The 115,343-nt window shown below is 70.8% G+C and carries 90 protein-coding genes, 1 other RNA gene and 3 pseudogenes (2 of these 94 cut by a window edge); 40 read left to right on the top strand and 54 right to left on the bottom strand.

What is annotated here, in order from left to right; genetic code table 11:
- From VT85_RS24300 to VT85_RS24290, 3 genes are all read right to left on the bottom strand, one after another.
- Positions 1-474 carry the 5' portion of an ExbD/TolR family protein gene (locus tag VT85_RS24300; protein ID WP_068420727.1) on the bottom strand. 933 nt of this gene lie to the left of the window's left edge, so only the first 474 of its 1,407 coding nucleotides appear in the window; its start codon is at positions 472-474; the stop codon falls past the left edge of the window.
- Positions 475-570: 96 nt separating this feature from the next.
- Positions 571-1,008, bottom strand: a complete 438-nt coding sequence (locus VT85_RS24295) for an ExbD/TolR family protein (RefSeq protein WP_068420725.1) — start codon at positions 1,006-1,008, stop codon at positions 571-573.
- 71 nt (positions 1,009-1,079) lie between these two features.
- On the bottom strand, positions 1,080-1,757 hold the full coding sequence (locus VT85_RS24290; protein ID WP_068420724.1) for a MotA/TolQ/ExbB proton channel family protein: 678 nt from the start codon (positions 1,755-1,757) through the stop codon (positions 1,080-1,082).
- 684 nt (positions 1,758-2,441) lie between these two features.
- Between VT85_RS24290 and VT85_RS24285 the strand changes: the two genes are divergently transcribed.
- The 7 genes from VT85_RS24285 (at position 2,442) to VT85_RS24255 (ending at position 7,967) form a co-directional block, all read left to right on the top strand.
- Entirely contained in the window at positions 2,442-3,005 is a 564-nt protein-coding gene (locus VT85_RS24285; protein WP_068420722.1) for a hypothetical protein, read from the top strand.
- Between the two features lie 14 nt (positions 3,006-3,019).
- Positions 3,020-3,358, top strand: coding sequence for a hypothetical protein (locus VT85_RS24280; RefSeq protein WP_068420720.1), 339 nt, complete (start codon positions 3,020-3,022; stop codon positions 3,356-3,358).
- Positions 3,359-3,421: 63 nt separating this feature from the next.
- Positions 3,422-3,868 (top strand): hypothetical protein, encoded by a 447-nt coding sequence (locus VT85_RS24275; protein ID WP_156513071.1) that lies wholly within the window; start codon positions 3,422-3,424, stop codon positions 3,866-3,868.
- A complete protein-coding gene (locus tag VT85_RS24270; RefSeq protein WP_197490987.1) occupies positions 3,861-4,523 on the top strand; it encodes a phytanoyl-CoA dioxygenase family protein in 663 nt (220 codons plus the stop codon). The genes VT85_RS24275 and VT85_RS24270 overlap by 8 nt, the downstream gene beginning before the upstream one ends.
- A gap of 563 nt (positions 4,524-5,086) precedes the next feature.
- Entirely contained in the window at positions 5,087-5,977 is an 891-nt protein-coding gene (locus tag VT85_RS24265) for a serine hydrolase (protein ID WP_082858870.1), read from the top strand.
- Between the two features lie 43 nt (positions 5,978-6,020).
- Positions 6,021-6,782 carry a DUF1080 domain-containing protein gene (locus VT85_RS24260; protein ID WP_082858869.1) on the top strand — a complete coding sequence of 254 codons (762 nt, stop codon included), beginning with the start codon at positions 6,021-6,023 and terminating at the stop codon, positions 6,780-6,782.
- 24 nt (positions 6,783-6,806) lie between these two features.
- Positions 6,807-7,967, top strand: a complete 1,161-nt coding sequence (locus VT85_RS24255) for an FAD-dependent monooxygenase (protein WP_068420714.1) — start codon at positions 6,807-6,809, stop codon at positions 7,965-7,967.
- Between the two features lie 12 nt (positions 7,968-7,979).
- Here the strand turns inward: VT85_RS24255 and VT85_RS24250 are convergent, their stop codons facing one another.
- Entirely contained in the window at positions 7,980-9,677 is a 1,698-nt protein-coding gene (locus VT85_RS24250) for a tetratricopeptide repeat protein (protein WP_068420712.1), read from the bottom strand.
- A gap of 296 nt (positions 9,678-9,973) precedes the next feature.
- Between VT85_RS24250 and VT85_RS24245 the strand changes: the two genes are divergently transcribed.
- Positions 9,974-10,858: a RimK family alpha-L-glutamate ligase gene (locus tag VT85_RS24245; RefSeq protein ID WP_156513070.1), complete on the top strand. Its 885-nt coding sequence runs from the start codon at positions 9,974-9,976 to the stop codon at positions 10,856-10,858.
- 129 nt (positions 10,859-10,987) lie between these two features.
- Here the strand turns inward: VT85_RS24245 and VT85_RS24240 are convergent, their stop codons facing one another.
- The 7 genes from VT85_RS24240 to VT85_RS24210 form a co-directional block, all read right to left on the bottom strand.
- Positions 10,988-12,466, bottom strand: coding sequence for a glycoside hydrolase family 10 protein (locus VT85_RS24240; RefSeq protein ID WP_197490986.1), 1,479 nt, complete (start codon positions 12,464-12,466; stop codon positions 10,988-10,990).
- Positions 12,467-12,566: 100 nt separating this feature from the next.
- A complete protein-coding gene (locus VT85_RS24235; RefSeq protein ID WP_068420706.1) occupies positions 12,567-13,574 on the bottom strand; it encodes a nitrilase family protein in 1,008 nt (335 codons plus the stop codon).
- A gap of 45 nt (positions 13,575-13,619) precedes the next feature.
- On the bottom strand, positions 13,620-14,921 hold the full coding sequence (locus tag VT85_RS24230) for a hybrid sensor histidine kinase/response regulator (RefSeq protein ID WP_082858868.1): 1,302 nt from the start codon (positions 14,919-14,921) through the stop codon (positions 13,620-13,622).
- A gap of 38 nt (positions 14,922-14,959) precedes the next feature.
- Entirely contained in the window at positions 14,960-15,844 is an 885-nt protein-coding gene (locus VT85_RS24225; protein WP_082859046.1) for a response regulator, read from the bottom strand.
- An 80-nt stretch (positions 15,845-15,924) separates the two neighbouring features.
- A complete protein-coding gene (locus VT85_RS24220) occupies positions 15,925-16,920 on the bottom strand; it encodes a GTPase (protein WP_068420704.1) in 996 nt (331 codons plus the stop codon).
- 129 nt (positions 16,921-17,049) lie between these two features.
- Positions 17,050-17,424, bottom strand: a complete 375-nt coding sequence (locus VT85_RS24215; RefSeq protein ID WP_156513068.1) for a hypothetical protein — start codon at positions 17,422-17,424, stop codon at positions 17,050-17,052.
- Between the two features lie 156 nt (positions 17,425-17,580).
- Positions 17,581-17,985: a DUF2892 domain-containing protein gene (locus VT85_RS24210; RefSeq protein WP_068420700.1), complete on the bottom strand. Its 405-nt coding sequence runs from the start codon at positions 17,983-17,985 to the stop codon at positions 17,581-17,583.
- 235 nt (positions 17,986-18,220) lie between these two features.
- Between VT85_RS24210 and VT85_RS24205 the strand changes: the two genes are divergently transcribed.
- Positions 18,221-18,691: a pyridoxamine 5'-phosphate oxidase family protein gene (locus tag VT85_RS24205; protein ID WP_068420698.1), complete on the top strand. Its 471-nt coding sequence runs from the start codon at positions 18,221-18,223 to the stop codon at positions 18,689-18,691.
- A gap of 13 nt (positions 18,692-18,704) precedes the next feature.
- Here VT85_RS24205 and VT85_RS24200 read toward each other — a convergent pair whose 3' ends face one another.
- Positions 18,705-19,226 carry a hypothetical protein gene (locus VT85_RS24200; protein WP_068420696.1) on the bottom strand — a complete coding sequence of 174 codons (522 nt, stop codon included), beginning with the start codon at positions 19,224-19,226 and terminating at the stop codon, positions 18,705-18,707.
- A gap of 171 nt (positions 19,227-19,397) precedes the next feature.
- Positions 19,398-20,390, bottom strand: coding sequence for an aldose 1-epimerase (locus VT85_RS24195; RefSeq protein WP_068422590.1), 993 nt, complete (start codon positions 20,388-20,390; stop codon positions 19,398-19,400).
- A 797-nt stretch (positions 20,391-21,187) separates the two neighbouring features.
- Between VT85_RS24195 and VT85_RS24190 the strand changes: the two genes are divergently transcribed.
- Positions 21,188-21,463 carry a hypothetical protein gene (locus tag VT85_RS24190; RefSeq protein ID WP_068420694.1) on the top strand — a complete coding sequence of 92 codons (276 nt, stop codon included), beginning with the start codon at positions 21,188-21,190 and terminating at the stop codon, positions 21,461-21,463.
- 441 nt (positions 21,464-21,904) lie between these two features.
- The gene (gene dacB / locus VT85_RS24185) at positions 21,905-23,683 is read left to right on the top strand and encodes a D-alanyl-D-alanine carboxypeptidase/D-alanyl-D-alanine-endopeptidase (RefSeq protein ID WP_068420692.1); all 1,779 of its coding nucleotides are present in this window, start codon (positions 21,905-21,907) and stop codon (positions 23,681-23,683) included.
- Positions 23,684-23,789: 106 nt separating this feature from the next.
- Here the strand turns inward: dacB and VT85_RS24180 are convergent, their stop codons facing one another.
- Complete coding sequence (locus VT85_RS24180) at positions 23,790-25,691, bottom strand: mechanosensitive ion channel domain-containing protein (protein WP_082858867.1); 1,902 nt, start codon at positions 25,689-25,691, stop codon at positions 23,790-23,792.
- A gap of 40 nt (positions 25,692-25,731) precedes the next feature.
- Positions 25,732-27,798, bottom strand: a complete 2,067-nt coding sequence (locus tag VT85_RS24175) for a hypothetical protein (protein WP_068420688.1) — start codon at positions 27,796-27,798, stop codon at positions 25,732-25,734.
- A 461-nt stretch (positions 27,799-28,259) separates the two neighbouring features.
- Between VT85_RS24175 and VT85_RS24170 the strand changes: the two genes are divergently transcribed.
- A complete protein-coding gene (locus VT85_RS24170) occupies positions 28,260-29,669 on the top strand; it encodes a hypothetical protein (RefSeq protein WP_197490985.1) in 1,410 nt (469 codons plus the stop codon).
- A 69-nt stretch (positions 29,670-29,738) separates the two neighbouring features.
- Here the strand turns inward: VT85_RS24170 and uvrB are convergent, their stop codons facing one another.
- Positions 29,739-33,068 (bottom strand): excinuclease ABC subunit UvrB, encoded by a 3,330-nt coding sequence (uvrB, locus tag VT85_RS29885; protein ID WP_156513067.1) that lies wholly within the window; start codon positions 33,066-33,068, stop codon positions 29,739-29,741.
- Positions 33,069-33,498: 430 nt separating this feature from the next.
- Here uvrB and VT85_RS24160 point away from each other — a divergent pair, with 430 nt between their 5' ends.
- From VT85_RS24160 to VT85_RS27110, 4 genes are all read left to right on the top strand, one after another.
- The gene (locus tag VT85_RS24160) at positions 33,499-34,305 is read left to right on the top strand and encodes an IS5 family transposase (RefSeq protein WP_068420686.1); all 807 of its coding nucleotides are present in this window, start codon (positions 33,499-33,501) and stop codon (positions 34,303-34,305) included.
- Positions 34,306-34,415: 110 nt separating this feature from the next.
- Positions 34,416-35,537 carry a hypothetical protein gene (locus VT85_RS24155; protein WP_068420684.1) on the top strand — a complete coding sequence of 374 codons (1,122 nt, stop codon included), beginning with the start codon at positions 34,416-34,418 and terminating at the stop codon, positions 35,535-35,537.
- Between the two features lie 688 nt (positions 35,538-36,225).
- The gene (locus VT85_RS27115) at positions 36,226-37,320 is read left to right on the top strand and encodes a DUF1559 domain-containing protein (RefSeq protein ID WP_197490983.1); all 1,095 of its coding nucleotides are present in this window, start codon (positions 36,226-36,228) and stop codon (positions 37,318-37,320) included.
- Positions 37,257-38,360 carry a DUF1573 domain-containing protein gene (locus VT85_RS27110; RefSeq protein ID WP_082858864.1) on the top strand — a complete coding sequence of 368 codons (1,104 nt, stop codon included), beginning with the start codon at positions 37,257-37,259 and terminating at the stop codon, positions 38,358-38,360. Before VT85_RS27115 ends, VT85_RS27110 begins: the two co-directional genes overlap by 64 nt.
- Positions 38,361-38,494: 134 nt before the next feature.
- Here VT85_RS27110 and VT85_RS24150 read toward each other — a convergent pair whose 3' ends face one another.
- The gene (locus VT85_RS24150; protein ID WP_082858863.1) at positions 38,495-38,911 is read right to left on the bottom strand and encodes a ComEA family DNA-binding protein; all 417 of its coding nucleotides are present in this window, start codon (positions 38,909-38,911) and stop codon (positions 38,495-38,497) included.
- A 112-nt stretch (positions 38,912-39,023) separates the two neighbouring features.
- The gene (locus VT85_RS28010; RefSeq protein ID WP_068420680.1) at positions 39,024-39,575 is read right to left on the bottom strand and encodes a PEP-CTERM sorting domain-containing protein; all 552 of its coding nucleotides are present in this window, start codon (positions 39,573-39,575) and stop codon (positions 39,024-39,026) included.
- A gap of 672 nt (positions 39,576-40,247) precedes the next feature.
- On the opposite strand from VT85_RS28010, the gene VT85_RS24140 reads away from it, so the two are divergent.
- From VT85_RS24140 to VT85_RS24125, 4 genes are all read left to right on the top strand, one after another.
- Positions 40,248-41,321 carry a sugar ABC transporter substrate-binding protein gene (locus tag VT85_RS24140; RefSeq protein ID WP_068420677.1) on the top strand — a complete coding sequence of 358 codons (1,074 nt, stop codon included), beginning with the start codon at positions 40,248-40,250 and terminating at the stop codon, positions 41,319-41,321.
- Between the two features lie 13 nt (positions 41,322-41,334).
- Positions 41,335-42,273, top strand: coding sequence for a carboxylating nicotinate-nucleotide diphosphorylase (gene nadC, locus VT85_RS24135; RefSeq protein ID WP_231871435.1), 939 nt, complete (start codon positions 41,335-41,337; stop codon positions 42,271-42,273).
- Positions 42,270-43,352, top strand: a complete 1,083-nt coding sequence (locus VT85_RS24130; RefSeq protein WP_197490981.1) for a biotin--[acetyl-CoA-carboxylase] ligase — start codon at positions 42,270-42,272, stop codon at positions 43,350-43,352. The genes nadC and VT85_RS24130 overlap by 4 nt, the downstream gene beginning before the upstream one ends.
- A gap of 138 nt (positions 43,353-43,490) precedes the next feature.
- Complete coding sequence (locus VT85_RS24125) at positions 43,491-43,901, top strand: hypothetical protein (protein ID WP_068420675.1); 411 nt, start codon at positions 43,491-43,493, stop codon at positions 43,899-43,901.
- Here VT85_RS24125 and VT85_RS24120 read toward each other — a convergent pair.
- Positions 43,867-45,276, bottom strand: a complete 1,410-nt coding sequence (locus tag VT85_RS24120; protein WP_068420673.1) for a sialidase family protein — start codon at positions 45,274-45,276, stop codon at positions 43,867-43,869. The genes VT85_RS24125 and VT85_RS24120 overlap by 35 nt on opposite strands.
- Before the next feature lie 201 nt (positions 45,277-45,477).
- Positions 45,478-45,953: RNase P RNA component class A (gene rnpB / locus VT85_RS24115), an RNA gene on the bottom strand.
- Positions 45,954-46,252: 299 nt separating this feature from the next.
- Between rnpB and VT85_RS24110 the strand changes: the two genes are divergently transcribed.
- Positions 46,253-46,753, top strand: a complete 501-nt coding sequence (locus tag VT85_RS24110; RefSeq protein WP_068420671.1) for an aminoacyl-tRNA deacylase — start codon at positions 46,253-46,255, stop codon at positions 46,751-46,753.
- Positions 46,754-47,113: 360 nt separating this feature from the next.
- The gene (locus tag VT85_RS24105; protein ID WP_197490980.1) at positions 47,114-48,100 is read left to right on the top strand and encodes an acyl-ACP desaturase; all 987 of its coding nucleotides are present in this window, start codon (positions 47,114-47,116) and stop codon (positions 48,098-48,100) included.
- Between the two features lie 146 nt (positions 48,101-48,246).
- Here VT85_RS24105 and VT85_RS24100 read toward each other — a convergent pair whose 3' ends face one another.
- From VT85_RS24100 to VT85_RS24090, 3 genes are all read right to left on the bottom strand, one after another.
- Entirely contained in the window at positions 48,247-49,572 is a 1,326-nt protein-coding gene (locus VT85_RS24100) for a hypothetical protein (RefSeq protein ID WP_068420666.1), read from the bottom strand.
- 182 nt (positions 49,573-49,754) lie between these two features.
- Positions 49,755-50,705 carry a serine/threonine-protein kinase gene (locus VT85_RS24095; RefSeq protein ID WP_068420663.1) on the bottom strand — a complete coding sequence of 317 codons (951 nt, stop codon included), beginning with the start codon at positions 50,703-50,705 and terminating at the stop codon, positions 49,755-49,757.
- A complete protein-coding gene (locus tag VT85_RS24090) occupies positions 50,702-51,301 on the bottom strand; it encodes an RNA polymerase sigma factor (RefSeq protein WP_068420661.1) in 600 nt (199 codons plus the stop codon). The genes VT85_RS24095 and VT85_RS24090 overlap by 4 nt, the downstream gene beginning before the upstream one ends.
- Before the next feature lie 177 nt (positions 51,302-51,478).
- Here VT85_RS24090 and VT85_RS24085 point away from each other — a divergent pair, with 177 nt between their 5' ends.
- The 3 genes from VT85_RS24085 (at position 51,479) to VT85_RS24075 (ending at position 57,482) form a co-directional block, all read left to right on the top strand.
- A complete protein-coding gene (locus tag VT85_RS24085) occupies positions 51,479-52,258 on the top strand; it encodes a PEP-CTERM sorting domain-containing protein (protein WP_068420658.1) in 780 nt (259 codons plus the stop codon).
- A gap of 161 nt (positions 52,259-52,419) precedes the next feature.
- A complete protein-coding gene (locus VT85_RS24080) occupies positions 52,420-57,081 on the top strand; it encodes a PAS domain S-box protein (RefSeq protein WP_197490979.1) in 4,662 nt (1,553 codons plus the stop codon).
- Entirely contained in the window at positions 57,078-57,482 is a 405-nt protein-coding gene (locus VT85_RS24075) for a hypothetical protein (RefSeq protein ID WP_068420654.1), read from the top strand. The genes VT85_RS24080 and VT85_RS24075 overlap by 4 nt, the downstream gene beginning before the upstream one ends.
- A 28-nt stretch (positions 57,483-57,510) precedes the next feature.
- Here VT85_RS24075 and VT85_RS24070 read toward each other — a convergent pair whose 3' ends face one another.
- The 7 genes from VT85_RS24070 to VT85_RS24040 all read right to left on the bottom strand — a co-directional run bounded on the left by VT85_RS24070 (position 57,511) and on the right by VT85_RS24040 (position 67,597).
- Positions 57,511-58,890: an efflux RND transporter periplasmic adaptor subunit gene (locus VT85_RS24070; protein ID WP_068420652.1), complete on the bottom strand. Its 1,380-nt coding sequence runs from the start codon at positions 58,888-58,890 to the stop codon at positions 57,511-57,513.
- Positions 58,891-59,242: 352 nt separating this feature from the next.
- Complete coding sequence (gene pruA / locus VT85_RS24065) at positions 59,243-62,323, bottom strand: L-glutamate gamma-semialdehyde dehydrogenase (protein WP_068420650.1); 3,081 nt, start codon at positions 62,321-62,323, stop codon at positions 59,243-59,245.
- A 117-nt stretch (positions 62,324-62,440) separates the two neighbouring features.
- Positions 62,441-64,045, bottom strand: a complete 1,605-nt coding sequence (locus tag VT85_RS24060) for a hypothetical protein (RefSeq protein WP_068420648.1) — start codon at positions 64,043-64,045, stop codon at positions 62,441-62,443.
- Positions 64,042-64,575: an RNA polymerase sigma factor gene (locus tag VT85_RS24055; RefSeq protein ID WP_156513065.1), complete on the bottom strand. Its 534-nt coding sequence runs from the start codon at positions 64,573-64,575 to the stop codon at positions 64,042-64,044. Before VT85_RS24055 ends, VT85_RS24060 begins: the two co-directional genes overlap by 4 nt.
- 100 nt (positions 64,576-64,675) lie before the next feature.
- Positions 64,676-65,689 (bottom strand): Ldh family oxidoreductase, encoded by a 1,014-nt coding sequence (locus VT85_RS24050; protein WP_068420644.1) that lies wholly within the window; start codon positions 65,687-65,689, stop codon positions 64,676-64,678.
- Between the two features lie 41 nt (positions 65,690-65,730).
- Entirely contained in the window at positions 65,731-66,666 is a 936-nt protein-coding gene (locus VT85_RS24045) for a polysaccharide deacetylase family protein (protein WP_068420642.1), read from the bottom strand.
- 97 nt (positions 66,667-66,763) lie between these two features.
- A complete protein-coding gene (locus VT85_RS24040) occupies positions 66,764-67,597 on the bottom strand; it encodes an alpha/beta hydrolase family protein (RefSeq protein ID WP_068420640.1) in 834 nt (277 codons plus the stop codon).
- A gap of 265 nt (positions 67,598-67,862) precedes the next feature.
- Here VT85_RS24040 and ribB point away from each other — a divergent pair, with 265 nt between their 5' ends.
- Complete coding sequence (gene ribB / locus VT85_RS24035; protein WP_082858857.1) at positions 67,863-69,161, top strand: 3,4-dihydroxy-2-butanone-4-phosphate synthase; 1,299 nt, start codon at positions 67,863-67,865, stop codon at positions 69,159-69,161.
- Positions 69,162-69,308: 147 nt separating this feature from the next.
- Positions 69,309-70,733, top strand: coding sequence for a redoxin family protein (locus tag VT85_RS24030; RefSeq protein WP_068420638.1), 1,425 nt, complete (start codon positions 69,309-69,311; stop codon positions 70,731-70,733).
- 27 nt (positions 70,734-70,760) lie between these two features.
- Here the strand turns inward: VT85_RS24030 and VT85_RS24025 are convergent, their stop codons facing one another.
- From VT85_RS24025 to VT85_RS24015, 3 genes are all read right to left on the bottom strand, one after another.
- Positions 70,761-71,858, bottom strand: coding sequence for a hypothetical protein (locus VT85_RS24025; protein WP_068420636.1), 1,098 nt, complete (start codon positions 71,856-71,858; stop codon positions 70,761-70,763).
- 492 nt (positions 71,859-72,350) lie between these two features.
- Positions 72,351-72,890, bottom strand: coding sequence for a hypothetical protein (locus VT85_RS24020; protein WP_156513064.1), 540 nt, complete (start codon positions 72,888-72,890; stop codon positions 72,351-72,353).
- 86 nt (positions 72,891-72,976) lie between these two features.
- Positions 72,977-74,014 carry an RNA polymerase sigma factor gene (locus tag VT85_RS24015; protein WP_082858856.1) on the bottom strand — a complete coding sequence of 346 codons (1,038 nt, stop codon included), beginning with the start codon at positions 74,012-74,014 and terminating at the stop codon, positions 72,977-72,979.
- Between the two features lie 399 nt (positions 74,015-74,413).
- Between VT85_RS24015 and rplU the strand changes: the two genes are divergently transcribed.
- Both rplU and VT85_RS24005 read left to right on the top strand, forming a co-directional pair.
- A complete protein-coding gene (gene rplU / locus VT85_RS24010) occupies positions 74,414-74,731 on the top strand; it encodes a 50S ribosomal protein L21 (RefSeq protein ID WP_068420629.1) in 318 nt (105 codons plus the stop codon).
- A gap of 688 nt (positions 74,732-75,419) precedes the next feature.
- Positions 75,420-78,386: a vitamin B12-dependent ribonucleotide reductase gene (locus tag VT85_RS24005; protein WP_068420626.1), complete on the top strand. Its 2,967-nt coding sequence runs from the start codon at positions 75,420-75,422 to the stop codon at positions 78,384-78,386.
- A 132-nt stretch (positions 78,387-78,518) separates the two neighbouring features.
- Here VT85_RS24005 and VT85_RS24000 read toward each other — a convergent pair whose 3' ends face one another.
- Positions 78,519-78,770 (bottom strand): hypothetical protein, encoded by a 252-nt coding sequence (locus VT85_RS24000; RefSeq protein WP_068420624.1) that lies wholly within the window; start codon positions 78,768-78,770, stop codon positions 78,519-78,521.
- Between the two features lie 179 nt (positions 78,771-78,949).
- Here VT85_RS24000 and VT85_RS23995 point away from each other — a divergent pair, with 179 nt between their 5' ends.
- A complete protein-coding gene (locus tag VT85_RS23995; RefSeq protein WP_068420622.1) occupies positions 78,950-79,852 on the top strand; it encodes an alpha/beta hydrolase in 903 nt (300 codons plus the stop codon).
- Between the two features lie 79 nt (positions 79,853-79,931).
- On the opposite strand, the gene VT85_RS29725 is transcribed toward VT85_RS23995, so the two are convergent.
- From VT85_RS29725 to VT85_RS23975, 4 genes are all read right to left on the bottom strand, one after another.
- Positions 79,932-82,391 carry a tetratricopeptide repeat protein gene (locus VT85_RS29725; RefSeq protein ID WP_156513063.1) on the bottom strand — a complete coding sequence of 820 codons (2,460 nt, stop codon included), beginning with the start codon at positions 82,389-82,391 and terminating at the stop codon, positions 79,932-79,934.
- Positions 82,392-82,518: 127 nt separating this feature from the next.
- Positions 82,519-83,355, bottom strand: a complete 837-nt coding sequence (locus VT85_RS23985) for a YybH family protein (RefSeq protein WP_255377019.1) — start codon at positions 83,353-83,355, stop codon at positions 82,519-82,521.
- A 418-nt stretch (positions 83,356-83,773) separates the two neighbouring features.
- Positions 83,774-84,115 (bottom strand): hypothetical protein, encoded by a 342-nt coding sequence (locus VT85_RS23980; protein WP_068420616.1) that lies wholly within the window; start codon positions 84,113-84,115, stop codon positions 83,774-83,776.
- 103 nt (positions 84,116-84,218) lie between these two features.
- Complete coding sequence (locus VT85_RS23975; RefSeq protein ID WP_156513061.1) at positions 84,219-84,983, bottom strand: hypothetical protein; 765 nt, start codon at positions 84,981-84,983, stop codon at positions 84,219-84,221.
- A gap of 240 nt (positions 84,984-85,223) precedes the next feature.
- Between VT85_RS23975 and VT85_RS23970 the strand changes: the two genes are divergently transcribed.
- Positions 85,224-86,396 (top strand): aldose 1-epimerase family protein, encoded by a 1,173-nt coding sequence (locus VT85_RS23970; protein ID WP_068420612.1) that lies wholly within the window; start codon positions 85,224-85,226, stop codon positions 86,394-86,396.
- Positions 86,397-86,515: 119 nt separating this feature from the next.
- Here VT85_RS23970 and VT85_RS29445 read toward each other — a convergent pair whose 3' ends face one another.
- Positions 86,516-88,051 carry a glycosyltransferase family 39 protein gene (locus tag VT85_RS29445; protein WP_068420610.1) on the bottom strand — a complete coding sequence of 512 codons (1,536 nt, stop codon included), beginning with the start codon at positions 88,049-88,051 and terminating at the stop codon, positions 86,516-86,518.
- Between the two features lie 274 nt (positions 88,052-88,325).
- Positions 88,326-89,057: pseudogene (locus tag VT85_RS29440) on the bottom strand (RNA polymerase sigma factor RpoD/SigA); the annotation flags it as partial.
- A 412-nt stretch (positions 89,058-89,469) separates the two neighbouring features.
- Here VT85_RS29440 and VT85_RS23955 point away from each other — a divergent pair.
- Entirely contained in the window at positions 89,470-90,324 is an 855-nt protein-coding gene (locus VT85_RS23955; RefSeq protein WP_197490978.1) for an RNA polymerase sigma factor, read from the top strand.
- Positions 90,315-93,527: a serine/threonine-protein kinase gene (locus VT85_RS23950; protein ID WP_068420606.1), complete on the top strand. Its 3,213-nt coding sequence runs from the start codon at positions 90,315-90,317 to the stop codon at positions 93,525-93,527. Before VT85_RS23955 ends, VT85_RS23950 begins: the two co-directional genes overlap by 10 nt.
- Here the strand turns inward: VT85_RS23950 and VT85_RS23945 are convergent.
- Positions 93,507-94,265, bottom strand: a complete 759-nt coding sequence (locus VT85_RS23945) for a PSP1 C-terminal domain-containing protein (RefSeq protein WP_068420605.1) — start codon at positions 94,263-94,265, stop codon at positions 93,507-93,509. The genes VT85_RS23950 and VT85_RS23945 overlap by 21 nt on opposite strands.
- Before the next feature lie 128 nt (positions 94,266-94,393).
- On the opposite strand from VT85_RS23945, the gene VT85_RS23940 reads away from it, so the two are divergent.
- The gene (locus VT85_RS23940) at positions 94,394-96,568 is read left to right on the top strand and encodes a heavy metal translocating P-type ATPase (protein WP_068420603.1); all 2,175 of its coding nucleotides are present in this window, start codon (positions 94,394-94,396) and stop codon (positions 96,566-96,568) included.
- A 229-nt stretch (positions 96,569-96,797) separates the two neighbouring features.
- On the top strand, positions 96,798-97,478 hold the full coding sequence (locus tag VT85_RS23935; RefSeq protein WP_197490977.1) for a PEP-CTERM sorting domain-containing protein: 681 nt from the start codon (positions 96,798-96,800) through the stop codon (positions 97,476-97,478).
- Positions 97,479-97,539: 61 nt separating this feature from the next.
- On the opposite strand, the gene hemL is transcribed toward VT85_RS23935, so the two are convergent.
- The 9 genes and pseudogenes from hemL to VT85_RS23890 all read right to left on the bottom strand — a co-directional run bounded on the left by hemL (position 97,540) and on the right by VT85_RS23890 (position 108,017).
- A complete protein-coding gene (gene hemL, locus VT85_RS23930) occupies positions 97,540-98,877 on the bottom strand; it encodes a glutamate-1-semialdehyde 2,1-aminomutase (RefSeq protein ID WP_068420599.1) in 1,338 nt (445 codons plus the stop codon).
- A gap of 10 nt (positions 98,878-98,887) precedes the next feature.
- A complete protein-coding gene (gene hemB, locus VT85_RS23925) occupies positions 98,888-99,892 on the bottom strand; it encodes a porphobilinogen synthase (protein ID WP_068420597.1) in 1,005 nt (334 codons plus the stop codon).
- A gap of 157 nt (positions 99,893-100,049) precedes the next feature.
- A complete protein-coding gene (locus VT85_RS29435; RefSeq protein ID WP_068420595.1) occupies positions 100,050-102,752 on the bottom strand; it encodes a ribonuclease E/G in 2,703 nt (900 codons plus the stop codon).
- Positions 102,753-103,101: 349 nt separating this feature from the next.
- A pseudogene (locus tag VT85_RS30120) lies at positions 103,102-103,365 on the bottom strand (S1 RNA-binding domain-containing protein); the annotation flags it as partial.
- A gap of 166 nt (positions 103,366-103,531) precedes the next feature.
- Complete coding sequence (locus tag VT85_RS23910) at positions 103,532-104,209, bottom strand: TIGR03936 family radical SAM-associated protein (RefSeq protein WP_068420591.1); 678 nt, start codon at positions 104,207-104,209, stop codon at positions 103,532-103,534.
- Between the two features lie 305 nt (positions 104,210-104,514).
- Positions 104,515-106,287: a phosphoenolpyruvate--protein phosphotransferase gene (gene ptsP / locus VT85_RS23905; protein WP_068420589.1), complete on the bottom strand. Its 1,773-nt coding sequence runs from the start codon at positions 106,285-106,287 to the stop codon at positions 104,515-104,517.
- A gap of 163 nt (positions 106,288-106,450) precedes the next feature.
- Complete coding sequence (locus VT85_RS23900) at positions 106,451-106,783, bottom strand: HPr family phosphocarrier protein (protein WP_068422579.1); 333 nt, start codon at positions 106,781-106,783, stop codon at positions 106,451-106,453.
- A 187-nt stretch (positions 106,784-106,970) separates the two neighbouring features.
- On the bottom strand, positions 106,971-107,441 hold the full coding sequence (locus VT85_RS23895) for a PTS sugar transporter subunit IIA (protein WP_068422576.1): 471 nt from the start codon (positions 107,439-107,441) through the stop codon (positions 106,971-106,973).
- A 234-nt stretch (positions 107,442-107,675) separates the two neighbouring features.
- Entirely contained in the window at positions 107,676-108,017 is a 342-nt protein-coding gene (locus tag VT85_RS23890; protein WP_068420586.1) for an HPF/RaiA family ribosome-associated protein, read from the bottom strand.
- A gap of 184 nt (positions 108,018-108,201) precedes the next feature.
- Here VT85_RS23890 and VT85_RS23885 point away from each other — a divergent pair.
- Both VT85_RS23885 and VT85_RS29720 read left to right on the top strand, forming a co-directional pair.
- Positions 108,202-109,365 (top strand): annotated as a pseudogene (locus VT85_RS23885) (L-lactate permease); the annotation flags it as partial.
- A 101-nt stretch (positions 109,366-109,466) separates the two neighbouring features.
- Positions 109,467-109,946, top strand: coding sequence for an L-lactate permease (locus tag VT85_RS29720; RefSeq protein ID WP_315850932.1), 480 nt, complete (start codon positions 109,467-109,469; stop codon positions 109,944-109,946).
- A 39-nt stretch (positions 109,947-109,985) separates the two neighbouring features.
- Here the strand turns inward: VT85_RS29720 and VT85_RS23880 are convergent, their stop codons facing one another.
- Together VT85_RS23880 and VT85_RS23875 are read right to left on the bottom strand one after the other, a co-directional pair.
- On the bottom strand, positions 109,986-110,516 hold the full coding sequence (locus VT85_RS23880; protein ID WP_082858852.1) for an Hsp20/alpha crystallin family protein: 531 nt from the start codon (positions 110,514-110,516) through the stop codon (positions 109,986-109,988).
- A 482-nt stretch (positions 110,517-110,998) separates the two neighbouring features.
- Positions 110,999-111,274: a hypothetical protein gene (locus VT85_RS23875; protein WP_156513060.1), complete on the bottom strand. Its 276-nt coding sequence runs from the start codon at positions 111,272-111,274 to the stop codon at positions 110,999-111,001.
- 379 nt (positions 111,275-111,653) lie between these two features.
- On the opposite strand from VT85_RS23875, the gene VT85_RS23870 reads away from it, so the two are divergent.
- From VT85_RS23870 to VT85_RS23860, 3 genes are all read left to right on the top strand, one after another.
- Positions 111,654-112,139 carry a metallophosphoesterase gene (locus VT85_RS23870; RefSeq protein ID WP_068420581.1) on the top strand — a complete coding sequence of 162 codons (486 nt, stop codon included), beginning with the start codon at positions 111,654-111,656 and terminating at the stop codon, positions 112,137-112,139.
- Positions 112,140-112,698: 559 nt separating this feature from the next.
- Positions 112,699-113,184: a carboxymuconolactone decarboxylase family protein gene (locus tag VT85_RS23865; RefSeq protein ID WP_068422574.1), complete on the top strand. Its 486-nt coding sequence runs from the start codon at positions 112,699-112,701 to the stop codon at positions 113,182-113,184.
- A 502-nt stretch (positions 113,185-113,686) separates the two neighbouring features.
- A complete protein-coding gene (locus VT85_RS23860; RefSeq protein ID WP_068420579.1) occupies positions 113,687-114,463 on the top strand; it encodes a hypothetical protein in 777 nt (258 codons plus the stop codon).
- Between the two features lie 108 nt (positions 114,464-114,571).
- Here the strand turns inward: VT85_RS23860 and VT85_RS23855 are convergent, their stop codons facing one another.
- Both VT85_RS23855 and VT85_RS23850 read right to left on the bottom strand, forming a co-directional pair.
- Entirely contained in the window at positions 114,572-114,769 is a 198-nt protein-coding gene (locus VT85_RS23855; protein ID WP_068420577.1) for a hypothetical protein, read from the bottom strand.
- A gap of 103 nt (positions 114,770-114,872) precedes the next feature.
- Positions 114,873-115,343, bottom strand: partial view of a DUF1559 domain-containing protein gene (locus VT85_RS23850; protein WP_082858851.1) — the end only. It continues 549 nt past the right edge of the window; the window shows 471 of its 1,020 coding nt (coding positions 550-1,020); its start codon lies off the right edge, out of view; it ends in the stop codon at positions 114,873-114,875.

Raw genomic sequence — 115,343 nt, 5'->3', positions numbered from 1 at the left:
GTCGTCGTCGCCCAGGTCCCACGAGGCGGCCTCGACCTCGGCCTCCCGAACGCGCGGGGCCGGGGGCCCGTCCGGCTCGATTCCGCCGGCCTCGTCGTCGTCTCCTTCCTCCTCATCCTCCTCGCCCTCGTCCTCTTCCTCGCCATCCTCGTCCTCGGCGACTTCCTCGTCATCGTCCCAGTCCCAGGCGGGGCGGGGGGCGGCGGGGGCGGGTGTGTCCAGGACCGGGAACGAGAGGTCGTCGGCGGCGTCGGGGCTGGGCGCGGCGTCGGTTTCGGGCGCTGCGGCGGGGGGCGGGGGGGCGATCAGCTCGGGGACCTCGGCGACGCGGACCCAGGCGGTCGACGTCCCCGACGGCCGCGCCAGGTCGTCGTCGCGGATCGCGCCCGAGGCGACGCCGGCGCGGACCTCCTCGGCGGAGAGCCCCCGCACCAGCTCCAGGCGATCGGAATGGAAGACGTCCCAGGATGCCATGCCGCCCCGACTTTCGCTCATGTCGTCATAACGAATGAAGATGTGCTTTTGATGAAAGGGTGGTCGCGTCTTGAGCGGCGCGTTCCGGCCCGGCGCTCACGGCTCGCCTCCCGGCTCCTGGACGCCGACGTGGACGGTGACCCCTTCGATCTCGGAGACGGCGGCGGCGACTTCCAGGACCTTACCGTGGGGGACCTCGCCGTCGGCCTGGAGGACGACCTTGCGGATCCCCTCGCGGGCCGCCTGGTCGACGGCCTGTTTGGCCTGGTCGATCGTGGCGACGGGCCCCGTGCCGTGGCCGAGGAGCAGCTCCGGCTCGGCCCCGGGCGCCTTCGGGCCCAGCAGGGTGAGGAACGTCGCCGACGTGCTCTCCACGCCCACGCCGTGACGGGCGGGGGGGACGTCGACCAGCTCGCCGCCGGTCATCTGCGACGAGAAGAGCATGAACGTCATGAGCTGGAACACCACGTCGACCATCGGCGTCATGTCGATGTGTTCGTCGCGCTCCTCGGTCGCATCCCGTCGCAGCAGCATGGGGCCGCCCCGCTCGCGTGAAAGGATCTGCGGAAACGTCGATCACGATCGGACGGCGACCGCCCGTTCGCTCACCGCGACGCCGTGGACTTCGCGGCCCGGTCGGCGGGGGCCTTGGGGGCGTCGGTCGGCTCCAGGGCGTCGAGCACGTCCTGGAGTTGGCGCTCGGTGCGGTCGCGGAGGCGGCGGAGCCGGGCGTGGAAGTCGTTGCCGACGATCATCATCGGGTTGGCGATCAGGAGCCCGGCCCCGGTGGCCCAGAGCGCCAGGCTGATGTCCGACGCCAGCGCGTTCGGGTTCACCTTCTCCGAGCTGCCGATGCGGCCGAACGCCGCGATCATCGACGCCACCGTCCCCAGCAGCCCCAGCAGCGGCCCCATCCGGACGATCGTCGAGATCGACCCCAGCCGGTTTTCCATCTCGGCGACGACCTCGGTGTGGAACTCCGTGACCAGGAGCTGCTTGGTCTTCGCCAGCCCCTTCGCCCGGTTCTTGAGCGCCACGGCGATGAGCTGCGCCAGCGCCGTGTGCCAGTAGGTCGGGCTCTGGCAGACGCTCATGGCGGCGTCGTACTTCTTCGCCTGGCAAAGCTCCTGGACCTGAAGGATCAGCGCGGTGGGGTCCTTGATGGTCTTCTTGCGGAGCGTCCGATACAGGAGGATCGCGTTGTACACCCCCCACACCGCCAGAAACGTCAGCGCGCCGTAGATGACGTAACCGAACGTGTCGATGATCCGCGTAACGTTCATGCGACCCCCGCTTCGATGGCCTCGACGCCCGCCCGAGATGTCCGAACTTCGGACCCTCCCCGCATTCCCCGCTATTCTGCCCGAATTCCTGCATCGTGGGCAAGCCGCCCCCGATTTGCCCCCGAAAAGTCCGCATCTCCGCGACCGTGAATGGCTTCGTTCGTCCCCCTCTCGAAACCAAGCCATCGGACGTAACCGATTGGCGGAACTAAGATTAAGGTGGAAATTCCAGGGGTCGGGTTTGGCTTCGTTCGGCGTTTTTCGTCGTTGCGCTTCGGGATTTTCCGCCTTGCTCCCCCCGGTCCCTCCCGATTGGCTTCGTTCTCGACCCGGCGAAATCGAAGTCGTTGGTCGCAAGATGTGTTCCTGGTTTGGTTTGCATGGGGTTTCGGGGGAGCCTGGATTGGGTTCGTTCGGCGTTTTCGATGCGTGCCTCGCCGATTTCCGCCTGGCGAGAGCGTGTCCCGCGTTCGACTTGCCAAAGATCCGGGCGCACCGCCCCCTATCCCCTACAGTGCGACACGACGACCGAATGCGGAGCGACCGAGGCTGCGGGCCGACCCGGCCGACTCCGAAGGGTTGCAAGGCCTGGCGTCGGGTCTCGGGGGCCATCATGATGAGGAGGTTCGGCGCGTCGGAGACGCCGGACCCTTATGCCTCCCAGCGGCGGCCGAGGGAGCGGACATGGGAATCCTCGCCAGGCTGTTCGGACGTGCGTTCGGTCCCGGCGAGGGACGGATGGCCACGGACGGCGGGTTCGTGGACGTCGACCTGCCGATCGCCTCGGCCCACGCCGACGGGCCGGGCCTCGTCCGCATCGTGGCCCGAGGGCGGCTGGACGGCCGGATCGTCGGCTTCGCCCTCGAACTCGGCCTCGATCCGAGCGGGGACTCTCCCGCGTCGCAGGATGGCGGCCCGACCTTCCATCGCGGGAACGGCAGCCTGGTCCGGATCGGCGACGAGAGCGACGCCTTCCTTCAAGGCCTCGCCCGCGCCTACGACCTGCCGCCGCCGGCGGGCGGGATGGCCGGCCGCATCGCCGTCGACCTGATCGGCCTGGGTGACGACCCGCGCGACGCGCTCCGGGCCCCGGTCCGCATGAAGGCGTTCTTCCACGCGGACGGCCCCGAGGAACTGTACGCCGAGGCGTACCTCAACGTCGACGTCCCGGCCGGCGTCGTCCAGTTCCACGACAAGGACCCGGGCTATCACGCGGGGCTCCTCCGGTCGCTCGCCGGCGAAGTCTGAGAACGGGGGCGAGCATGCGGCGCGTGCGACCGACGGTCTTCCGGTGGATTCTCGCGATCGCCGTCGCCGCCATCGTCTCCCACGTCGCGACCGATCGGCTGAAGGACCGGGTGCGAACGCGCTTCGAGCATTGCGCGCAGACGGCCGACTGGCACGCCCGGGTCGGCGCGGAGTATCGCCGGAACGCGGCCGGCGCCGGCTCGATGCTGCGGGTGGCCGCCTGGCACGACGCGATGCGACGCGCTTTCGAGCACGCCGCCGCGCATCCCAAGGTCGCCGTGCCCAGGAGCCTTCCATTCCCCCCCTCGGGCTGGGAACCTCCCGCCCGCGAGGCCCTGGCGAGGCGGCGGTAGGCCCCGGACGAAGCTCGCGAACCCGAATGGGGAGTGCCCGATTTCATGGCTGAGGAAGTTCCGATGATGCGGACGGAGGGGCCGACGTTGCGACGTCCGATCCGTCTGGCCGCCGCCGTGGCCGGGGGCGTCGTCCTCCTCTTCTGCGTCTGCGCCCCGTTCGTCCCTGTCGGCGAGCCGGCGTCCGCGATCGCGTTCGGCGCGGGCTATGGGGCGTTCCTGGGGTGGTTCGCCGCCGGGCTGGCCCTGGCCGTTCGGTTCCCGGCCGCAAGGTGGTGGCTGATGTCGGTGCCGTTGCCGTTAGCGCCGGTCGGTGCCTGGTTTCTCCTCTTCAGAAGGGAGCCCGAGGCGGTTCTCCGCGCGTGGTGGGCGTGGTGGCTGCTGGGGGTCGGCCAGTTCCTGATGCTCGCCTGGCTGGTCGCGGGATGCGGCGTCGCGGCCTTCGGCTGGTGGACCTGGTTTCGCGATGGGGCCGAGGCGAAGGCGGGAGCGGGAGCGCGGGATGTTTGACTCGCAGGGGTTCGAGGTCGTCGAACGGGTGCTCACGGCGGGCGAATGCGAGGCGATCGAGGCGGAGGCGTTCCCGGCTGGGCGGACGTCGGCCGGGACGCGCGGGATGCTGGCGGAGCCCTGGTGCCGGGCGCTGGTCGACCGGCTGCGACGGCATGACGGGATCGCAAGGCGGGTGCCCTTGGGGCTCGTCGCGGTGCAGTGCACGTCCTTCGAGAAGTCGCGCGAGGGGAACTGGCTGGTCCCGTGGCATCAGGATCTGAGCATCCCCGTGGCGGATCGCGTCGAGCATCCCGACCTGCGCGGGTGGTCGGAGAAGGAGGGCGTGCCGTTCGTCCAGCCGCCGGATGCGCTCCTGGCCGAGCTGGTCGCCGTGCGAGTCCACCTGGACCCCTGCGGCCCGGACGACGGCCCGCTGCGGGTCGCGCCCGGGTCGCACCGGCTGGGACGGATCGACCCTCATTCCGTCCCGACCGCCCGCCGGGCGACGGCGGAGGTCGCCTGTCTGGCCGATCGCGGCGACGCCGTCCTCATGCGCCCGCTCCTCCTGCACGCCTCGTCCCGAGCGACCGGGACCAGCCGCCGCCGCGTCCTCCACTTCCTGTTCGGCCCCGCCGAGCTTCCCCTCGGCCTGCGCTGGCGGCAATCGGTCTGAGAATCGGCACGGAAGCCATGTCCACCCTTCCTTGTGGCGGGCGGCCGGGCGAGGACGCGGTTTGCAAAAGAGGCCCTCGACGTCAGTCCTCCTCTGGTGGTGAGCCGTCGAAATGACGCAAAAGCGGGCGGTGACAAGCCACCTTCCCCACCAGGGGAAAGGGGCCGAAGGCCGGATGTGATGGTGACGAGCCCGATCGCCGTCGGGATTCGCAGGCCGGCCGCTTGAGGCTCCAACGGTTTCCGTGCTCAATCACGGTCTTCCCCCCTCGCGGGGGAAGACAGACCCCGGAGGGGTCAGAAGAGGGGGTGCCGAGCACATGGAGCCGTCGGGATTCGCGGTCCGGCCGCTTGAAACGCTGACGGCTTCCATGCGATGAAAGTCTTCCCCCGCGAGGGGGGAAGGGATGATTGCGACGGTCGGCTGAGGGGGAAGGCGGGCGCGAGGGCCGTCGGCGTCTTCCGCGACGCCGGGGCGTAGATCGGGTGGTGACGACCGGCTAGACTCGGGGCGCCGGCCCCTCGACCGAATCGAACGGGCCTGTCGACGAGGACCACCCGCCCATGCCGAGATCATCGATCGTCGCCCGGTTCACTCTGGCTTTCGCCTGCCTGCACGCCGTCGCCTTCGCCGGAGACTTCGAGGACGAGGTCGCCGGGCTGGTCGCTCCGTTCGGTCCCGAGGCCTTCGTGGAGGTCGCGCTGCACGATTTGGAGACGGGCGCGACCGTGCTGATCCGGGCCGACGAGCCGATCCATCCGGCCAGCACCATGAAGGTGCCGGTCATGCTGGAGGTCTATCGTCGGGCCGAGGCCGGCGAGTTCGGCCTCGACGACGCGATCGAGATCAAGAACACGTTCGCCAGCCTCGTCGACGGCAGCCCCTATTCGCTCGACGCCGCCGACGATTCGGAGCCGACGCTCTACAAGCGGATCGGCGGCCGGGCCGCGATCCGCGAGCTGGTCTTCCTGATGATCACCGAGAGCAGCAACCTGGCGACGAACCTGCTCATCGAGAAGGTCTCGGGCGAATCCGTCACCGCCTTCATGAAGGAGCTGGGCGCGGGCGACCTGAAGGTCCTGCGCGGCGTCGAGGACGGCAAGGCGTTCGCGAAGGGCCTGAACAACGTCGGCACGGCGAGGGGGACGATGACCGTCCTGACCCGCCTGGCCGAGCGGACCGCCGTCTCGAAATCGGCGTCGGAGGCGATGCTCGAAGTCCTTCGCGCCCAGAAATTCAACGAGGGCGTCCCCGCCCTGCTGCCCGAGGGGACGATCGTCGCCCACAAGACGGGCTCGATCACCCGGATCAACCACGACGCGGCGATCGTCGAGCCGCCGGGCCGCAAGCCGTTCGTCCTCGTCGTCATGACGCGGGGGATCGAGGCCGACCGCGACGCCCGACGGCTGATCGCCGAGATCGCCAGGGCCGCTTACGATCACGTCGTCCGCTGAATGGAAGGACGACCCGTCCGTGCCTCCTGAGGAGAATTCTCCGATGCTCCGAAAGCCCCTCGTCACGCTCTGCGCCTCGGCGATCCTGGCCGCCCTCCCGGCGTTCGCGGTCGCCCAGCAGGACCCCGAGACCAAGCCCGCGACGGCCTCGCGCCCGCCCGGCGACCTCGTCGTCGGCGTCGGCCCGGGCTGGCGCCCGCTCCTGGAGGCCGACTTCGCGCACGTCAACGACGAGCCGGACACCTGGAAGTTCCTGGACGACCAGGCCGAGATCCACGGCACGGGGATGCCCGTGGGGGTCATCCGCACCAAGGAGCCGGTGAAGAACTTCGAGCTGGTCGTCGAGTGGCGGCACCTGCGGTCGGGCGGCAACTCGGGCGTCTTCGTCTGGGCGCCGGAGAAGGCCCTGACCGACCTGAAGCCGGGCCACCTCCCCTCGGGCGGCATCGAGGTCCAGATCCTCGACCACGGCTACGCCGAGCAGTACACGAAGAGCACCGGCAAGAAGCCCGACTGGTTCACCACCAACGGCGACGTCTTCCCCGTCGGCACGTCGAAGATGAAGCCCTTCCCCCCTCTCTCCGCCGACGGCTCCCGCAGCTTCCCGACCAAGAACCTCTCGCGCGGCGTGGAGCAGTGGAACCACTACTACATCCGCGGCCTCAACGGCGAGGTCCGGCTCTGGGTCAACGGCGAGGAAGTCTCCGGCGGCGCCGAGTGCAACCCCTCCGAAGGTTACCTCTGCCTCGAAGCCGAAGGCTCGCCGATCGAGTTCCGCAACCTCCGCATCCGCAACCTCCCCTGATCCCCCGATGCGAGGATCCTCGTCATGAAAGCCCTCGTGATCGGCGGCGGGATCGGCGGCCTGGCCGCATCGATCGGCCTGCTGCGCGCGGGGTGGGACGTCGAGGTCTTCGAACGCGCGCCGCAGCTCGACGAGGTCGGCGCGGGGATCTCGCTCTGGCGGAACGCCCTGGCGGCCCTCGACCGCCTGGGCGTCCTGCCCGCGCTCGAAGGCCTGGGCGTCTCCGGCCAGACGGGCGCCTTCCGCACGCCCGACGGCTCCGTCCTCCTGGACATGAAGGCGGGGCCGGTCGACACCGCGCGCGAGGGGGTCATCCTCCTGCTCCACCGGGTCGAGCTGCTCTGCATCCTGCTCGACGTCCTCGGCCGCGACGCCCCCCGCATCCTCCGCACCGGCGCCCGGCTCGTCGCGTTCGAGCAGGACGCGACGGGCGTCACGGCCCGATTCGAGGACGGCCGCGAGGCGCGGGGCGACCTGCTCATCGGCGCCGACGGTCTCCGCTCCGCGGTCCGCGCCGCGATGTTCGGCCCGGAGCCTCCCCGCTACGGCGGCTACACCGCCTGGCGCGCCGTCGTCGATTTCGACCCGACCCGCCTCGCCCCCGGCGAAACCTGGGGGCGCGGCCGACGGTTCGGCCAATGGGGGATGACCGCCGGCCGTGCCTACTGGTACGCGACCCAGACCGTCCCCGAGGGGGGCGGCGACCCGCCGCAGGGCCGCAAACAGGGGCTGCTGGACCTGTTCCGAGACTGGCACGAGCCGATCGCCGACCTGATCCGGGCGACCGACGAATCGGCCATCCTCCGCAACGACGTGTACGACCGCCCGCCGCTCCGTCGCTGGGTCGAAGGCCGCGTCGCGCTGCTGGGAGACGCGGCCCACCCCATGACCCCGGACATGGGGCAGGGGGCCTGCCAGGCCATCGAGGACGCCGTCGCCCTGGCCGACGCCCTCGCCCGCGTCGGCCCCGCCGAGATCCCCGACGCCCTTCGCGCCTACGAATCCCGGCGCATCCCCCGCGCCTCGCGGATCGTCCGCGCGTCACGCCAGGCCGGGACGATCGCCCAGTGGTCCAACCCCCTCGCCTGCAAGCTCCGCGAAGCCCTCCTCCGGTCCCGCTTCGTCGCCCGCAAGCAGGCCGAGCAACTCGCCTGGATGATCGCCCCGCAGGGCGAGGCTTCCTGAATCCGCCGCCGATCACTCCGCGTCGTCGAACGGCCGCATCTCCGGGAGCGGGTCGGGGACGGTCTTCTGGACCGCTCGGATGCGGTCCCAGACCGGGTCGGACATGCCGTGCTTCCAGACGCCGCTGAGGACGCGGCGGAACTTCGGATCGCGCGCGGCCTCGGTCACGACGCGATCGACGACCTCGCCGTCGAAGCGGCCGAGGAAGCCTTCGAGCGGCCCGGCGGCGATCGCCTGGAGGACCTGCGCGTCATCGGGGGCGGCGGCGATCAGTTCGAGCAGGAAACCCCACTGCTCGTCGGCGTCGGCCATGAACGACAGCATCGTCACGGCCATCTGGGCACCCGAGGGATCGTCGTCCTCCTCGTCCCCTGCGGAGCGGTCGAGCGTGTCGAGGTACGATCGGATCAGGTCCGCCCGACGCTCGTCAGCCCAGGGGGCGGAGAACCCGCCGAACGGCTTCGTCTCCTCGCGGCCGAGTCGTCGCCGGCGGCGGGGGCGGTCGGCGGGGAGCTCGGCCGACTTGCGGAGCATCTCCAGCCGCTCTTCGGCCTCGACGACGGCCGGATCGTCGGGGCCGAGGCGAGCCCTGAGGATCGCCGACACGCGCTCGACCGCCTCGACGGCCTCCTCCCGCTTCCCCGCGTAACCCAGGGCAGCGGCCAGGTTCATCAAGGCTCCCGCGTACTCGACTGAATCGTGGCCGTGCCGCGCCTCGACTTCTTCGAGCTGCTCGCGATTGGCCTCCTCCATGACGTTGTATCCGGCGGCCCGGACCTCCAGGTCCTCCAGTTCGTCGAGGCGGCCGGCGTCGCGAAGGTACTGGCCGCAGTCGTCCAGATACCAACGGCCGATTCCCCAGTCGATCCCGGACGCGTCGTCGAGCAAGACGGCGACGATGCGGTCGAAATGAGCCGCCGATTCGTCCTCACGGCCGGTGTCCCTCAGACGCCTCGCCAGCCGGGCGCGGGCGTCGAGCACGTTGGGGTGGGCGTCGTGAAGCCGCTCTTCGAGGCCGGCGAGCGCCTTGCGATAGCAGGGGGCGGCGTCGATCTCGAACCCCCCGTTCTCATAGGTCATGCCCAACCTCAGGGCGGTTCGGGTCGTCCTCTCGTCGGCCGCCCCGGCGAGCCGTTCGAGGAGGGAGAGGGCGCGTGTCAGGAGGGGCTCAGCGTCGGCGAGCCTCCCGATCCAGTAGCGCCGCCAGCCCGTCTCGGCGAGGCATTCGGCCAGCGCCAGGTCTTCGCGCCCCGACGCGTCGAACGCCCCGATCGCGCGCACGGCCTGCTCGTCGGCTTCGCGATAGGCCGACTCCTTGACCGCCCCGTCGTCGGTCGCCCCGCCCAGCACGAACAGCGCCCCGGCCAGTTCGATCCGGGTGGAGATCGAGGCGGGATGGTCGGGGCCGGCCGTCGCCTCGTGGATCGCCAGGGCGCGGCGGTAGTCGGCCACGGCGTCGGCGTATCGTTCCGTCCGCATCGCCAGCCAGGCCGTGTATTCGAGCGCCCAGGCGACGGGAGGGGAATTGGGCCCGGCCTCCGCCTCGGCCAGCTGCAGCGCCTCGCCCAGCGGCCCCTCCGACTCCTCCCAGGCCATCCGTTCCCAGCAGGCCCGTGCCTTCTCCACCAGCCGGACGAGCGCCTCGCCGAGCTTCGACTCGCCCCCGGCCCCTTCGCCCGTCCCCTCGCCGCCGACCGATTCCTGATTCATGAAGATTCCTCAAGCCATCGTCCACGCGGGGACGCATCGCGAATTTGGGCCCAGCATAGCATTGGATGCGAAATGCATGAAAGGGTTCGCCCGGCCTACGTCCAATCCGTCGGAAGGACCGAGCAGGGGCGTGTCGTCCGGGACTCGGCGGGCCTTGATCGTCGGGCCGAGGGACCCGGAGGCGAGACCGGCGACGCTGACCTCCGGCGGGGCTCCCGATACAATGGGCCGGAACGACGACGATCGGAACGTCGCCTCCCGCCCCCGTCCCCGCCTTCGAGGAACTCATGCCCAGCGTGGCGATTGCGACGTGCGAACAGTTCGCCGATCTGGACGACGACGACCGCCTGTTCGCCGAGGCGCTCGTCGCGCGGGGGTGGGACGTCGCGCCGAGGGTCTGGGACGATCCGGCCGTGGACTGGGGCCGGTTCGATCGCGTCGTGATCCGGTCCACCTGGACCTACCACGAGAGGCCGGACGCCTACCGCGCCTGGCTGGAAGGCTTCCGCGCGGCGCCGGGGCGCCTCTGGAACCCGCCGGACGCCGTCCTGGCCAACGTCCACAAGGGCTACCTGCTGGACCTGGAACGCGAGGGCGTCCCCATCGTGCCGACCGAGGTGGCGAAGGGCGGGGGAGCGGTCGCGCTCGCCGACGTGCTCGCCCGGCGCGGGTGGGATCGGGCCGTCGTCAAGCCGGCGATCTCGGCGGGGGCGGCGAACACCTGGAAGGTCTCGGACGACCCCGCCGACCACGGGCCGGTCTGCTTCGACGTCGCGCGGTCGGGCCGATTGCTCCGGGACGCGACCGTCGATCAGGATATGCTCATCCAGCCCTATCTCCCCGAGATCGCGTCCGGCGGCGAGTGGTCGCTGATCTTCCTCGGCGGCGCGTACAGCCACGCCCTGACCAAGACCCCGGCCGAGGGGGACTTCCGCGTCCAGTCCCAGCACGGCGGGACGATCACCGGGGCCGAGCCCCCGGCCTGGATCGTCGAGCAGGCCGCGAAGGTGACGGCGACCGTCGCCGCCCCGCTCCTCTACGCCCGCGTCGACGGCGTCGAGCGCGACGGCCGCTTCCTGCTCATGGAGCTGGAGATCAACGAGCCGTACCTGGGCCTGGCCCACGCCCCCGGCTCCGCCGACCGCCTCGCCGACGCCCTGGTCGCCGCGACGAGCCCCTGAGCCGTCGAGCTGCTCCGTCGCTTTTCCTATTCGTCCGCGATGGCGGTCCCCCTCATCCAGCCCTGCGGGCCACCTTCCCCCATCAGGGGGGAAGGCATGCAGGCGACGGCCGGATGTGGGGGGTGGGCGTCAGGGTTTGGCGAGGTTCAGGGCGGCGGCGGGGCCGACGACGCCGGAGCGGCTGACGCCCGAGACGACGACCTCGTCGGCGGGGGTCTGGGGGAGGTTCGGGGTCGTCGCGGCGGGGACGATCCGGGTCGTCCAGGCGTCTCCCTTGCGGGACTGGACGGCCCAGAGGGCGGGGGGCGCGCCGGGGCCGGGCTTGACGGCGACGCGGCCGCCGTCGGCGGCGAGCACGGGCGCGGAGGGGGCCTGATCGCCCAGCCAGGGGGAGGCGGGGATGAGCGCCGGTTCGCGGAAGAGGCCCTCGGCCAGGGTGGTGGCGATGCCGCGACGGTCCTGGAGGAGGGGCTTCATGCTGAACAGGACGACGCCGTCATCGCCGGGGGCCTCGCGGATGATCCGGATCTGGTTGAGGATCTCCTCGGGGTCGTAGCCCTGTCCCGGCTCGGCGCCGATCCGGCTGGCGCTCAGGCCGGGCCAGACGTGCCTGGCCTTCTCGTTGATGCTGATCCAGTAGTCCAGGAGCGGGCGGAAGGGCTGGCCCTTGGACTCGATCTTCCAGTAGAGCTGGGGCGTCCAGTAGTCGATCCAGCCGGAGGCGAGCCAGGTCTCGGTGTCGGCGTAGAGCTTGGCGTACTGGTCGAAGCCGACGACGCCGGCGGGCTTGCCGGGGCGGGGGATGCCGAACGGGCTGATGCCGAAGAGGACGTGAGGCTTGGCCTTCTTGATCCCCTCGTAGAGCCCGCGGACCATCTGGTTCATGTTGTCGCGGCGCCAGTCGGCGCGGGCGGCGGGGTCGTCCCCGGAGTGCTCGCGCTTCCAGCTCGCGTCGTCGGGGAAGTCGATCTCGGCCTTGGTCTTGGGATCGGCGATCGGGTAGGGGTAGAAGTAGTCGTCGAGGTGGACGCCGTCGACGTCGTACCTGCGGACCACGTCCAGCACCACGTCGAGCGTCTGCGCCCGGGCCGAGGGCTCGCCGGGGTCCATCCAGAGGAGGTCGCCGTACTTGCGGACGCGCTCCGGGTGGGCCCTGGAGACGTGCGACGCGGCGGCCTCGAACTTCGCGCCCGACTGCCTGGCGCGGAAGGGGTTGAACCAGGCGTGGAGCTGCATCCCCCGGGCGTGGGCCTCGTCGACCCAGAATTTGAGCGGGTCGTAGGGCGGGTCGGGGGCCTTCCCCTGCTCGCCGGTCAGGTAGTACGACCAGGGCTCCAGCTCGGAGGCGTAGAGGGCGTCGGCCGCCGGGCGGACCTGGAAGACGACGGCGTTGAAGTGGGACTTCGCGAGCCGATCGAGGATCGCCCGCGCCTCCTCCTGCTGGACCTGCGTCGGCAGCCCCGGCTTGCTGGGCCAGTCGATGTTGGCGACGGAGGCCACCCAGGCGGCGCGGAACTCGCGGGGGATCGGCGGGGGCGTCGGCCCCTCCGGGGCGGCGGCGGGGGCCGCGGCCAGGAGGCAGCAGGCCAGCAGGGGGGAGAGCGTCACCGGGAAGGCTCCTTGATCCGGGTGTGGCGAGGCGGATGGAGGGCCGATTGTAACGCGCCCGCGACCCCGGAACGAGGAGGGGCGGGGACGCCGGCGGGGGTCAGGCGGGGTCGGGATCGAGATTCGGTCGGGTCGGGAGGGGGGCGACCCGGTCGCGGGAGAAGCGGGCGTCGCGGGGGTCGAGTTCGTGGCCGAGGCGTTCGGTGAGGAGGCCGTACAGCTCGGGGCGGCGGCCTCGGATCCAGCGCCTGCCGGTGCAGAGGGGGAGGAGGTCGAGGTCCAGGTCGGCGACGACCAGGCGGTCCTCGGCCTTCCAGGTCTCGGCCAGGATGCGGCCGTAGGGGTCCAGGATCATGGCGTTGCCGGTGCGGACCTCGCCGGCGTCCTCGCCCACGCCGTTGCTGAAGAGGATGAAGTAGCCGTTGTCGTGGGCCCGCGCCGGGAGCCAGCGGAGCAGCCATTCCCGCCCCTTCGGCCCCCGGAACTCGGCCTCGATCGCCTCCGGGTCGGCCTCGCGGCGGGCCCACAGGGCGGGGTCGATCGGGCCCATCGCGTGCGGGCTGCGGGAGTCGCAGCCGCCCGTCTGGTGGGGGGCGATCAGGACGTCGGCCCCCAGCAGCGCCACGGCGCGGGCGTTCTCGACGAGGTTGTTGTCGTAGCAGATCAGGACGGCCGCGCGCACGCCCCAGGGGGTGTCGAAGACGGTGTAGCGGTCGCCGGCGGCGATGTGCTCGCTTTCGAAGGCGTGGATCTTGCGATGGCGGTGGACGGCGCCGTCGGGCAGGGCGACGACGTAGGCGTTGAACAGCCGGCCGTCGTCGCCGCGCTCGATCAGCCCCGCGCCGATCGCCAGTCCCGACGCCTGGGCCAGGGCGAGGAGCCGTCGCGAGGAGGGGCCGTCGGGGACCGGCTCGGCGAGGGCCTCCAGTCCGGCCCGATCGAGCTTGGTGGCGTGCCAGTAGCCGGTGAGGCACATCTCCGGGAACGCCAGGATCTTCACGCCCTGCGCGCGGGCCTCCTCGACGAAGCGTTCGACCACCGAGAAGTTGTACGCCTTGTCGCCGGCGCGGTGATGGAACTGCACCGCGCCGCAGGTCAATCCGGCCATGGGGACGCGCCTCGGTGGTCTCTGGGAATCTCGGCCTCGGGGGGGTCAATCGGGCTCGAAGGGTGCCACCTGGCCGAGGGGGGGGACGGGGGTGGGGGCGGGGCGGTGGGGGAGGACGAAGGCGAAGACGGAGCCGCCGAGGCCGTCGGCGGGGGTGGAGGCCTCGACCCGGCCGCCGTGCAGCTCGACGAAGGTCTTGACGAGGCAGAGTCCCAGGCCGATGCCGCGCTTGCCGAACTGGTATTCGCCCGAGGAGTGGTGCAGGGTGTCGAAGCCGGTGAAGAAGGGTTCGAACAGGAATCGGCGGTTCTCGGGGTCGAGGCCGGCCCCCTGGTCGCGGACGGCGACGCGGACGAAGCGGGGGGCGTCGGCGTCCCCCTCGCGCTCCCCATCCTCCTGGTCGGCGGCCTCGACGGCGATGGTCATGCCGTCGGGCGTGAACTTGACGGCGTTGATCAGGAGGTTGATCAGGACGTCGTGGATCTTGTCCCGATCGCAGTGGACCGGCGCGAGCCCGGGTTGGATCGCGACCTCGATCGTCTGGCCGCGCTTCTCCAGGTAGGGGGTCACCACGTCGATCGCGCCCCGGATCAGGGGCTCCAGGTCGACCGGCTCGGTGGCGAGGCCCTGGGAGAACGCCTTGGTGTCGATCAGCTTGAGCATCCGCTCGACGGTCCGGGCCAGGCGGTCGGCGGCGGCGCGGATGCGGTCCACCCAGTCGACCTCGGCGGGGGCCGCGGCGGCGGCCTGGGACATCTTCCAGAGGTCGGAGAGGCCCTTGATGACGGTGACCGGAGTGTTCAGCTCGTGGCTGGCGACCTCCAGGAAGGCGCCCTTGAGGCGGTCGGCCTCCACGAGCCGGGCGTTGGCCTCCTGGAGCTCGATCATCAGCCGGGACTTCTCGGCGATCAGGTCGTGGCGCTCGACGGCCTGGCGGATCAGGGCCTGGAGCTCGTCCGGGTCCCAGGGCTTGGCGATGTAGCGGAAGACGTGGCCCCGGTTGATGGCGTCGACGACCGTGCTGAGGTCGGCGAAGGCGGTGAACAGGAGCCGGGTCGTCTCCGGGCGGACGTCGGCGGCCTCGCGCAGCAGCTCGACGCCGGTCATGCCGGGCATCCGCTGGTCGGTCAGGATGGCGGAGACGTCGGGGGCGGTGCGGAGGTATTCCAGGGCCTCGACCCCGCTCCCCCGGGTGACGATCTGGTAGTCGATCCGGAGCAGGTCGTGGATCGACCGGAGGACCTCGGGCTCGTCGTCGACGACCAGGACGACGGGCCGTCGCCGGTTTCGGGTCGGATCGGCCGTCCCGGTCGCGGCCGGGACGTGACGTTCTTGGGTCGTAACCACCGACGCAACTCTCCGATAGTCCGGGGGACGCGGGGCCGTCAGGATTCCGTCGCGGGCTCGGGCTCGGGCTCGGGTCCGGGTCCGGGCGCGGCGTCGGGACGGGGGTAGCGCTTCAGGAGCGTGACCTCGTTCCCTTCCTGGTTATACTTCATCTCATCGACCATCCCCTGGCAGATCAAGAGTCCGAATCCCCCGGCGCGGAGGCCCAGCTTGTCGCGGACGTCGAGGTGCGAGAACGGGTCGTCGGCGACGGCGGCGTGGGGGAGGGCCTGGCGATTGAAGCCGGGGCCCTGGTCGCGGATCACGATCTCCAGGCTGTCCTGGTGGACCCGATAGGTGATCTCCACCAGGCGGTCGGACCGGTGCTGGTTGCCCCACTCGATGGCGTTCTGGGCCATCTCCATCACGGCCTGGCGGATCTGCATCACCTGGTCGTTGGAGAGCGGGGTGGTGCGGCAGACGTTCATCAGGAAGTCGTTGAGGTCTTTCAGCAGGGTGATTTCGCTGTTGATCTCGACGTGGATCTCGCCGTGGAGTTCCTGCCGGAGCATGCTCTCGCGCCAGTCGCGGGCGGCGGCGATCGCCTCGAAGAGCTGTTCGATGCCGTACGGCTTGGTGAGGTAGGCGTTGGCGCCCACGCGGAAGCCGTGCATGCGGTGCTGGCGGTCGTCCAGGGCGGTGAGCATGACCACCGGGGTGAGCATGGTGGCCCGGTCGCTGCGGAGCCGTCGGCAGACGTCGAAGCCGTTGACGTCCGGGAGCATCAGGTCCAGCAGGACGACGTCGGGCTGGTGGCGATGGGCCATCAGGAGGCCGGTCTCGCCGTCCTCGGCGATGACGGCTTCGAAGCCGCGCAGGCCGAGGATCCGCTGCACCAGGTGGGCCTGCTCCGGGTGGTCCTCCACGATCAAGGCCGTCGCCATCTTCGTATTTCCCGTGGTCCGGCCCGCGGCGGGTTGGTCCCGATCGATCGTCCCGGAGGCCGAAAATCCGCGTGTCGGGGTCATGACGCATGCAGCTCCACGACGTCGCGATCGTGTAGTTCGTGGTCTCGTTTGACGCTCTGGCCTTCGAAGACGCCGGTCCCCCAGATCCTGGCGGACTTGAGCGAGGTCTCCAGGTCGCGGTGGATCTCGCGGGCGAGGTCGAGCACCGTGCTGCCGACGGGCACCGTGAAGGGCCTCGACCGATCCGTCGGCCTTCCTGGGACTTTCGTGAAAATGCGAATCAAACCCAACGAATGGTATGCGCTTTCCGCCAGGGTTTCCAGTCCTTGCGCGGCCTCGGCCGAGACCGGCAGGGGGGAGAACCGGCCGGCGAACCATTCGCGGATCACCTCCAGGCGGCCCTCGGCCCCCGGGGCGTCGGCCTTGGTGGCGGCGGCCACGACCTTGACGTGGCGGGCCTCGACGTCCTCGACGTCGTACGGCAGCTCCTCGACCAGCTCGATCCCCTTCCCGGCCAGGAGGGCCAGGACGGCCTCGGTCTCGTCGGCGGCGTCGTCGCTGGCCAGGTCGACGGCCAGGATCGCGGCGTCGGCCGAGCGGATCAGGCCCGGGAGCCAGGGCTCCATGAAATCCGCGGAGACCGGCGGCAGGTCGACGAGCTGGATCGGCACGTCCTCGACGTCGAGGATCCCCAGTTGGGGCGCGCGGGTGGTGAAGGGGAACGGGGCGACCGTCGGCCGGGCGTTGGTCAGGGCGGCCAGCAGCGCGCTCTTGCCGGAGTTGGGGGGGCCCACCAGGACGATCCGGCCGGCGCCCTCGCGGGGGAGCCGGGGGGCGCCGCCGTGCTTCTTCGCGCCGGGGGCCGCGGCCTCGATCTCGTCCTTCAGCCGGCTCATCTTCGTCTTGAGGTCGGACTGGAGCTTCTCCGTCCCCTTGTGCTTGGGGAGGAGGCGGAACATCTCGCGGAGCTTCTCCAGCCGCTCGCCGGGCCTGGTGAGGCCTCGGTACTCGTCCTCGACCTTCAGGTATTGGGGCGGAAGGTTGGCCGGCATTGTGGCGGAGTCTCCCCGGCTCGTCGGAACGCGGTCTTCACGACCGTAGCGACTCCCGGGCCTTGATGCAAGACTCGGCCCCTCGCGATCCCGCGCCGGCCCGAAATCGGGCCGGCGCGGGAGGCGGGTTCAAGGCGTGGGGGCGGCGGCCTTCTTCTTGGTGATCTCGATCTTCGAGGCCTTGTCGCCCTGATAGGTGATCTTGGCCCGGATGCCCTTGGCGTCGGGGTTCCGCTCCTTGGCCTTGGCGAGCTGGTTTTCCATCTTCTTCAGGTCGATCTTGCGGCCGGACTCGTCCTTGGGGGTGATCAGCTCGGCGTCCTCGGCGACGACCAGGACGGTCTCCTTGTCGGCCTTCTTCTGGTAGACGGTGATCTTGCGGGTCTCGGGGTCGACCTTGGTGATGACGCCGAAGATCTCGTCGGCGAAGACCGAGCCCATCACCACCGCCAGGGCCGTCGCCAGGGCGGCGGACGCACGGACCAAACCACGATAGCTCGCCATACGGAACTCCCATCAGGCTTGAAGGCCCCCGGGAAGCCGCGTACCCGACATGGGCGAAGGCTTCCGGGGATGTTCGTCTCTTATAAGAGCGACCAATCGCCCCCACAAGGACGCACCTTCTTTCGCGAGCCTCGAGAGGCGGGCCCCGTCGCGAGGTCAGGCGGGGGCGCGGCCGCCCTGGCGGCCGTGTCCGCGCTCGGACCCGCCGGAGTCGGTGGTGTCGATCCCGAGGCCGTGGTACGCCTCGCAATGGCCGGTGACGCCCCGGTAGATCAGGCCGCCGCCGAGGACCGCCAGGCCCAGGCCCGTGAGGCCCCCCCGGGTCGCGCCGAAGAGGGTGAGAAGGCCGCCGCCCATGACGGAGACGACGCGCTCCACATCCCCCACGTTGACCTCCTGGCCGCCGAGCAGCTTCTGGAGGGGGTTGCCGCTCATGGGGCACGACCCCTCGGTCGAGCCCAGTTCGCGGCTCGCACCTCGATCCTGGACGAAGCCGTGGGCTTCCTGGCCGCCCCCCTGGATCGTCGTCTTCGGGCCCTGACTCGCGGTGTTCTGGGGCATCGCTCGGCCTCCTCTTCCTGCTACGGGTCGCGAAGTGGTTCACGGGACGATCCCGGGCGTCGGCCTCGGGCCGTCGACGGGGGACGATGCAAATCCCCGGCCGTTCGCGGCGTCGCGGCGCTTGGAACGACTCTTGCAGATGGAGATTCCCGAGACGGCGGACCTCGGGCGAGGCCCCCCGCGGGAATCGACGGGTTCCGCGAAGTGGCAGGGATTGAAGGAAGGGAAGAGGCCAATGGATCGCACGAAGCCCGACACGACCATCCGGCAAGTGGCGATGATGCTCCGGGGGATCAAGGTCGCGATGTTGACGACCGAGGCCCCGGACGGCAGCCTCCACAGCCGGCCGATGGCGACCCAGGAGGTCGAATTCGACGGCACGCTCTGGTTCTTCACCAAGGCTTCGTCGGCGAAGGTCGACGAGATCCGACGCGACGCCGAGGTGAACGTGAGCTACGCCTCCCCCGAGGACCACCGCTACGTCTCGCTCGCCGGCCGCGCCTCGCTGGTGCGCGACCCCGAGAAGCTTCGCGAGCTGTGGACCCCGTCCAACCGGGTCTGGTTCGCCCAGGGGCTGGACGACCCCGACCTGGCGCTGCTCCGCGTCGACGTCCGCATCGCCCAGTACTGGGACATGCTCGCCGGCGGGATGACCGTCCTCCCCAGCTTCGAGTCCGAGGCCGTCGCGACGGCCCCCGACGCCTGACGGCCGGGGCGAGTCAGGCCCCGATTCCGCCCTCGGGCTCGTCGTCTCCGGAACGGCTCTCGATGTAGGAGCGGAGGAAGTTCAGGAAGGTGGGGAGGCTTTCGGCCTCCCAGGCCTGCTCGATCTCCTCCTTGAGGCGCTGATTCTCGGATTGGAGCCGCTTGAAGGCGTCCACGTCCTCGGCTACGAGGTCCAGGCCGGCGACCTGGTCGTGGGTGTTGACCGAGAGCATCAGCCCCTCGGCGTTGTTCCAGGGCTGGAACTGGAGCTTCATGTGGGGGTAGCGTCCGTTCCCCAGCCGCAGCGCGTAGATCGGCGACTGCGTGCCGGGGGTCTTCCCGGCCCGTTCGAAGGGGGGTTTGGCGAAGAGGTCGCGCGGCGGCGCCCCCTCCCCCCAGCTGATCCGTCGCTTGACGTTCTCCGGGTACTCGCCCGTCGGGTAGGCGTGCTTCAGATAGATCTCGACGGCCCGTCGCAGGACGTCGATCCTCATGGCGTCGACGTCGACGGGGCCGGGATCAAGGGGGGCCTCCATGTTGCGGCTCCTGGGACGACCCTCGGGGCGGGTCGGGACGATGGTGCGTCTTGATGATTCCAGCGTCGGCGACGATGGGGCCGTCGCGGCCCTGGGGGTGCCAGGATAACCGGAGCCGCCGCCCCCGGCCAAGTCGATCTGATCTCCGACCCGCTTCACCCCCCGCCCCGCTCAGCCCACGGTCCGCATGACCAGCTTCATGACGTCCTCCTCGCCGTGGCCCAGGATGCGGAGGCCGGCGTCGAAGCCCTGAGGCTCCAGGTTGATCGCGTCGGTCGTCTGGGTGTAGGGCTCGATCGAGATGACGTCGGGCTTGCCCGGCGGCGTGTAGACGACCAGCTCGCGGAACGATTCGTCGAACCCGAGCTGGAACTCGGCGCCCTTTCCCAGGTCCAGGAGCCGACAGACCCCCCGGCCCGGCTCATGGCTCAGCCCGGTCAGGACGTCGTCCAGCTCCAGGCCCGCGATCGGCTTGCCCTCGCGGAAGTCGAGCCGCGCGGGGACGTCGGCGACCTCGCCGGTCGGCAGGAAGTCCTTCAGAATCCACGTTTTCGAGGCCGGCAGGATGATCTTCGTCCGCGAGGGATCGCCGCCGGGAGGGAACGGGAGCCGGAAGTAGGGGTGGACGCCGAAGCCGTACGGGAGGGCGACGGCCGTGGGGTTGGTGACGGTCACGTCCATCATCAGGGTGCGGTCCGCCAGCGTGTAGCGGACGTTCAAAACGGCGTCGGTCGGCCAGTCGTCGGCACGCTCAGGCGCATGCACCGAAAGCTGGAACCGGCCCGCCACCACCGCCCCGAACGGCGTGGCCTTGTGCTCGACCACGTCCCAGGGGGCGTCGATCGCGAAACCGTGGATCGCGTTCGGCCCGTTGCCCGCCGGCACCGCGTACGATTTCCCCTCGAAGTTGAAGCTGCCCCCCCGGATCCGGTTCGGGAACGGGAAGAGGATCGGCGTACCGTTCCCCCCCGCCCGGCTCGGCGCCTCGGCGAACGTCGGGTCGGACACGATCACCGGCCGGACCTCCCCCGCGATCGGCAGCCGGAGATCGAACAGGTTGAACCCGTACGACGGCAGGACCGACGCCGACGCCCCGGAGACGTCGTCATGCATCGTGTAAACGTCCCGGCCGCCCCGCTTCTCCACGTCCACGCGAAATCCCACGGACCCCTCCCGGTTCTCGACCTGCGATCCCTTCAAAACCTTCAAACCCGCCGACGCCGTTGCAACATTTGCCCAGGCCGCCGCAAAGGCGGCCTTCCACCCGCGCCGACCCCGCCGCGTCCCTCCCGAGATCCTGACGCGCGCCGTCCCTCCAGCCAAGCGGAAAATCCCCCCATCCACGGCATCGACGGCCCGAACTTCGGGGCACCCCCGGCGGTTTGCTCAAGAAAGCCGACGGCCGAGGCGGAAAACCCCGCCGGCCCCCCCGCGCGACCCCCTGAAACCCACGGTTTCCACGAGATTTTTAGAAGACGCTAGAAAAGGGAATTGCTCTCCCGTGATCGCGATGCTACACATGATCAATAGCGGCGTCTCGATGTGATGTGTTGGGGCGGGGCGGCTGGTTTGAGTGGGAGCGTGCGTTTTCGATTCCGGGGCCGGTTGAGATTTCGTCGCAACTCTTTCGCGGAAATCCTTGGGATTGGGCGATCTCGGCATCATGCTTGCAGGAGCCTGACTGGATTCCTTCGGTTTACGCAAGTCGTGCGGAAACCGATGCAATGGGCATCCGAATTGGTTAGTCTAGGGGCTGTTCGCCCCGTCTCGCCCCTCGCGTCAAAATCGAAACACCGCCGATTCTTTCGACCTTTCTTCCGGGATCGGCGTCACTTCGAGTTGACGAACCACCTGAGGCTGCTATGATGGATGTAGTCAGACACAGAGGACGGAGTGGCCAAGAACCGTCCGCACCTGGGAAAGGATCGGGGCCGTCAGCCCGAGTCCAGGAGGAGCTTCGAATGGAACTCGATCTCGAAGTCAGCGGAGCCATCATCGATTCCTGGGTCGAGACGGGCGGCGTGGACGACGATTCGGCGCGGGTCGTTTTGCAGGTGGCCCCCCAGGGACGCCCCCGCGAACTGGTGATCGTCGAGGCCGAGGCCTCGCTGCTGCCGGACGACGGCTGGTTGGAAGACCTGAGCGAGAACTCCTGCCACGGCAGCCCGGTGCGGGCGACCGGACATCGGATGCTCAACGGCTTCATCTCGGCCACGCGCCTGCAACTGATCCGCTGAGTCGGTCGGCGCACCGCCGCTCGACTCGACTCGACTCGATTTGCTTCGATTCGCCTCCCCCCCGCCCATCGATTCCGATCACATCTCCGACCATTGATCCGACCATCGCCGGTCCGAGCGGCTCCGTTGAATCTTCGAACCGAGCCTCGGCCGACCCGATAGGGCGATGCGCCTTTCGCAGGCCTTCGCGCCCGTCGCGAATCCCCGTTCCGGTCATTCGGCCCGCGCGGGTCTCGTCCGTATTCGTATTCCTCCCGTCCCGATCGGGCCTTCCCGCGCGAGCGGCCTGGGCGTGTGGCGGGGAAAGCGGCCTTGCGCGCGGTCCTCGCGGGTGCCTTCGGGGGTGCGGTTCCGATATACTCGTCTCGCCGGGGGGCCGGCGCGGCGGAGGATTCCGCGCGACGGCCGGGAGGGGGCGACCGCGCGGAAAGGGGATCAGCGATGCAGCAGGCCGGGATCACTCCGAAGGAACGCAACGGGCGGGGACGCAGGCGATCGGCGAGGCTCGGCAGGCTTCGCCAGGCCTCGGCCCTCTTCATGCTGGCGGTCGCCGCCCTGGCGATCGGAATCGACGCCGCCGCCGCCCGCGCCCAGGAAGCCCCGAAACCCTCGCAGGAGGCCCCCAAGTCGGCCTCCGCCCCGGCGACGACGGCGACGACGCGGCTGGAAGACCGGGTCAAGGCGGTGCTGGAGAATCCCACATTCCGGCGGGCCCACTGGGGGATCCTCGTCGTGGATTCGAAGACCGGCGAGACGGTCTATGAGAAGAATCCCGACGAGCTGTTCGGGACGGCCTCGGTGGCGAAGCTCTTCTCCACGGCCGCCGCGATGGTCGAGCTGGGCGCCGACCACCGCTTCCAGACCCCCGTGGTCCGGCGCGGGAACGTCGACGACCAGGGGGCGCTGCACGGCGACCTGATCCTGATCGCGCAGGGCGACCCGGCGATGGGGGGCCGCACCGGCCCCGACGGCAAGCTCCTGTTCACCGACGAGGATCATATCTACACCTCCGGCGGCAAGGCGGGCGAGGTGCTGGTCCAGTGCGACCCGCTGGCCGGGCTGGAGCACCTGGCTCGCGAGACGCGGGCGGCGGGGATCAAGAAGATCGACGGCGAGGTGATCGTCGACGCCCGCCTCTTCGAACGGGCGCCCAGCTCCGGGAGCGGGCCTCGCCTGGTCTCGCCGATCATGATCAACGACAACCTGATCGACGTGGTCGTCGCCCCCGGCAAGGCCGCCGGCGATCCCGCGACGGTGACGATGACCCCCGGGACGGGGTACGTCGCGGTCGACGCCCAGGTCGAGACCGTCGCCGACGGCTCCCCCCAGATCCGCATCGAGCTGGTCGGCCCGAGGCGGATCAAGGTCCGGGGCCGGGTCCCGGCGGGCGCCGATTCATTCGTCGACAACATCGAGGTCGACGATCCCGCGTCGTTCGCCCGGACCCTGCTGATCGAATCCCTGCGCCGGCACGGCGTCCAGGTCTCGGCCTCGCCGCTGGCCGACAACCCCGAGTCCGATCTCCCCCCCCAGGCGACCCTGGCGAGCCTCCCCAAGGTGGCCGAATACACCTCGCCGCCGTTCCGGGAGTTCGCCCGGGTGATCCTCAAGGTCAGCCACAACCTCCACGCCAGCACGTTGCCGCTGCTGCTGGCCGTCCGCAAGGGAGAGCGCACGCTCGCGGCCGGACTGAAGCGCCAGGGGGAGATCCTCAAAGGCCTGGGGCTCGACCCGCTCGACGTCTCGTTCGGCGGCGGGGCGGGAGGGATGTGGGCCGACATGACCACGCCCCGCGCCGCCGTGACGCTCCTGAAAGCCATGGCCGATCGGCCCGATTTCGGCGCGTACGACGCGGCGCTCCCCATCCTGGGCCGCGACGGCACGCTCGCCAAGGCCGTCCCCGAGGACAGCCCGGCGCGGGGCCACGCCCACGCCAAGACCGGCACCATGTTCGTCACCGACGCCCTGATCGGTAAGCGGCTGATGACCAGCAAGGCCCTCGCCGGCTACCTGGAGACGGCGGCCGGCCGGCCGCTCGTCATCGCCTTCTTCATCAACAACGTGATCCTGGACTCCCCGGACGGCAAGATCCCCACCACGACCGACGCGGGCAAGCTCCTGGGCCAGCTCTGCGAAGCCTTCTACCTCGGCGACGGCCTCGCCCCCGCCGCCCCGGCCGGATCCCCCGCCCCGGCCGCGACCCCCGCCGGCGGCAAGTGAGGAACCGTCCCCGGAGCGAAGGTCGACGGACCGTCGCTCCGACGCCTTCCCCCCGGCGGGGGAAGGCCGTCTTCCGGCCGCGACGACGAGGTTTCGGGGCCGTCGCTCAAGCCTCGACGGAAGCCCTCGCCTCGGCGCGGTGGGGGGTCGGGGGGGCGGATTCGGGCTCGTCGCCACGGAGGCGACGGCCGCCGATCAGGCGGGTCAGCTCCTCGGGGACGCCGGTGAGGGCGACCTCGCGGATCGGGCTGGCCAGCGCGATCTTGTTCTGGGCGAAACGCTCGCGGATCGCCTTGCAGATCCGGTGCTTCGCGCCTCCCATCAGGCCGGGGTCGGCGACGTAGACGGACAGGCTGAAGACCAGGCCGGACTCGCCCAGCTCGTCCAGCAGGGCCGAGGGGGCGGGCTTGGAGAGGACGTCGAAGTCGCTCCGGGCGATCGTCAGGAGCAGCGAGGTGACCGTCTCCACGTCCGAATCGTGCGAGACGACCACGCGGACGCCGACGCGCATGATCTTGTCCTTGTGCGTCCAGTTGACGAGCCGGCCGGTGATCAGCTCGCGGTTGGGGACGATCATGCACTGGTTGTCGCCGTTGATGATCGTGGTGGAGCGGGTGTTGATCCGGTCCACCTTGCCGGTGGTGCCGGCGACCGAGACGACGTCGCCGATGCGGATCGGCCGCTCCAGCAGCAGGATCAGCCCGCAGATGAAGTTCGAGACGACTTCCTGGAGGCCGAAGCCCAGGCCCACGCCGAGGGCCGCAAGGAGGAAGCTGATCTGCGAGAGCTTCAGGTGGACCGCCTGGAGGGCGACGACCACGGTGAGGGCGAGGGTCGCGTAGCGGCAGAGGGTGACGACGGCGAACCGGACGCCCGGGTCGTCGGGGAGCCGGCGGAAGAGGGTGAACGCGAACAGGCCGGCCATGTACCGCCAGGCCAGGCCGCCGAGCACGACCGCCACCATCGAGGTGGCGAGGTCTCCCAGAACGACCGACCCGCCCTCGGCGTCGGTCCAGATGTGCTGCTTCGCCAGGAAGTCCATCAGCGTCGGGTCGATGCCCCAGATCCAGCCCAGCATCGCCAGGGCCAGGAGGATGATCGTGAACGTCGAGGTCCGCGCGGCGACGAGCGTCCAGTCCTCCGCGTCGGCCGGCTTGGAGCCGGGCGCGGTCGCGGCGGCGTGCGCCCCCTTCGAGCGCGAGATCCAGAAGGCCGCGATCGAGGCCCACACGCGGTTGGTCCGGGAGTCGACCCGGAGCCGCCAGGCGATCAGCCGGGCGACGACCCGATGGATCGCCCACGAGAGCATGAAGACGACCAGGCTCTCCACCCCCCCCAGGGCCAGGCGACCGGCCGCGAAGCTGTAGCCGCAGAAATCCAGGATCACCACAACCACGCCGAACGCCACGATCAGCCGCGCGATCGCCCGCGCCCGGCGCAGGCACCATGTCACCCAGGCCTCGCCGACCGTCCCGAACGGCTGCCGCGTGACGACGACCATCGCCGCGGGGGCGGCGGTCCCGGCTTCCGCCTCGGGTTCGAGCTCGACGTCCGGGTTGATCCAGATCATCAGCGCCGAGTTCGGCCGGAGGTGATAGACGAGCGAGGCCAGCACGACCAGCTCGAAGGCCAGGAACAGGAACCGCGAGAGGGCCGGGGCCGTCACGGCGTTCCCCTGATGCGCGATCTCGCCGTTGGCGAACAGGTGGATCGGCACCAGGAGCGCCATCGCCGCGATGATCAGCAGCCGGCCGGCGCCCCGAAACTGCCGGGTCACGCTGGGGGGCGTGTCGAGATAGCGCTCGCACCAGCCGCCGGGCTTGAAGAACCAGCTCCCCAGCCCCCGCGCGAACAGGCCGATGGCCGCCGCTTCGAGGATCGTCGCGGCCAGGACGCCGGTCGCCTTCGGCCAGGGGCCGAGCCGCGCGACCTGGGCCGTCGCCGCCAGGTAGAGGGGCCACGCCGAAGCCCAGAGCACGCCCATCAGCAAGGATCGCAGACCAAGCATGTCGAAGTAACCCCTCGCGGAACGAGAACGTCCGTCTCTCTCAGCCCTGCCGCACGACCGCGTCCGGGTCCCCGTCCGGGCCGCCCGCCTCGGGGGCCGGGGCCGGGGCCGCGGTCGAAGGGGGAGGGGGGAGCGCCTGGGCGAGCCGATGCTTCAGGGTGCGGCGGACGCGGATGACCCCCAGGGGAAGCACGACGATGACGGCCGAGGCGGCCAGGAACTCGGGCGAGGAAGGCTTCCAGCCCGACGGCTGGAGCGCCTGGCGGGTCAGGCCGAGCGAGACCCGGGTCAGCCGCCGGAGTTCCCCGGCGGCCATGCCGACGGTCGTCAGGCTGATCGGGTCCTGGTCGCGGACCCAGAACATGTGGGTGCGGATGAAGCTCGACTCGTCGTCCAGGATCGCCAGGCGGCGGTCGACCTGGTCGAGGATCTCGGTCTCGCTGCGGACCAGGGCCGCCAGGGCCTCCCGGTGGCGGGTCAGGATGGTCGAGTGCCGCTCCTCCAGCTCCTTCCAGAGGGCGACGGCCTGCGGGCGGCGACCGGGGGGGAGCTTGTCCAGCAGGTCGTCGAGGTCGATCTGGTCGAGCAGGCGGTCCTCGATCTGGCTGAGTTCCACGGTGGTGAGCATGTTGGCGTAGTCGCGCAGGCGCTTCTCGACCACGTCGCGCTCGTCGCGACGGACCCGCCGCCGCTCGGGGTCCAGCCGGCGATAATCGGCGTTGATGCTGAGGACGTCGATGCGGTTGAGCCGGCCCTCCTCGATGAGGCCCTTGATCCGGGCGAAGTTGGCCTCGGCGATGTTGGCCTGGCTGCGCATCTCCTCGAGCGTGGGCGGGACGCTGGCGGTGGCGGCCTGCTCGGCCTTGATCGCCGCGGCCTCCAGGTCGAGCAGCTCGGACAGGCGCTCGGCCCGATAGCGTTCGATGGGGTCGATGGAGCGGTCGGCCTTGGCCTGCTCGGCGCTGGCCTTGCGCTGGAGGTCGCGCTCGTCGGCCTCGGCGAGTTGGCGGAAGCGGGCCTGCATCGGCTCCAGAACCTTGCGGCCGAGCTGGACGCGGGCGATCCAGCGGCGGCGGTCGACTCCGGCGACCTCCGCCAGCTTGGCCGTCTGGGCGAGCCTCCGCTCGACGACCTGGGACCGGACGGTCTCGACGGCCGTCTCGACGCGGAGGTTGACGCCGCGCTCGTCGAACAGCTTGCGCTCGGCGGCCGACTTGGCGGGGGGGGCGTCGGCGCGGGCGGCCTCGCGGGCCTTGAGGGCGGCGAGGGCCTGGGAGATCCGGTCGCGATCGGCCCGGAGCGCGGCCAGCGGGATCTTGGCCTCCTTCTCCGGATCGGCGGCGCCCGATTCGAGCTTGTCCTGGTCGTCCTTGACGTCCTTCTTGAGCCCCTCGATGGCCTCTTTCATCTGGTCTCGCCCGGCCTGGTCGACCGCGCCCGAGTGGGCGAACGCGGCCGGCAGCAGAGAGTCGACCGGCTGGGCCAGCCGGGCCTGGAGGTCGGCCAACTCGGCCTTGGCGTCGGCGAGCCGGCGTTCGGGCGCGTTCTCGGGGGCGGTCAGCTCGGCCAGTTCCTTGGCAAGCTTGGCGTACTCGTCGAGCCGTCGGCGGCGATCCTCGAGGACCTCGGCCAGGGCCTTGTCGGCGAGCTTGGCGGCGGGGTCGGCGCCGGGCTTGGCCGAGCCGTCGGCGGGGGGCGTCAGCGCCTGGATCCGTTCGGTCGCGTCGGCCAGCAGCGCCTCGGCCTCGTCGGGCCGGAGCAGCCCCGCGGCGACGGGCCTGTCGACAGGCTTGTCGATGGGCTTGGCGGCGGCCGGGGCTTCGTCCCTGGCGGCGGCGGGCGGCTCGGGCTCGACGGCGGGCGTCGCGGCCGGTTCCGGCCTGGGCTCGGCCTCGGGCGTGGGCGTGGGCTCGGTGGGGGAAGGCTTGCCGGCGCGGGGCGTCGGGTCGACGATCTCGACCTCGCGGGCCGGGCCGTCGGCGGAGGGCTTGCCCGCCTGCTGGGGCTCGGCTCCGCCGCCGCCGAGGACGCCGAGGATGAGGGCCGCGGCCGTCGCCGCGCGGACGTCGAACCGTGGAGGCCGACGCTCTGATTCGGATTGAGACATCGCTCGGAATCCTTCCCGAACTGATCCTGGGTGTGCGACGCGGCTCGTCTCGTCTCGGCTTGCGTCGGCCGGCATCCGTGGCGAGAGCGGGGGGTAGACTAGCCGTGGGCGGGCCGATCGGCAAGCCGAGATCCCCGGTCGCGGTCCCCGCCCGCGTCGGAACGCCGCCCCCCGCGTGCGGGGATCGACGCCGGAACTCCCTCGCGCGACCGCCCGTTACCAGCTTGACCTCGTCGCGGCCGGCCCTATCATTGGGACGGGCCGGCGCACGGCCTGATGGACCCGGCCTTCGACGGCGGGACGGCCGTCGAAGACTCCTCCCGTCCGGCGTCCGCCGGTCCCAGAGGCGGGGTCCGCGATGGGATGGGCAAGCCTCCCTTGGGTCGGAAAATCCGTAGTAATTCGGCGTCGAGCGTCGCAACGCTCGGACGGCGCGTGGTGGATCGGAAACGACAACGACAATGACGACGCCCGTTCCCCGCATCGCCCTGGCGACGTCCACCTCGGGCTCCGACCCCTCGATCGCGGGTCTCGCCCTGATCGCGGGCCTCACGGCCAGGCGCTGGCGGATCCAGCACTTTCGGACCCGCGCCTGCCCGACGGCTACCGAGGCGGTGGCGCACGCGACGGGGATGCCCGGCCGCCATCTCGACAGCTGGCTGATGCCCCCCGACATCTGCCGGTCGCTCCTGGTCGCCGGCCTCCGTCAGGCGGATCTCGCCGTGGTGGAGGGGCGGCTCGACGGGCCGGCGTGGTCTGCGAGACCGGCCTGGAGCCGGCTCCGGGGGCCCTCGCGCCCCTGGTCGCGGCGCTCGCGCTGCCGGTGGTCTCGGTGGTCTCGGTGGCCGGCTCCCGCGACGGCACGTTCCACCTGCCGGAGCCGCCCCGGGGCCGTGGCGGTGGTCCTCGACGGCCTGGAGTCTCCCGATGATCTGGACCGTTTCCGTCGGCTGATCCGGCTCACCAGCGGCCTGCCGGTCGTCGGGGCCGTGGAGCTGCTCCCCGAGGCGCGCCGGGAGATCGAGTCGGCGCCGCCGGGGGAGTTTCCTCGCCAGGCGGTGGACGCCCTCGCCGCGAGCTTCCTGCAGCACGCCGACCTGAAGGCGATCTCGGCCCTGTCGCTGAGCAACCCCTATCCCGACTACGTCGAGCGACCCGGGCGCGGGGGATCCGTCGGCGAGCCGGGGTTCCGCGTGGCCTATGCCCGCGACGAGGCGTTCGGCTGCTACTTCCCGGACACGTTCGAGGCCCTGTCCGCCCTGGGGGCGGAACTCGTCGAGTTCTCGCCGCTCAACGACGAGGCGCTGCCCGAGCGGGTGGACCTGGTCATGATCGGCTGCGGCCTGGCGAACGTGCACGCCGCCGCGCTGGCGTCGAACGTCAGCATGATCGCGTCGCTGCGGCAGCACGTCTGCCGGGGCCAGCGGATTTACACCGAGGGGGGAGGGGCCGCCTATCTGGGCCGCTCCATCCTCGTCGACGGCCATCGCATCCCGGGGGCGGGCATCCTGCCGGTGGAGGCCGAAGTGGCCGACTCCCCCAGGCCCCCGGAACCCGTGAGCCGCATCCTCAGCCGGGACAGCTGGCTCGGCCCCAAGGGGACCGAGGTGCGCGGCTATCGCAGCGGGCGATGGAACCTGAAGTTCAGCCCCACCCCGTTCGAATGCCCGTCGTGCTACGGCCGGCTCTCGGGGGAGGGGGATTTCTACTTCCGCCACCACGCCGTCGGCAGCTTCGTGCACCTGCACCTCGCCGCGCTTCCCGAGGTGGTCTCGGCCTTCGCCGGCCCCCACCATCCGTCGCTCCGACGACCGACGACCGCTCGACGGCCTGAACGAGACCAGCCCCGCGAGGACGAGCCCGAGGCCTGACCGGAGTTCAGGACGAGGGATCGGCCGCGCCCGGCGTCGGCCTCGGGTTTCGGCCCCGGCCGACCGGGGTCAGCGGGGGCCGTCGGATTCGAGCCGGGCTTCGAGCAGCCGGACGTGGTCGTTGAGCGCCTCGCTATGGGGCTGGATCTTGAGGCCGCGGCGAAGCGTCTTGAGGGCCTCGCGGGGCTGGTCGAGTTCGAGCTGGCACTGGGCCAGGCCCCCCAGGGCGCCGACGTGGTAGGGGTTGATGGTCAGGGTCTTGATGCAGTCCTCGGCGCTGTCGGCGAAGCGGCCCAGCTTGAAGTAGGCGATGGCGCGCTGGTTGTAGGCTTCGGCGAAGCGGGGGGCGCGGCTCAGGAGCCGGGTGGCCCGGTCGACGGCCTCGTCGCATTGCTCGGCGGCGATCAGGGCGCGGACGTCCTCCAGGGCCTGGTTGTTCTCGGGGGCGTCGGCCCGGAACCAGATGACCCACAGGGCGCGCTCGGCCATCGTGCGGACGACGCCGTCCTCGTCGCGGAGGGCGCGGCCGAGCAGGGAATTGCAGCCGTCGAAGGTGCCGAGCACCCCCAGGGCGAGCACGGCCCCGCGCCTGGCCGTCACCTGGGGCGACGACGCCAGGACCCGGCAGAGCGTTTCCTCCGTGTATCGGGCCGTGACCCGCTCGCGGAAGCGGGCGAGGTCGCGATCGCGCAGGAACGCTTCGTAGTATTCGGTCAGCAACGACCCGGAATGAGGTCCCCACATGCCGGCGGCTCCCACCGATTGACGTTGTCGCGACGAGACGTCCGGCCCCGCACCGACCCGCGACGTTGCCGTCGCGGCGGCCCCTCCCACCAGCAGCACGATCGCGAAACGAACCAGACGCTCGCCCGATTTCGGACGACGAACACGACGGCAGGCCGTCGAGGGGGGGGCGTCGGCCATGGCGCGACTCCTGGTCGGAACGGTCGGCGGCTCTTGCCCGAGATGCGTCGCGGCGAACAATGGGGGGGAACCCCGCCCCAACGCCTCCGTGGCGAATGGGAGAGGGCTCCGTCGGGACGCATCAGGCGGACAAGGCGAGCCGGGCGGAATCCTGGACGTCTCTCTCCGTACGATTAGCAAGGCGAGGCAAGGCGACGCAACGCGGCGGAAAAGGGGCCGCGCGGCGGTTTGGCGTGATCTTGACGGCGAGTCTACCAGCGCCGAGGGACTCGTACCAAGACGTCCGAATTCCCTCGTCCACGATTTTTTCCCCGCCCTCCCGGCGAGGCGATCGCCGCCGCCTCGCGAGGCCCGCCCGGACCGTCGTCGCGCCGCCCGGATCGGCCGTCGTTTCGGCCCGTCCGGCCTCGCGGGCTCATTGCCGCTTCTTGCCCGCGCGGGCCTTGGCTTTCGCCTTGGCGCGGGCGCTCTGGCCCTGGGGGTGGGGGCGGGGCGGGCGGGGCCGCCGGACTGGGCGGATCGGAGCTGGTGGATCTTGTCGCGGAGGGCGGCGGCGCGTTCGAATTCCAGCTTCTCGGCGGCTTCGAGCATCTCCAGTTCCAGGGCGGAGAGGTATTCCTCGCTGGCGTCGGTCGCCTCGTCGCGGTGGACGGCCTCGCGGGCGACGGTCCGGGCGTGGATCTCCTCCTCGATCCCCTTGCGGATCGCCTTGACGATCGATTCCGGCGTGATGCCGTGCTCGGCGTTGTAGGCGAGCTGGAGCACCCGACGCCGCTCGGTCTCGTCCATCGCCCGCTGCATCGAGGCGGTGATCTTGTCGGCGTAGAGGACGACCTCGGCGTTGACGTGCCGGGCGGATCGACCGATCGTCTGGATCAGCGAGGTCTCGCTGCGGAGGAACCCCTCCTTGTCGGCGTCGAGGATGCAGACCATCGACACCTCGGGCAGGTCCAGCCCCTCGCGCAACAGGTTGACGCCGACCAGGACGTCGAAGGCCCCCTCGCGAAGCTCGCGGAGGATCGTCACCCGCTCGATGGCGTCCAGCTCCGAGTGCAGCCACTTGCAGCGCAGGCCCTGCTCCTTCAGGTATCGCGTGAGGTCCTCGGCCAGCCGCTTGGTCAGGGTGGTGACGAGCACCCGCTCCCCCTTGGCGGCCCGCTTCCTGGCCTCTTCCAGCAGCGCCGGGACCTGGCCCCGGGCCGGCTCGACGCGGACGATCGGGTCGATCAGGCCGGTGGGGCGGATGACCTGCTCGACGACCTCGCCGCCGGACGCCGCGACCTCGTAGTCGGCCGGCGTGGCCGAGACGAACAGCCGTCGCGACGGCTTCCCCTCCCACTCGTCGATCCGCAAGGGGCGGTTGTCCAGCGCGCTGGGGAGCCGGAAGCCGTGGTCGACGAGCGTCAGCTTGCGGCTGTGGTCGCCGGCGAACATGCCCCGGATCTGGGGCAGGGTGACGTGCGATTCGTCCAGGATGAACAGGCTGTCGGGCGGGAAGAAGTCCAAAAGCGTGTTCGGCGTCTCGCCCGGATTCCGGCCCGAGAGGTGCCGCGAGTAGTTCTCGATCCCGGAGCAGTAGCCGACCTCCAGGAGCATCTCCATGTCGTACCGGGTCCGGGCGGAGAGCCGCTGGGCCTCCAGCAGCTTGCCCTGCTCCTTGAACTGCTGGAGCCGCTCCTCCAACTCCTTGCCGATCGAGTCGACGGCGCCCTGGATGCGCTCCTCGGGGAGGACGAAGTGCTTGGCCGGGTAGATGTAGAGATCTTTATGGGTCTCGACGACGGTCCCGGTCAGCGGGTCGATCGTGGCCATCCGCTCGACCTCGTCGCCGAACAGCTCGATGCGGTAGCCGAACTCCTCGTAGGCGGGCCAGAGCTCCACCACGTCGCCCCGCACGCGGAACCGGCCGCGCTCGAAGGAGACGTCGTTGCGGTCGTACTGGATGTCCACGAACTTCAGGAGCAGCTCGTCGCGGTCGATGACGTCGCCGAGTTGCAGGCGGACCATCATCTTGCGGTAGTCGTCGGGCGACCCCAACCCGTAGATGCACGACACGCTCGCCACCACCACCACGTCGGGACGGCTCACCAGGGCGCTGGTGGAGGCCAGGCGGAGGCGCTCGATCTCCTCGTTGATCGAGGCGTCCTTCTCGATGTAGATGTCGCGCTGGGGGATGTAGGCTTCGGGCTGGTAATAGTCGTAATAGCTGACGAAGTAGCGGACCGCGTTATGGGGGAAGAACTCCTTGAACTCGGCGTAGAGCTGGGCGGCCAGGGTCTTGTTGTGCGACATCACCAGCGCCGGCCGGCCGTACTGGGCGATGACGTTCGCCATGGTGAACGTCTTGCCCGAGCCGGTGACGCCCATCAACGTCTGCGCCCCCCGACCCTCGCGAAGCCCCTGGACGAGTTGCTCGATCGCCTGCGGCTGGTCGCCCGCCGGCTGATAAGGGCTGACAAGCTGATATGCGCTCATCGTGTTCTGGGTCTCGTCGCGCCTGGGGGCTTCCGGTGAACGTCGGTCTACTTCGTCCAAGTATACCGACGAGCCGCCGGAAAGTCTCGACCGGCCGGGAGGAGGCGTCGCGCGGGGGACCGTCGGTCGAGCCTCCATGACCGGCGTTCAGGCTGGTCGTCCCTGCGGAGCCGAGTCCGCCGGACCCACCGCGAGACGCTGCGTGGCCACCCGGAGCGAGTTCCTCACCATCCGCCCCGGCGCGAGACGAGGCCGCCGTCCGCCAGGTCTCGAGAGATCAACGGACGCTCCTCGCCCTCAATTCCCAAAATTCTTGGAACACGCGGCTTGCGTGCTCGGCCAACGCCCAAATAAGAAGCTCTGCCAAAACCTACGTCGGCACGCCGCTTGAAGGCTGACAGATGTTGCTCCGCAAAGGAGGCACTCTGTCATGGCCGCTTCCCGGATGCCGGATGCGTTCTTCGATCTGGCGGCACATCACCTCCCGCCCGAGCGAACCGCCAACCCCTCCGGCGGGCGACCGCCGATCGACAATCGAAGCATCGTCAGAGCACTGTGGTTCGTCCTGACCACCGGCTGCCGCTGGGAAGACGTGCCGGGCGAGTTGGGCTGCTCGGGCCGCTCCGCCCACCGCTTCCTCCAACTCTGGGAGGAGATGGGCTGCTGGGACCGCCTCCACGCCGACCTGCTCCGCTTGCTTCATCAAGCCGACAAGCTCGACCCCGACCTGGTCATCGTCGACGCCGTCATGGTGAGGGCCTTCGGCGGCGGTGCGTCGACCGGGCCCAGCCCCGTGGACCGCAGGAAAAAGGGCACGAAACACACGTTGCTGGTCGACCGGCACGGGGCGCCGCTGGCCATCCGGACGGCCGGGGCCAACGCCAGCGATCATAGGCAGATCATCCCGCTGGTGATGGATTTCCCGAGGGTCGGCGGCAAGCCGGGCCGCCCGAAGGAGTTGCCCGACGAGCTGTACGCCGACCGGGGCTATGACAGCGACGGCACCCGCCGATTGCTGGCCTGGCTGGGGATCGAGCCGCAGATCGCCCGGAGGAAGACCCCGCACGGCAGCGGGTTGGGCAAGATCCGCTGGGTGGTGGAAAGGACCATCGCCTGGCTCAAGGGGCTGAGGCGTATGCGTATCCGCTACGACCGCTCGCCCGTCCTTCAGGATGCCTGGAACACCCTGGCGGTGTGCGTGATCTGCTTTCGCCTCCTGCATGACGGTGACACCTAATACAGACAGGTTTTGGCAGAGCTTCTAAGACAAGCAGGGAGCGGAAAAAACTTGACACCCTTCAAATCGATTTCCATAATCGCCCAACCCGCGATTGGATTCCATGAATCATGGTTCCGCTGATGCGACTCATGAGAAGGATATGTGAGCCGGGCAGCGTGGAGACGCCGAAGATGTTTCATCGATGCGCACTCGGGCTAGGGACCGTCTTGCTGCTAGCCCCCGCCGCACCTCAGACTTGCCGCGCCGAGATTCCGAGCATCCCTGAGTTGAGGTCCATTCTCAAATCCCAATGGGATTCCATCGCCACCGTTGAGCATACTTGCCACGAGTATATGCCAGACCCGGAACGCCCCGGCAAATTCAAGCCGGCGTACTTCGTCTACGAGACCTCGAGATCGAAGGGCGGCCTGACTTCGTATCGAGTCGCAAGCATCCTGAGCGATGCACGTCGGGTCGAGATCGCTCGCCTTATCGAGGATGGGAACAAACGCCATGACTATAAGTTCTTCGATCGGCATCCCGACGTCATGTCAACCGTCAAGATCAGCCGCCAGCCTTCGATCGATGGAGCCTTGGAAAACACGACGAACTCACCAATAGCATGGCTCACGACACCGGGCTCGAAGCCGATCCACGAGCACTTCACGGATTCGATCAAACTCGCCAGCGTCGAAGATGGAGACGCTAAATGCATCGAAGCGACCTTTCCAATCAACAAGTACTCGAGCGTTCGTTGTCTGCTCGACCCCGATCATGACTGGTTGGCAAAGCGGGTCGAGCTTCTCAACGACGACGGAATGAAATGGGTCGTCACAAAGTTCCAAAGAGATAATGGCCGTTGGTTCCCCGAAGAAGGCACCTGGACGGCGCTCGTCGCAGGTCGGCCCACCGAGATGCATTTCGTCGTGTCCAACCTGAAGATCAATCGAGACATCCCGCCCTCCCGATTCAAGCCCCTCGCCATCACAAAGGATGCGTGGGTTACGGACGTGATTTCCGACAAGCAGTACATCTGGCAGGGAACTCTTGCGTCTCGCAGGCAGCTTGAGGTGAGGAGTACCACCACCCCCGGCACGGATCGGGTTCCTGAAGGGCCCAGCCGGAATGCTGATTCGCTTGTCGCGTCGGCGGACCCGGCAGGCATTCAACTAGGATGGATGACGGCGGCCGGCTCACTTGGGATTCTGCTCGTCGCGGGTCTCTTGAAAGTCGCTCGCAAATCGGCTTGATCTCGCGGACGGCGTCTCAAACTCCAAGAGCACCAGCTTTGGGGCGAAGATCGCCGTGCAGAGCAACCACTCGGCCACAACGGAGCATCGGTCAAAAACGCCGATTGCGGCGTTGAACGTCAATCGATGGCGTTCATTCGGTCCGCATCAAAGAGGCATTCCCACTTCATTGTTTAAGAGTCCTATTAGGAGAAGCACAGCATGAGAATCAATCGCTTCCTGGCGACGATTTCCAAAATGGCTCTCGCTACTCTCCTGCTCGGCGTGGCGGTCGTCGCAAGCAGGTCCCATGCCGGCGACGCCACCCCCTACTCGTATTGCGGGCCCGGCGGCACGAGGTGCCCCGAGCCGACCGACACGGCTTTCTGTCCAGAGCCGAAAAGCGATACGAATTACTACTGTGACACGGGTACAGATCCTCAGCAGTGCCTCGGTCCATCGCTGGGGTCTTGCCTGGACCTGACGCCGGACAACGCGCCAGCGGGTGCGTATCCGTGCGGATTCCAGCATGGATGCGCAACCGGAGTCTCACTCAGGACGCCTGATAACGAGCCTATCCACTGCTCTCAGGTCTATACGAAGTGCATGAGTGGATCCTGAAGGGGGCGAGACAGAGGCGTGGAAGTCGGCGACCTCGACGAAGGCTCTCGCCGACTTCCACGCCTCCCTTTTCTGGAGTGCGGTCTTGATGTCTGACTTTTTGAGCCAATTTATGACGGGCTCTTTAAAGACCCGGATTCCTTATGTAAGTCGAACCGACTGGCACTTGTTTAGTCGTCGCTCGGGCTATACCCTCGTCGAACTGCTCGTCGTCGTCGGCATCATTGGCCTTGTTGCATCGATCACCATACCCGCTGTCCAGGCTGCTCGGGAAGCCGCCAGGCGAGCGACGTGCGGCAATAACTTGAGGCAGCTCGGCCTTGCATTACACGGATACAATGCAACGTACTCCGTTTTCCCTTCCGCGTGCGGGATGCCCAATTTCGAGGGCCTCAATCCCTATTACATGAAACAGTATTCAGTTCTCACGCAGGTGCTTCCGAACCTGGACGAACGAGCTCTGTACGACCAGCTTAATTTCGACGCTTCCGTCGAAGACTACTACCTCGAACCACCGCCCGATGGACTTGGATCGAACCCCAACTTCACGGTCATGTCCACACGTTTGGGCGTCGCGCTCTGCCCGTCGGACGCCGGGGGCGGCGCGTCCGGCTGGGGCGGCGGAGTGAATTATCGGGTCAATCTCGGCATCGACCGCTGGCCGACGCTCCTGGACTCGCCTTTCAACGGGCCGATCATGAGCTATCGCTGTTCGCCGCCCTCCGCGACGTCCGACGGGTTGAGCCAGACGATCATGCTGGGCGAGAAGCTGAGGGGGACCGCGGGCGGAGCCAGGCCGAACCCCAGGACGGCCATGTTCAAGGGAGGAGCCGGTCTACCGTTCAGCGCCGAGGAATCGTTGAGCAAATGCCGCGACCGACGAGATGCGGCAAGCGGTTTCTACACGACGTCGGGGCTGAGTTGGTTCATCGGCACGCTTGGACATACCTGCTACAACCACGTCATCTCGCCGAACGCCCCAGATCCGGACTGTGTGCTGCCGTCGGGAAACCCAATCAGCGGACTGATCGGAGCGAGGAGCAACCATCCTTCCGGCGTCCAGGCGATGATGGCCGACGGCTCCGTGAGATTCATGTCCAGTTCTATACAACCGAACGTATGGCGGGCGTTAGGCACTCGTGGCGCCAACGATATCGCATCTGGAGAAGGGCAGCATCAATGATTCAGCCGACGCGCCTCCGAGTCATGCTCTTCTTGACCGCGGCAGCAGCGACCGCCTTGTCGTTCGCACTGAACCGTTTCAGCCCGCAGGAGCATGCTTCCGCCTTTTCAGTGGCACCAAACTCGCAACGCATGATCGCCCCCGAAGGGAATCGAACGATCGTCGCCTTCTACAGGGTCTCAAATTCGGGATCGCGGCCACTGACCTTCGGGCGAACCTCCACCACCTGCGGCTGTAGCCTGGCGTCCATCTCGCCCAAATGCATCAAGCCCGGAGAAGAGGCCGTGATAACCATTCAAGGCACTCCTCCTCCAAGCGGCGAGAAGACCGTGAGGGCTGAGGTCCAGACAGATGACCCGAACGGGAAATCGGTGATTCTGGACCTCACGATGGTCGGCAACGCCGCGCCGCCTTTCGTTGCCAAGGACTCGGGTCCGGTCCACTTCGGCGAGGTGTTCGAGAGACCGGCTCGGCAAACATTCTGGATCGTGGCTACGGAGAATGCAAAAGATGCTCCCTGGCTTTCGGTCCCCCAATCCTCCCAGGAACTCTCTCTCGATGGTGGAATGGTCGAGGAAAAGATTGTAGGTGACCTGGCTTTTAGGAAATATGAGTTTTCGGTCGATCTGGAGGTTCCGGACTCGCCGGGTACTTACGCGGGCGTCGTCAAGTTCAGCCCTCCCGGGCAACCGCCCCACGAGGTGAAGGTGCAGGCGGTGTTCCGGTCGGCCGTTTTCGCCATACCGCCCGTCCTCTACGCGAGTTCCGCACCGGGAGAGCCTTCTCCTGAGTTCGTCGTCCGGCTCAAATCGCTGAATGAGGGTTTTAGCCTGAGCGTGAAGCCTCCGAAGAATTCGGGCGATTCTCTTGAGGTGAGGCCCCTAGCCGGAGAGGACGACTCAGCTTTTCGGGTCTTGTGGCGAGGCTCTTCAAGCGAGACAACGACACGTCGCCTGGTGTTCACCACGAATCACCCAAAAATGCCGGAGGTCGTCGTTCCCCTGACTATTAAAGGAACGGGGATAACCGCGTCGCGTTAACTCCGAACGACCCCATGATCGCGACGGCACCGCTCGCCGCCGGTAGGTTTTAGCAAGCGAACGTGCAGGCATCGAGTGGTCGAGAAGCCAGGCAATCTTGCGGTCTCGAAACCGCACAGGTTGAGATCGGCCCGTCAGTCAGCGGGCCGGGGGCGGAACTTCGCGGGGGCGGGCGGCGACCGCGGGGGGAAGCGGAGGTGGGGGGCGATCCGGGCGAGGGTGGTCGGGCCGACGCCTCGGGCGCGTCGGCCGAGGTCGGAGAGGCTGAGGAACGGGGCCTCGGCGCGGCGGGCGTCGATCTCGCGGGCGAGGGCCGGGCCGATGCCGGGGAGCGCGGAGAGGACCTCGACCGGGGCCGTTTCGAGGTCCAGGACGAGCCTCGGCGCGGGGGGCGGGGCGGGGGCGTCCTCGGGGCGTCGCGCGGGGGCGAGGGCCAGCATGGCCAGGCCCGCGACCACGACAACGACCGTCAGGACGACGCGATCGGAGGTCGACCAGAACCCGGGACGCCGGCCCGGGGACCTGGATATATGTTCCGTAAATCCTGACATGGCCGTCCGTTGCGTGCGACGATCGACATGAGAGCCGCCGCAACGAACGTACTACTCCGCGCCGCCGGCGACAAGGACGGTCCTCGATCGCCGCGCGGCGCGTCGCCCGGCGTCAACGCGGGCGGCGGCGGGCCCGCTGGAAGAACAGGCCCACGGTCAGGATGGCCACGGCGAACATCAGGAACGTGGCGGGCTCGGGCACGACGGCCTGCGGGCCGGTCGGGCCGGGAGGGGTCGTTCCGCCCTGGCCCGCGGGAGGGTTCAGCGGCGGGACGACCGGCGGCGTGACGATCGGCGGCGTGACGATCGGCGGCGGGACGACCGGCGGGATGATCGTCGGCGGGATGAGCACCTGCGGGTCGGCCGGGGTCGGGACGACGGGGGTCGTCGCCTCCGGCCCGCGCATGTGCCCTTCCCAATCCTTGACGCCCTGCTGGGCGGGCGGGGACGGCGGCATGGGCGCCCCCCCGAGCTCGATCAGACGGCCCACGTTGGGGTGGTAGAAATTGAAGCGGCCCGGATTCAGGCTGTGTCGGAACTCCAGCGCCCGCCACGCGTTCGTATCCGGCAGTTGCCCGTTGTTCGCGGACTGATAGGCCTGGGCCGCGAAAATCTGTTTCGCGTGCTGAACTTCCCACTTCGACGGAGGGACGACGAAACCCATCTGTTGCAACTCCTCGATCGGCGCCTGCGTCCGATGCCGAACGCGTGATTCATCCTTGAGGTCCGACCTGTTCGATTGACACGACCTTCGCGCACCACCGCTCCAGGACGAAAGCGCGACCGGCCGGCGGCGATTCGCGGCGGCGATTCCGGCGTGCGTCGCCGGGTCCGCTGGAAATCACGCGGAAGCTCGTGTCTCCGGGCCCTCGGCCGACGTTCATCGGGGCCGATGCGGGCCTGGATCCTCGCGGCTCGCCCGCCCATCGCGGCGTCTGCGACGTCCGACGGAGGGGAACCTCGATCAGCCTGCGTTCTACCAGGTTTTACAATCCTGCCAAGCTCATGTGTCAAGCTAGTCCGCAGAACGCGATGTTTGCGTGGATTCACTCTGCGTCTCCCCGAAATCCGCCGAGTTTTCTCACCGGATCGCCTGGAATGTCGCGAGGAGGCGTCGAATCGTCGGAAATTCAGGACGTCGCCTCCCTGTCCGCGAGGTCGCGTCCGGCCGCGGATTTCCCAGGCGAGGCCTCTCCCCAGATCCGCCGTCGCACGGCGAAAGCGAAGGGCCTGGGGATCGATGGATTCGACTTTTCCGCCCCATGTGCGCGCGGGGTGGCTTGGGATACACTACGGACGATTGAAAACGGTGTCTCAACGGAGGAATTCGGAACTCATGACGCGCTTCGGATTCGCTGGGACGGGCCTTCGCGGTCGTCTGGTCGGGCTGGTTGGGGCGGCTTTCTGGCTGGTCGCGTCGGGCTGCGAAGGGCCGAAGCCGCCGAGCGCCTCGGGGCTGGGCCGGTCGACGGTCGTCGCGTCGGGCAAGGGCGTCAGGACCCTGGAGCTGGTCCCCTCGCCAAAGCCCGCCGCCGACATGGACTACGTGAGGAATGCCGCGCGAATCCAGGCGGGGCTGGACACGAGCCGGATCCAGGTGGCCGACGCCTCGGTGGGCGTCCAGGCGGACCTGGTGCGGCAGGCGATCCTTCGGGAGCCGCCGGCCCTGATCATCGAGGCCCCCGCCGAGCCCGACGCGGAACTGAACCGCGCCGCGGGCGAGGCGCGGGCGAAGGGGATCCCGGTCGTGGCCCTGGGCCGCTCGCTGGGCGAATCGGCGGGGGGGCCGGGGCGTGAGATCGTCGTCGCGCCGAAGCCGTTCCGCGAATCGGCCGACCGGATCGTCGAGCTGGCCATGCGCAACGCCGGCAACGGCAAGGTCGATCCCAAGGCGGGTGCCGCGATCCTCGCCGAGACCCCGAGCGACCCGACGATCGGCGAACGCCTGGTCGCGCTGAAGGAGGCCCTCGCCGCCGCCGGCGTGGCCGAGGTCGGCGAGGTCCGCTTCGCTCGCGATCTGGAGGCGGCCCGGGCCGTGCTGCTCGACTACCTGAAGGCCCACCCCAAGACGACGCTGGTCCTGGGGGCCGACGGCTTCGGCGTGGACGTGGCCGAGGACGTCGCCGGCGATGCCGCCAAGGACGGCCGCCCTTACGTCGTCGCCGGCTACAGCGCCGACGAGTCGAACGCCAAGTCGCAGACGCAGGTGGGCGAATTCGCCGCGATCGGCGTCTACTCCTCGGACCGCCTCGTTCGCAAGGGGGTGAACGTCGCGGCCAAGCTCGTGCGCGGGGAGACGATCGGAGATCGGGTCGAGATGGAGACCCCCGTGCTCCCCTCGCCCATCTCCTCCGGCCTGGCGAAGGGGAGGCCCGAGCCCGTCGCGAAGGCGGCCGATCCCGACGAGTGACGACCGGATCGAGATGAAACGACGCGACGCGACGGAGGAAGGACGAGCGATGACCCACCCGGCCCCCGGCTTCGGCGACGCCGAGCGGCGCAACGCCGAAGCCCTCATCCGCATGGCCCTGGCCGAGGACCTCGGTGATCTCGGCGACGTGACCACTCAGGCGGTCATCCCCCCCCACGCTCGGGGTTCGGCCCGGCTGACGGCCAGGGCGCCGGGGGTGATCTCCGGCCTGCCGATCGTCGCCATGCTTCTTGAAGCGTTCGAGATCGCCGACGGCTGGCGGCCTCGCAAGGTCGACGGCGACCGCATCGCGGCCGGCGAGGTCGTCGCCGAGCTGGTCGGGGACTTCCGCGCGATCCTCTCCCTGGAGCGGACCGCCCTGGATTTCGTCCAGCGCCTCAGCGGGGTCGCCACCCTGACCGCGCGGTTCGTCGCCAAGGTCGAGGGGACCGCCGCGAAGGTGCTCGACACCCGGAAGACCACCCCCGGCTGGCGGGCGCTGGAGAAGTACGCCGTCCGCTGCGGCGGCGGCTGCAACCACCGCATCGGCCTGTACGACGCGGTCCTCATCAAGGACAACCACCTGGCCTGGCTCAAGGTCGACGGCGTCGCCGATCCGATCCCCCACGCCGTCGCCGCCGCCCGCGCCGCCGCGCCGGCGGGGACGACCATCGAGGTCGAGGTCGACACGCTCGACCAGTTCGACGTCGCCCTGCAATGCCGGCCCGACATCGTTCTGGTCGACAATCTGGGCCCCGCCGCCCTGGTGGAAGCCGTCCGCCGCCGCGACGAGCGTGCGCCGGGCGTGCTGCTGGAATCCTCCGGCGGCGTGACGCTGGCCACGATCGCGGGGCTGGCGGGAACCGGGGTCGACCGGATCAGCGTGGGGGCCCTGACGCATTCGGCGATCGCCCTGGACGTGGCCTTCGACGTCTCCGCCGAAACCCCATGAGCGACTCGACGCCGCGGTCGACGTGGGCCGACCCCGCCCCGCCGGCCCTGAACGCGCCGCTGCTGGATCGGCTCCGCGAGTCGGCCGGATTCGTCCCCCTCGCGGACCTTCCCGGCGACCCCGCCGCCGTCGCCGCCGATCTCGACGCGCTGGCGGCGTTCGGCTTCGCGCTCGACCGCCGGGCCGACGGCGCCGTCGCCTATCGGGGGCCGTCGCCACGGCTCTGCCCGGACCAGATCGAGCACGCGCTGGGGACGTCGCGGATCGGCCGTCGACTGGCCGTGTGGAGCCGCCTCGGCAGCACCAACGACGCCGCCGCGCGGGGGGCCGAGTCGCTCGCCAACGACGGCCTGGTGGTGATGGCCGAGGAGCAGACCTCGGGCCGGGGCCGCCGGGGCCGTTCGTTCGTCGCCCCCGCGCGGTCCAGCTTGCTGATGTCGGTCCTGCTGTTCCCCCCCGCAGGCCTGGCGCCGCTGGGGAAGGATTCGACCTCGGGAGTCGCCTGGCTGACGATCGTGGGCTCGATCGCCGTCGCCGAGCTGGTCGCCGCCCGCACCGGGCGCGAGGCCCGCATCAAGTGGCCCAACGACGTCCGCGTGGACGGCCGCAAGGTGTGCGGCGTCCTCGTCGAGCGGGCGATCCGGCCGACCGTGTCCGACGGGGCCGGGACCGCCGTGGTCGTCGGCATCGGCCTGAACGTGAACGTCGCCGTTGAGGCGTTCCCCCCGGAGCTTCGCGACAAGGCCACGTCGCTCCGCATCCTGGCCGGTCGCGACTTCGACCGCTCGGACCTGGCCCGCGACCTGATCCGCCGCCTCGACCGCTGGTACGACGCCATCCTCCGCGAAGGCCCCTCGGCCCTCTCCCCCGCCTGGCGGGCCCTCTGCGAGCACCTCGGCCGCCCCGTCCGGATCACGACCGCGACGGGCGCCCTCGCCGGCCTCCTCGTCGACGTCGACCTGGAACTCGGCCTGACCCTTCAACCCGAACCCGAGGCCGGCCGCCCCGCCGGGATCGCCCGCATCCCCCTCGACGCCGTGGTCAGCCTGGAACCGCTCCCCTCGTCAATCGTCCGGTGACGCAAGCCTCGCAGGAAGATTTATTGATGCGGAGGCGGGATTCGCTATTATATCGAATTGAGCGGTGATCTCGCATCGATGGGACGATCCGGTCGACGGTTTCGGTCTCGTCCCGTAATCTCGCATGCGGAGGACGCCATGACGACTCGATGGACCGACCCGGATTTCCGGGACGACATCAAGCAGGGGGCGACGACCGACCGGGGGCCGATCCGTCTGGGCATGCGGCCCGCGTTCGTCCGGGTCGGCACGCTCCTCCTGCTCGCCATGCTCGGGGCGACGTTCGCGCTCGATCGATCGAGCCGTAGCGAAAGCCCGCGCAGGATCTGGCCGGCGGCGTACCGGATCGCGGCGCCGTTCCGGAGCCCGCAGCTCAGGATGACGCGAGGGGAGGGGATCGACCCCCGGATGATCGTCCCGGCGAGGCCGGGGATCGACGAGGCGATGATCCACCAGGCCCGGCCGGGGATCGACCCCCGGATGATCGTCCCGGCCGTCCCCGAGCCGCCCGTGTTCACAGCGCCGGCGCGACCCACTCCGGGCCGATGACCCGGCCCAGCAGGAAGAACTTGCGGTCGGGATACCAGAGCACGGCGCGGCCGTCGCGGACGGTGGAGCTGGCGTAGAGGGCCAGGTCGAGCCGACCGGGCGTCCCCGGCTTGCCCAGGGCGACGCCGTCGTGGTCCATGAAGAGGCGGGGCTCGTCGAACCAGACCGGCTGGTCGGCCCCGGGCTGGAATCGACCGGCGGCCAGGTGGATCGGCCGACGGTGCCGGCCGGTGTCCGCGGGGCCGAAGCCCTTGTAGTGGCCGTCGTGGTTGTGGAGGAAGAACGCGTATCGGCCGCTGCCGGCCGCCTCGCCCCCCACGTCATAGATCGGGCAGGGGGAGAGAGGGTGGAGCAGCGGGGCGCCGCCGTCTTTGCGCAGCAGGACGCGGGGCGTCGTCCAGGTCTCGCCGCCGTCGGCGCTCACCGACCAGAAAGGGCTGCCGGCGGCCGTCCGCATCACCACGAACAGGCGGCCGTCAGGGAGCTTCAGGATCGAGGGCTCCTGGCAGGTGCTCCGCGCGGGGTGGCCCGGGAACGGGACCGTCAGGGCCTTCTCGTTCGAGGCGAACCAGGAGATCCTGAGGTCGCGCGGCTCGGGCGACTCGTCGACGTTCTCGAAGCGCATGAACTCGACGCGGGAATCGGCCGCGCGCCAGTCCTTGATCGGGTTCGGGATGACGGCGTAGCTGGTCCACCGGGTGAAGCCGGCGAGGTACTTGCCCCCCTCGGCGAGCCGCAGGGGCTTCTGCCAGCAGAGCATGTTCGGCGGCATCGTCGGGTCGGGGTTGTCGTGGACGCTCCGCGCGACCGGCACGTCCTGGGGCTCCGACCACGTCGCGCCGGCGTCGTCGCTGAAGACGCCGCGGAGCCGGCCGGTGTGGTGGAAGAATGTGTCGAACTTGCCGATGTGCTGGCTGTACAACACGTAGATGCGTCCGGTCTTCGAGACGAGCGGGTAGCCCCAACTCGCCATGTGGCCGTCGCCGGGCTTCTTCGGGCCGGCCACGATCCGGGGAGGGCTCCAGGACTTCCCCTCGTCGTCGCTGCGGGCGAAGGCGATGTGCTGGTCCGCGGGCATCGCGGCCGAGTAGTTCTCGACCGAACTTTGCGTCCACACGGCCATCAAGGAGCCGTCCGGGCCGTCGAAGACCAGGAAGTGCTCGTTCCCCGTGTCGGCGATCTCGCCGTCGCGGACCCTGGGGACGAAGACGACGAAATCGGGCTTCGTGGCATTCAACTCCGTCGCCATCCGGGCGCGGAGGTCGGCGGCGTCCTTGATGATCTCCTTCGACTCCGAGGCCGGCTGCCCCAAGGCCGACGCCCCCCACGCCCCGAAGATCAGGGCGACGACCGACGCGTTCCGGAGACTCCGCATGGGCGATCCTCCCGAGGATTCGGCGCCCGCGCGACATGGCCCGGGCGGTTCGATTCGTCCGCCATGATAAGGCGCCGGCGGGCGACCATCGAGGCCATCGCGAGGGGCCGGGTCGTCAACTCGATTCGTTTCGATTCGATGTGCGTCGACTCCCCGGCCGGTCGGGAACGGGCGGGGGAGAGAAAGAAGAGGTGAGAGGGGGTCGCGGCGGGCGGCGTAAGCCGGATTCTGTCGAAGGTCGTGGGGACGGCAAGCCGCCCGTTCGGACCTCGGATGATCATTTCTCTGGGACGCCGGTCTCCCGACGCCTCAAGCGACCTACCCGGGAGTCGATGACGGATCGGGCCGACCCGTGCGGGACGAAGGCTCGCGAGGTCCGGTCGCCCGGCCCTTCGACGCCCACGCTGTTCCCGCTGCTCCCCTATTTGGCCTTGCTCCCGGTGGGGTTTGCCGAGCCAGACCGGTCACCCGGCCTGCTGGTGAGCTCTTACCTCACCGTTTCACCCTTACCGCGGTTTCAGGACGTGAATCCCTCCACCGAGGCGGTTTACTTTCTGTGGCACTTTCCCTATCCGAAGCGCGAACGCCCCGGACGGTGGGCGTTACCCACCACCGAGCCCTGTGGAGTCCGGACTTTCCTCCGCGGCAAGTCCCCCAGAACCGGTCCGCGCCCGCCGGGTCTCCCCGGTGCGCCCGTGCCGTCCTGGGGCGCCACGGCGATCATCTCACTCGCCGCGAGCCCCTTCACCATGATAGGAGGTTTCCCCCCTATTCCCAAGACGAATTCGACGCCGAATGGTTCGAAACCCTTTGTTGGATTCGTCGCCGGACTTTCAATCAGGGATGGCTTGAGGCTTTGGGAGGCTTGTGGCGATTGTGCCGAAGATTCGGGTCTCGAAAAGTCTAGGATGCGGTCGTCGGCCGGTCGAGGCGGCCCTATACTTCCGGCGACGACACTTCTTATGGAGGCACACCGATGTATCTCACCGAGTATCTCCGCAGTCGCCACGTCTGGTTCAAACCACTCCCGCACGCCCCGGCCTCGTCGGCGGAACGGCTGGCGAGTCGGCTGCACGTCTCGGGGCGGGCGGTCGCCAAGGCGGTGCTGGTCCGGGTCGGCGTCGAGGACTGGCTGGCGGTCCTGCCGGCCACCTCGCGGATCGACGTGGCCAGGCTGGCCGAGGCGCTCCTGCGCGACCCGTCCGAGGTCCGCCTGGCGACGATCGACGAGGTCGTCCGCCGCTTCCCCAACTGCGAGCCCGGGGCCCTCCCCCCGTTCGGCCGGATGTACGGGATCACGACGGTCCTGGACGCCTCGCTCGCCCTGCAACCGGAGATCGCCTTCGCCGGCCACACCCGGCACGAAAGCCTCCGGATGCGGTTCGCCGACTTCGAGGCCGTCGAGGCCCCCCTCCGCGCCGACTTCGCCGTCCCGATCGCCCCGGCGTTCGCATCGAGCCCCCGTCGAACCGGTTGAAGTCCGTTTTCCGGTCCACGCCCCGCGACGCCGCGTCCGAGCCCCCGCCTCCGGCTCGGGCGCGGCGTCCTCCCGCGACCAGGGAGTCGTCCACGCGCCGGAACTCTCGGGCGTCGTGGACGTAAGTCGAATGAAGCCAGACGGCTGCGCTCCGGCGCGTCGGCCCTGGTCGATCCCGTCGACGCCTCGTCGCGGCTGCGTCTACGAGCGTTGAGACGGCGGGGCGGTCGGCGGGGGCGGTCCCGCGACCGGACGGGCGCGCTTCCCGCGTAGGCAGCCGGGTCGATTTCCGGTAGTGTCGACTTTGCGGGATGCGATCGGTTTCGTCGTCAAGGATCGTTGGGGTGTCGTTCCGTGGATATGATCGAGAGTTTGGAAGGCCATGTCGCGGAACACCTGTCCCTGCTGACCCCGGTCGATCAGATCTGGCAGCCGACGGACTATCTGCCCGACCTGACCGCCGAGGATTGGGCCGATCGCCTGCGCGATTTCCGCGAGGCCGCGCGGGCGATCCCCGACGAGTTGCTCGTCGTCCTGGTCGGCAACATGGTGACCGAGGAGGCGCTGCCGAACTACGCCGTCTCCCTGGAGCACATCGCCAAGGACCCGACGGGCGCGGGCGAGGACCCCTGGGCCTGCTGGCTGCGGGGCTGGACCGCCGAGGAGAACCGCCACGGCGACCTGCTCAACGCCTACCTGCGGCTCACCGGCCGGGTCGACATGCGGGCGGTCGAGGTGACGATCCACAACCTGATCCGCAACGGCTTCGCCCCCGGTCACGAGACCCATCCTTATGAGGGGCTGATCTACGCCTCGTTCCAGGAGCGGGCGACCCGGATCACCCACGGGAACCTGGGCAAGCGGGCCGCCGAACAGGGCGAGCCGAATCTGGCGAAGATCTGCCGCAAGATCGCCGCCGACGAGACCCGCCACGAGGTCTTCTACACCCGCATGGTCGCCGAGCTGTTCGAGCGCGACCCGGAGACGGCGCTGATGTGCTATCGCGCGGTCCTCAAGCGGATCGTCACCATGCCCGGGAGCCGGATGACCGACGGTCGCGACCCGGACCTCTTCCAGCACTACGGCGAGGTGGTCCAGAGCACCGGCATCTACACCTCGCGCGACTACGCGTCGGTGATCCGCCACCTGAACGCCGCCTGGGACCTGGGGAACCGCTCGTTCTCCGGCAAGGCCGCCAAGGTGCAGGACTACCTCTGCAAGCAGCCCGAGCGCTACGAACGCCTCGCCGACGATCGCGAAGGAAAGCCGATGGAGGGGCCCGTCTCGTCCTTCTCCTGGATCCACAACCGCTCCCTCGGCGAAGCCCGACGCGGCCCGGCGCTCTGAGCTGATCCGATCTGATCGACGACGGCGAAGGCCCCCGGACGAGCGGGTTCATCGTCCCTCCGTCCCGGCCCTCGACGTCTGAGAGCCTGGCCCATCAGGCCGGAAAGACGTCGTCCGCTCCGTCCGTTCCTTCCCGCGACGGTCGCTCAGCGATCGGGTTCCGCGGCGACGAGTCGGACGAATTTCTCGCGGAGGCCGGCGAGATGGAGCCGGCAGGTCTCGTCGTCGGGGGCGAGTTCGAACGCGGCGGCGGCCTCGGTCAGGGCGGCGCGGAGGGAACGTTCGACGGCCCGAAGGTCGGGGACGGCCCAGGCGTTCTTGGCCTCTTGCTCCAGGGCCCGGCTCAGCATCAGGTGGGCGCCGACGGAGTCGGCGTCGCGGGCCGTCAGGGCGCGGGCCAGGGCGATCATCCAGCTCGCGTCGCGTCGGGATTCTTCGAGCCGACCGTCGCGCCGATCCTCGAACGCGCGAGTGCAGCCGAGCTGGCTGAGCCGCTCGAGGACCTCGGGCCGGAACGTCGAGGGGAGCCGCCGGGCGAACTGGGCGTCGAGCTGGGCCAGCACGCGACGGGCGGTCGCCTCGGCGTCGCGCCCCGCCATTGCGTCGGCCGTCGCGGACTCGCAAAGCCCCCGGGCCGCCAGGTCGGCCAGGAGGACCACCAGGCCGTGGGGGATCGGGGCGTCGTCGGGGAGCCGGTCGAACTCCCGCCAGACGTCGTCGGTGGACGTGGCCCGCTCCGCCCCGGGCGCCGGCTCCGCCCCCTGGCGGGCGATCGCCGCGAGCAGGCGGAGGGTGGGATCGCCGGATCGTCGAGCCCACTCGCGGAACATCTCGGCGTCGGCGAGGGATGCGCGACGTCCGGCGTCGGGGCCTGCCGACGCGGCCATCGCGTTCGCCAGGGCGTCGTGCGTGGAGCGGAGGGCCACGAACGCGTCAAGCGCACGCGGGTCGCCCGCGTGGGGGGCCAGGGCCCGCTCGGCGCGGCGGACGTCCTCGGCGGCCTCGGCCGGGTGGGCGAATTGCAGGGCGACATCGCCGCGCCGGAGGAGAATCTCGGCCCGAGCGACGTCGGCGTCGGCGTCGGCCGCCGGCCGATCGGGGCGGGCGTCGAGCAGGAGGAGGCCGTCGTCGAGAAGCCTGCGGACGCCGTCGCGGTCGCCGGCGCGGAGGCGGTAGCCGACGAGGCGCAGCTCCAGCCGGGCGATGGCGACGGCGTGGCGCGCGGCCAGCTCGGGCGTGCGTCGGAGCTTGGCCGCGAGCGCGAGCACGGCCGACGTCGCGTCGCCGGTGCGTTCGCTGGAGAACCGCTCCGGGGCCTCGACGGCCCCGCGGAGCAGGGCCACGAGGTCGGCGACCGCCGCGTCGGCCGTCGCTTCGCCGTCGAGCGCCCGCGCCAGCGCGGCCTCGGCGCGGCCGCGCTGGTGTTCGGAGCGTCGCCAGAGGGCGGTCAGGCCGATGAGGGCGACGAGCATCGTGGCGGCGAGCGCCGCGGCGAGCGCCGCGGGGATCGGTCGACGGCGGCACCAGCGCGCCAGCCTCCCGGCGCGCGAGATCGGCCGGGCGCGGATCGGGAAGCCGTCGAGCCAGCGCCGGAGGTCGTCGGCCAGGGCTTCGGCCGAGGCGTAGCGGCGGGCCGGGGCCTTCTCCAGCGCCTTCAGGACGATCGTCTCCAGGTCGCGGGGGACGCCCGGCGCGAGCGCTCGCGGGGCGTCGGCTCGGTCGTCCGCAGGAGGTCCAGCGTCTCGATCGGCGTGGCCCCCCGGAACGGCGGTCGGCCGACGAGCAGGTCGTAGAGGGTCGCCCCCAGGGCGAAGACGTCGGCGGCCGGGCCGAGCGCCCCGGTTCGCCCGGCGACCTGCTCCGGCGCCATGTAGGCGGGCGTTCCACGACCGCCGAACGTGGCCGAGGCGCCCGCCTCGATGGTCGAGCCGGCCTCTTCGCGGGCGATGCCGAAGTCGGAGAGCATCGGCGACAGCTCGGCCAGGCCGGCGTCGGGGGGGCCGTTCATCAGGATGTTCGACGGCTTGACGTCCAGGTGGAGCATCCCCGCGCGGTGGATCGCCCCGACCGCGCGAGCCACGGTCTCGACGAGCCTCGCGGCTTCGCGGGGGGGGATCGGGCCGGGGGCCAGGTCGCGGAGGCTGCCGCCGGGGATCAGGTCGAGCACCAGATAGTGGCGGCCGTCGTGCTCGCCGGCGTCGTAGAGGCGTACGATGTTCGGGTGCTGGACCCTGGCGATCGCGCGGGCCTCCTGGAGCCAACGCTCGCGGGCGCGGGCGTCGAGGCCCGGACCCCGAGCCAGGACTTTCACGGCGACCCGACGGCCGAGATGGGGCTGCACCGCCTCGTAGACCACGCCCGAGCCGCCTCGGCCCAGCTCCGCACCCAGGACGAATCCGGGGACCACGGGCGGAGGCGCGGGGGCGGGGTCGCTCGCCGGGCTCCCGCTCGTCTCGGTCGAGTCGAGCCGGGCGAGGCGTTCGAGCCGATCTCGGCAGTCCTCGCAGTCGGCGACGTGGGCTTCCAGAGCGCGGAAGGCGTCGGCGTCGAGCGAATCGGCCCCCAGGCGGCGGATGGTCTCGAGCGGGGGGCAGGGGGGCTTCACGATCGGGTCTCGGAATCGGCCTCTTCGCGGAGCATGCGGCGGACGCGCTTCTGGGCGGCGAAGGCGGCGGCGTACGAGAGCCCTGCGGCCTCCGCCGCCTCGCGCACCGAGACGTCGTCGACGGCGATGCTCCAGAAGAGCTCCCAGGTCCGGGCGTCGACTCGGCGGCGGACGGCCTCCTGCACGCGGGCGGCCTCGCGCAGAAGCGCGGGGCGGCTCGAATCCGCGGCGCCCTCGGGGTGGTCGTCGATCGGGACGTCGGCGACGCCCCCCGGCGTGGAGGGCTCGAACCGGGCCTCCTCGGCCCGCCGCCGCCGCCAATGATCCACGGCGCGGGAGCGGCAGAGCCGCCCCAGCCACGCGCGGAACCGCCGCCCCGGATCGAAGCGATAGCCGCGCATCCGTCCCGCCAACTCGATCCAGATCCGCTGGCAGAGTTCCTCGGTCGCGTCGGCGTCGAACCGATAAGAGCGCACGTTTCGACGGATCGCCCGGTCGTAGCGGCGGACGAACTCCGCCCAGGCGGCGTGGTCCGCCCAGTCTCCCAGGCGTTCCAGGAGGGCCCCGTCGGTCGTCTCGCCGTCGTGCAGGAGCATGCCGAGACTCCCCGGAGGAATCGATCCTCGATCCGATCTTCCCGCCGCGTTAATCCACTTCGTCATGGTTGGTGAACGATGTCGATGCGACTCATCGTACACGGTCGCGGGCCGCCCGACGACGCTGTTCTCGATTTGCCGCAAACGAGTCCTTTCCGCAACCAGGAGCCTCGCCCCATGCCCCGACTGAACGTTTCCCAGGCCGCCGGGATCGCCGCCGCCTGCCTCCTGGCGCTCGCCTCGCCCGCGAAAGCCGCCGACCTGATCGACTTCGAAACCCGCCCGAACGGCAACACGCCGACCGACGACGCGCGGCTAATCAACCCGTACGCCATCGAGGGAGGGGGCTCGGTTCGCTTCTACTTCGACGCCAACGGGAACAACACGTTCGACGACGGGGTGGATGTCGCGCCGCGGTTCGAGGCGATCGGCGAGGACGGGACGGACGGCTTCGTCTCCTCCACGACCCCTACCCAGACGGCCGACACCGCCCGGCGGGGCTACGGCCGGCAGCTCGGTCGCTGGTTCCTGCGCCAGCCCGACGGGATCGGCGTGCTGCCGGGGCCGTTCCTGATCGAGTACGACACGACGCAGGTCATCCGGGAGTTCTCGGGCGAGATCTGGGACATCGACGCCTCGGAGCGGTGGCTGGTCGACGTCCTGGACGCGTCGGGGTCGATCCTGGCCAGCCTGCTCTCGCCGCAAGGGGTCGGGCGCCAGGACCCCGCCTCGCTGGACAGCCTCCCCTGGAACTTCGGCTTCAAGGACCTGGCGGACGGGGTGAAGGCGATCCGGCTGAGCTTCGTGGGGACGAAGACCGACGGCATCGGGCTGGCGTTCAACAACTTCAGCCCGACCTTCGCGGTGACGGGCTCGGTGGTCCCCGAGCCCACGAGCCTGGTCCTGATGGGGGCCGGCCTGGCCGGGGTCGCGACGGCCTTCCGACGGCGGCGGTGACGCGAATCCCGGCCCTTCGTCCGCTCCCTCAAGGAAAAATGGGATTTAACGAGTCCGCACGATAGAATACTCCGGGAGGCGTCGGAGGTCCGATTTGCTTCTCGGCGCGTTCGGTTTCGGACCGAATGCGTCGGCCTCCGGCGTCGTTCCAAGGGGCGGACATGGGCGGGACGTTCATCGTCGACATCGTTCCTGAAGTCCGGCCGTCCGCCGTCGTGCTCGCGGTCGACGCGGCCCTCGCGAGCGGGGGAGGGGGCGGGGGGGCGTCGCGGGATGCGTTCCGCCTCGGCGCGGCGGTCGTCTTCGGCCTGGCCGCGACCGCGGCGGCGGCCTGGCTGCTGGCGCGGGGCGCGGCGGCTCGGCGGCGGGGCGTGACGGCCCAGGTCCGGCTGGCGGCCCTCGTCGACTCGTCGGACGACGCGATCGTCAGCAAGTCGGTCGACGGCGTGATTCAAAGCTGGAACGCGGGTGCGGAGGCCCTCTTCGGCTACACGGCCGAGGAGGCGATCGGCCGGCCGATCACCCTGATCGTCCCCCCCGACCGCCTGGACGAGGAGCTCGACGTCCTGGCGCGGATCGCTCGGGGCGAGCGGATCGAGAACTTCGAGACCGTCCGCCTGACGAAGGCCGGCCGCCGCATCGAGGTCTCGGTGACCCTCGCCCTGGTCCGAGACGCCGACGGCCGCGTGACGGGGGCGTGGAAGATCGCCCACGACGTGACCGAGCGGAAGCGGGCCGAGCGGCGGCGGGCCCGCGAGGTCGAGCTCTGGTTCCGCGACCTGGCCGACCAGGCCCCGTTCCCGATCTGGATCGCCGACGAGGCCCAGGGAGGCGTGTGGTTCAACCGCGCCTGGCTGGAATTCACCGGCCGGACGATGGAGCAGGAGGCCGGCCGGGGTTGGACCGAGGGGGTCCACCCGGAGGACGTCGAGCGTCTCCTGGGGATCTACGCCGAGAGCTTCGAGGCGAGGCGGCCGTTCGAGGTGGAATACCGGCTCCGGCGCGGCGACGGGACCTATCGCTGGCTGTACGACAAGGGCGTCCCGCTGCGGGGCCCCGAGGGCGCGTTCACCGGCTACATCGGGTCGTGCATCGACGTCACCGACCACAAGGAGGCCGAGGAGCGGGCCCTGGCGATGGCCGCCGCCGACGCCAAGTTCCGCACCCTGTTCGAACAGGGGCCGCAGCTCGCCGGCGTCCTCTCGTCGGGGGGCGTGGTGATGGAGGCCAACCGCACGTTCCTGGAGTCGTGCGGCGACGCCCGAGACGAGGTCGTGGGCCGGCCGTTCTGGGAGTGCGGCTGCTGGGCCCGGTCGCCGGAGGCCTCGGCGACGGTCCGGTCGGCCTGCCTGGGGGCGGCGGCGGGGGAGACCTTCCGGGCGGCCTTGCCCTACTTCCCGGCCGACGGCTCGGAGTGGTTCATCGACCTGATGATCGCCCCGGTCCGGGACGAGGCGGGCCGGGTCCTGTTCCTCTCCCCGACCGGGACCGACGTCACCGAGAGCCGCCGCGCCAGCGAGATCGCGCGGGCGAGCGCGGCCCGATTCCGGGAATTCGCCGACTCCGCGCCGGCCATGCTCTGGGTGACCGACCCGGAGGGGGACGCCACGTTCCTCTCCCGGGGCTGGTTCGACTTCACCGGCCAGCGGCCGGACGAGGGCCTGGGGATGGGCTGGCTGGCGGCGGTCCACCCCGACGACCGGGCCCGGGTCGAGGCGGCCTTCCTGACGGTCGTCGCCGATCGCTCGCCCTACCTGATGGAACACCGGCTGCGGCGGGCCGACGGCGGGTACGGCTGGGTGATCGACGCCGGCCGCGCCCGGTTCTCGGCCGACGGCGAGTTCCTGGGCCACGTCGGGTCGGTCGTCGACATCAGCAGCCGCAAGGCGGGCGAGGAGTCGCTGCAGCGGTCCGAGGAGCGCTACCGGACCCTGTTCACGTCGATCGACCAGGGGTTCTGCGTGATCGAGATCCTGTTCGACCCCGAGGACGCGAGGCCGGTGGATTACCGGTTCGTCGAGGCCAACCCGGCCTTCGGCGAGCTGACGGGGCTGACAGACGCCGTCGGCCGCCGGATCCTCGAGCTGATCCCCGATCTGGAACCGCGCTGGATCGAGGCGTTCGGCGAGGTTTCCCGGACCGGTCGGCCCGTCCGAAACGTCCAGGAAGCGACGAGTTTGGGGCGCTGGTTCGACATCTACGCGTTCCGGATCGGGGCGGCGGAGCCCGGCCTGGTGGCCGTCCTCTTCACTGACATCACCGCGCGGGTGCGTCATGAGGAGGAGCGGGAACGGCTCCACCGCCAGGTGGCCGAGGAGCGGGGGCGGCTGATCCAGGCGTTCGAGCAGTCGCCGGCTTTCGTGGCCGTGATCCGGGGGCCCGACCATGTCTTCGAGCGTGTGAACGCGCGGTTCAGCGATCTCATCGGCCCCCGGGAGGTGATGGGCCGGCCGGTCCGGGAGGCCCTGCCCGAGGCGGGAGACCAGGGCTACCTGGAGATCCTCGGCGAGGTCTACCGGACCGGCCAGCCGTACGTCGCCGACGACCGCCGCGTGCTGATCGCCCGCGGGCCGGCGGGGGAGATGGAGGAGCGCTGGCTGGAATTCGTCCTCCAGCCCCTCCGCGGCCCGGCCGGGGAGGTCTCGGGCGTCATCGTGCATGGGATCGACCTGACCCGGCGGAAGCGGGCCGAGGCCCTGCTCCGCGAGAAGGACCAGCGGCTGGAACTCCTGCTGGAGAACGCGGCCGACTACGCCGTGGTCGTCACCGACCTCGACGGGGTCGTCGTCGATTGGTTGGGGGGGGCCGAGTCGATCACCGGGTACGGTCCGGCCGAAGCCCTGGGGCGGCCGTACGACTTCCTGTTCACGGCCGAGGATCGGGCGGCCGGGATGCCGGCGCGGGAGCGAGAGGCGGCGGCCCGCGCCGGTCGGGCCGAGGACAAGCGCTGGCGGATTCGGAAGGACGGCTCGCCGTTCTACTGCGAGGGGGTGCTGGTCCCGTTGCGGGACGAGTCCGGCCTGCACGGGTTCGGCAAGGTCTTTCGGGACGCGACCGCCCGCAAGCGGGGAGAGGAGGCGGTCCGGTTCCTCGCCGACGCCAGCGCCACGCTCGCCGAGCTGGTGGACCACGAGAGCACCCTGCGGCGGATCGCCAACCTCGCCGTCGTCGGCTTCGCCGACTGGTGCGCGGTCGACATCCTCGACGCCTCCGGGAACCGCCACCGGCTGGCCGTCGCCCGGTCGGAGCGGCGCGACGACCCCTCGGATCGTCGGACCGACCCGACCGACCGGGACTACGATGAGGTCGCCGGCGTCATCCCCCACGTCCTGCGCACCGGCGAGCCCGAGGTCGTATTCGACCTCGACGAGCTCGACGCCGAGACGGCCAGCCAGGGCCCCGAGCGGATCGCCCGTCTCCGCGCCCTGGGGGTCCGATCGTACCTCAGCGTGCCGCTGATCTCGCGGGGGCGGGTCGTCGGCGGGATCTCGTTCCTCGCCTCCTCGGCCCGCCGCCGGTTCGGCCCCGACGAGCTTCGGATCGGCCAGGATCTGGCCGAGCGGACGGCCGCCGCCGTCGAGAACGCCCAGCTCTACCGAGCGCTCCAGGAGACCGACCGCCGCAAGGACGAGTTCCTGGCCACCCTCGCCCACGAGCTGCGCAACCCGCTCGCCCCGGTCCGCAACGGCATCGAGATCCTTCGCATGGAGGAGGAGGAGCAGGAAGAGCACGAGGAGGGCGTGGAAGACGGCGTCGGCGTCGGCGTCGGCGACGATGACGGCGAACAGAGCCGGGAGCAGATCCTGTCCATGATGGACCGACAACTCGCCCATCTGGTCCGCCTGGTGGACGACCTGATGGACGTCTCCCGCGTGACCAGCGGCAAGATCGTCCTGCGTCGGGAGCGGATCGATCTGCGGGACGTCGTCGCGGCGGCCGTCGAGACCAGCCGGCAGATGATCGACGCCGACGGCCACGAGCTGAGCGTCCGGCTCCCGGACGAGCCGATTCCGGTCGAGGCCGACCGCACCCGGCTCGTCCAGGTGGTCGCCAACCTGCTCAACAACGCCGCCAAGTACACTCCGCAGGACGGCCGGATCGATCTCTCCGTGGCCCGCGAGGGGGAGACCGCCGTCATCCGGGTGGCCGACGACGGGATCGGCATCCCGGCCGAGATGCTGCCGAGGATCTTCGACATGTTCACCCAGGTCGGCTCGTCGCTCGATCGCGCGCAGGGGGGGCTCGGCATCGGCCTGACGCTGGTCCGACGGCTCGTCGAGCTCCACGGCGGGACCGTCGCCGTCGATAGTCCCGGGACGGCGCGGGGGAGCGTGTTCACCGTCCGGCTCCCCCTCGCCCGCAATCGGGACCGCGACCCGGCCCGGCCCGGCGACGAAACGACGGCCCCGCCCCCATCGGGGACCGGGGCGGCGGGGAGGCGCATCCTGGTCATCGACGACAACCGCGACTCCACCAGGAGCCTGGCGCGGCTCCTGGCGATGAAGCACCACGAGGTCCGGACGGCCTTCGACGGCCCCGAGACCTTCCGGGTCCTGGAGAGCTTCCACCCCCACCTGATCCTCCTCGACCTCGGCCTCCCCGGCATGAGCGGCTACGAGATCGCCCGCCGGATCCGGCAGATGCCCGACTTCCGAGACGTCACGATCGTCGCTCTCACCGGCTGGGGGCAGGACGAGGACCGCCGCCGGACCCAGCAGGCCGGTTTCGACCACCACCTCGTCAAGCCCGCCGAACCCGCCGCCGTCGAGGCCATCCTCGCCGGGCTCCAGCCCCCCGCGGCCGGTGGTGGAGGCGGCCAATGATCCCGTCTCGACGCGACGCCTATCGGCGGCTCGCCTGGGACGCGAAGGCGTCCTGCATGAGCGACGCCAGGTGGCGCAAGGTTTTGGGGGCGATCGCCGACGCCGAACTCGGTCTCTGCCACGCGAGCTGGAAGTTCCTCGACTCGGATCAGCTGCACGACTGGGGCGTCCCCGATCGAAACCACATTCTGCCGTCCCGGCTGGCCGACGGCCGATTCCAGCCCGAGGAGTACCGCTGGATCGAATGGATCCACTTCCCGCGATCCTGGCATCCCGACCCCGCCTCGGCCTTCGCGTACGAGCAGGATCTGGAGGGCTTGAAACGCGTGCTGGACTCGGTCGGCAAGCTCCAGGTTCGCGAGGACGAGAGGGGCCTCACCTTGTTCGGATACGTCCGCTGAACGTGGCGGCCGGGGCCGGCCGGGGGCCTCAGCGCAGGTGGGGCGTCGCCGCGGAGAACGCCTCCCGCTTCTCCCGCTCGGTCATCAGCCTCAGGGGGGCGAGCGAGACCAGTTCGCCGACCTGGAGCCCCTCGACGACCTCGATCAGCTCGGCGTTGCTGGCGCCCAGCCGGACGCCGCGGCGAAGCATGCCCTCGGGGCCGGCGACGTACACGTAGTCGTCCGAGCCGATCTGGAGCACCGCCTTCATCGGGATGGCCAGCAGGTCCTCGGCCTCGCTGATCAGGACCTCGACCTGGGCCGCCATGCCGGGGCGCAGCGAGGTCGACGTCCCCTCGATCACCACCTTCGCCGTGTAGAGCTGGACGTCGGTGCCGTCGCGGCCCGACGGGTCGGCGATCGGCTGGACCGCGACGACGGCCCCCCTCAACTCCAGGTTCTGGAAGGCGTTGACCCGGATCCGGGCCCGCTGCCCCGGCCGGAGCCGGCTGACCACCGTCTCGTCGAATTTGGCGTCGACCCGCATGGCGGTGACGTCCGGGATCCGCATGAGGACCTGGCCCTCGCGCACGCTGATCCCTTCCTGGATCATCGCCTGATCGCTCCCCCGCCGGTTCATCGCGTCGTTGGCGTGGACGAGCAGGCCGTCGGCCGGCGCGTAGAGCTTGCAGTGCTCCACCAGGCCCTCGTACTTCTTCCGCTTCGACTGCTCCAGGGCCAGCTTCGCCCGCTTGGACATCTCGTCGCTTCGGGCCTTCTGGACGCTCGCCTGCAGCTCGATGACCTTCTTCCGCCGGGTGTAGCCTTCCAGCACGTCGATCGAGGTCCGGGCCCGTTCGAGCGTGATCTCGAAGTTCGCCTTCGAATCCCGGTCGGCGATGGTCTGCGACTTGGCCACGAACCCGCGCTCGTGCATGCGGGTCGACCATTCGAACCGCTCGGCGGCCTGGGAGAGGTTGGTCCTGGCGAGGATGAGGGCGATGTCGGCGTTCTGCCGGGTCTGGGGGTACGTCCCCCCCTCGTACTCGCGGAGCGCGAAATCGGCCACCTCGCGGGTCTTCACGGCGTTCTGGAGGTCGGCCTCGGCCTGCCGGACCGTGATCAGCTCGTTGGTCAGCTTCTCGCGGAGCGAGGAGGAGTCCAGCTCGCAGACCAGCTCCCCCTTCTTGACCGTCGAGCCGTCGGGCGCGATGAACAGGATCATCGTCTGGCCCTCGACCTTGTTGACCACCTCGAAGTTCCGGGAACTCTCGATCGTCCCCCGCGCGTTGACGGTCACCGGCAGTCGGGTCCTTTCCGCCCGGTGGAGCGGCGTCCCGCCGCCGACCACGTTCGAGGACCAGAGCCGGCCCGGCAAAATCGTCAGCGCCGCCCCCGCCGCCCCGACCACGGCCAGCCCGACCAGCACCGCCGGGAGCCGCCCGCCTCGCCGCTCCGACCGCGGCGCAAGGGCCCCGGATCCCCCGTGAGAGGCCGCGGAGGCCGAGGGCGGCGGCTGCGGCGGCGTCGATCCATTCAAGGAAGGCCGGGCTTCTGCGGTCGGCTGCGTCGCGAGTGTCATACCGATCCCCTCTCCATTTCCGTCGTCGACCTCGCCGTTCCCGGCGCGACGGACGCCTCGCGCGCCCGTGGGAGCTGGGCCGCGAACCCTTGGATCGTCGATTGTCTCCTTCTGAAATAGGCGACGCGGGAGCCCGATCCGGGCGGACTTTCCGCGACCGCCGCCGAACTTCCCCCGCCGCCGAGGCTCCCCGGCCGCCTCAACCCGTCGATTCGTCGTCCGAGGCGACGGAAAGGTCCTCCGGCGCGAAGCCCCGGCGCATGGTGTTCTCGGTGATCGAGCGGGTGAGCAGGAATTCCAGCAGATATTCCGAGCCCCCCGCCTTGGCGCCGACGCCGGAGAGCTTGAAGCCGCCGAAGGGCTGGCGGTCGACCAGCGCCCCGGTGATCATGCGGTTGATGTAGAGGTTGCCGACCCGGAACTCGCGGCGGACCCGGTCGATGGTCGCCGGGCTTCGCGAGTAGAGCCCCCCGGTCAGGGCGTACGACGTGCCGTCGGCGATCGCCAGGGCCTCCGCCAGATCCTTCGCCTTCAGCACGGCCAGGATCGGGCCGAAGATCTCCTCCTGCGCGACCCTGGCGTCCGGCGCCACGTCGGCGACGATCAGGGGGCCGACGAACGACCCGAGATCGGCCGTCGCGGAGACGTCCACGTCGAGGACCACGCGGCCCTCCCGCCCGGCGATCGCGCGGTACTCCAGGATCCGTTTCCGGGCCTCGGCGTCGATGACCGGGCCGACGAACGTGTCGGGGTCGTCGGCCGGGCCGACCAGGAGCGCCTTGCCGGCCTCCGCCAGCCGGGCGACGAACGCGTCGTAGACCCCCTCCAGGACCACGACCCGCGAACAGGCCGAGCACTTCTGGCCGGCGTAGCCGAAGGCGCTCTGCAGCACGCCGACGACCGCCTCGTCGAGGTCGGCGTCGTCGTCCACGATCACGGCGTTCTTGCCCCCCATCTCGGCGATCACCCGCTTGACGTGGTCCTGCCCCGGCGGCGTGTCGGCCGCCTGTCTGTTCAGGAGCAGGCCCACCTCGCGCGAGCCGGTGAACGAGACCACGTCCACCCGGCGGTCGTTCACGAGCGCCTGGCCCACCTCCTCCCCCTCGCCGGGGAGGAACTGCAAGGCTCCCGAAGGCGCGCCCGCCTCGCGGAGGATCTCGACGAGCTTGGCGGCGACGATCGGAGACTGCTCGGCCGGCTTGAGGATCACGGCGTTCCCCGCGACCAGCGGGGCCACGGTCATGCCGCAGGGGATGGCCAGCGGGAAGTTCCAGGGGGGGACGACCACGACGACCCCGCGCGGCAGGCGGTCGCAGACGTTGGTCTCGCCGGGCACGTCGCGACGGCGGGGCTCGGCCAGGCGGATCATCTCGCGGGCGTAGAACTCGCAGAAGTCGATCGCCTCGGCGACGTCGGCGTCGGCCTCGCGCCAGGGCTTGCCGCACTCGAAGACCTCCCACGCCGCCAGCTCGAACCGGCGCGAGCGCATCAGCGCCGCGGCGCGGACCAGGACCGCCGCGCGGGCCTCGACCGGCTCGGCCGACCACGAAGCGACCGCGGCGCGGGCGGCGGCCAGCGCCCGGTCGGCGTGGCCGGCGTCGGCCGTCGAGACCTTCCCCACGACCCGCGCCGATCGGCTCGGGTCGAGCGATTCGGCGAGCCGGTCGGGGGTCGTCACCGCCTCGCCGTCCAGGATCAGCGGGTACGTCCGGCCCAGCTCGGATTCGACCTGGCGGAGGGCCTCGGCCATCGCCTCGCGGTTCTCGGCCTTCGCGAAGTCGGCGACGGGTTGGTTGCGGAACGGCGGGAGTCCGTCGGGGAGGGCGGCGGGCTCGGCCTTGGGCGTGGATCGTCGCGAGAGCGTCCGCATGGCTCCGGCCTCCTCGGGGTCGCGCAGGAGTTCGTCGACCGCGACGCCCGACGCGCCGCTGGCCTTGAGGAACGATTCGTTGGACGTGTTCTCCAGCAGGCGGCGGACGAGGTAGGCCATCCCCGGCAGCATCGCGCCGTAGGGGGTGTAGACCCGGACCCGGCAGCCGCGCTCGACCAGGGCGTCGTCGATCGCGTCGCCCATGCCGTGGAGGGTTTGCAGCTCGTAGGCGTCGATCGGCAGGCCCAGCGCCTCGGCCGTGGCGATCGCGTGGGCGAGGCTCCGCAGGTTGTGGCTGGCGATCGCCGGCCGCAGGTTCGCCCGGCGCTCCATCAAGAGGTTCGTGCAGCGTTCATAGTTCGCGTCGGTGCGCCACTTCTCCAGGAAGACCGGCTCGGGCCAGCCGTGGCGGCGGGCGGTGAGGACTTCGTAGTCCCAGTACGCCCCTTTCACCAGGCGGACGGTGATCGGCGCCCCCCGGCGGGCGACGAAGGCGTCGAGCCGCAGGATCTCGGCCTCGGCGTCGGGCTGGTACGCCTGGACGACGATGCCGACGTCGGGCCAGTCGCCGAACTCGGGCTCGGACAGGACCGACTCGAACAGGTCGTAGCTGAGGGCTCGGTAGTCGTACTGCTCCATGTCGACGTGGACGTACGCCCCCGCCTCGCGAGCCGCGCGGAGGATGGGGCGGAGCCGGGCCGCGACGCGGTCGATGGTCGCCGAGGGGCTGATCGGGTCGAACCAGGTCGTCAGGCTGGAGAGCTTGAGCGAGAGGTTCACGCGGGGGATGGGGCCGTCGGCGTCGCGGTCGATCAGCGGGATCTCGGGCTGAGCGGCGAGCGGGCCGGCGAGCCCCCGGATCAGGTCGAGGCAGGTCTGCTGGTAGGCGTCGGCCTCGCGCTCGCTGACGACCGCCTCGCCGAGCAGGTCGGCCGTGAAGGCGACCCGCCGGGCGCGGAGCCGGAGCACGGTCTGGAGCGCCTCGTCGGGGGTCGCCCCGGCGATGAACTTCCGCGCCATGACCTCGGCGGCGGCCGTCGCCGAGCGGGCGAGCAGGGCCTCGCGCCCGGAGCCCGGCGGGGCCATCGCGACCGAGGACCGCAGCCACCAGGGGACGCGGTCGCCGGCCTCGCCCAGATACTCCGCCAGGTGCCGCCGCACGGCCGAGGGGCCGCGAAGCGCGGGCAGGACGTCGATGAACCGGAAGAGCTGGACGCGGACCTCGGGGTCGTCGAGGGTCGCCCCCATGAAGCGGTCCTCCCACCAGGCCCGCCGCCAGGGCCGCGACGCCCGCGCGACCCTCGCGAACAGCTCCCGGCCGATCTCCCGAGTCCGACGCTCGATCCGCTCCTGATCCTCGGGGCCGATCGTCCGAACGCCCCGGATCGCCGTCACCCCCGTCGTCGCCATGGATGCCCGCCTTCCGCCCCGAAGGGGCCGCGAAACGTCCTTCCACGTCCATTGTAGGCGGTGCGTCCACGGCCGGGGGCGGAAGCTCTCCGATTGCGAGGGCGGGCCGGGCCCGACTTACTCCTTGGGCTTCTCCTTGCCGAGGGGCGGCAGCATCTCCTCGGGGGTGATGATGTGGACCTCGTCGAATCCGCGGAGGTCGTCGAGGCCGCGACGGACGGCGGCGGCGAAGTCGGCGTCGGTGAGGGTCTCGGGGAGGAAGCCGGATATGCTGCGCAGCCCGGATCCGTCGGCCTGCGCGTCGGCGGCGACGCCCAGGAGTGAATAGCCGGCGTCGCCCCCCCCCAGTTGCATCAGGTCGCGCCGGGCGCGGGCGGCGACGGCCTCGATCGTCGTCGGCGGCCGGTCGGCGGGGATGGGGACCTCGGCCCAGGCGGAGACCGCGCCGGGGCGGCCGTCCGGGTCGCGGAGCGCGGGGTCGCGGTAGGTCGCCTTCAGCGGCACGCGGGCCTTGCCCGGCGCGGCGTCGAGGCGGGCGGGCTCGTCGCCGAGGCCGTCGTCGCTCTCCGGGAGGTACTCGCGCCGGCCGTCCTTGACCAGGTACAGCCGCCGGGGGACGACCAGCCACCAGGCGTACTCGACGCCGTCGCGCTCGGCCGTCGCCAGGCCGATCAGGACGTAGCGGCCGCCGTACGTCATGTTGCCGATGTTCTGGGTCGCCACCTCGACGATCACCGTCTCGGGGTTGAGGGGCCGTCGGCGGGGAGGATGCTTCGCAAGGAACTCGGGCGTCCCGCGCACCGAGGAGACGACGTAGAACCCCTGGCGGCCTTCCAGCGGCTGGACGTCGTGGACGGCCAGGATCAGGCCCCCCAGCTCGACGCGGCGGAGCGCCCGGTCGAGGGGATGGAGGGCGTGGAAGGCCTCGTCGAGGTCGAGCACCTTCGCTCCCGTCGGGGGGCGGAAGGCCAGCTTCTCCGGCGGGGTCGGCGGGTCGTACTCGATCCGGATCTCGCGGGCCCGGCGCCAGGTCCCGTCGTCCTGACGCTCCTCGAAGGCGATCTCGCGGACACGTTCGTCGACGTCGGCCATAACCAGGGCGCGCGGGGCGGGGCGGCCCGGCGTCTGCCCCGACGGGGCGGAGAAGGTGAAGCCGAGGGCGGGGCGGCCGTCGATCTCGCGGTCCAGCCCGGGCGACCGCTCGCGACGCCAGCCGTCGGGGTTTTCCTGCAGGGCGAGCATCCGCGGCAGTTGGATGCTAAAGAAACCGGGGCCGCGACGGCGGGTCGCGACCGGCTCGGTCGCGTTGGTGGGCCACGACCACTGGGAATCGCCGTCCTCCACGATCGTCCGGTCGGGCGTCTCCATGCGGACGCCGGCCCCCTTGACGTACCAGACGTCGGCCCGATGCTCCCGCCCCTGGTCGTCGTGGGAGGTCATCACCAGGTGCGCCGAGCCCGCCCGTTCCAGGCCTTTTTGCACGGCGGCCAGGAGGGTCGTCGGCCGGGCGGCGAGGATCAGCCAGGCGAGCGCGAGCACCCCCGCCAGCCCCAGGCCCGAGGCCGCCAGGCCCGCGAGCCGTCGGGCCCGTCGCCGGCCCCGGCCGGGCCGGGGCTCGACCGCGTCGATCCGGGCCATCACGTCGTCCACCATCGAGCCGGCCGGCCACGCCTCGCGCAGTCGGGCCAGGCGGTCCTCCACGTCGCGTCCGTCGTCCGTCATCCGAGCACCCCCTTGGTCTTGAGCTTCAGCCGTTCGATCGCGCGGGAAAGCTGCTTGGTGACCGTGCCGACGGGCCGGCCGAGCGCCCGGGCCACCTCGGCCACGGGGAGGCCGTCGAGATAGTGCATCGCGACCACGACCCGCTCGTGCTCCGGCAGCCGGCCGACCGCCGTCAGCAGCGCCTCGGCGTCGGCCGGGAGCCGCGCCCTTCGCGGGGCCGCGAGGTCCGCCGCGCCGGGCTCGTCGAGCGAACGGGCCGGCTCGCGAGCCCGGCGCCTGGCCGCGCGGACCGCCTCGCGGCGGGCGATGCGCAGGAGCCAGACGCCGAACCGCTCGGGCCGTCGCAGGCCGGCGAGCCGCCGGTAGGCCAGCAGGAACGCCTCCTGCGCCGCGTCGGCCGCGGCGTGGTCGTCCCGGAGGACGCGCCAGGCCGTGGCCCACGCCGCCCGCTCGTGCCGGGCCACGAGCGCGGCGAACGCCCCCCGGTCCCCTCGAAGCACCTCGCCCACGATCGCGTCGTCCGGCTGCATGAGCGTCCTCCCGTCGACCTGGTCAACCACCAGGTAGAGGCGATCGGCGGGCGGGATGCGACCGGAATCCGGGAGATCGCGCGATCGGGCTCGATTCCGTTCAGTCCAGCAGGGCGCGGACCTCGTCGACCAGCTTGCGGGGGATGAGGACCCCTTCGGCCAGGCTGCGGGCGCGGGCCTCGTAGCGGCGGACGGAGGGGAGGCGGGCGCCCTGGGAGACGACGCCTTCGAAGATCGCCTCGGCGCGCGCGAGGTGTTCCGGGGCGGCCTCGCCGAGCATCCGCGACGGGTCGATCGCCAGGAGCAGCTCGCCGCCGCGCGGGGCGCCCCTGGCTCCTTCGTCGTAGGCGATCGAGTCGACGCTGGTCAGGTCGCCGACGAGGGGGCCGGCGATTAGCTCGACCATCAGCGAGAGGGCGGACCCCTTGTGGCCGCCGAACGGGAGCATCGCGCCGGCCATGATCGCGTCCGCGTCGGTCGTGGGATTCCCGGACGGGTCGACGCCCCAGCCTTCCGGCGTGGGCGTCCCCTCGCGGCGGTGCAGCTCGATCTCCCCCCGGGCCGCGGCGCTGGTGGCGAAGTCGAAGACGAACGGGTCTCGCCCCGGCCGGGGCCAGCCGAAGGCGATCGGGTTCGTCCCCAGCAGCGGTCGCGAGCCCCCCGCCGGCGCGACCCACGCATGGCTGGGCGTGAACGCGAAACCGACCAGGCCCGCGCGGGCGATCGCCTCGACCTCCGGGAAGAGCGCCGCGAAGTGGCAGCAGTCGTTCACCGCCATCGCCGCCAGGCCGACCGCCTTCGCCTTCTGGACGAGCACCGGCAGCCCTCGGCGGAACGCCAGCGGCGCGAACGCGCCTCCAGCGTCGACCCGAACGACCCCCGGCGCGACGTCGCGGACCACGGGCTCGGCGTCCAGCGACACCTTCCCCGCCCGGATCGAGTTCAGGCACATCAGGACCCGGAAGATCCCGTGCGACCCGCCGCCGTCTCGCTCCCCGGCGACCATGACGTCGGCGACCGCCTCGACGTGCGCCGGCGCCAGCCCGTGCCGCGACATCACCGCCGTCACCAGCTCGCGGACCTCGTCCAGCGAGAGCCTGACTCGATCGTCCATCGCGACTCCTCCCCGTCGCGGCGATCTCCGCGACGCCGCATTCAGCGCGCGGCCGCGGCCTTGCCCTCGAGCATCGTCCGGAACTGCTTCCAGGTGATGATCTCGATCCCCAGCCGCTTGATCTCGGCGGCGGTGGCCGGGTCGGTGAAGATCCGCCGGTCGCCGTCGCGGCGGGAGGCGCTGGTGGTCACGGCGCGGAGTTCCTCGCCGTCCACCCCACAGTGGATGATGAGCTGGGAGACGCCCGGGGGAAGCTCGCGCAGGGCCTTCATGTACGTCTCCAGGCGCCCCTCGTGGGTCTCGCCCCCGTAGAACTGCAAGAGGTTGTCGAGCACCGGCAGCCGCTTCGCGTCCAGCTCGGCGAGCAGGGCCTTGCCGCGCTCGCGGAACGCGGGGTATTCCTCGCCGATCGCCCCTTCGACGTCGCGCAGGAACAGCACGGGGAGGTCGTATTTCAGGCCGACCCGGACGTAGACTTCGAGGATGTCCGGCCGGCTGACCAGGGCGCCCATGTGGGTGTCCAGGTGGCTGAGCGGGATGCCCAGCTCCCGGGCGCGGTCGACCTGGGCCGAAAGCTCGATCTCGATCTCCTCGGCCTTCGCGGACTTGACCACGGCCCCGACGCCCCCGGGGAGGTAGCCCTCGGCGTCGACCAGGCTCGGCACCCGGTCGCGGCCGGCGACCGGACCCCAGCGATAGGTCGGCCACTCGGAGTTGAGCGTCAGGTGGACGCCGTAATCCTTGTCGGGATTCGCCTTGGCGTACTCGGCGAATTCCTTGACCCAGGGGCAGGGGATCATCACGCTGCACGAGGAGACGACGCCGTCTTCCATCGCCTGGATCGTGCCCCGATTCGCCGAATGGCACATGCCGGCGTCGTCGGCGTGGATGATGAGATAACGCTTCGAATCGTCGGCCCCGAGGGCCGCCGAGGTGAGCGACGCGAGCAGGGCGAGCAACATCGGGGCGCGACGCATGGAGAGGGCTCCGAATGACCTGGACCGAGGGGCGACCGGCTCCAGGATGCCGCGACATCCCCGGCGCCGCAAGCGGGCCCCGACCTTTCGGCACGCTTCACGAGGGCTCCCGCGTCTCCCCCTCGGCCCTGAGCACGCGGACCAGGACGAAGTCGAACGCCTCGGCCGCGTCGGCGTAGTCGGTCGCGTGGCCCCCCTCCGGTCGGTGGATCGACCGCACCTCGCGGTTCGTCTCGCGCAGTCGCCGGACGAGCCGCAGCACGCTGTCGGGGGGGACGACGGCGTCGCGGCCGCCGGTGGTCGTCGCGACCGGCATCGTCAGCTTCTCGGCGGCCAGCTCGGCGGACCGCTTGCGGTACTCGTCGGTCTTCTCCCGCTTCGACCCGCCGAACGAGGCCGCGAGCGCCTCCGGGAAGCCCTCGAATTCCACCAGATTCGCGGTCCCGTTCATCGAGACGACGCCGTCGATCAGGTCGGGATGCAGCGAGGCGAAGGTCAGGGCCGCCGTGCCCCCCATCGACCCGCCGCAGATGACGAGCTTGTCGACCCGGAACCGGCGTTTCAGGTCCTCGATGATCTGGACCACGTCGGCCTCGGCCGCCGGCCCCATCCAGGAGGTCTTCGCGCGGTAGTCCGGCGAGACGTAGATCATCCCCCGTTTCGCGGCGGCGTCGCGAGCCGCCCGGCACTCGTCGCGCCCGTCCCGCACGAACTGCCAGCGATCCGATCCGTGGCCGTGCAGCGCGATCAGCACCGAGACCCGCGACTCCGGCCGCAGGCCGTCAGGCTCCACGATCACGTAGCGCTGCTCGACGCCGTCGAGCCTCGCCGTGAACGCCACGTCGACGGGATCGCCCGCGAAGGCCGCGGTCGACGCCGCCAACCCGGCGGCCATGAGTACCAGGATCGAGCGAGATTCGGGGCGGGTCATGGGGGAGTTTCCTGACGGCCGTGAACGTGGACGGCTCGGGGGGGTCTGGATGGTGCGGGGAAAGCCGGAATCATAACCGTCGTGCGGCCTTTTCGCCCCGGAGACGTGGCGAAATGAGGTCCGGACGCGACCTCGGACCGTCGCCCATCCTGTTCCTGGGGCGACTCCCGCGTACAATGGAGCGAGGCGTCGGGCGGTCGGGGCTTTTCCCGACGATGAACGGGCCGTCGTCGGGGCTGGAGTCCGAAAAAGGATGGATGGGCTGATGGGGTACGAGTATTCGAGAATCGAGGATGCGATCCAGGCCCTCAAGGAGGGCGGGGTGATCGTCGTCGTGGACGATGAGGACCGGGAGGACGAGGGTGACTTCGTCGTCGCGGCCGAGAAGGTCACCCCCGAGGTGATCGAGTTCATGATCACCCACGGTCGAGGGCTGGTCTGCATGCCGATCCTCCCCGAGGTGGCCGATCGACTGCGGCTCAACCCGATGGTCGACCACAACACCTCGGCGCACGAGACGCCGTACACCGTCCCCGTCGACCATGCGTCGTGCCGGACCGGCATCAGCGCGGCGGAGCGGGCGCGGACGGTCGCCGCGGTGCTCGACCCGGCGACCAAGCCGTCGGACCTCCTCCGTCCCGGCCACCTGTTCCCGCTCATCGCCAAGGAGGGGGGCGTGCTCCGCCGGGCCGGCCACACCGAGGCGGCCGTCGACCTGATGAAGCTCGCGGGGCTGGCCCCCGCCGGGGTCATCTGCGAGATCACCGACGGCGTCGGCATGGCCCGGGGCGAGCGGCTCCAGGCCGTGGCCCGCGAGCACGACCTGCCGATCATCTCGATCGAGGCCCTGATCCGCTACCGGCGGATCCGCGAGAAGCTGGTCAACCGCGTCGCCGAGTCCGACCTGCCGTCGCGCTACGGCCACGGGCGGATCCTGGGCTACCGGGTGCAGCACGAGCCGGGCAACGAGCCGATCGCGTTCGTGATGGGGGACCTCCAGTCGGTCGAGGCCCCGCTGGTCCGGCTCCATTCGTCGTGCTTCACCGGAGACCTGCTGGACTCGCTCCGCTGCGACTGCGGCGACCAGCTCCACATGGCCCTGGAGATGATCGGCGAGGAAGGGGTGGGGGCCCTGATCTACCTCCCCCAGGAGGGCCGGGGCATCGGCCTGATCGAGAAGATCCGGGCCTACAACCTCCAGGACAAGGGGATGGACACCGTCCAGGCCAACCTCGCCCTGGGCCACCGCGCCGACATGCGCGACTACGGCATCGGCCTCCAGATCCTCAAGGACCTGGGCCTGACCCGGATCCGCCTGCTGACGAACAACCCCAAGAAGACCAACGCGTTCGTCTACTACGGCTACGACCTGAAGGTCGTCGACCAGGTCCCGATCGTCGCGCCGCCGCACGAGGAGCGCCAGCGCTACCTGGACGCCAAGCGCGACAAGATGGGCCACATCCTCCCCCCGCGCCCTTGTTGCTCCGGCAAGGACGACGACGCCTGCGCCGTCGCCGTCGAATCCCCCGCCTCCGAGACCAGCAACGGAGTCGTCGGCGCCTGACCGAACCTCGCCCGCCGCGCATCTCGACGTAAGGCTCGGCGGGCGGCTAGGATGATGCCTGACGTCTGGGTCGAGAGTTCGGCCGAATCCTTCCTGGGGCGCGGCCGTCGATCCGGGCTTTCGCGGCACACTTGTGAAGGACGTCTCATGCGTTTCGCTCTTTCCTCCCGCCTGGCGCGGGTCCGGTCGTCGCACCTCGCCGGGGCGCTGGGATTGTTCCTGGCGTCGGGCGCGGTCACGATCACGGCGACCGCCCAGGACCCGCAGCCGCCCGTGGCGCGGCCCGAGGACAAGCCCGACGATCCCAAGGCCGTCGCGCTGCTGGACGAGGTCGCCAAGGCGTACCAGGCGCTCGCGACCTACAGCGACCAGGGCGAGTTCGTGGTCTCGATGACCGTGGGCGACAAGGCCCAGAAGCAGAACACGCCGGTCAAGCTGGCGTTCGCCCGGCCCAACAAGCTGAACCTGGAAGCCGGTCCCGTCCGGGTCGTCAGCGACGGCGAGACGATGACCACCGTCGTCGTGCCGCTCAAGAAGTACATCGCGGCCCCCGCCCCCAAGGCGATCTCGCTGGAGACCTTCCGCGAAGGCCCGATCGGCGCGGCGCTGTTCGGCGGGCCCTCGGGCGTGCCGATGTACATCCTCGTGAACATGCTCACCTCTCCCGAGCCGGCCAAGGCCGTCGAGCAGCTCGGCGGCTCGCTCCAGCTCGTCGAAGGCGGCGACGCCGTCCAGACCATCCTGATCGACCAGCAGGAAGGCCCCGACCTCAAGTTGACCATCGACGCCAAGACCAAGCTCCTCAAGGGCGTCGACCTGGTCATCGACCCCAAGATCCTGGAGCGGAGCGCCCAGCAGGGGAACCCGGTGAAGGTCGAGAAGCTCGGCTGGGACTCCGGCGCGGTCGCGACCGAGGCCGCCGCCGACGCCTTCACCTTCAAGGCCCCCGAGGGCTTCGCCCGCGTCGAGTCGTTCCAGGAAGAGGGCGAGGAGCCGGGCGGCCGTCCCAAGTTCGCCGTCGATGAGATGGTCGGCAAGCCCGCGCCCGACTTCGCCCTGACGCTGCTCGACGGCCCCGACAAGACGAAGACGATCAGCAAGGCCGACCTCGCCGGCAAGGTCGTCGTCATCGACTTCTGGGCCACCTGGTGCGGCCCCTGCCTCGCCGAGCTTCCCGAGATCCAGAAGCTGGTGGACGAGCTGGGCAAGGACAAGAAGGACGTCCTCGTCGTGGCCCTCAGCCAGGACAAGGAGCCCGCCGATCTGGCCGAGGTCCGCAAGCTCGTCGAGAAGACCCTGGCCGACAAGAAGATCGACATCCTCGGCAAGCCCGCCGCCGTCGTCGGCCTCGACCCCAGCGGCTCCATCGGCGACCTGTTCCAGGTGGAAGGCCTCCCCACCCTCGTCGTCCTCGACGGCGAGGGCGTCATCCAGGCCACCCACGTCGGCTACAGCCCCGACATCCGCGAGAAGCTCACGGCCGAGATCGACGCCCTCCTCGCCGGCAAGCCGCTCCCCAAGAAGGACGCCGCCGAAGCCGACGAGAAGCCCAAGGACGAGAAGAAGGACTGACGCCCGGCCGGGCCGGACCTCGAACCCTCATCGCCTGGGTTCGAGGTTCACCAGGTCGCGCACGCTGATGAGCCGGGCCTTCAACTCGGCGTTGTAATGCGACTGGCCGCGAATCCCCACGCGACGCGCGGTCAGCGGCTCGGGATCGACCCCCGGGGGGACGTCGAGATACGCCGCGACGGTCCCCTCGCGGCCGATCAGCGCGAACAGCTTTCGGCCCTGGACCATCCGCGCCGAGGGCTGGATGAAGCCCACCGCGTCGAACGCCCGGCTCCGCTCGCGCTCCACGTCGGCCAGCTTCCGCTCGATCTTCTCGAAGCCCGAGTCGAGATCGCGAGATCGCGACGCCGCCTCGACGAACCCCTGCGCGGCCTTCGACGCACGCTCATACCGGGCGACCTGATCCAGCCGGAGTTCCACCGCCCGACGCCGCTCGGCGTCCTCCCCGGCCTGCTTCGCCAGGGCCTCGTACGCCTCGCGGATCGTCCCCAGCCGCCACTTCTCCACCGGCTGCCCGGTCGTCTCCGCCAGCAGCATGCCGTCGACCCGCCGCAGCTCGGCGTCGTCCCCCGGCGCGAAGACCGCCCGGACCTCGGTCGGCGTCGCGGCGGCGGCGGAGGAGGGGGCGGCGTCCCAGGCCACCCCGTCGGCCTCGATGAAGAACGCCCGGCCCGCCGGCGGCGCGATCGCCCGCCAGCGCCGGGGGGACTTGCTCCCGATCTCGGCCGCCGGACGGTCCACCAACCGCACCCGATCGCCCGGCTCCAGCGTCCCGCAAGGCGGCCCCGGCAGCTTCGCCCGCGCGTTCCCCGAACGGACCACGGCCGACGCCCGGACCCGGGCCGCGTGCGGGATCGCGCCGTCCTCGGCCTCGCTCAGCTTCAGGGCCGATTCCTCGACCCAGCAAAAGACCGAGGCCGGCGGGTCGACCGCCAGCCAGCCCGCCCCGGGATTCTCCGACGGCCGCACCCGTACGGTCTCTCCCCGGCTCAAGCTCGTGACGATGTACCCCGATTCGCGGGCCGCGTCGAATACCTCCAGCCGATCCGCCGTCACCCTCGCCTCGACCGCTTCCGCCTGCCCCGAAATCCCGACCGCCAGGATCAGGAGATGCGCGAAGATCATCGGAGACACCTCCTTCAAAGCGCAAAGCCCTTCCCCCCTCGCGGGGGAAGGTGGCCCGAAGGGCCGGATGAGGGGGAAGACCAGCACGGAAGCGGTCGGCGTCTCGGTCCGTCCGCGATGACGGCCCTGCGTCTCCCGCCGGGAGCGAAGCCGAAGCCTGGGTCCGTCGCTCCCGGAAATTGGCTTCGTTCGCGGCGACGAGGAAGCGAAGCCATCGGGCGTAAAAGGTGTTCGTGTATGGCTTTAGTGTCGGAATTCGGCCCGTGAAATTGGCTTCGTTCGTCCCTTTTCTTCATCGCGTCGTCCACCCCGTCGATCGGTCCAGGCCGGCCGTCGCCCCCTCGGAAAGCGAGAGCCTTCAAGAAAGGATGTGACACAATCGCCGATTGCGAACACGGATTCGCGGAAACGGGGAAGTCGGTCCCGCCCGGGATGGCTCCGCGTGGAATGCGGACTTCGACCTCGGTTTGGTATCCCAGGCGGGCGAAATGGTCAACGCGGATCCGTGGGGATCGGGTCCGTGGCGACGTCCGGCATCACGATCTCGTCGTACGGACGCGTCTGGACGCGGAAGTTCTGGATCGCCTCGGGAGGCAGGTCGAAATGGGAGACGATCTGCCGGACATCACCGCCCGAGAACCCGCTCTCCCGCGCCGGCGTATGCTCCTTGCCCTCGCCGTCGACGGCCACGAGGCGGATCGCTTCCTGGGCCCCGACGTCATGCCCCAGACAGAGCGTCGTCCCGCCCTCCTTGACGGCGATCGCGCCGCTGGACGCGAAGTTCCGACCTTTCTCGCGGCCGATCGAGCAAGCCGACTTGTCCAGACTCTCGACCGTCCGCCAGGTGGCGGTCGTGACGCGGAAACGGACGGTCAGGCTGGGGGCCTCCACGGCCATGATCACCCGGATCGCCTCCAGTTCGAGCGACGGCTCACCTTGCGGCGTTCGGACGGTCTCGCCCCGATAGGTCCGCGCTCCGTCGATCGACGCGTCGATCCTGCCGTCCCGGGGCTGATCGACGATGCGGTACACGACAGCTCGCCGGGGGGGCCCTTCCTCGGCGACGGTCGCCGGTTCCGACTCATCGTCCTGAGGCTTCGGATCGAACTCCAGGGACTTCAGCGGCCGTCCGGGCTCCACCAACTGTCGGGACCGGCGGGGATGGACGACACGGCCACGACCTCCAATCGCGTCCCGTCGGGGAGCCGACGGTTCCAGCGGGCGTCCGGGGCGTCGGCCGCTTGGTCCTGGCGGAACTCGGGCGCGGCGGCCGGCGGCGGGGGCGACTCGGGCGCTCCCTTCCGCGACGTCCAGGCGAAGGCCAGGGACGACGTACCGAGGCCGACCGACACGAGCACGATCAGGGGCTTGAGCTTGGTCCACAGCATGGTCTGGATCGCTCCTTCGGCGAGGCGGGCGACGGCCGACGGGACCAGGCCCGAGGCGATCGTCGCGACGCGAGGGGTGGAGTGGAGAAGGGCCGACGAGACGCCGGCGCGGCATTCCCGAGCCAACTCGGCCGCGACGGTCGCCGCCAGGGGCGCGAGCCCTCGGCGGGCGAGCCGGCCCCGGAGCCGCAGGCGGCCTCGGGCGAGTCGGCTCTTGATCGTCGCGGGCGGCCAGCCCAGGGAGAGCCCCGCCTGCTCGTAGGTCAGGCCCTCGTAGTCGCACAACTCGATCGGGCGTCGATACTTCGAGGGGAGCCGGTCCAGCTCCGCCGAGACGATGGCGCACGCCTCCCGACGCTCGGCGACGAGCGCGGGATCGTCGCCGGCCGCCGGATGGGCCGCCGTTGGGCGTCGCGCGGCGTCTCGTCGTTGCCGACTCGCCACCCGACGGGCGACGCCGTAAAGCCAGCGCCCGACGGAGCCTCGATCGTCGACCCGGACTGAGGCGGCCTTGCGGACGAGCACCAGGAACGTGGCCTGGAATGCGTCCTCGGCGTCGCCTCGATCCGCCAGCCCGCGCCGGCAGACCCCCCAGACCATCGCCGCGTGACGGTCCACCAGCGCCCCGAATGCTGTCTCGGCCGCCGGGTCCGAAACCCCGGATCGCGACCGAAACCGTTCCAGCAACTGATTATCCGTCATTCCCGTCGCGGTGCCGCCGGTGAACAGGGCCCGGAGGCCCCCCGGCATCGAGCGTGATCTGGTCATCGGCCCACCCGTCCCCACCTCGAAGTCTCGAAGCCCTCGACCCCTCCCATGCGAGGAGTCGCCGGAACGGGCCCAGGTTTCCGGGATTTCGCGAGATTTCCCCAGGATCAGGTTAACGCGGGCCGGAAGGCGGGGGCATCAGGGCGCGACGGCCCGTTTCGGGCGAGGGGATGCGCCGCATCGGCCGGGGCGTGCGGATTTTGACGGTTGGCGCGCGGCGATGTCTCTTGATCGGGGGCCCTTCTGTAGGCTATGCTTGCGTTTTCTTCTCGCTCGGAGGGGATTCCGCGCGGCGAAGGCGAACCATCGTAAGGGAAGAAGAGGTCGGGGGCGGGCGATCCCGAGCACCCGTACTCGTCGAGCGCGGGCCGACGTCCGCCCAGGAGCTTCGGAAAGACCATGTACGCTGTTTTTGAAGACGGTTCCCACCAGTATCGCGTTTCCGAAGGCGACTTCATCCAGGTCGACCGTCGCCAGGGCACGGCCGGCGACGAGCTGATCTTCGGCAAGGTCCTCCTGATCGCAGGCGAAGGCGAGCCGACCATCGGCGCCCCCGTCATCGACGGGGCCAAGGTGACGGCGAAGATCGTCAACCAGTTCCGCGCCAAGAAGATCATCATCCAGAAGTTCCGCCGCCGCAAGAACATGCGCCGCCGTCGCGGCCACCGCCAGCCCTACACCACGGTCCAGATCACCGCCGTCGCCAACGCCTCCTGAACGGCCCGCACGGCATTCTGATCCGACCACCTTCGAAATCCAAACGCCCGCGTCCGGCCCTTTCGCCGACGCGGGCGTTCTTTTTTTCGCCATGGGCGAGGTTTTTTCGCACCATACTCCAGATGAGGCGGCCTGATCCCGATCGAGCCGACGTCCCGGTGTTGTAAGGCTCATCCCATGCCGACTGGAGAGGCAAAGCGAGCGGGGGATGGAGGTCGTTTTCCTGATTCGACGCCTTTCCCACATCTTCCGCCCGCGCCCGGCGCGTTCGGTGCGAGGTTGGCACTTTTTTTGCGCCCGCATCCGGTGGCGCGCGCATTTTTGGAAGCGAGCCGATTCGCGAACGAACCGCCGCCGTCGAGGAACTGTCGAGGACGTCATTTCCTGGGAGTCCTTCGCCTCCCGCCTTCCTCGCGAATCGTCCGACCGGATCGAGGCGTCGATTCAAGTCGCGCGACCCGAAAGACCGACGTTATGGCGGCCGGAATGTACATCTGGACTAGTGGACAACGATCGATTATAATGGGGCGAAATTCCTCGTCCCGCATCGATCTTGGTCGCGAAATCCCCGGGGGAGCTTGAGCCGATGTCGAGAGCAGGACGACGGGAGGGGACGACCTCTGTGGAACAGCAACAGCCCGAGGGAGCGTCGGCGAAGGCGAAGGATCAGGCCCGGGGATGTTCGGGGATGGTGGTTCCTCGCGTGTTCAGCACCGAGGGGGTGAGCCCGTACGATCAGGTGGAGTGGGACTCCCGGTCGGCGGCCATCAAGGACGAGCGGGGGCGGGCGATCTTCGAGCAGCTGGACTGCGAGATCCCCAAGGCCTGGAGTCAGCTCGCGACCAACGTCGTGGTCAGCAAGTACTTCTACGGCGACGTCTCCGGCGGCAACGGCTCGCCCGCCGAGGGGAAGCGCGAGTACTCGGTCCGCCAACTCGTCGACCGCGTCACCCGGACGATCGCCGACTGGGGCCGCGAGGACGGCTACTTCGCGACGCCGGAAGACTCGGAGCGGTTCTACGACGAGCTTTCCGCGCTCTGCCTGAACCAGTACGGGTCGTTCAACTCCCCGGTCTGGTTCAACGTCGGCCTGTTCCACGCCTACGGGATCGCCGGCCCGGCCAACAACTGGCGCTGGGACGAGGAGACCCGGACGGTCGTCGCCGCGTCCAACGCGTATGAGACGCCCCAGTCCTCGGCCTGCTTCATCCAGAGCGTCTCCGACGACATGGACGGCATCATGCGGCTCGCGCACAGCGAGGCCATGCTGTTCAAGTTCGGCTCCGGGACCGGCACCGACCTGTCGACGCTTCGGTCCAGCCGCGAGAAGCTCGCCGGCGGCGGCACGCCCTCGGGGCCGGTCAGCTTCATGCGGGTGTACGACGCTGTCGCCGGCGTGGTGAAGTCGGGGGGCAAGACCCGTCGCGCCGCCAAGATGCAGACCCTGAAGTGCTGGCACCCGGACATCCTCGATTTCATCGAGTGCAAGATCAAGGAGGAGGCCAAGGCGCAAGCCCTGATCCAGCAGGGGTATGAGGCGAACTTCAACGGCGACGCCTATAGCTCCGTCCTGTTCCAGAACGCCAACCTCTCGGTCCGCTGCTCCGACGCCTTCCTGGACGCCGCCGAGAACGACGGCGAGTGGACCACCACGGCGGTCCTCTCGGGACGGCCGGTGGACACCTACAAGGCCGAGATGCTGCTGGATCGGATCGCCGAGGGGACCTGGCTCTGCGGCGACCCCGGCATGCAGTACGAAGACACGATCCAGCGCTGGCACACCTGCCCGAACACGGCGCCGATCAACTCCTCGAACCCGTGCAGCGAGTACATGTTCGTCGACGATTCGGCGTGCAACCTGGCCTCGCTGAACCTGGTCCGGTTCGTGGACGCGGACGGTGCGTTCGACGTGGAGCGGTTCCGCGCGGCGGTGCGGGTCTTCATCACGGCGCAGGAGATCCTGGTCGACCACGCCAGCTATCCCACGCAGAAGATCGCCGCCAACAGCCACAAGTTCCGCCCCCTGGGGTTGGGCTTCGCCAACCTGGGAAGCCTCCTGATGTCGTCGGGCCTGCCGTACGACTCCGATGAGGGCCGGGCGGTGGCCGCGGCGATCACGGCCGTCATGCACGGCCAGTCCTACCTGACCAGCGCCGAGCACGCCGGCCGGGTCGGGCCGTTCGACGGCTTCGCGATCAACCGCGAGCCGATGCTCCATGTCATGGAGATGCACCGCGAGGCGGCCTACGCCCTCGACGAGGCGGCCCCCGAGGCCGTCCGGTCGGCCGCGCACCGGATCTGGGACGAGTGCCTGGAGGTCGGCCGCGCCAACGGTTTCCGCAACAGCCAGGTGACGGTGCTGGCGCCCACGGGCACCATCGCCTTCATGATGGACTGCGACACCACCGGCATCGAGCCCGACATCGCCCTGGTCAAGTACAAGCTGCTGGCCGGCGGCGGCATGCTCAAGATCGTCAACCAGACGGTCCCCGCCTCGCTCCGCAAGCTCGGCTACGACGAGCCCGAGATCCGCGGGATGCTGGACTACATCGACGCCCACGACACCATCGAGGGCGCCCCCAGCCTGAAGGACGAGCACCTGCCCGTCTTCGACTGCGCCTTCGCCCCGCCCCAGGGGGGCCGGAGCATCCACTACCGGGGCCACCTGCGGATGATGGCGGCGGTCCAGCCGTTCCTCTCGGGTGCGATCTCCAAGACGTGCAACCTGCCGAACGAGGCGACCGTCGAGGATATCCGCAACACCTACCTGGAAGGCTGGAAGCTCGGCCTCAAGGCCCTGGCGATCTACCGCGACGGCTCCAAGGGGAGCCAGCCGGTCTCGACCAAGTCCGAGAAGGGCGAGGCCGACAAGGCCGCGGCGGCCGCGGCCGTCGTCCCCGAACCGGCCCCGATCGCGGTCGAGTCGCTGAAGCCCGTGCAGACGACCTCGCCGGCGACGGTCGCCACCAAGCCCCGGCGCGAGCGGTTGCCGCACACCCGGCGGAGCATCACGCACAAGTTCGACATCCAGGGGCATGAGGGCTACATCAACGTCGGCTTCTACCCCGACGGCCGCCCCGGCGAGCTGTTCATCACGATGGCCAAGGAAGGCTCGACCATCGGCGGCCTGATGGACGTGCTGGGGACCTCGATCTCGATCGGCCTGCAATACGGCGTGCCGCTCGAGGTCTTCGTCAACAAGTTCGCCCACAGCCGGTTCGAGCCCGCCGGGTTCACCAAGAACCCGGACATCCCGATCGCCAAGAGCATCGCCGACTACATCTTCCGCTGGCTCGGCATGGAGTTCATCTCCGGCTACCGCGAGGCCAACTCCCCGAACCGAGGGGCCGAGGAGCCCGCGGCCCAGACGGTCGTCGAGGCCGTCGGGTCGTCCACCCCCGTCCTCAAGGTCAACGGCCACCGCTCGGCCACGATCGCCGACCTCGAGCACGCCGAGGCCGTCCTGGGCGCCGCGCCGGGCAAGCAGCCGGCGACGCTGCCCCAGTCGATCCAGCCGGAGCTGGCCATCCAGGACCGCCAGTTCGCCTCGTTCCAGAGCGACGCCCCGGCCTGCGACAATTGCGGTGCCCTGACCGTCCGCTGCGGGACCTGCTACCGCTGCTTCAACTGCGGCAACAGCATGGGCTGCTCCTGATCCGACCGCGTCCCGAGCCCCACGCGGGCTCGGGCTCGGATCGGCCGAATCGACGTCGACCAAGCAAGGGCCGTCGCCTCTCCCCGAGGCGGCGGCCTTTCGTCGTTGATCCGCGAACCCGCCCGCGCGGCCTCAGCGGGCCGTGACGTCGTCCTTCACGCGCGGCCTGGCGGTTTTGGCGAAGTGGGGGGCCTTGGTGGTCGTGTTCGACGCCCCGGGGCTCGCCTTGCGGCGGAGGCAGGCGTCGACGGCGGTCTTGACGAGGCCGACGCCCCAGCGGAGCGAGTTCTTGCCCAGCATCAGGGCCACGCCGAGGATCGTGGCGACGATGGACGTGGCCGGCAGGACGGTCTCCGGGCCGAAGTAGGCGAGCAGCGGCGTCATGCGCGGAATTCCTTATGTTGGGTAAGGATCGGGGCCGTGGGAGGGCGTCCCGCTTGCTTCGAGATGAGGGCCGCGATTAAAAACGAAGGACGCGATCGCCGCAAGGCGAGTTCGCATCCACGTTTCGGCCTCGGCCGCGCGGTCGGGCCGTTCCTTTCGGACCCGAGGAGTCGTCCGTCATGAGTCGCCTGAAGCTTGGAATCGGCCTTATCGCCTTGCTCGGCCTGAACGCCCCGGCGGCGACGGCCGCCGATCCTCCCGCGCCCCTGGTCCTGGACGTCTGGCCGGGTCCCGCGCCGGGCGAGGTGGGGACGATCGGGCCGGAGAAGTATCTGGACGAGACGCCGATCAAGCGGCTGGCGAACGTCTCGCACCCGACCCTGACGGTCTATCGCCCGGCCCCGGAGAAGGACACCGGCGCGTCGGTGGTGATCTGCCCGGGGGGCGGCTATCACATTCTCGCGATGGACCTGGAAGGCGACGAGGTCGCGACCTGGCTGAACTCGATCGGCGTGACCGGGATCGTCCTGAAGTACCGGGTCCCGCGCCGGGAGGGGACGCCCGACGGCCAGAAGCCGATCCAGCCCCTGATGGACGTCCAGCGCGCGGTCAGGCTGGTGCGGAGCAAGGCCGCGGAGTGGAAGCTCGACCCGAGCCGGATCGGCGTGCTGGGCTTCTCGGCCGGAGGCCATCTGTCGGCCGCCGCCTCGACGCGGTTCCACGAGCCGGCCTATCCCTCGACGGACGCGGTCGACCAGGTTAGCCCGAGGCCCGACTTCGCCGTCCTCGTCTACCCCGGCGGCATGGAGAACCCGGAAGAGGCCGACAACCCGGTCGCCCGCGTCACGGACGAGACGCCGCCGATGTTCCTCGCCCACGCCGGCGACGACGAGGTGAGCCCGATGAACAGCGTCCTCATGTACTCGGCCCTCAAGAAGGCCGGGGTTCCCGCCGAACTGCACATCTACGCATCCGGCGGCCACGGATTCGGCCTGAGGCCCAGCGCCCACCCCTGCTCGACCTGGCCCCAGCGGTGCGAGGAATGGCTCCGGTCGACGAAGCTCCTCGCCCCCAAGCCCTGAATCGGGGTGACATGCTGGCGCGTTCGATCCTTCCCCCGCGCGGGGGAAGGATCGTCGGGCGAGCCTTCGACGGCGCGTTTCAGCGGGTGAAGGTCAGGGCGGGGCCCTTGTCTCCGGTGCCGGCGGGGCTGAAGGTGAAGGAGTCGGGCTGGGCCTGGACGATCTTGCCGGCGAGCGGCGGGCCGTCTTGCTGGAAGAGGCCCAGGGTGTCGTCCTTGTAGCCGGCCATGCCGGTGAGGGTCTGCTTCTCGCCCTTGGCGTCGACCTCCCAGGTGAAGACGCCGTCCTCTTCGAGGTTCAGGGAGATCGTCACGTCGGGGGCGGGCTTGGCCTTCCACTTCCCCAGCAGGTTCGCCGGAGGGGGTGGGGGGGGCTCGACGTCCTCGGGATGGTCCTCGTCTTTCGCGTCCGACGGCGGGGGGGACGCGTCGGGGGCGGCCGGGGTCGCGGACAACTCGCCCACCTTCTTGAGGGCCTTGACGAAGGCGGCGGAAAGGTCGTCGCCGGGGTTCCGCCGGACGACTTCCTCGAACTGGGCCGCGGCCGCTTCCTTGTGGCCCTGGACCATGTAATGGTAGGCCAGCAGGAAGTGGGGCGAGGCGTCGTCGGGCCGCGACTTGACGACGGCCTCGAGCGCCCGGATCTGGTTCGTATACGTGCCGACGTCCGCGTACAGGCCGACGAGCGTCTCCCAGTTCCAGCCGGGGCCGGCCGAGAGGACCGCGTAGAGGACCGCCGCCGACTTGTCATACTCGCCCGTCGCGAACAGGACCAGGGCGCGGAATTCATGGATGACGGGCGCGTCGGGCGTCTTCGCCAACACCTGGTCGACCAGGGTCAGCGCCTGGGCGTAGTCGCCGGATTTGAACGCCTCGCGGGAGGCGGAGAAGATCTGCTCGCTGGTCGTCGCCACGGACGGGTCGGGGGGCGCGGCGGCCACGTTGATCGGCTGCGAGTAATCGTAGACCGGCGCAGCCTGCTGCGCCTGGACCGGCTGGGCCGCGACGACGGCGGCGTAATAGGGGTTCGTGTAGTCGCTGTAGACGGCGCTGGTGGCGACGGTCCCCAGGCCCCACGAATCGTAGGCGCCCACGCTCCACGTCGGGAAGTAATCGTAGACCCCCATCGTGGTGACGACCGGCATGCCGATGACGGTGGGCCGGAACCAGCTGTTCATGGCCCCCAGGCCGAACGAGGTCAAGGCGCCCGCGCCGAAGCCGGTCCAGAAGCCGTTGCCGCCCCAGCCGCCCCGATACCAGTTGCCGCCCCAGGCTCCGGGACCCCAGCCGCCGCCGCCCCAACCGCCGCCGCCCCAACCGCCGCCACCCCAGCCGCCGCCGCCCCAGCCGTTGCCGCCCCAGCCGCCGCCGCCCCAGCCGCCGCCGCCCCACCGGTTGGAGTTGTTGACGATGTTGGTGTTATTGATGTTATTGATGTTATTTATGTTGTTGATATTGGTCGAACCACCCCATCCCGGCCGGTTGCCGCCGGGTCGGTTGACGTTGCCCCAGTTGGGCCGACCGCCGCCGCCGGGCCGGTTGACGTCGCCCCAGTTGGGCCGACCGCCGCCGGGGCGATTGATGTCGCCCCAGTTGGGCCGACCGCCGCCGCCGGGCCGATTGGGCAGTCCCCCACCGCCGCCGCCGGGGCGATTGGGAAAGCCGCCGCCGGGCCGGTTGACGTCGCCCCAGTTGGGCCGGCCGCCGCCGGGCCGGTTGGGAAAGCCGCCGCCAGTGCCGGGCCGATTGGGAAAGCCGCCATCTCCGCCGCCTGGCCTGTTGGGCAATCCGCCGACGCCGCCGCCGGGCCGGTTGGGCAAACCGCCGCCGGGAGGCCGCATGCCGCCGGGGCGATTGGGCAATCCGCCGACGCCGCCGCCCGGTCGGTTGGGCAAACCGCCGCCGACACCGCCGCCTGGCCGGTTGGGCGAACCGCCGCCGACGCCGCCGCCGGGAGGCCGCATGCCGCCGGGGCGATTGGGCAATCCGCCGACGCCGCCGCCCGGCCGGTTCGGCATTCCGCCGCCGACGCCGCCGCCCGGTCGATTGGGCAGCCCACCGCCGCCGCCGGGGCGATTGGGCATTCCGCCGACACCGCCGCCGGGGGGCCGCATGCCCCCGCCGGGCCGATTAGGTAGCCCACCGCCGCCGCCGGGGCGATTAGGCATTCCGCCGCCGACGCCGCCAGGCCGGTTCGGCATTCCGCCGCCGACGCCGCCGGGAGGCCGCATGCCGCCGCCGGGGCGGCTGGGCATTCCGCCGCCGATGCCACCGCCGGGGCGGGTCATGCCGCCGGGTCGGTTCCCCGGCGTCGCGGGTCGATTCATCGGCATTGACGGGCGGGTCATGCCGCCGGGACGGGACATGCCGCCTCCCGGACGGGCCCCGCCGCCGGGGCGTGCCATGCCGCCGCCTGCGCGGGCCCCGCCGCCGGGGCGGCCTCCTCCGCCGCGCATGCCGCCGCGCTGGGCGAAGGCGTCGTCGGCGATGAGGACGACGAGGAGACCGGCGATCGAGCAGAGGAGACGGTGCCTGAACATGACCAAGCCTCGCACAGCACGGGGAAGACGTCCGCGATCCGTGCGGTTGTTCGGGCCAGAGGGATTCCTGGGAGCGGTGTCGGCGTGGCTCCGCGCGGCGAGGCGAGCCGCCGCGCGGGGCGCGGGATCACTTCGGCTTCGTGGCACCGCCGCCCGGGGCGGGGGCCTTGTGGACCATGACGATGTCGAGGATGTCGTCGGCGACCTGGCCGCCGAGGATTCGGTCGATCGAGTCGGTCTTCACGGAGTCCTTGTTGAGGATCGTGTGGATCTGGGTGGACGAGGTCGGCAGGCCGTTGCGGAGGACGCCGTGGGACTTCACGACCCACTGGTTCTCTGCGGTGCGGGTCCAGACGCCCTCGCCCCGGCCCCCCTGAGAGTCGAACAGCCACGACTTGATCTGGCCCGACTGGGGGTCCCAGCCGATGAACATCGTGCCCGACGACTCCTTCCGGCCGTCGATCTCGGCCGAATAGGTGCGAATCAGGTAGCTGTGATTCTCCGCCCACTTGATCTCGGCGGTGACCTTGTCGCGCTCGCCCTCGTTGACCCAGTCGCCGACCATCCATTCCAGATCCTTGAGCCGCTCGTGAGGCGACACGTCTTCGACGAACGCGGGATACTCGCGAAGCTCGGCCAGTCGCCACGCGCCGTCCTTCTGGACCAGCAGGCCGCTGTACCGCGCGTAGTCGGCGGCGTCGGCGGCGGGTGAGGAGAGCCGCGACCGACCCTCGACGCGCGCGACGTCCGGGGTGAGGAAGCGGATTTCATCGACGTGGGCGTCCAGCTTCAACTCGCCGGCGTCCACGAACGCCTCGCCGTACATCGCGGCGATCTCGTCCTTGCCCCGGGTCTCGTAGCCGTCGGGGTCGACGACTACCGCGTCGTCGGTGTACAGGGCGGTCAGCGCCTGGGCGTCCCCGGCCTCATAGGCCTTGGCGATCTCGAGGACCCGCGCGACGATCGCCTTCTCGGCCGGCGTCGAGGGCTGGAAGCCCTCGGCCTGCGCGGGGGCGGCCGTCGGGGCCTGCGAGGGTGCCGGAGTCGGGGCGGCGGCCAGGGGGGCTGCCGGAGCCTGGGGGGTGGGGGCGCCGTCGGCGCCGTCGGCGCGGGGGTCTGACAGAGGGCCAGGGAGGCCGACGCCAGCCCGAAGGCCGCGAGGATCGCGAACGCTTTGGCGAAAGGAGTTGGCATGGATGGGCTCTCGTGGCGGACGGGAGAGGGATCGACGACCCGGGACGCCGCAGGATCGCGACGATCGCTCATCATGTCAGTCATAGTCCTCCGGCGGGCGGTGGTCCAGTGTCGGCCCCGGATTGCGCGCGGATTCCGGCCTCGCCCGGTCGAGCCGGACGGGGGACGAGCGGGGCCGGGACGCCGTCTCAGGAAGTCCGGGGGGCGATCCGAGGGGCGATGCTCCGCACCTGGGGGAGCCTCGCGGCGGCGGGGAGCTGGGCGAGCGGCAGCATGCCGGCCACGGCCCAGGTGGCCTCGTGGGAGGACTGGACCTGCATGCCCAGGGCGCGGAGGGAGTCGAGGAACGACGCGAAGTCCCCCTCGCCGTTGCCGCTGACGGTCGCCGCGACGGCGCCGTCGACGATCGTCACGGCCGACGGCGGCGAGGCGTCCGGCGTCCCGACGTGCGCCTGATAGGCGAGATCCAGCAGCCGGGCGACGTTCGCCGGCAGGGGAGTCGTGGTCGGCGGGTCGGTCGGAGGCGTCATGGGGCGGCCGTCCGGGGGAAAAGACGAACCCGCCGGCGCGAAGGGCGCCGGCGGGCCGAGTTTCAGGTTACGTCCGCGGTGCGGGAAAGGGAAGTCGAAACGCTTACAGGGAACCCGGGAAGGTCAATCCGGGCGTGCCGAGCGAGCCCGGCGTGGTCCCGATCGGGGTGCCGGGGAGCGTCACGCCGGGCGTGGTGACGCCGGTGCTCGGGTTCCCGGTCCGCAGGAACGAGTTGTTGAACTGGAAGGTGGTGCTCGGCACGTTCACGCCGGGCGTGGTGATGGTTCCGCCGCCTCCCCCGAAGTTCACATTCCCGCCGCCGATCGTGCCGGGGGTCCCGAAGCCGCCGCCCAGGAAGTTGGAGCGGAGGAAGGTGGTGCGGAACGGGAAGTTGGGGTTGGGGGTGTTGGGGATCCCGGGGGTCGTGGGGTCGGTGGTCCCGCCCGGGAAGTTGGGCGTCAGGTTCCCGGTCCGCAGGAACGAGTTGTTGAAGTTGGGGTTGGGAACGGTGACGTTCGGCGGGGTGATGGTCCCGCCGGGGATGGGCGAGCCGCTTCCCGGGGTGGTGGCGCCGCCCGGCCCGAAGCGGAGGAAAGTGGTGCGGAATGGGAAGTTGGGGTTGGGGGTGTTGGGGATCCCGGGGGTCGTGGGGTCGGTGGTCCCGCCCGGGAAGTTGGGGGTCAGACTCCCGTCCCCCACGCCGCCGACCGGGGTCGCGTTCGGGTCGAGGTTGGACACGATGGGGGACGGCGCCCGGAGCCCGCCGGCCCATGCGGCGATCGGGTTGATGACGGCCGGGGTGACGCGGGTTTCCAGGCTCTCCAGGGCCAGGCGAAGCTTGCGGGTCGCGGATCGGATGCGGTTCATCGAGGTCGGCTCCATGAGTGCCGCGACGAGGGTCGCGGTGGGTTATCGAGGAGAAGGCGTCAATCGCGGGGGGCGTCGGCGACTGGCGTCGGCCCGCGCCGCGGATTACGCTTGACTTTCGCCAGGCTGTAATTGCGAAGCGTGCGCCAAACGATCGAATAATGATGCGAAACTCTGTTGCCGCGAGCGCCGCCGGGGGCGCGGCGAGGGCGACGGGGAGAGTTGCGAGGCGGTGGGGCGATGGGTGAGCGACGGACTTTCGTGCTGACGGACGCGAAGCGGGACTTCTGGGTCGAGGACTTCACGCTCGACGGCGCGGACCTGGGGCCGGCGGCCTTGCGGGGTTGCACGGTGTCCAAGCGGCGGCTGCGCGGCGGGCGTCGCGACGGCGTGGACCTGATCCGGGTGGACAACGGCGCGCTGTCGATCTCGATCGCGGCGACGCGGGGCATGGGCCTCTGGCGGGCGTCGCTCGGCGGCGAGCGCGTGGGTTGGGACTCGCCCACGAGCGACGGCCCGGTCCATCCGGCGCTCGTCCAGCCCCACGACTTCGGCGGCATCGGCTGGCTGGAGGGCTTCGACGAGCTGATGGTGCGCTGCGGGCTGACCAACAACGGCGCGCCGTATCGCGAGGGGGACGCCCTCTATCCGCTGCACGGCCGGATCGGCAACATCCCGGCGTGGTACGTCGCCGTGCACGTCGACCTGGAGCCGCCTCATGCGATCACGGTGGAAGGCCGGGTGACGGAGTCGTTCCTGTTCGGCGGCGGCGTCGAGCTGACGACGAGCTACACGACCACGCCGGGCTCGAACGCGGCGACGGTGCGCGACGAGTTCGCGAACGTGAAGGATCAACCTGTCGACATGCAAATCCTCTATCACTGGAACTTCGGCCCGCCCCATCTGGAGGAAGGCTCGCGGTTCGTCGCCCCCCTCAAGACGGTCGTCCCGCGCAACCCTCGCGCGGTCGAGGGCCTGGCGACCTACGACGCCTACGGCCCGCCCGAGCCCGGTTTCGCCGAGCAGGTCTATTTCTGCGAGCTGCACGCCGAGGCCGGTCGCACGGCCGTCATGCTCCGCAACCGCGTGGGGGACAGGGCCGTGGCGCTCCGCTACGGGGTCGACGGCCTGCCGTGCTTCAGCCTCTGGAAGAACACCGGCGGCCTCCGCGACGGCTACGTCACCGGCCTGGAGCCGGGCGTCAACTACCCCAACCCCCGCCCCTTCGAACAGGCCCGAGGCCGCGTCGTCACGCTCCCCGTCGACGGCCGACACGTCACCGAGACCACGCTCGAAGTCCTCGACGGCCGCGACGCCGTCGCGCGCCTCGAAGCCGAGATCGCCCGCATCCAGGCCCAGGCCGAACCCGTCGTCCACCCACTCCCTCGCGAGCCGTTCGCAAGCGAGGGCTGAGGGGATCGCCATCGCATATGAACCGAAGTCGCCACGTCCATCGCGCCCCTCGCCCCCTCATGCGGCCGTCGATGTCGTCGCGCATGAGCCTGGGAGGCGGCGGGGGCGAGGGCGGGGCGTCAGTCTCTCGGCTTGAGGGGGCTGTTGGTCTCAAGGACGCGGACGCCGCCGATGGAGAGGACCTGGCGGGTCGCGTCCGGGCGTTCGGCGACGAACCGCTCAAGGGGGGAGGCGACCGCGCGGGCGTAGCGGTCGGAGTCGACGAGGAGATAGGCGACGCCGTGCCGGCGGATCGTCGCGGCGACCGCTTCGGGGTCGGCGTCGCGGCCCCCGGGACGTTCGGAGGTCTCGACTTCGAGCGCCGGGCGTCCGGTGCGCAGGAAGACCTCGCCGGGGTGGCGGGTCAGGACGGGGCCGGGTCGGTCGGCCTCGTCGCGAAGCCAGGCGCAGGCCGCGTCGAACGCCGGGTCGCGATCGGCGCGGATTCGACGATCGGCGGTGGCCGCCGAGTAGGCCGTGTACGGGATCGCCGCGAGCAGCACGAGCCGCGCCGCGATCGTCCGCGACCGCGACCTTCGGAACCGCAGGCCCCGAAGGCCCCGCGCCAGGCCCTCGAGGGCGCCGACCAGCAGCGCGGGGATCAGGGGGATCAGGAACCGCCCCGCTTCGGTGTACGGCCAGACCAGCAGCAGGCCGAGCGTCACCAGCCCGACCAGCCCCGCGAGCCTCCGTCGCGGATTCGCCAGGGCGACGATCCAGCCGCCCAGGACGATCGCCGTCGCGAGCATCGCCCAGGCCAGGGCCGCCGCTCGGATCGGCCCCGATCGGCCGAAGACCGTGGCGACCTCGACGACCGGGGCCGTCAACTGGTCGGGAATCCGCCCGGCGTAGAACGCGGCCTGCTCCCGGACGGTCGCCGCAAGACCCCGATCCGACGCCAGCAGGAGCCCCGCCTGCGTCCGCCCCGCCCCCTCCCGGCCGACCATCGCCGACCAGGCGATCCAGGGGGCGACGATCAGCCCGGTCGCGATCATCGCCGTCGCCAGCGCCCGCCGACGCCCGCGAAGGCCCAGGTCCAGGAACGCCGCGACGACCAGCCCCACGCCGACGTGCCGCGTCAGCACCGCCGCGCCGAGGGGCGCGCCCAGCATCAGGCCGCGAACGGCCTCGCGACCCGGCCCTCTCACGGAGGCCGAGACGAGCAGGGCCAGCCCGCCGAGCAGTTCGTACAGGGGCTCGGACTGGATGCCCGAGCCGGTGCGGGTCCAGGCCCAGTTGGTCGCCAGGGCCAGGCCCAGGGCGAGCGCGACGGGGCGTCGGAACATGGTGCGGAACCAGGCCCAGGCGGCGACCGTGGCGGCGATCGCGCAGGCGATCGAGGCCGCGTGGGCCGCGCGGTCGGAGACGCCCGCCGCCGTCCAGACGGTCGCCAGGAAGGCGGGATAGCCGGGGGGGAAGTGGGCGTGCCGGGGGGCGTCGGGATGGTCGATCGCCCGGTAGCCCCGGCCTTCCAGGAGCGAGGTGGCCAGCACGGCGTAGCCCGCGCCGTCGTATCGCGGCGGGGCGTCGAGGTCGGCCTGGACGAGCATGGCGGACGCCGCGACCAGGGCGATCAGGGCGCCGTCGATCCCGCCTCGTCTCGCCTTCCGCCGCATCGCCGCCTCCTCCGGAGAATCCCGCCCCCGATTGGAGCAGGAGCAGAGGCGCGGGGCAAGAGGAGGGCCCGTCGAGCGAGCGATCGCGGGGGGCCGGTTCAGCTGGCGGCGGCGACGGCGGCCTGGGGCGGGGCGAAGACGGCGAGGCGGCGACGGCGCCGCGGGGGGACGCCGGCGAGGGGGCGGCGGCGGGCGCGGCGGGCTCCGGCGCGTCGAGCTTGCGGACGGCGCGGATCTCGATCTTGCGGACCCACTCGCGGGTGACGCCCAGCCGCTCGCCGATCTCCTTGAGGGTCAGCGGGGCGACGCCGTCGAGGCCGTAGCGATAGGTCAGGACCATCCGCTCGCGTTCGTCCAGGACCTTCATGCGGCGGAGCAGGTCGGCGCGGTCGTCGCCGGCCTCAAGCTCGGCGGTCGGGCCGTCGTCGGGGTCGACCGAGTCGTCGGGCGACCAGTAGTCGTCCTCGTCGGCCACGCCGCTCTCCAGCTTCACCTGGTTGGCCCGCCGGGCTTTGGCGACCAGCGACTTCTGCATCTCGGTCAGGCCTAGGTGGCCGGCGATCTCCTCGAAGCCCGGGGCGCGGCCCAGCTCGCGGGTGAGCGCCCGCTCGGCGCGGCGCCACTTGGTCAGCAGGCCGACCATGTGGGCCGGGATCCGGATCGTGGTGGTGGTGTTGATCAGGGCGTGGCGGATGGCCTGCTTGATCCAGTAGCCGGCGTAGGTGCTGAACCGGGTGCCGAACTTGGGGTCGAACTCCTCGGCGGCGCGGATCAGGCCGAGGTTCCCCTCGCCGATGAGGTCGTCCAGGGACATCCCGCGGCCCTGGTAGTCGCGGGCGATCCGCACGACCAGCCGGAGGTTGGCCGAGATCATCCGGGTGCGGGCGTCCTTGTCGCCGCAGGCGATCGCCTGGGCCAGCCCTCGCTCGTCGGCGGCCGTGAGCAGCGACACTTCGTTGATGTCGTGGAGGTAGGTTTGAAGATCGTGCGAAACGCCGCAGTCCATCGCATGGGTGCGAGACATGAACGTTCTCCCGGCCCTGGTCGCTGTTTCGTGGTGCGTCTTGGATACGTCAAGCGGTCGTCGGCTGACGCTCCTGGGGAGGGGGCTGAGACGTGGAGAAGGCTCCGAAAGCCACCTTGCGTCTGTCTCGCGTCCATCGCCTCCAACCCTGGAAGGAGCAACGCATCACTAGTTGCAATCGCCCGATCAAACCGGACATCGCTTTTTGATTTTTTTGGCGGAACTCGCGTCGCCCCGGCCTATCCGCACGCGGTAGCTCCTGGGCAACTCCTCCGTATAGGAAGCCGGCTCGCGTAATCGGCAGATGCGCCACGATCGGGAGCCGCCGTCGAATTCCCGAGAATCCGCTGGAAAGGGGCGGGGGAAGGTGGTTTAATTAACTATCAAGGCGGCGATGAGTGCCTCCATGCGTTATGCGGCCGACCATTCCCAGTCGATCGCGCGCGCGGCGGGGGTCCCTCGCAAGACGTCTCGGCTCTCGGATGGGCGGCGATTCCTGGAAGAAGCGGTCCGAGGGGGGGGCGTCGTCCTCTGCTCGCGGATCAAGGCCGGCGCGTTCCACGTCGAGGGGGACGAACCAGTGCAGAAGCCGACGGATGACGGCGGGGCGGACGAGGTCGATCGCGAGCCTGATCGCGAGGACGACGACGCCGAGTCGGACGTCTCGCGAGACGTCCCGGAGCTGATCGCCCGCGCCCGCGCCGGGGACGACGAGGCGATCCGGACCTTCGTCGGCCGGTTCGAAAGCGAGGTCCGGCTGATCGTGCGCGACCGGCTCCCCCGGCGGCTGCGCAACCAGTTCGACTCGATGGACTTCGTCCAGGCGGTCTGGCAAAGCTTCTTCACCGACCTGAAGGACGGCTCTCGGGAGTTCGAGAACGCGCGGCACCTGCGGGGGTTCCTCGCCGGCGTGGCCCGCAACAAGGTCTTCGAGCAGGACCGGCGGCTGACCCGGACCGGGAAGTACGCCGTCGACCGCGAGAAGCCGCTGTACATCCGCCGGGGCGAGCGCGAGTACGCCCTGGACGTCCCCGCCCCCGACCCGTCGCCCAGCCAGAACGTCCAGGCCAGCGACCGGCTGGCGCTCCTGACCGCCGGCCGCCCCGCCCGCGAGGTCGAGATCCTGACGCTCCGCCACGAGGGCCGGACCATCGACGAGATCGCCGAGCGGCTGGGGATCCACGAGAAGACCGTGCGGCGGATCATCGACGCGGCGCGGGAGCGGATGGAGGCCCGGGGATGGGCGTGACGACGGACGGGGGCTCCTCGATGCTCCTGACGACGCCCGGCGCGGCCGAGTCGCCCTCGTCCGACGACCTCTCCCGCGAGTTCCACGAGGCGCTCGCCGACCTGGCCGACCGCTGGGAGCGGGGCGATTCGCCCCCGGCCGAATCCTACCTCCGCGACGGCCGGGGCTGGTCGCCCGACCGCGTCGTCGAGCTGATCTACCGCGAGTACCGCCTCGCGCTCGCGGCCGGGCTGGCGCCTGCGAAGTCGACCTACCTGGCCCGCTTCCCCGAACACCGGCGCTCGCTGGAGCGGCTCCTCGACCTCGACGCCGCCTTTCCCGAATCGTTCCTGGACCGACCGGGCGGTCACGACGACGGCGTCGACGCCGACGATCTCCTCCCCCTGGCCGGCGACGAGATCGGCCCTTACGTGCTGGAGCGGGAGATCGGCCGGGGCGGCTTCGCGCGGGTCTTCCTCGCCCGCCGGGCGGACCTGGAAGACCGCCCCGTCGTCATCAAGGTCACGACCAAGCCGACCCGCGAGCCGTGGCTCCTGGCCCGCGCGCGGCACCCGAACATCGTCGAGATCCTCACCCACGCCGAGGTCGACGACGGGGCGCTGCAACTGATCGCCATGCCCTTCCTCGGCGGCGCGGCGCTCTCGACGGTCCTCGAACGGCGGCGGCACGCGCGGCCGGGCCGTTCCCGGTTCCTCGACGATCTGGACGCCGTTTCGGCGCCCGAGTTCCCGAAGACCGGAGACTCCGGCCCCACTCGCGCGATCCTGCGGAGGATGACCGACCCCCACGCCTTCGCCTGGACGACCGCCCGGCTCGCCGAGGCGCTCGACCACGCCCGCCGACGGGGGGTGGCCCACGGCGACGTGAAGCCGTCGAACATCCTGATCGCGGCCGACGGCACGCCGATGCTGCTGGACTTCAACCTGGCCCAGGACTGGTCGCACGTCGAGCCCGGCGGCTCGGCGGCCGACGCCGGCGGCACGCTGGCCTACATGGCGCCCGAACGGCTGCTGACGCTGGCGACGGCGAGCGCAGGCGGCGGCCGTCCCTCCCCGCCGGACGACGACCGGGCGCATCGGGCCGACGTCTATTCGCTGGGCATGGTGCTGCTGGAGGCCCTGACGGGATGGTCGCCGGCCGCCGACGCCGACGCGCCCCGGCCGGGCCGCCGCTCCGCGTTCCTCGAGGCCGCCCGCCGCTGCGCCGCGACCCGGGAGCGGGCCGTCTGGGTGGTGCGGCGGGCCGAGGCGGCGGCGGGGCGGAAGCTCCCCGCCGGCCTCCGCGCCATCCTGACCTACGACCTCCAGGCCGACCCTTCGGCCCGGCACGCGAGGGGCCTGGAGCTGGCCGAGGACCTGGACCGCTGGCGCGCCGACCGGCCGCTCGCCTTCGCGCCCGAGCCCTCGCGGGGGCACGCCCTCGCCAAATGGGCCCGCCGCCGCCGCCGGACCCTGACCACCGCCGCCGTCGTCCTGGCCTTCGCCGCGACGCTCGCCGCGGCGTTCGTCGTCGGCCGGGGCGGCGAGCCGGAGGCCGAGGGCCGCCGCCAGGCCCTGCACACGCTGGCGAGCGCCTACGACGAACCGGACGCCCGCGTCTTCGCCTTCCAGCGTCCGGGCGAGGCCGCTCCGGCTCGGCGAGGCGACTCGGAGACGACGGCCGTCGCCCTCCGCGCGCTGCGGCAGTACGACGTCCTGGACGACGGCGACTGGCGGACGCGGGCCTCCGTCCGACTCTTGCCCGACGCCGATCGCGACGACCTGGAACTCTGGCTGATGGAGCAGGCCCTCCGCTACGGTCGGGTCCTGGCCCTCCGGCCCGACTCCCCCAAGGACTGGCGCCGCGCCCGGACCACGCTCGACCGCGCCCGCGGGGAGCGCCGGCCGGTCGCCCTGCGGCAACTCCGCGAGAGGCTCACCGCCCAGATCGGCGACGGCGCGAGCGAGGCCGAGGCCGAGGCGCGGGGCGCGGGCTCGACGCCCCGCTGGATCGACGCCTATCTCGACGGGGTCGCCGCCGAGATCGACGGCGAGGAGAACCCGAAGTCGGCCCCGGCCGCCGTGCGACGGGCCTCGGCCCGCTATCAAGACCTGCTCGCCCTTCGCCCCGATTCCTTCTGGGGCCGCTACCGCTCGGCGGTCGTCGCCTTCACCCTGGCCCGCTGGGGAGAGGCCGCGACCCACATGGAAGAATGCGTCCGCCGACGGCCCGGCAACGCCGTCCTCCGCGGGTACTATGCGAGCTGCCTCCTGAAGCTGGACCGCGACGACGAGGCCCTCGACCAGTGCAACCAGGCGATCGACTCGGCCCCCGACCGCGCCGAGTTCGTCCAGACCCGCGCCTTCATCCGCGCCGAGGGGTCCGCCCTGGACGGTCTCGAACAGGACATCCGCCGCTATGAGCTGCTCAGGAGCGTGCTCCCGAGGCGGTTCCTCCAGGCCCCGTCGGGACCGGCCGACGAGTCGCCGACGACCGGCCGGAACCTCCCCCTGACGCCCGCTCCGCCGGACAGCGATCGTCCGGCGCTGGACGAGCCCGCGAACGTCGCCCCCGGCGAGCTGGACGCCCGCGCGGTCCTCGCCTCCCGGATCCGCGAGGCGGGCTCCGACCCCGACGGGCCCCTCCGGCCCCATCTCCCGCTGGACCCGCGCCGGCTGGCGCTCGCCGCCTTCGAGGTCGAGAAGATCCTGGCGCTCGACCCCGCCAACCTCCTCGCCCAGGTCGACCGGATGTGCCTGGCGATCTGTCGCGACCGCGCCTTCGAGGCCAAGGAGGGCCTGGACCGCGTGCTGGCCGACCCTCGCCTGGCCGACTACGCGCGGTTCGCCCCCGAGCGGCTGGACGCGCTGCACTACGCCTGCATCCTGTTCGCCTCGTACAACCGATTCGACGAGGCCCACAAGCTGGCTCGCAAGGTCCTCGACCTGGCGCTGGCCGGGGTCGGCTCGCAGGGCCGCGCCAACTATACGATGGCGGTCGTCGAGGCCATCGGCGCGGTCTCCAACCGCAAGTGGATCGCGGTCGCGGCGAAGCATCTGAAGAACGCCGTCGACGCCAATCCCAAGTATGAGCGCTGGTTCCAGCGTGATCCGGCGTTCGATCCGGTCCGGATCGAGCTTCAGGCGGCGCTCGACGCCGCCGGCATTCTCGAAGCCGGCCGCCCCGACGCCCGCCCCGTCCCGCTACTCGTCGACGTTCCCTGATCCGACGCCCGCCCCCCGGCGCGATCGATTCTTCAGCGCCGCGACCCCGCACGACGAGCAGCCGCCGCCGGTGGCCGTCGAGCAGCCGCCGGGCTTGGGGAGGGCCTCGGGGGCGTCGGCGCGGGTCTTCGCGGCCTTCTTCGAACAGCCCCCGCCGCCGCAGTCGCAGTCGCCGCAACGCTTCTCGGCCGTCGCGGGCGCGGGCTCGGGCTCGGGAGCGCCCGTCGCGTCGGCGTCGGTCAGGTCTTCGAGGAAGACGTCGAAGTCGCAGGCGACCCGGAATCGAGCCCGGACCGGGGCCGGGTCCAGGTCGTCGAAGGTCAGGACGTGGAGGACCGTCGAGAGGTCCAGCAACGGTTCCACGTCGACCAGTTCCAGCGGCCAGCCCGCCTCCTCGGCGATCCGTCGGCAGAGTTCGAACCGCGACTCGCGGAGCCCCCCCGCCTCGTCGGCCCGCGCGAGGTCGTCGGCGTCGGCCCGACGGAGCACGCGGAAGACGCCGACCGAGTCCTCGCCCGCCCGGCCTCGCCCCGCGGCCTCGGCCGAGAGGACCTCGCCCAGCTCGACCCCCCGGCTCGACCGGACCACGATCGACTCGCCCCGTTCCGGGAGGCTCGGCAGCTCGGCGTCGACCGCGAACCAGCCGACCCGACCCGCCAGCCCGTAGCGGACCAGGCATTCGGCCTCGACTTCGCGTCCGCCTTCGCCTCCCGATCCGGCCTCGGTTTCCGCATCCATGAGTCGACCCTTCTCGGCCTCGTCGGTCGTTCCCCTTACCGGGTAGGGATTATACCGTATCATGAGAGAGATCGCCGCAACCGGCCGGTTCGGGGGCGGGCTTCGGTGAAGACGACGAGGTTGAGCCGATGAGTCGTTCGCGGTGCACGTTCCAGGTTCGCGGGCTGGATTGCGAGCATGAGGTCGGGCAACTCCGAGCCGTCCTGAAGGGGGCGCCGGGGGTCGAGAACCTGGGCTTTGACCTGATCAACGGCCTGATGACCGTCGAGTACGACGCCTCGCGGGTCGACCCCAGGCGGCTGGCGGCGCAGGTGACCGATCGGAGCGGGCTGGCGACGACGCTGGTCGGCGAGCCGGAAGCCGAGGCACCCCCCTCGTGGTGGTCGCGGCGGGGGATGACGGCGTCGACCGCGGCGTCGGGCGTCGCCCTCTCCGCGGGGATGCTCCTGCACTACTTCGGGACCGCGTTGGGGCTCTCGGCGGCGACGGCCGAGAGGGCCTCGACGGCCTGCTGCGCCCTGGCGATCGCCGCCGGGGGCCTCTGGCTGTTCCCCCGCGCCGTGAAGTCGATGGCCCGGCTCCGGCTCGACATCGACGCCCTGATGACCCTGGCGATCGCGGGGGCCGTGGCGCTGGGCCAGTGGGACGAGGCGGCGACCGTCGCGTTCCTGTTCGGCGTCTCGGAGTCGCTCGAAGCCCTGAGCGTCGCCCGCGCCCGCCGCGCGATCCGACGCCTGCTCGAAGTCGCGCCGCCGACCGCCGAGCGGATCGTCGGCGAGGACGTCGAGACGATCGCCGTCGACCGGATCGAGAAGGGGGACCGTCTCCTCGTCCGCTCGGGCGACCAGATCCCGATCGACGGCTCCGTGCTGAAGGGCCGCTCGACGGTCGACCAGAAGGCGATCACCGGCGAGTCGACGCCCGTCGAGCGCGGCCCCGGCGATCCGGTCTACGCCGGCACGATCAACGGCGAAGGGACCATCGAGGTCGAGGCCTCGGGGACGATCGAGGAGGCCCTGGTCAGCCGGATCGTCGACCAGGTCCGCGCCGCGCAGGCCGGGAGGGCGCCGGTGGAGCGGCGGATCTCCCAGTTCGCCCGCTGGTATACGCCGTTGGTGGTGGTCGTCGCGCTGCTCACGGCCGTGGTCCCGCCCGCCTTCGCGTGGGGGACCGGGGGCGCCGCCTGGCCGACGTTCCTGGAATGGTCGGCCAAGGCCCTGGTCGTCCTGGTGATCTCCTGCCCGTGCGCCCTGGTGATCGCGACCCCGGTGGCGGTGGTCAGCGGCCTGGCCGCCGCGGCCCGGCGCGGGGTGCTGATCAAGGGGGGCGAGTTCCTGGAGGCGGTGGGGAAGCTCCGCGCGATCGCGTTCGACAAGACCGGCACGCTGACCCTGGGGCGGCCGGACGTCGTGGAGGTCGTCGCCTCGGGCCTGGGGGATGAGTCGCACGTGCTGCGGATCGCCGCGGCGCTGGGGGACCGGGGCGGGCACGTCCTGGGGAAGGCGATCGCCCGCCACGCCCGCGAGCTGCGGCTGGACGTCCCCCCCGCCGACGACTACACGGCGATCCCCGGCAAGGGCGCCCTGGGACGGATCGACGCCGAGGAATACCACCTGGGGAGCCACCGCTACATCGACGAGGTCGGCCTCTGCCAGCCCGAGTTCCACGACGAGATGGGCCGCGCCGAGGGCCGGGTCGGCACCGAGGTCGCCGTGACCACCGCGACCGCCCCCCTGGGCTGGATCCGACTGGCCGACCGCCCCCGCCCGGAGGCCGCCGCCGTGGTGGCCGAGCTGCACGCCCTGGGCCTCCGCACCGTCATGCTGACCGGCGACAACCCCCGCGCCGCCGCCGCCATGGCGCGCGAGCTGGGCGTCGGCGAGCAGCGCGCCGAGCTGCTCCCGGCCGACAAGGTCCGGGCCATCGACGAATACACCGCCGCCCACGGCCCGACCGGCATGGTGGGCGACGGCGTCAACGACGCCCCGGCCCTGGCCGCCGCCCGCGTCAGCATCGCGCTGGGGGGCGTCTCCAGCGGCGCCGCCCTGGAGACCGCCGACGTCGTCCTCATGGCCGACGACCTCCGCCAGCTCCCCTGGCTCGTCCGCCACGGCCGCGCCACCCTCCGCATGATCCACCAGAACATCGCCCTGGCCATCGGCGTCAAGGCCGTGGTCCTGGTCCTCGCCCTGTTCGGGATCGCCAACATGTGGATGGCCATCCTCGCCGACGTCGGCACCACCCTCCTCGTCGTCGCCAACGCCCTCCGACTCCTCCGCGCCGGGACGCCGACGGACGCCTGACGAGACCTCGTCAAAAGCGCGCGTCATCGTCCCAAATGAACGAAATAAGGATGGTGAAGTCGGACGAATCTGAATCAAGCGGGACGAAATGCGCGAAAAACGTATTGAATCGGCCGGGCTCGCCATTGCAGCCACCCCTTCATGACGCTAGCCTCGATCGGCCGCGAGTCGACCACCGACGCCGGCGGACCACATCGGGCCACACGTCTCGAACGAAGGAGTGATGACGATGCGACGATATCTGCCACTCTGCGCGGCCGCCTTCCTGGCGCTCCCGACGGTCGCCCTGGGCGAGATGACGACGTTCACCCGCCGGGTCGTCGCCGACTTCGAGTTCTCCCTGGTGGCGGGGGGGCCGTTCAATCCGGGTCCCGTCGACACCCCCTTCATCCCCTTCCAGGCGATCGGCGACCTGACGTTCGAGCTGGATCCGGCGATCAACGATCCCTCGGCGCCGACCACGGTCGCCTTCGTGAACGCGACGGGGGTGTTGCAGGGGACCAAGCCGACCGACTTCGGCCCGTTCACGATCAGCCCGAACGTCGCGTTCCTCGGCGGCGAACTGACCAACATCGTCCGCGACGCCTCGGGCGAGGTGACGTCGGCCGACGTGCGGGACCTCCTGATGGAGTGGGAGCTGGTCGGCCCGGCGTTCGGGAGGCTCTACGGCAAGGCCGGGTTGAACTTCGACGCCGACGGCGTGACGATCCCGTTCGCCTACGGGACGATCCTCTCCGGCCCTCTCCCATTCGACGTGTTCGCCGACGACGGCGACGGCGACACGAGCAACGACGTCCTCGTCGCCATCGGCCGCAACCGGACCCTGCGCGTCGTCCCCGAGCCGCACTCCGTCGCGCTGCTCGCCCTGGGAGCCGTCGGCCTGCTCGCCGCCGTCCGCCGGCGGGCCTGACCGCGTCGGCGTCCTTCCCCTCCGCGCCGGGGGAAGGACGACGAGGCGCGGATGCGGGGGGTCAGGCGACGGCGGCGGCCAGGGATTCGCGGGCCGCGGCGATGGTGTGGTCGACGTCGGCTTCGGAGTGGGCGGCGGAGACGAAGGCGGCTTCGAACTGGCTGCAGGGGAGGTAGACGCCCCGGGCGAGCATCTCCCAGAAGAAGCGGGCGAAGAGGGCCGTGTCCGACCGCCTGGCGTCGTCGTAGTCGTGGACCGGGCCGTCGTGGAAGAAGAGGGTGAGCATGCTCCCGACGCGCTGGACGACGTGCGGGACGCCGGCCTCGCGGGCGGCTTGTTCGAGGCCGTCGGCGAGCCTCGCGGAGAGGGCTTCGAGGCGGTCGTAGACGCCGGGCTCGCGCAGGAGCCGCAGCGTGGCCAGGCCGGCGGCCATCGCCAGCGGGTTGCCGGAAAGGGTCCCCGCCTGGTAGATCGCCCCGGAGGGGGAGACGCGGGACATGATCTCCTTCGACCCGCCGTAGGCCGCCGCGGGGAGTCCGCCGCCGATGATCTTGCCCAGCGCGGTGAGGTCGGGCGTGACGCCGAAGAGTTCCTGGGCGCCGCCGTGGGAGACCCGGAAGCCGGTCATGACCTCGTCGAAGATCAGCAGCGTCCCATGCTTCGTGGTCAGCTCGCGGAGCTTCTCCAGGTAGCCGGGCCGGGGCGGGACGAGGCCCATGTTGCCGGCGATCGGCTCCAGCAGGACCGCCGCGACCTGGCCGGGGTTGGCCTCCAGGAGCCGTTCGACGGCCTCGGCGTCGTTGAACGGGGAGAGCAAGGTGTCGGCCGTCGCGCCGGCGGTGACGCCGGGGCTGTCGGGGTGGCCGAGGGTGGTCGCGGCCGAGCCGGCCTGGACCAGCAGGCAGTCGGCGTGGCCGTGGTAGCAGCCGGCCATCTTGACGAGCTTGTCGCGCCCGGTGAAGCCCCGCGCCAGGCGGATCGCGGACATCGTCGCCTCGGTCCCCGAGGAGACGAATCGGCACATTTCGATGGAGGGGACGGCGGCGACGACGGCCTCGGCGATCTCGGCCTCGCGCTCCGTCGGCGCGCCGAAGCTGGAGCCCAGCTCGAGCGCCCCGGCGACCGCCGCCTTCACCGCCGGGTGGACGTGGCCGACGATCATCGGGCCCCACGAGCCGATGTAGTCGATGTAGCGGTGGCCGTCGACGTCGAAGAGGTAGGAGCCCTCGGCCCTGGCCATGAAGGGGGGCTCGCCGCCGACGCCGCCGAAGGCCCGCGCGGGGCTGTTCACGCCGCCGGGGATCACCTTGCGCGCGCGGGCGAAGGCCGCCGAGCTCTTCGGGAGCTGGTAGTCGGGGCGGGAGAGGGCGGGGGTCGTCGGGGTGCTGGGGGTGCTCATGATCGGGCGCTCAACCTTGCTGGAGCCATCGGGCGACGTCAGGGGCGTGATACGTGAGGATCATGTCGATCCCGGCGCGCTTGAAGCCGGTGAGGGTCTCCAGGACGATCCGCCGCTCGTCGATCCAGCCGCGCTCGGCGGCGGCCTTGATCATGGCGTACTCGCCCGAGACGTTGTAAGCGGCCAGGGGGACGCCGAACGCGTCCTTGAGGCGGCGGGCGACGTCCAGGTAGGCCAGCGCGGGCTTGACCATGATGACGTCGGCGCCTTCGGCCAGGTCGATGGCGGCCTCGCGGACCGCCTCGTCGCCGTTGGCCGGGTCCATCTGATAGCCCCGGCGGTCGCCGAAGCTCGGGGCGCTCTCGGCCGCGTCGCGGAACGGGCCGTAGTAGGCGCTGGCGAACTTCGACGCGTACGACATGATCGGGACGTGCGCGAACCCCGAGGCGTCGAGCCCGCCGCGGATGGCCCGGACCATGCCGTCCATCATGCCGGACGGGGCGATGACGTCGGCCCCGGCCTTCGCGTGGCTCACGGCCTGCTCGGCCAAAAGCGGCAGCGTGGCGTCGTTGTCGACGTCCATCCGGCCGGCGACCTCGACCAGCGGGCCGCAATGGCCGTGATCGGTGTACTCGCAGAAGCAGAGGTCGGTGATCGTCAGCAGTTCGGGCGAGCGCTTCTTGATGAGGCGGATCGCCTGCTGGACGAGCCCGTCGTCCCGGAGCGCGGCGGAGCCTAGGGCGTCCTTGCGCTCGGGGATTCCGAACAGCATCACGCCGGGGATCTTCAGCTCGACGACCTCGTCGATCAGTTCGCCCAGGCGGTCGAGCGACCATTGCCGCTGGCCGGGCATCGAGGGGATCTCGCGGCTGAGGTTCGTCCCGTGATAGACGAACAGGGGGTAGATCAGGTCGTCCCGGGTCAGGACGTTCTCGCGGACGAGGTCGCGGAGCCGGGGGTGGCCGCGGAGCCGTCGGGGGCGGTGGGTGGGGAAGCCGGCGGTGGGATCGAACATGGGGGCGATCCTCGGTGGGAGTCTTTCCGGGTGCGAATCCAAACGGCCTCCCCCCCTGGCGAAACGAGGCGAGGGGGGAAGGCCGTGGGGTTTGGGATCGCCCCCCTCGCGCCGGGGCGCGAGGGGGGGATGGGGTGGTGTGGCGGGGTCGCCGGGCTCAGTGGCCGCGGCGGTGGTGATGGCCGTGGGCGGGGGCCGGGAAGAGCCGGATCTCGCCGCTGTTGGCGTCGTGGCACTCGATGTGGAGGTGCTCGGCGCCGACGCCTTCCTTGAAGTGGATCGAGACGCACAGGCCGGTCTCGGCTTCGATGCGGGCGATCACCTTCCGCTTGCGGTTGTTGAGATAGGTCGCCACGGCCGGGGCCACGGTGACCTGGATCCGCCGCACGTCCTCGCGATGCGAGGCCAGGGCGATGATCCGCATGACGTCGATGGCCATGCTCTCGGCCGACTTGACGACGCCGGCGCCGCCGCAGTTCGGGCAGTCCTCGTAGACCGACCGCTTGAGGCTGGGCCGGATCCGCTGGCGGGTCATCTCGATGAGGCCGAAGGCGCTCATGCGGAGGACCTTGGTGCGGGCCCGGTCGCGCTTGATGGCCTCGCGGAGGGCGCGCTCGACGCCCCGGCGGTGCCGCTCCTCGCGCATGTCGATGAAGTCGTTGACGATGACGCCGCCGAGGTCGCGGAGCCGGAGCTGGCGGGCGATCTCCTTGGCGGCCCGCAGGTTCATCTCGTAGGCCGTGCGCTCGGCGTCGTCCTCGACCCGGAAGTTGCCCGAGTTGACGTCGATCGCCACGAGGGCCTCGGTCTGGTCGATGACGATCGAGCCCCCTTCCGGCAGCGGCACGTGCCGGCGCTGGATCTTGGCGATCTCGTCCTCGATGCCGTACTTGTGGAACAGGGGGATCTTCTCGTCGTAGAGCTTGACCCGGTTGGCGAACCGGGGCATGACCACGCGGAGGAACTCCTGGGCGCGCTCGAAGGCGGCCGGCTCGTCGATCCAGATGGTGTCGATCTCGGAGGTGAACACGTCCCGGATGGTCCGGGTGATCATGTCCGATTCCTGGTAGATCGGCGCCGGGCTCTTGGCCTTCTTGATGCGGCGGAGGATGACCTTCCAGAGCCGCAGCAGGTAGGCCAGGTCGCGGGCCAGCTCGCGCTTGGTGCGCTCCAGGCCGGCGGTGCGGACGATGAAGCCGAGCCCCTTGGGCGGGTTCAGCTCGTGCATGATCTCGCGGAGCTTGCGGCGCTGGCCCTCGTCGACGATCTTGCGGGAGACGCCGACGCGGTTGAGGCCGGGCATCAGCACCAGGTAGCGGCCGGGGATGCTGATGTAGGTGGAGAGGGTCGGCCCCTTGGTGCCGATGCTCTCCTTGATGACCTGGACCAGGACCTCGTCGCCGCGGCGGAAGATCTCCTGGATCGGCGGCTTGACCTGGCCGCGACCGCGGGGGGAGCGGCCGCCCTCGGCCTTGTCGCCGCGGCGGGGGCGGGCCTCGATCGGCCCGCGGAGGCCCATCTCGCGCTCCAGCTCCTCGATCTCCTCGATCTCCTTGCGGATCTCCTGCTCGAGCTCGGGGTCGATCTCTTCCTCGACGGCGGCCCGGACGGGCTCGTCGTGGTCGTGATCGTGGAGGTCGTCGGCGTCGCCGATCAGGTCGTCGAGATCCTCGACGTCCTCGTCCTCGAGGTGGTCGGGGACGCCTCGGCCGCGGCCGTAGGCCGGGGCGGGCTCGCGGAACGAGACGATCTCGTCGAGGTCCCCTTCGGCGAGGTCGTCGGCTTCCAGATCCGACTCGCCCGTCGCCGAGGCTTCCAGGGATTCCGGCCGCTCGCGGTCGCGGCGGCGTCCCCGGCGGCGGCGGCGGCGGCGGTCGCGACCTTCGGGACGGCCCGCGGCGGCCTCGCCCTCGGAGTCCGCCTCACCTTCGACGTCCGAGTCGACGTCGATGAGATCGTCGTCGACCCCCGCGCCGAAGCCGCGAAGGTCGTCGTCCTCGACGGGCTCATAGGCGCGCTCGCCGGGGCCCGGACGGTCGCCGAAGTCGAAGTCGGTCGCCCGCAGCCGCTCGCGACGGGGGACGTAGCCGGGCTCGCCGGCGCGGTCGTGGGCCCGGTGTCGGCTTCGCTCCGCTTCGGTCTCGGCGGCGGCGGGACGTTCGGCCGCGGCGGGACGTTCGGCGGCGGCGGGACGACTGGGACGATCCCGCTCGCGTTCCCGCTCGGGCTCGGGGGCGCGCTCGGCGGCGGGGCGGTAGGAGGGGATTTCGGGTTCGACGGCCTGCCGGGCCGCCCTGCGCGGGGGCTCGGCGGGGGTGGGAGGCGTGACGTGCGTGATCTCGCGAGGGCGGTCGGGCTCGGGCCGGTCGCCGCCCCGGGAGCGGATGGCGGCGCGGCCGCCGCGACGGCGCGGGGGCTCCTCGGAGTCGACGTCCGGGAACTCCTCGACCGGGGCCGCGGCCTCGAACTCGGAGGGCTCGGCGGCCTCTTCGTCCACGGGCTGGGCCGGACGCGTGCGTCCCCGGCCGCGGCCTCGACGCGGCTCGCGCTCGCGGCGGGCGGACGGGGAGGCGTCGGACTCGGTCTCGCCTTCGGGCTCGACGTCGCCGCCGAACTCTCGGGGCGCCGGGGCCTCGGGCTCGCCGAAGAGGGAGCGGGGGCGGCCTCGCTCGTCGCGAGGGAAGCCGAAGTCGGACCCGGCCTCGCGCTCGCGTTCGCGTCCCGCCGGGGGCGGGGGCGGCGTCGGGGCCGGCTCGCGGCGGCGGGCGGTGCGGCTGGGGGGGAGGTCGGGGTCGAACGGTTCGGGTTCCTCGCGGCGGGTCCGATCCCAGCGGGACTCGGTCGCCTCGACGTCCTCCACGTCGCGCTCGCGGCCGTACTCGACGGACTTGGACCAGGAGGTCGGGCCGGCCTCGCGGGGGCGGCCGGGGCCTCGGCCCTCGTCGTCGCGGAACTCGGGCTCGCGGGGGGGCTCGGGCGGCGGCGGGGGGCGAACCCGCGCGCGTCGTCGAGTCCCTCGCCGAAGCTCCGGGGCTGCTCGGAGCGGTCGCGACGGCCCTTGATCGAGAGGTCGGGCCGTTCGCGGGCGGGGCGATCGCGGCGGGGCTCGCGATCCCGGCGGGGCTCGCGGCCCCGGTCTCGGTCGCGGGCGCGGGGCCGGCCCCGCCGCCGTTGCCGCCGTCCGCGGAGGGGCCGGCGGGGGGCTCGGGCTCGTCCCCTTCGGCGCCGGGGCGGTCGTAATACTGGGCCTCGACGTCGGAGACGTGGAGGAAGCCGTTGCGGCCGACCGAGAAGTCGACGAACGCGGCCTGGATGGCCGGTTCGAGGTTGACGATCTTGCCTTTATAGATGTTGCCGGTGTAACTCTCGTGGCTGGTGCGCTCGACGTAGAGTTCTTCCAGGACGCCGTTCTCGATGATGGCGATCCGGCACTCCTCCGGCTGGAGGACGTTGATCAGCATTTCTTTCTTCATGCGCTGTCTTCCGGGTGATCGCGGTTAGCGGGGATTGTATCGTTCGTCCGGGCCTCGGCGGCCCGGCGGTTGGGGGTCGACCCGGGGCTTCGCGGCCGGAGGGCCTGGCGAAGCGGGGCGGCCCCGTCTCGGCTCGATGCGATTCGATGCGATTCGTTTCGGTCGTTCAGGTGAGCTCGGTCGGGCTCGGCTCGACTCGGCCGGCCAGTTCCACGTGGGTGCGCGTCAGGAAGGCGCCGCCGTCGAGGAGGTCGCGGACGCCGAGGCATTCGAGGACTTCCTCGGGGCGCGCCGAGCCTTCGGGCGAGGCCTTCAAACGGGCGAGAAAGGTCCCTTCGTCGTTCAGGCGGGCGTCGAGCAGGAGCGGTCGGAGGTCGAATTCGACGTCGCGCTTCCGGTCCGGTCGACGCCGGGTCACGATGCGGCTGTCGCTCTCCAGCAGGGATTCGAGGGCGGTCGCCAGGCCTTCCCGGCGATCTTCGGGGATCGGCAGTTCATACTCGACCCAGGCGGGCCGAGGGGGGGGCGAGTGGGGCTCCATCGCCTCGGCTTCCAGCCATTCGAGGCCCGGGGGCGAGGTCGAGGCCAGGCGGGCCGGCAAGTCGTCGAGCTCGATCGGTTCGCTCAGCTCGACGTCCACGACCTCGCGGAGCCCGGCGATCCCCAGGCCCATCGCCAGGGCGAAGGTGATCTTGGGGCGGGGCGAGAAGCCCTGGGTGGCGGCCACCGGGATCGCCGCCCGCCGCATCAGCCGCTCGAAGCAGCGCATGAGGTCGTGGTGGCTGGTCAGGCGGAGGTCGCCGCGCTTGGCGAATCGGAGGCGGACCTTGACGGCTTGGCTCATAAAGATGCGGCGGCTTCGGTCGATCGGTCGATCCACGTTCACGAGGCTCGGCGTCCCGGAGCGGTGCGGTCGCGGCCCGGACGGATCCGGGGCCGGGGGAGAGGTTCATTCCGCTCGACGGGTCGGGGCTCGGGGCCCTGGGGGCGTCGGGGGCTTGAACGCGGGGCGTCTGGTCGCGGGGGGCGTCGTGAGGCGTCTCGGCTCGGGTCGATCTCGTTCGGGTTTCGGCTTCGGGGTCAGTATCACCGGCGGGCGGCCCCGGCTCCGCGTCGCGCGGCCGGGGGCCCGGGGGAACCCGGGGGACGTCAGGGGGTCGCTTCGATCGCGGGTCGGTCTCGGTCCTCGGATCCGGTCGGTTCCGGCTCGGCCGCGTCGGCCGGCTTCAGGGCGGACTTCAGCAGGTCGAGGACCTCGCCGGCGGTGTCGAGTTCGAGGGCGCGGGCGGCGACGGCCCGCGCGTGGTCGGCTCGGATGCCGCGGATCAGGCGACGGACCTCCGGCAGCTGGTGCGGCGGCATGCTCAGCTCGCGCACCCCCAGCCCCAGGAGGAAGAGGGTGTAGAGCAACTCGCCCCCCATCGAGCCGCAGACCCCGCAGGGGATGCCCCTGGCGGCGGCGGCCTCGACCACCTTGGCGATCAGGCGGAGGACCGCCGGGTCGGCGGCGTTGTAGAGGTGGGCGACGGTCTCGTTGGTGCGATCGACGGCCAGGGTGTACTGGATCAGGTCGTTGGTCCCGATCGAGAAGAAGTCCACCTCCTTTGCGAAACGGTCGGCCATGAGGGCGGACGCCGGCACCTCCACCATGATCCCCAGCAGCAGGCCCTCGCGGAGCGACCGGCCCTCGGCGCGGAGTTCGGCGGCGACTTCGCCCAGCAGGTCGCGGGCGCGGCGAAGCTCGTCGAGCGTGGTGACCAGGGGGAGGAGGATCCGCAGGTCCCCCAGCGCCGAGGCGCGGAGCAGGGCCCGGAGCTGGGTGCGGAACAGTTCCGGACGCCGCAGCGAGAAGCGGAGGCTGCGCAGGCCCAGGGCGGGATTGGACTCGGCCCCGAGGCCGCCGACGCTGGCGGCCAGCTTGTCGGCGCCCAGGTCGAGGGTCCGGATCACGACCGGCCGGCCCTGGAGCGAGCGGACGACCTCCGCGTAGGCTTCGTACTGCTCCTCCTCGGTGGGGGCGGCGGCGGAGCGCAGGTAGAGGAACTCGGTGCGGTACAAGCCGATCCCGGCGGCGCCCCACTTCCGGCAGGCGGTCGCCTCCTCGACGAACTCGATGTTCCCCCAGAGGGCGATCTCGACGCCGTCGAGGGTCACGGCCGGGAGGCTCGACTCCTCCGAGAAGGTGCGGTAGCGGGCCGACCGGGCCTCGGCCGCGGCGCGGTAGCGGGCCAGCGTGGCGGGGGAGGGGTCGAGCACGACCAGCCCTTCCTCGCCGTCGAGGACCGCCTGGCGGGCCGAGCGGGCGTGGACGAGCACGGCCCCCATCCCGGCGACGGCGGGGATCTCCAGGGCCGCCGCGACGATCGCGGTGTGGCTGGCCCGGCCCCCGGACTCGGTGGCGAATCCCAGGACCCGGCGGGGGTCGAGCTGGGCCGCGTCGCTGGGCGTCAGGTCGTGGGCCAGGACCACGGAGGGGGTCGCCAGGTCGTCCAGGAACGAGCCCGGCCTCAGGCCGACGAGCTGGCCGACGATCCGGGCCTCGATGTCCCGGACGTCGGCGGCCCGCGCCGCGAGGTGCGAGTCGCTGAGGCGTTCGAGCCGGTCGGCGTGGCCTTCGAGGACCTCGATGACGGCGTGCTCGGCCGAGATCCGGTGCTGCTCGATCCGGGCGCGGGCGTCGGCCCGGAGCTGGGGGTCCTCGATCATGGCCGCGTGGGCGGCGAGGATCTCGGCGTATTGCGGGCCCAGGCGCTGGCGGGCCTCGGCCTCGGCCTGCGCGCCCTCGGCGGCGGCGGCGGCGAGCGCCTGCTCGAGCCGCGCGACCTCGCCGGGGACGGCCTCGGGGGCGATCTTGCGCGGCGGGAGCCGCATCCCCTGGGGGTCCAGCACCACCACCGGCCCGATGGCGATCCCGGGGCTCACGCCGATCCCCTGGAAGACCTGCTCCGGGGCGGGGTCGTGGGGGGCCGGCGTCGGCGGGGGGCGGGCCGCGGCCGGGGCGGTTCGCCGGAGGACGCCGGCTCGGGCGAGGGCCCTCGCGACGGCCCGCCGTCTCCGCGCCAGGATGTGCCGTCGATCCCCAAGGTCATCGGGGCGGCTCCGCGTCCGCCGGCGCGCCGAGGGGCTCGCCGTCGTCGTCCTCGTAGAACCGGGCTTCCGCCAGGGCGGCCAGGGCGGCCACGGCTTCCTCGGCGTCGGGGCCGCGGGCCTCGACTTCCATCCGCGTGCCGCATTCGGCGGCCAGCGAGGTGAGGTCGAGGATGCTCTTGCCGTTGAAGCAGCCGCCGTTGTAGTGGACGCGCACGTCCGAACGATACCTCAGCGCGAGCTTCACGAACTTGTCGGCGGGCCGCAAGTGGAGCCCTAGACTGTTGAGGATCTCGATCCAGCGGCGGGCGACGGTCGTTTCGTGGATCATCAGCGGCTCGATCGGCATGCGCGCCGAAGGCGATCGGATTCCGCGGCTCCCGGCGGTGCGGCCCGCCGGCCCGAGGGCCGTACCGTCGCGGCGAGTTGTTTCGTGTCGTTCGCGGTTCGTCCCGCCGGTTGCGACGCCCCCCCGATCTGGAGGGGGCGTCGCAACCGGCGCGGGTGTCGTCAAGACGTCAGACGGCGGCCCCGTCGGCCTCTTCCAGGACCTCGACCACGTCCTGCGGCGATTTCGACTGCCGCAGGAAGCTCACGAAGCGCTCGTCCTTAAGGTGTCGGGAGATGTTCTCGAGCGCCCGCAGGTGGTCGCCGGGTTGGTTGTGGGGCGACACCAGCAGGAAGAAGATGTCGACCGGCTCGTCGTCCAGGGCCGCGAAATCGACCCCTTGGGGCGAGAGGGCCACGGTGCCGATCAGCCGCTGGAGCGTCTGATGCCGGGTGTGGGGGACCGCCACGCCCATGCCGATCCCGGTGGAGCCCAGCTCCTCGCGGTTCAGGATGGCGCGGATGACGCTCTCCACCTCGCCGTCGGGGAGCTGCCCGGCCGTATTCAGGCCGGCGACCATCTCCCGGATCGCTTCTTCCTTCGTCGTGGCCTTCAGGTCCACGATGATGCTGTCCCGGACCACGAAATCCAATAACTTCATCAGCCCCTCCATCGACGGGCCGCCAGGCCGATCGCTTCCTCTTCATCCCGGCCCCGCCCCCGCGCCCTCACGAACCATTCGAAGGGGGGGCGGTGCGTCCGGGTCCCGGCCGCCTTCGGAGTCGGCGAGGCCGAGATCCGGGGTCCGCTCTGATCGGAGCGGGAGGCGTCGGGAGTTGTTTCTACGACAGAACGCGTCTCGGGGTGGTTCCTCTCCGGTCCGGGCCCGCCTGGATCAGTCGATCTCGCCGACCGATCGCGAGGGATCCCCGCCCTGAGGGACGTCGCCCTTGTGGTTCTGCGACTTCTCTTTGAATCGCCGAAGCTGGGTCTCGATCTTGTGCAGGCACTGGTCCGCCGCCGCTTCGAGCGTCGGGCCGCTTTCGGTGGCCACGAAGTCGTTCTTATGTTCGGCGGAGACCTGAAACTCCACGTTCCAGATCGCTTTCTCTTGCGAGGTCGCGATCTCGATCGACATGAGTCGGCCGAATCTGGTCAACTTTTCCGCTTTTTCTTGCAGGCGTTGCCGCTGGGCCGGGGTCAGCTCGCCGTGTCGCGTCGAGATCTCGATTAGCACCCGTCGACTCCTTCCCAGACGCCCGGCGCGGGCCGGAGAGGGCGCGCGGTCGTAGCGACGAAACACTGGTTTCACCTTAACCTCCGGTTCGCGCCGTGGTCAAGCCTGCTCCCCTGGCAAAGGCTCGGGCGGATCGGTCGTCGGGGTTCCGGGGGGCCCTTTCGGCGGGCCTCATCATCTATTAATGTGGCGGCCGTTCCAACGCGATTCGAGGCGGGCGGCCCGGCGCCCTGGGGGTTCTCGGCCGATGTGGACACAGAATTACGACCCGATCGGGAGCTGGCCGATCTCGACGCTGCTCGCGGCCCTGCCGATCCTGACGCTGATGGGGCTGCTGGTCTCGAATCGGGTCCCGGCCTGGACGGCGGCGGCGGCGGCGTTGGCGACGGCCCTGGCGACGGCCGTCCTGGGGTTCGGGATGCCCTGGTCGATGGCGGCGGCGGCGGCCGGGACGGGGGCGGTCTTCGCGCTGATCCGGATCGTCTACCTGATCGTGGCGGCGATGTTCCTGTACGACCTGGCGGTGGCGACCGGCCGGTTCGAGTTGATGAAGGCGTCGATCGCGCGGCTCTCGCCCGACCGTCGGGTCCAGGCGGTGCTGGTGGCCTTCTCGTTCGGCAGCTTTTTGGAGGGCTGCGCGGGGTTCGGGGCCCCGGTGGCGATCGCCTCGGCGTTCCTGGCGGGGCTGGGGTTCCGGCCGCTCCAGGCCGCCGTGCTGGCCCTGGTGGCCAACACGGCGTCGGTGAGCTGGGGGAGCGTGGGCATCCCGCTGACGACCCTGGGCGCGGTCTCCGGGATGGACGTGGAGGCGCTCAGCGTGACCACGTCGAGGCTCCTGTTCCTGACGACGCTGGCGGCCCCGTTCTGGCTCTCGGCGATCGTGGCCGGGCCTCGGCGGGCGTTCGGCGCCTGGCCCCCGTTGCTGGCGGTCGGGGGGACGTATGCGACGGTCCAACTCCTCTGGGCCCGGTTCGTCGGGGTCGAGCTGGTCTCGATCGCCTCGGCCGCTGCGAGCCTGGCCGCCGGGGTGGTCGCGCTTCGGCTGTGGAAACCGCGACGACCCTGGCGATTCGAGGAGGACGACGCGGAGGGGGGCGAGGGGGAGGCCCGGCGGCTCTCGATCCGGGAGGTGGCCGCCGGCTGGTTGCCGTTCGTCCTGTTGACGATCGGGGTGATGGTCTGGGTGGCGCCGGCGGTCGAGGCGTGGGGGACTCCATCGGTCAAGGGGTGGCTGGACGCCCGCTGGTCGTGGAAGCCGCAGGTGGGGGTGCTGCATCAGAAGGTCGCGAGGGGTGAGGCGGTGACGGGCCGCGCGGTCCCGACGACGGCCGACCTGGAGACGGCGGTGCTGGACGTGAGCCCGCTCTCGGCGATCGGGACGGCGGTGTGGCTGGCGGCGGTGGTCGGCGGCCTGGCGATGGGGCGGGGCCGAGCCGGCAGGCCCGGATCATGCTGGGGACGCTGCGACGGATGCGGACGGCGGCGCTCGCCATCCTTTGCATGCTGGCCCTGGGGTACGTCACGCGGTACTCGGGGATGGACGCCGTGCTGGGCCTGGCGTTCACTCGCGCGGGACGCGAACTCTACCCGGTGTTCGGGACGCTGCTGGGCTGGTTGGGGACGGCGCTGACGGGTTCGATCACGTCTAGCAACGTCCTGTTCGGCAACCTCCAGCGGATCACGGCGACGCATCTCGATCTGTCGCCGATCTTGATGGGGGCCGCGAATTCGTCGGGCGGGGCGATGGGGAAGATGATCGCGGCGGCGTCGATCGTGGTGGCCGCGGCCGCGACGGGAGAGGTGGGTCGCGAGGGCGTGGTCCTGCGAGCCGCGTTCCGGCACAGCCTGGCGATGGTCGCCTGCGTGGCGGCCGTGGTCTGGCTGGTCGCTCGGTTCGCCCCCGCCCTCGCGGCCGTCCCGGCGGGATGAACGCCGGGGCGGCCGGGGGCCGGGATCAGCCCTTGGGGATCAGCCCTTGACGGTGATCCGCTTGGGCTGGCACTCGGCCGGCTTGGGGAGGGTGACGGTCAGGACGCCGTTGTGGTAGTCGGCCTCGACGCGGGAGGCGTCGATCCCCGAGGGGAGCGGCACCGACCGGTAGAGTTCGCGTCGGCTCCATTCTCGGACGTCCCCTTCCATCTTGGGCTCGGTCTTGTGGAAGGCCCGGAGCATGAGATGGTCGTGCTTGACCTGGACGTCGAAGTCGTCGGTCTCGAAGCCGGGGGCCTCGGCGCGGACGATCAGGGCGTCGTCTTTTTCCAGGAGTTCGAGCCCCCAGCGATCATTCGCCGTCGGGGCCTCGAACAGGACGGGCCAGCCGCCGAAGGTCTGCTCGAAGAGCCGGTCGAGCTCCTCGCGCATCCGGCGGATCGGTTCCCACCCCGCGGGGGCGGACGCGTCCGGACGCCTGGTCACGGGCGTGGCGGCCTGGGGGGCGGGCTTGGTCGCCGAACTGGTCTCGGTCTTCGGCTTCTCCATGATTCCGTGTTGCGTAGCCATTGGAACCTCCTGACATCACGGGATGTCGAAGGGCGAGGGAAACCCCGGCCGGTTCGGCACGGAGCCCTCGTCGATCCTATGGGCCTGGACGCCGCTCGTCGCGAGGGCGTCTTGTCCCATCGAAATAGACTTATGCAGATCGCGCGCCGATCCGTTCGAGGTCGCGGCGCGGCCTGATTCGGCCTCGGAGGTTCGGCCGGGGGGGGAGCGAGGCGTCGGGGGGCTGATCGCGCGGCGATCCGGGTGGTCGCGCGACGATCATCCGGGAGGGGGGCTCGCGGCGGTCGGCCTGGAACGAGCAACGGCCGAGGCGGTGGGCCTCGGCCGTTGGTTGGGGGGATTTCCTGAGGTCCGTGGGGATTTCGCTCGACCGGCGAGGGCCTTTGGAGCTTCAGGCGGAAGCCAGCGGCTCGCCGGTGGGACGGTGCGGTGGGGCCTTCGGGAAAGCCAGGACGTCCTGGCCCGACCGCTCCGTTCCAGCGTCAGCTTCGGCCTCGGTTTTCCCAGTCCGACGACTCGGTGCAGCGGCCGTACCCGGCGTCGGGGGCCTCGGCGCTGCGGACGGCGGACTCGGGGGCCTCGGCGGGCGAGGCGGCGTACTCGGTCGGCTCGACCTCGGCCGGCTTGCCGACCACGTGGGTCAAGGGGGCCGTCTCGGCGATCGGCTCCGGGACGACGGCCGGCGTCGGGGCCTCGGCCTCGCGAGTCATCGTCTTCTTGATGGTCTTGTTGGCGCGCATCTTCATTCCAGTCGACATGGGACACCTCCCCGCGCGGCGCGGGAAAACCCTGGGGATGGTGGACTCGACGCAAATCAGGGACCGACAGGTCCCGCGACGGGTTCACGCCCCCCGCGGCCGCTCGTTCCGCCGAGCGAACCGCGCACCCACCGACGCGACGGGTGCGGAGTCGACGCCTCTCGTTGTTTCGAGAGGTCTATTGACTCTAATCTAACTGTAGTCGTCGCTGAAAAAATCCGCCAGCCCAGCGACGTGGAATTCCCCGGAAATCTCTTGTTTCGGGGGTTCTCCGCCGCCACCATGCAGGCTCGGCGGAGGGCGGGCCCGGTCGTCGGCCGGATCGGGCCGGCCCGGGCGGGATGGGGGCCTGGCCGGGGCGGGTGGGGACGAGCGGTCCATGCGTATCGGCATCCTTTCGGACACCCATGATCAGGTCGCGCGGACGAGGTCGGCGGTCGCCACCCTCCTCACCGCCGGGGCCGAGGCCTTGATCCATTGCGGCGACCTGACCACGCCGGAGGTGGCCCTCGAATGCGTCGGCGCCCCGGCGTTCCTGGTCTTCGGCAACTGCGACTACGACGTCGACGCCCTGCGCCGGGCCATCCGTCAGGCCGGCGCGACCTGCCTGGAGTGGGGGGGGCTGATCGAGCTGGGAGGCCGCCGGATCGCCGTCACCCACGGCGACTCGCGGCAGGAGGTCCAGCGTCTGACCGCCGAGGCCCCCGACTACTTCTTCTCCGGCCACACCCACGTCCGTCGCGACGAGCGGCAAGGCCCCACCCGATTCATCAACCCCGGCGCCCTCTACCGCGCCCAGACCTTCACCGTCGGCCTCCTCGACCTCGACGCCGACGTCTACGAATCGCTGACGATCCCGCGCTGAGGCGTCGGCTTCGATTGGGTTCGTCGGCGCGGCTTCGGCAGGCAGGATTATCACGGTATCATTCTGTCGGATAAAGGTTTGCGGGTTGGCAGAAATTGGCTTCGTTCGGCGTTTTCGATCGCGATTCCGAAGCGATTCGCCGCCTGGTCTCGATCGCCGCAGCTTCGGAGCGGCTCGGGGCGCACGGCCCCCTGCTGAGACCATGGCGCGCTTTCGGCGGATGGAGATTCGGGGAGACTCCTCACCGAACTCCACCGAGTTCCGGCGGAATCCTTTCGGAGGACCCGTGGCACTCCGATCGCTCTCTCCCGATCCCCTCGAACTGGTGGCGTTAAGTGAGGGGTGTCGATTCGGGGGCCCGATTTCGGGACTTCGCGAGCGGTCGTCACAGAATCGGCGCGCGTGGCGTCCTTGTCGCGGAATCGCGACGGAGGTGGACGACATGGGCGAGAGGGTGGAGACGCGCCCGGAAGGTCGCCATCCTCGCCGTGGACGCCGATCTGAATCCCGACGAGCCGGACCTCCGGCCCGCCCCCACTTTCCCTGGAGACGCATGATCATGGAAGCCCGCCTGGACTATGCCAAGCTCGCCCCCGAGCCGATCAGGGGCCTCTACGCCATCGGCGGCCATCTCGCGGCCTGCGGCCTGGAGTCGTCGTTGCTGGAGTTGGTGAAGACCCGCGCCTCGCAGATCAACGGCTGCGCCTTCTGCCTGGACATGCACACCCAGGACGCCCGGGCCCACGGCGAGACCGAGCAGCGGCTCTACGCCCTGAGCGCCTGGCGCGAGACCCCGTTCTACACCGACCGCGAGCGCGCCGCGCTGGCCTGGACCGAGGCCGTGACCCGCGTCTCCGAAGGGGTTTCCGACGAGGTCTATGAGGAGACCCGTCGTCATTTCAACGAGAAGGAACTGGCCGACCTCACCTGGGCCGTGGTCCTCATCAACTCCTGGAACCGCCTGGCCATCTCCTTCCGCGTCCCGCCGGGGACCTACAAGCCGAGCCGGAAGGCGGCGATGCAGGCCCACGCCTCGGGCGACTGAGAACCGAGGTCGTCTGGTCGTAAGGCGGGCTGGAACGGTCTTCCCCGCTCGCGGGGGAAGGGCGTGATGACGAGGAGGACGAGCACATGGAGCCGTCGGAATTCGCAGTCCGGCCGCTTGAAACGCCGACGGCTTCCATGCGATGAAAGTCTTCCCCCCTCGCGGGGGAAGACAGACCCCGCAGGAGTCAGATGAGGGGGAAGACCAGCACGAGAACCGTCGGAGCTCACGATCCGGCCGACCATAACGCCGACGGTCTTGCTGCTCGTCCCCCCCTCATCCGGCCCTTCGGGCCACCTTCCCGCGCGAGGGCGAAGGGCTTTATGGTCCGGACTCGGATTCCGACGGCCTCGTGCTCGTTGCACCCTCGTCACTCCCGCGGCGAGGGGTGGAGGGGTTCGTTTGATCGGTCGGCCTCGAGATCGGGTCGGCCTGGCGGCGGGGTTGCGGCGATTATCCTGCCCCGGGCCGATCCCTCTTCCTTGTAATCGGGGGCTGATTCATGCTTGCGATGCTGGCGATTTGGGCCGTGGCCGCGATCCAGGAACCACCGCGAGCGAAGACGCCCCCTTCGCGGGAGGAGCTGGCCGCGATCACCGCGCGGGGGCGAGACCTCGCCGGGTATGACGCGGCGGCCTGGCATGCGTCGGACGCCCTCCAGGCGAAGGGGCCGAAGGAGGGGACGGTCGGCCGCTACATCGCCCGCAAGACGGACAAGGGGTGGACGGTCGCTTTCGGCCGGCTCGACGAGTCGGGCGAATCGTTCCTCGTGGCCTATGAGGCGACGCAGGGGGACAAGCCCGACGTGTTCGTCGTGGAGGAGAAGTCGCCGGCGACGAAGGACGTGGATTTCTTCCTGAGGGCGGCCCGGGCGATCGACGTCGCCCACAAGGACTTCGCCGACGACGACCATGAGCGCCGGCCGTATAACGTCGCGGTGCTCCCGGCCGACGAGGGGCGCTGGTGGGTGTACGTGGTCCCCGCTCCGACGCGGGCCGGCGTCGGGTCGCTGGGGGGCGAAGTCCGCTACCTCGTCACGGCCGACGGCTCGACGATCGCGGCCGAACGGCGGCTTCACAACGCGGTCAGCATCGGCAAGCCGGAGGGGGTGCACTCCCACGTCCTCGACGAGACGCCCGAGGACACCGACGTCTTCCACGTCCTCACCCGTCGCCCTTCGACCCCGGAGCTGATCGTCGGCCGCGACTTCGTCTTCCAGATCGACGTCGACGGCGCCGCCCGGTTTCTCGGCAAGGCGGAGGACTTCCTGAACAAGTGAGGTCGGCCGACGGCGGGCGGCGGAAAAACGTAGACGCCCCGCGGGCGGATGGCCGCGGGGCGTCTACGTCGTCGATCGACGCCGGGTCCGGCGCGAAGGGCGGTTCGATTACTGGGCTTTCTTGGAGGTCTTGGCGGCGCCGCCGCGTTCGCGCTGCAGGATGTCCTGCTGCTTCTGCTGGATGGCCGGGAAATCCTCGGCCTTCATCGGCGGGGGCTCGGGCTCGCCGCCGCAGCCGACGACGAAGGCTCCCAGGGAGACGACGGCGGCCAGGCCCAGGGTGGCGAGGACGGGAGGCTTCTTCAAGGGACGAACTCCTGACGGAAAGGGCTTGGAAGGATCTGGAGGCCCGGCCGCCGCGGCATGGTATGGCGCAGGGCGGGCCTCCGGGGTCGAGGTTCGGGCCGACTCAGTAGGAATCCGCCGAGATGACCTCGCCGCCGATCCGGGTGCTGAGACCCATCCAGACCTGCTGATTGACCGAGTCCTTGAACGCCTTGACGCTGCCGTCGCAGAGGGCCGCGTTGACCACGCCCGGGTGGTACGACGAGGCGGGCTTCATGATGTACCACCACGACTGGTCGTCCATCGTGGCGCAGATCTTGTTGGGCGTGAGGATGGTGTTGAACCAGCTCCGCCAGATGCTGCCTTCGACCCAGGGGTAGCCCTTGTACCGCCAGCCGCCGGCCCAGGCGATGGGGCCGCGAGCCCAGTCGATGGCGTTGGCGGCGGCCGTCGCCTGGTCGACGGTCGAGGTGCGGGTCAGGCCCCGGACCTCGTAGCAGTCGGAGACGCGGGTCCGGCCGGCCGAGGAGACGAGCGGGCCGGCGGCCACTTCGGCGACCAGCAGGGTGTTGCTCGTGCCGTCGTTGATCTTGGC

It is taken from the genome of Planctomyces sp. SH-PL62 (assembly GCF_001610895.1).
Lineage (GTDB): Bacteria > Planctomycetota > Planctomycetia > Isosphaerales > Isosphaeraceae > Paludisphaera.
The sequence above is the reverse complement of the archived record's forward strand: the minus strand, read 5'-3'. Positions and strand labels throughout refer to the sequence as shown.

What these genes read in the sequence shown, in the direction of transcription:
- VT85_RS24030 (WP_068420638.1), top strand. Translation starts at nt 69,309, where the DNA reads ATGCGTTTCGCTCTTTCCTCCCGCCTGGCGCGGGTCCGGTCGTCGCAC.
- rplU (WP_068420629.1), top strand. Translation starts at nt 74,414, where the DNA reads ATGTACGCTGTTTTTGAAGACGGTTCCCACCAGTATCGCGTTTCCGAA.
- uvrB (WP_156513067.1), bottom strand. Translation starts at nt 33,068, where the DNA reads ATGAGCGCATATCAGCTTGTCAGCCCTTATCAGCCGGCGGGCGACCAG.
- VT85_RS23900 (WP_068422579.1), bottom strand. Translation starts at nt 106,783, where the DNA reads ATGATCCACGAAACGACCGTCGCCCGCCGCTGGATCGAGATCCTCAAC.
- VT85_RS24295 (WP_068420725.1), bottom strand. Translation starts at nt 1,008, where the DNA reads ATGCTGCTGCGACGGGATGCGACCGAGGAGCGCGACGAACACATCGAC.
- VT85_RS24085 (WP_068420658.1), top strand. Translation starts at nt 51,479, where the DNA reads ATGCCCCGACTGAACGTTTCCCAGGCCGCCGGGATCGCCGCCGCCTGC.
- VT85_RS24270 (WP_197490987.1), top strand. Translation starts at nt 3,861, where the DNA reads ATGTTTGACTCGCAGGGGTTCGAGGTCGTCGAACGGGTGCTCACGGCG.
- VT85_RS27110 (WP_082858864.1), top strand. Translation starts at nt 37,257, where the DNA reads ATGGCGGGCGTTAGGCACTCGTGGCGCCAACGATATCGCATCTGGAGA.
- VT85_RS24155 (WP_068420684.1), top strand. Translation starts at nt 34,416, where the DNA reads ATGGTTCCGCTGATGCGACTCATGAGAAGGATATGTGAGCCGGGCAGC.
- VT85_RS24045 (WP_068420642.1), bottom strand. Translation starts at nt 66,666, where the DNA reads ATGCGTCGCGCCCCGATGTTGCTCGCCCTGCTCGCGTCGCTCACCTCG.
- VT85_RS24105 (WP_197490980.1), top strand. Translation starts at nt 47,114, where the DNA reads ATGATCGAGAGTTTGGAAGGCCATGTCGCGGAACACCTGTCCCTGCTG.
- VT85_RS24125 (WP_068420675.1), top strand. Translation starts at nt 43,491, where the DNA reads ATGACGACTCGATGGACCGACCCGGATTTCCGGGACGACATCAAGCAG.
- VT85_RS24280 (WP_068420720.1), top strand. Translation starts at nt 3,020, where the DNA reads ATGCGGCGCGTGCGACCGACGGTCTTCCGGTGGATTCTCGCGATCGCC.
- VT85_RS24055 (WP_156513065.1), bottom strand. Translation starts at nt 64,575, where the DNA reads ATGCAGCCGGACGACGCGATCGTGGGCGAGGTGCTTCGAGGGGACCGG.
- VT85_RS24160 (WP_068420686.1), top strand. Translation starts at nt 33,499, where the DNA reads ATGGCCGCTTCCCGGATGCCGGATGCGTTCTTCGATCTGGCGGCACAT.
- VT85_RS24120 (WP_068420673.1), bottom strand. Translation starts at nt 45,276, where the DNA reads ATGCGGAGTCTCCGGAACGCGTCGGTCGTCGCCCTGATCTTCGGGGCG.
- VT85_RS24235 (WP_068420706.1), bottom strand. Translation starts at nt 13,574, where the DNA reads ATGGCCGGATTGACCTGCGGCGCGGTGCAGTTCCATCACCGCGCCGGC.
- VT85_RS24210 (WP_068420700.1), bottom strand. Translation starts at nt 17,985, where the DNA reads ATGCCCCAGAACACCGCGAGTCAGGGCCCGAAGACGACGATCCAGGGG.
- VT85_RS24075 (WP_068420654.1), top strand. Translation starts at nt 57,078, where the DNA reads ATGATCCCGTCTCGACGCGACGCCTATCGGCGGCTCGCCTGGGACGCG.
- VT85_RS24040 (WP_068420640.1), bottom strand. Translation starts at nt 67,597, where the DNA reads ATGACCCGCCCCGAATCTCGCTCGATCCTGGTACTCATGGCCGCCGGG.
- VT85_RS23945 (WP_068420605.1), bottom strand. Translation starts at nt 94,265, where the DNA reads ATGGATGCGGAAACCGAGGCCGGATCGGGAGGCGAAGGCGGACGCGAA.
- VT85_RS24080 (WP_197490979.1), top strand. Translation starts at nt 52,420, where the DNA reads ATGGGCGGGACGTTCATCGTCGACATCGTTCCTGAAGTCCGGCCGTCC.
- VT85_RS23895 (WP_068422576.1), bottom strand. Translation starts at nt 107,441, where the DNA reads ATGAAGTTATTGGATTTCGTGGTCCGGGACAGCATCATCGTGGACCTG.
- hemL (WP_068420599.1), bottom strand. Translation starts at nt 98,877, where the DNA reads ATGAGCACCCCCAGCACCCCGACGACCCCCGCCCTCTCCCGCCCCGAC.
- VT85_RS24110 (WP_068420671.1), top strand. Translation starts at nt 46,253, where the DNA reads ATGTATCTCACCGAGTATCTCCGCAGTCGCCACGTCTGGTTCAAACCA.
- VT85_RS24265 (WP_082858870.1), top strand. Translation starts at nt 5,087, where the DNA reads ATGCCGAGATCATCGATCGTCGCCCGGTTCACTCTGGCTTTCGCCTGC.
- VT85_RS23955 (WP_197490978.1), top strand. Translation starts at nt 89,470, where the DNA reads ATGAGTGCCTCCATGCGTTATGCGGCCGACCATTCCCAGTCGATCGCG.
- pruA (WP_068420650.1), bottom strand. Translation starts at nt 62,323, where the DNA reads ATGGCGACGACGGGGGTGACGGCGATCCGGGGCGTTCGGACGATCGGC.
- VT85_RS24180 (WP_082858867.1), bottom strand. Translation starts at nt 25,691, where the DNA reads ATGCTTGGTCTGCGATCCTTGCTGATGGGCGTGCTCTGGGCTTCGGCG.
- VT85_RS24000 (WP_068420624.1), bottom strand. Translation starts at nt 78,770, where the DNA reads ATGACGCCGCTGCTCGCCTACTTCGGCCCGGAGACCGTCCTGCCGGCC.
- VT85_RS23865 (WP_068422574.1), top strand. Translation starts at nt 112,699, where the DNA reads ATGGAAGCCCGCCTGGACTATGCCAAGCTCGCCCCCGAGCCGATCAGG.
- VT85_RS24025 (WP_068420636.1), bottom strand. Translation starts at nt 71,858, where the DNA reads ATGATCTTCGCGCATCTCCTGATCCTGGCGGTCGGGATTTCGGGGCAG.
- VT85_RS23950 (WP_068420606.1), top strand. Translation starts at nt 90,315, where the DNA reads ATGGGCGTGACGACGGACGGGGGCTCCTCGATGCTCCTGACGACGCCC.
- VT85_RS23910 (WP_068420591.1), bottom strand. Translation starts at nt 104,209, where the DNA reads ATGAGCCAAGCCGTCAAGGTCCGCCTCCGATTCGCCAAGCGCGGCGAC.
- VT85_RS24255 (WP_068420714.1), top strand. Translation starts at nt 6,807, where the DNA reads ATGAAAGCCCTCGTGATCGGCGGCGGGATCGGCGGCCTGGCCGCATCG.
- VT85_RS24015 (WP_082858856.1), bottom strand. Translation starts at nt 74,014, where the DNA reads ATGACCAGATCACGCTCGATGCCGGGGGGCCTCCGGGCCCTGTTCACC.
- VT85_RS23970 (WP_068420612.1), top strand. Translation starts at nt 85,224, where the DNA reads ATGGGTGAGCGACGGACTTTCGTGCTGACGGACGCGAAGCGGGACTTC.
- VT85_RS24205 (WP_068420698.1), top strand. Translation starts at nt 18,221, where the DNA reads ATGGATCGCACGAAGCCCGACACGACCATCCGGCAAGTGGCGATGATG.
- VT85_RS29720 (WP_315850932.1), top strand. Translation starts at nt 109,467, where the DNA reads ATGCTGGGGACGCTGCGACGGATGCGGACGGCGGCGCTCGCCATCCTT.
- VT85_RS24140 (WP_068420677.1), top strand. Translation starts at nt 40,248, where the DNA reads ATGACGCGCTTCGGATTCGCTGGGACGGGCCTTCGCGGTCGTCTGGTC.
- dacB (WP_068420692.1), top strand. Translation starts at nt 21,905, where the DNA reads ATGCAGCAGGCCGGGATCACTCCGAAGGAACGCAACGGGCGGGGACGC.
- VT85_RS23995 (WP_068420622.1), top strand. Translation starts at nt 78,950, where the DNA reads ATGAGTCGCCTGAAGCTTGGAATCGGCCTTATCGCCTTGCTCGGCCTG.
- VT85_RS24285 (WP_068420722.1), top strand. Translation starts at nt 2,442, where the DNA reads ATGGGAATCCTCGCCAGGCTGTTCGGACGTGCGTTCGGTCCCGGCGAG.
- VT85_RS23935 (WP_197490977.1), top strand. Translation starts at nt 96,798, where the DNA reads ATGCGACGATATCTGCCACTCTGCGCGGCCGCCTTCCTGGCGCTCCCG.
- VT85_RS29725 (WP_156513063.1), bottom strand. Translation starts at nt 82,391, where the DNA reads ATGTTCAGGCACCGTCTCCTCTGCTCGATCGCCGGTCTCCTCGTCGTC.
- VT85_RS24060 (WP_068420648.1), bottom strand. Translation starts at nt 64,045, where the DNA reads ATGACGGACGACGGACGCGACGTGGAGGACCGCCTGGCCCGACTGCGC.
- VT85_RS28010 (WP_068420680.1), bottom strand. Translation starts at nt 39,575, where the DNA reads ATGGGTTTCGTCGTCCCTCCGTCGAAGTGGGAAGTTCAGCACGCGAAA.
- VT85_RS24090 (WP_068420661.1), bottom strand. Translation starts at nt 51,301, where the DNA reads ATGCTCCTGCACGACGGCGAGACGACCGACGGGGCCCTCCTGGAACGC.
- hemB (WP_068420597.1), bottom strand. Translation starts at nt 99,892, where the DNA reads ATGTTCGATCCCACCGCCGGCTTCCCCACCCACCGCCCCCGACGGCTC.
- VT85_RS23875 (WP_156513060.1), bottom strand. Translation starts at nt 111,274, where the DNA reads ATGTCGACTGGAATGAAGATGCGCGCCAACAAGACCATCAAGAAGACG.
- VT85_RS23940 (WP_068420603.1), top strand. Translation starts at nt 94,394, where the DNA reads ATGAGTCGTTCGCGGTGCACGTTCCAGGTTCGCGGGCTGGATTGCGAG.
- VT85_RS24215 (WP_156513068.1), bottom strand. Translation starts at nt 17,424, where the DNA reads ATGGCGAGCTATCGTGGTTTGGTCCGTGCGTCCGCCGCCCTGGCGACG.
- VT85_RS23975 (WP_156513061.1), bottom strand. Translation starts at nt 84,983, where the DNA reads ATGAACCGCATCCGATCCGCGACCCGCAAGCTTCGCCTGGCCCTGGAG.
- VT85_RS23980 (WP_068420616.1), bottom strand. Translation starts at nt 84,115, where the DNA reads ATGACGCCTCCGACCGACCCGCCGACCACGACTCCCCTGCCGGCGAAC.
- VT85_RS24290 (WP_068420724.1), bottom strand. Translation starts at nt 1,757, where the DNA reads ATGAACGTTACGCGGATCATCGACACGTTCGGTTACGTCATCTACGGC.
- nadC (WP_231871435.1), top strand. Translation starts at nt 41,335, where the DNA reads ATGAAACGACGCGACGCGACGGAGGAAGGACGAGCGATGACCCACCCG.
- VT85_RS24225 (WP_082859046.1), bottom strand. Translation starts at nt 15,844, where the DNA reads ATGGCGACGGCCTTGATCGTGGAGGACCACCCGGAGCAGGCCCACCTG.
- VT85_RS23880 (WP_082858852.1), bottom strand. Translation starts at nt 110,516, where the DNA reads ATGGCTACGCAACACGGAATCATGGAGAAGCCGAAGACCGAGACCAGT.
- VT85_RS24175 (WP_068420688.1), bottom strand. Translation starts at nt 27,798, where the DNA reads ATGTCTCAATCCGAATCAGAGCGTCGGCCTCCACGGTTCGACGTCCGC.
- VT85_RS24050 (WP_068420644.1), bottom strand. Translation starts at nt 65,689, where the DNA reads ATGGACGATCGAGTCAGGCTCTCGCTGGACGAGGTCCGCGAGCTGGTG.
- VT85_RS24275 (WP_156513071.1), top strand. Translation starts at nt 3,422, where the DNA reads ATGATGCGGACGGAGGGGCCGACGTTGCGACGTCCGATCCGTCTGGCC.
- VT85_RS24190 (WP_068420694.1), top strand. Translation starts at nt 21,188, where the DNA reads ATGGAACTCGATCTCGAAGTCAGCGGAGCCATCATCGATTCCTGGGTC.
- VT85_RS24170 (WP_197490985.1), top strand. Translation starts at nt 28,260, where the DNA reads ATGACGACGCCCGTTCCCCGCATCGCCCTGGCGACGTCCACCTCGGGC.
- VT85_RS24200 (WP_068420696.1), bottom strand. Translation starts at nt 19,226, where the DNA reads ATGGAGGCCCCCCTTGATCCCGGCCCCGTCGACGTCGACGCCATGAGG.
- VT85_RS24100 (WP_068420666.1), bottom strand. Translation starts at nt 49,572, where the DNA reads ATGCTCGTCGCCCTCATCGGCCTGACCGCCCTCTGGCGACGCTCCGAA.
- VT85_RS24130 (WP_197490981.1), top strand. Translation starts at nt 42,270, where the DNA reads ATGAGCGACTCGACGCCGCGGTCGACGTGGGCCGACCCCGCCCCGCCG.
- VT85_RS24005 (WP_068420626.1), top strand. Translation starts at nt 75,420, where the DNA reads ATGGTGGTTCCTCGCGTGTTCAGCACCGAGGGGGTGAGCCCGTACGAT.
- ribB (WP_082858857.1), top strand. Translation starts at nt 67,863, where the DNA reads ATGGGGTACGAGTATTCGAGAATCGAGGATGCGATCCAGGCCCTCAAG.
- VT85_RS24220 (WP_068420704.1), bottom strand. Translation starts at nt 16,920, where the DNA reads ATGCCGGCCAACCTTCCGCCCCAATACCTGAAGGTCGAGGACGAGTAC.
- VT85_RS29445 (WP_068420610.1), bottom strand. Translation starts at nt 88,051, where the DNA reads ATGCGGCGGAAGGCGAGACGAGGCGGGATCGACGGCGCCCTGATCGCC.
- VT85_RS27115 (WP_197490983.1), top strand. Translation starts at nt 36,226, where the DNA reads ATGTCTGACTTTTTGAGCCAATTTATGACGGGCTCTTTAAAGACCCGG.
- VT85_RS23860 (WP_068420579.1), top strand. Translation starts at nt 113,687, where the DNA reads ATGCTTGCGATGCTGGCGATTTGGGCCGTGGCCGCGATCCAGGAACCA.
- VT85_RS23870 (WP_068420581.1), top strand. Translation starts at nt 111,654, where the DNA reads ATGCGTATCGGCATCCTTTCGGACACCCATGATCAGGTCGCGCGGACG.
- VT85_RS24260 (WP_082858869.1), top strand. Translation starts at nt 6,021, where the DNA reads ATGCTCCGAAAGCCCCTCGTCACGCTCTGCGCCTCGGCGATCCTGGCC.
- VT85_RS24150 (WP_082858863.1), bottom strand. Translation starts at nt 38,911, where the DNA reads ATGTCAGGATTTACGGAACATATATCCAGGTCCCCGGGCCGGCGTCCC.
- VT85_RS24250 (WP_068420712.1), bottom strand. Translation starts at nt 9,677, where the DNA reads ATGAATCAGGAATCGGTCGGCGGCGAGGGGACGGGCGAAGGGGCCGGG.